General features: G+C 64.5%; 116 protein-coding genes and 1 pseudogene (2 of these 117 cut by a window edge). 79 read left to right on the forward strand and 38 right to left on the reverse strand.

Annotation, left to right across the window (positions count from 1 at the left end):
• Both nifN and ACE3OV_RS11150 read right to left on the reverse strand, forming a co-directional pair.
• Window positions 1–730 carry the 5' portion of a nitrogenase iron-molybdenum cofactor biosynthesis protein NifN gene (gene nifN / locus ACE3OV_RS11145; protein WP_374327177.1) on the reverse strand. 674 nt of this gene lie to the left of the window's left edge, so only the first 730 of its 1404 coding nucleotides appear in the window; it begins with the start codon at window positions 728–730; the stop codon falls past the left edge of the window.
• 147 nt (window positions 731–877) lie between these two features.
• Complete coding sequence (locus tag ACE3OV_RS11150; protein ID WP_374327178.1) at window positions 878–1090, reverse strand: hypothetical protein; 213 nt, start codon at window positions 1088–1090, stop codon at window positions 878–880.
• Window positions 1091–1409: 319 nt separating this feature from the next.
• On the opposite strand from ACE3OV_RS11150, the gene ACE3OV_RS11155 reads away from it, so the two are divergent.
• Complete coding sequence (locus tag ACE3OV_RS11155; RefSeq protein ID WP_374327179.1) at window positions 1410–2486, forward strand: cytochrome-c peroxidase; 1077 nt, start codon at window positions 1410–1412, stop codon at window positions 2484–2486.
• A 68-nt stretch (window positions 2487–2554) separates the two neighbouring features.
• Here ACE3OV_RS11155 and ACE3OV_RS11160 read toward each other — a convergent pair whose 3' ends face one another.
• Together ACE3OV_RS11160 and ACE3OV_RS11165 are read right to left on the reverse strand one after the other, a co-directional pair.
• Window positions 2555–2692, reverse strand: coding sequence for a hypothetical protein (locus tag ACE3OV_RS11160; RefSeq protein WP_374327180.1), 138 nt, complete (start codon window positions 2690–2692; stop codon window positions 2555–2557).
• Window positions 2693–2957: 265 nt separating this feature from the next.
• Window positions 2958–4751 (reverse strand): tetratricopeptide repeat protein, encoded by a 1794-nt coding sequence (locus tag ACE3OV_RS11165; protein WP_374327181.1) that lies wholly within the window; start codon window positions 4749–4751, stop codon window positions 2958–2960.
• Between the two features lie 205 nt (window positions 4752–4956).
• On the opposite strand from ACE3OV_RS11165, the gene ACE3OV_RS11170 reads away from it, so the two are divergent.
• A complete protein-coding gene (locus tag ACE3OV_RS11170) occupies window positions 4957–5442 on the forward strand; it encodes a DUF4231 domain-containing protein (protein ID WP_374327182.1) in 486 nt (161 codons plus the stop codon).
• Window positions 5443–5449: 7 nt separating this feature from the next.
• On the opposite strand, the gene nifE is transcribed toward ACE3OV_RS11170, so the two are convergent.
• The 10 genes from nifE to rsxA form a co-directional block, all read right to left on the reverse strand.
• The gene (gene nifE / locus ACE3OV_RS11175) at window positions 5450–6847 is read right to left on the reverse strand and encodes a nitrogenase iron-molybdenum cofactor biosynthesis protein NifE (protein WP_374327184.1); all 1398 of its coding nucleotides are present in this window, start codon (window positions 6845–6847) and stop codon (window positions 5450–5452) included.
• 120 nt (window positions 6848–6967) lie between these two features.
• Entirely contained in the window at window positions 6968–7924 is a 957-nt protein-coding gene (locus ACE3OV_RS11180; RefSeq protein WP_374327185.1) for a ComEA family DNA-binding protein, read from the reverse strand.
• A 154-nt stretch (window positions 7925–8078) separates the two neighbouring features.
• Window positions 8079–9422 (reverse strand): putative Na+/H+ antiporter, encoded by a 1344-nt coding sequence (locus ACE3OV_RS11185; protein WP_374327186.1) that lies wholly within the window; start codon window positions 9420–9422, stop codon window positions 8079–8081.
• 93 nt (window positions 9423–9515) lie between these two features.
• Window positions 9516–9791 (reverse strand): RnfH family protein, encoded by a 276-nt coding sequence (locus tag ACE3OV_RS11190; protein ID WP_374327187.1) that lies wholly within the window; start codon window positions 9789–9791, stop codon window positions 9516–9518.
• Window positions 9792–9802: 11 nt separating this feature from the next.
• Window positions 9803–10477: an electron transport complex subunit E gene (locus tag ACE3OV_RS11195; RefSeq protein WP_374327188.1), complete on the reverse strand. Its 675-nt coding sequence runs from the start codon at window positions 10475–10477 to the stop codon at window positions 9803–9805.
• On the reverse strand, window positions 10474–11091 hold the full coding sequence (gene rsxG, locus ACE3OV_RS11200; RefSeq protein ID WP_374327190.1) for an electron transport complex subunit RsxG: 618 nt from the start codon (window positions 11089–11091) through the stop codon (window positions 10474–10476). Before rsxG ends, ACE3OV_RS11195 begins: the two co-directional genes overlap by 4 nt.
• Before the next feature lies 1 nt (window position 11092).
• Window positions 11093–12178: an RnfABCDGE type electron transport complex subunit D gene (locus ACE3OV_RS11205; RefSeq protein ID WP_374327191.1), complete on the reverse strand. Its 1086-nt coding sequence runs from the start codon at window positions 12176–12178 to the stop codon at window positions 11093–11095.
• A 667-nt stretch (window positions 12179–12845) separates the two neighbouring features.
• Window positions 12846–14390: an electron transport complex subunit RsxC gene (gene rsxC, locus ACE3OV_RS11210; RefSeq protein ID WP_374327192.1), complete on the reverse strand. Its 1545-nt coding sequence runs from the start codon at window positions 14388–14390 to the stop codon at window positions 12846–12848.
• 11 nt (window positions 14391–14401) lie between these two features.
• Window positions 14402–14929 carry an RnfABCDGE type electron transport complex subunit B gene (locus tag ACE3OV_RS11215; RefSeq protein ID WP_374327193.1) on the reverse strand — a complete coding sequence of 176 codons (528 nt, stop codon included), beginning with the start codon at window positions 14927–14929 and terminating at the stop codon, window positions 14402–14404.
• 13 nt (window positions 14930–14942) lie between these two features.
• Window positions 14943–15521 (reverse strand): electron transport complex subunit RsxA, encoded by a 579-nt coding sequence (gene rsxA / locus ACE3OV_RS11220; protein WP_374327194.1) that lies wholly within the window; start codon window positions 15519–15521, stop codon window positions 14943–14945.
• A 273-nt stretch (window positions 15522–15794) separates the two neighbouring features.
• Between rsxA and nifL the strand changes: the two genes are divergently transcribed.
• The 8 genes from nifL to ACE3OV_RS11260 all read left to right on the forward strand — a co-directional run bounded on the left by nifL (window position 15795) and on the right by ACE3OV_RS11260 (window position 23801).
• Window positions 15795–17327, forward strand: a complete 1533-nt coding sequence (gene nifL / locus ACE3OV_RS11225) for a nitrogen fixation negative regulator NifL (RefSeq protein ID WP_374327195.1) — start codon at window positions 15795–15797, stop codon at window positions 17325–17327.
• A gap of 14 nt (window positions 17328–17341) precedes the next feature.
• Window positions 17342–18967 (forward strand): nif-specific transcriptional activator NifA, encoded by a 1626-nt coding sequence (nifA, locus tag ACE3OV_RS11230; RefSeq protein ID WP_374327196.1) that lies wholly within the window; start codon window positions 17342–17344, stop codon window positions 18965–18967.
• A 101-nt stretch (window positions 18968–19068) separates the two neighbouring features.
• Window positions 19069–20538, forward strand: a complete 1470-nt coding sequence (locus tag ACE3OV_RS11235; protein ID WP_374327198.1) for a methyl-accepting chemotaxis protein — start codon at window positions 19069–19071, stop codon at window positions 20536–20538.
• 122 nt (window positions 20539–20660) lie between these two features.
• Window positions 20661–20990, forward strand: a complete 330-nt coding sequence (locus ACE3OV_RS11240) for a ferredoxin (RefSeq protein WP_374327199.1) — start codon at window positions 20661–20663, stop codon at window positions 20988–20990.
• 4 nt (window positions 20991–20994) lie between these two features.
• Window positions 20995–21264 carry a nitrogen fixation protein NifZ gene (locus ACE3OV_RS11245; protein WP_374327200.1) on the forward strand — a complete coding sequence of 90 codons (270 nt, stop codon included), beginning with the start codon at window positions 20995–20997 and terminating at the stop codon, window positions 21262–21264.
• Window positions 21265–21266: 2 nt separating this feature from the next.
• Window positions 21267–21800: a flavodoxin gene (locus tag ACE3OV_RS11250; RefSeq protein ID WP_374327202.1), complete on the forward strand. Its 534-nt coding sequence runs from the start codon at window positions 21267–21269 to the stop codon at window positions 21798–21800.
• Window positions 21797–22102 (forward strand): hypothetical protein, encoded by a 306-nt coding sequence (locus ACE3OV_RS11255; RefSeq protein WP_374327203.1) that lies wholly within the window; start codon window positions 21797–21799, stop codon window positions 22100–22102. Before ACE3OV_RS11250 ends, ACE3OV_RS11255 begins: the two co-directional genes overlap by 4 nt.
• Window positions 22103–22169: 67 nt before the next feature.
• Entirely contained in the window at window positions 22170–23801 is a 1632-nt protein-coding gene (locus ACE3OV_RS11260) for an ABC transporter substrate-binding protein (RefSeq protein ID WP_374327205.1), read from the forward strand.
• 10 nt (window positions 23802–23811) lie between these two features.
• Here ACE3OV_RS11260 and ACE3OV_RS11265 read toward each other — a convergent pair whose 3' ends face one another.
• Window positions 23812–24747 (reverse strand): GlxA family transcriptional regulator, encoded by a 936-nt coding sequence (locus ACE3OV_RS11265; RefSeq protein WP_374327206.1) that lies wholly within the window; start codon window positions 24745–24747, stop codon window positions 23812–23814.
• Window positions 24748–24761: 14 nt separating this feature from the next.
• Entirely contained in the window at window positions 24762–25112 is a 351-nt protein-coding gene (locus ACE3OV_RS11270) for a hypothetical protein (RefSeq protein ID WP_374327208.1), read from the reverse strand.
• A gap of 229 nt (window positions 25113–25341) precedes the next feature.
• On the opposite strand from ACE3OV_RS11270, the gene ACE3OV_RS11275 reads away from it, so the two are divergent.
• Window positions 25342–25905 carry a pesticin C-terminus-like muramidase gene (locus ACE3OV_RS11275; RefSeq protein ID WP_374327209.1) on the forward strand — a complete coding sequence of 188 codons (564 nt, stop codon included), beginning with the start codon at window positions 25342–25344 and terminating at the stop codon, window positions 25903–25905.
• The gene (locus ACE3OV_RS11280) at window positions 25902–26540 is read left to right on the forward strand and encodes a hypothetical protein (RefSeq protein WP_374327211.1); all 639 of its coding nucleotides are present in this window, start codon (window positions 25902–25904) and stop codon (window positions 26538–26540) included. The genes ACE3OV_RS11275 and ACE3OV_RS11280 overlap by 4 nt, the downstream gene beginning before the upstream one ends.
• A gap of 19 nt (window positions 26541–26559) precedes the next feature.
• On the opposite strand, the gene ACE3OV_RS11285 is transcribed toward ACE3OV_RS11280, so the two are convergent.
• A complete protein-coding gene (locus ACE3OV_RS11285; RefSeq protein WP_374327212.1) occupies window positions 26560–27903 on the reverse strand; it encodes a (Fe-S)-binding protein in 1344 nt (447 codons plus the stop codon).
• Between ACE3OV_RS11285 and ACE3OV_RS11290 the strand changes: the two genes are divergently transcribed.
• Complete coding sequence (locus ACE3OV_RS11290; protein WP_374327213.1) at window positions 27892–28704, forward strand: AraC family ligand binding domain-containing protein; 813 nt, start codon at window positions 27892–27894, stop codon at window positions 28702–28704. The two genes, ACE3OV_RS11285 and ACE3OV_RS11290, sit on opposite strands and share 12 nt — an antisense overlap.
• An 84-nt stretch (window positions 28705–28788) precedes the next feature.
• Here the strand turns inward: ACE3OV_RS11290 and ACE3OV_RS11295 are convergent, their stop codons facing one another.
• Window positions 28789–30147 carry an IS1182 family transposase gene (locus ACE3OV_RS11295; RefSeq protein WP_374327441.1) on the reverse strand — a complete coding sequence of 453 codons (1359 nt, stop codon included), beginning with the start codon at window positions 30145–30147 and terminating at the stop codon, window positions 28789–28791.
• A 490-nt stretch (window positions 30148–30637) separates the two neighbouring features.
• Between ACE3OV_RS11295 and ACE3OV_RS11300 the strand changes: the two genes are divergently transcribed.
• The 3 genes from ACE3OV_RS11300 to ACE3OV_RS11310 all read left to right on the forward strand — a co-directional run bounded on the left by ACE3OV_RS11300 (window position 30638) and on the right by ACE3OV_RS11310 (window position 33315).
• The gene (locus tag ACE3OV_RS11300) at window positions 30638–31390 is read left to right on the forward strand and encodes an inositol monophosphatase family protein (RefSeq protein WP_374327215.1); all 753 of its coding nucleotides are present in this window, start codon (window positions 30638–30640) and stop codon (window positions 31388–31390) included.
• A 6-nt stretch (window positions 31391–31396) separates the two neighbouring features.
• The gene (locus ACE3OV_RS11305; RefSeq protein WP_374327216.1) at window positions 31397–32152 is read left to right on the forward strand and encodes a hypothetical protein; all 756 of its coding nucleotides are present in this window, start codon (window positions 31397–31399) and stop codon (window positions 32150–32152) included.
• Between the two features lie 176 nt (window positions 32153–32328).
• The gene (locus tag ACE3OV_RS11310) at window positions 32329–33315 is read left to right on the forward strand and encodes an IS4 family transposase (protein WP_374327443.1); all 987 of its coding nucleotides are present in this window, start codon (window positions 32329–32331) and stop codon (window positions 33313–33315) included.
• On the opposite strand, the gene ACE3OV_RS11315 is transcribed toward ACE3OV_RS11310, so the two are convergent.
• Together ACE3OV_RS11315 and ACE3OV_RS11320 are read right to left on the reverse strand one after the other, a co-directional pair.
• A complete protein-coding gene (locus ACE3OV_RS11315) occupies window positions 33300–34733 on the reverse strand; it encodes an IS4 family transposase (protein ID WP_374327218.1) in 1434 nt (477 codons plus the stop codon). The genes ACE3OV_RS11310 and ACE3OV_RS11315 overlap by 16 nt on opposite strands.
• A gap of 267 nt (window positions 34734–35000) precedes the next feature.
• Window positions 35001–35381: a hypothetical protein gene (locus tag ACE3OV_RS11320; RefSeq protein ID WP_374327219.1), complete on the reverse strand. Its 381-nt coding sequence runs from the start codon at window positions 35379–35381 to the stop codon at window positions 35001–35003.
• Between the two features lie 157 nt (window positions 35382–35538).
• Between ACE3OV_RS11320 and ACE3OV_RS11325 the strand changes: the two genes are divergently transcribed.
• From ACE3OV_RS11325 to ACE3OV_RS11345, 5 genes are all read left to right on the forward strand, one after another.
• Window positions 35539–36273, forward strand: coding sequence for a cytochrome c biogenesis CcdA family protein (locus ACE3OV_RS11325; RefSeq protein WP_374327221.1), 735 nt, complete (start codon window positions 35539–35541; stop codon window positions 36271–36273).
• Window positions 36274–36358: 85 nt separating this feature from the next.
• Window positions 36359–36673 carry a hypothetical protein gene (locus tag ACE3OV_RS11330; RefSeq protein ID WP_374327222.1) on the forward strand — a complete coding sequence of 105 codons (315 nt, stop codon included), beginning with the start codon at window positions 36359–36361 and terminating at the stop codon, window positions 36671–36673.
• 54 nt (window positions 36674–36727) lie between these two features.
• A complete protein-coding gene (locus ACE3OV_RS11335) occupies window positions 36728–37261 on the forward strand; it encodes a peroxiredoxin-like family protein (protein WP_374327224.1) in 534 nt (177 codons plus the stop codon).
• A complete protein-coding gene (locus ACE3OV_RS11340) occupies window positions 37261–38103 on the forward strand; it encodes a DUF692 domain-containing protein (RefSeq protein WP_374327225.1) in 843 nt (280 codons plus the stop codon). The genes ACE3OV_RS11335 and ACE3OV_RS11340 overlap by 1 nt, the downstream gene beginning before the upstream one ends.
• Window positions 38104–38105: 2 nt before the next feature.
• On the forward strand, window positions 38106–38834 hold the full coding sequence (locus ACE3OV_RS11345; protein WP_374327226.1) for a DUF2063 domain-containing protein: 729 nt from the start codon (window positions 38106–38108) through the stop codon (window positions 38832–38834).
• Here ACE3OV_RS11345 and alr read toward each other — a convergent pair.
• The 3 genes from alr to ACE3OV_RS11360 are packed head-to-tail and all read right to left on the reverse strand — an operon-like array spanning window position 38799 to window position 42646.
• Window positions 38799–39932, reverse strand: a complete 1134-nt coding sequence (alr, locus tag ACE3OV_RS11350; RefSeq protein WP_374327227.1) for an alanine racemase — start codon at window positions 39930–39932, stop codon at window positions 38799–38801. The two genes, ACE3OV_RS11345 and alr, sit on opposite strands and share 36 nt — an antisense overlap.
• A complete protein-coding gene (locus tag ACE3OV_RS11355) occupies window positions 39929–41317 on the reverse strand; it encodes an alanine/glycine:cation symporter family protein (protein ID WP_374327229.1) in 1389 nt (462 codons plus the stop codon). The genes alr and ACE3OV_RS11355 overlap by 4 nt, the downstream gene beginning before the upstream one ends.
• Before the next feature lie 30 nt (window positions 41318–41347).
• The gene (locus ACE3OV_RS11360) at window positions 41348–42646 is read right to left on the reverse strand and encodes a D-amino acid dehydrogenase (RefSeq protein ID WP_374327445.1); all 1299 of its coding nucleotides are present in this window, start codon (window positions 42644–42646) and stop codon (window positions 41348–41350) included.
• A 207-nt stretch (window positions 42647–42853) separates the two neighbouring features.
• Here ACE3OV_RS11360 and ACE3OV_RS11365 point away from each other — a divergent pair, with 207 nt between their 5' ends.
• The 14 genes from ACE3OV_RS11365 (at window position 42854) to ACE3OV_RS11430 (ending at window position 58901) form a co-directional block, all read left to right on the forward strand.
• Window positions 42854–44383 (forward strand): sigma-54-dependent transcriptional regulator, encoded by a 1530-nt coding sequence (locus tag ACE3OV_RS11365; protein ID WP_374327231.1) that lies wholly within the window; start codon window positions 42854–42856, stop codon window positions 44381–44383.
• Between the two features lie 70 nt (window positions 44384–44453).
• Window positions 44454–44963: a DoxX family protein gene (locus ACE3OV_RS11370; protein WP_374327233.1), complete on the forward strand. Its 510-nt coding sequence runs from the start codon at window positions 44454–44456 to the stop codon at window positions 44961–44963.
• Between the two features lie 82 nt (window positions 44964–45045).
• Window positions 45046–45684 carry a TetR/AcrR family transcriptional regulator gene (locus tag ACE3OV_RS11375; RefSeq protein WP_374327234.1) on the forward strand — a complete coding sequence of 213 codons (639 nt, stop codon included), beginning with the start codon at window positions 45046–45048 and terminating at the stop codon, window positions 45682–45684.
• Window positions 45685–45734: 50 nt separating this feature from the next.
• Complete coding sequence (locus ACE3OV_RS11380) at window positions 45735–46718, forward strand: MDR family oxidoreductase (protein WP_374327236.1); 984 nt, start codon at window positions 45735–45737, stop codon at window positions 46716–46718.
• A 121-nt stretch (window positions 46719–46839) separates the two neighbouring features.
• A complete protein-coding gene (locus tag ACE3OV_RS11385; RefSeq protein WP_374327237.1) occupies window positions 46840–47220 on the forward strand; it encodes a thioredoxin family protein in 381 nt (126 codons plus the stop codon).
• A gap of 59 nt (window positions 47221–47279) precedes the next feature.
• Complete coding sequence (locus tag ACE3OV_RS11390) at window positions 47280–47855, forward strand: sigma-70 family RNA polymerase sigma factor (RefSeq protein WP_374327447.1); 576 nt, start codon at window positions 47280–47282, stop codon at window positions 47853–47855.
• On the forward strand, window positions 47849–48064 hold the full coding sequence (locus tag ACE3OV_RS11395; protein WP_374327238.1) for a zf-HC2 domain-containing protein: 216 nt from the start codon (window positions 47849–47851) through the stop codon (window positions 48062–48064). Before ACE3OV_RS11390 ends, ACE3OV_RS11395 begins: the two co-directional genes overlap by 7 nt.
• A gap of 116 nt (window positions 48065–48180) precedes the next feature.
• The gene (locus ACE3OV_RS11400; protein WP_374327239.1) at window positions 48181–49737 is read left to right on the forward strand and encodes a type I restriction-modification system subunit M; all 1557 of its coding nucleotides are present in this window, start codon (window positions 48181–48183) and stop codon (window positions 49735–49737) included.
• Window positions 49727–51028: a restriction endonuclease subunit S gene (locus tag ACE3OV_RS11405; protein ID WP_374327240.1), complete on the forward strand. Its 1302-nt coding sequence runs from the start codon at window positions 49727–49729 to the stop codon at window positions 51026–51028. The genes ACE3OV_RS11400 and ACE3OV_RS11405 overlap by 11 nt, the downstream gene beginning before the upstream one ends.
• 25 nt (window positions 51029–51053) lie before the next feature.
• Complete coding sequence (locus ACE3OV_RS11410; protein WP_374327241.1) at window positions 51054–51959, forward strand: DUF3800 domain-containing protein; 906 nt, start codon at window positions 51054–51056, stop codon at window positions 51957–51959.
• 325 nt (window positions 51960–52284) lie between these two features.
• On the forward strand, window positions 52285–52485 hold the full coding sequence (locus tag ACE3OV_RS11415) for a hypothetical protein (RefSeq protein ID WP_374327242.1): 201 nt from the start codon (window positions 52285–52287) through the stop codon (window positions 52483–52485).
• A complete protein-coding gene (locus ACE3OV_RS11420; protein WP_374327243.1) occupies window positions 52439–52750 on the forward strand; it encodes a hypothetical protein in 312 nt (103 codons plus the stop codon). The genes ACE3OV_RS11415 and ACE3OV_RS11420 overlap by 47 nt, the downstream gene beginning before the upstream one ends.
• Window positions 52751–52874: 124 nt before the next feature.
• Window positions 52875–56069: a type I restriction endonuclease subunit R gene (locus ACE3OV_RS11425; protein WP_374327245.1), complete on the forward strand. Its 3195-nt coding sequence runs from the start codon at window positions 52875–52877 to the stop codon at window positions 56067–56069.
• Between the two features lie 126 nt (window positions 56070–56195).
• Complete coding sequence (locus ACE3OV_RS11430; RefSeq protein WP_374327246.1) at window positions 56196–58901, forward strand: methyl-accepting chemotaxis protein; 2706 nt, start codon at window positions 56196–56198, stop codon at window positions 58899–58901.
• A gap of 14 nt (window positions 58902–58915) precedes the next feature.
• On the opposite strand, the gene ACE3OV_RS11435 is transcribed toward ACE3OV_RS11430, so the two are convergent.
• Together ACE3OV_RS11435 and ACE3OV_RS11440 are read right to left on the reverse strand one after the other, a co-directional pair.
• Window positions 58916–59902 (reverse strand): YgcG family protein, encoded by a 987-nt coding sequence (locus ACE3OV_RS11435; RefSeq protein ID WP_374327247.1) that lies wholly within the window; start codon window positions 59900–59902, stop codon window positions 58916–58918.
• Window positions 59902–60981: a hypothetical protein gene (locus ACE3OV_RS11440; protein WP_374327248.1), complete on the reverse strand. Its 1080-nt coding sequence runs from the start codon at window positions 60979–60981 to the stop codon at window positions 59902–59904. Before ACE3OV_RS11440 ends, ACE3OV_RS11435 begins: the two co-directional genes overlap by 1 nt.
• Before the next feature lie 127 nt (window positions 60982–61108).
• Between ACE3OV_RS11440 and ACE3OV_RS11445 the strand changes: the two genes are divergently transcribed.
• The 9 genes from ACE3OV_RS11445 to draG all read left to right on the forward strand — a co-directional run bounded on the left by ACE3OV_RS11445 (window position 61109) and on the right by draG (window position 68214).
• Window positions 61109–61633, forward strand: a complete 525-nt coding sequence (locus tag ACE3OV_RS11445) for a YgjP-like metallopeptidase domain-containing protein (RefSeq protein ID WP_374327250.1) — start codon at window positions 61109–61111, stop codon at window positions 61631–61633.
• Between the two features lie 123 nt (window positions 61634–61756).
• Window positions 61757–63259, forward strand: a complete 1503-nt coding sequence (nifB, locus tag ACE3OV_RS11450) for a nitrogenase cofactor biosynthesis protein NifB (RefSeq protein WP_374327252.1) — start codon at window positions 61757–61759, stop codon at window positions 63257–63259.
• Window positions 63260–63538, forward strand: coding sequence for a 4Fe-4S binding protein (locus tag ACE3OV_RS11455; protein WP_374327253.1), 279 nt, complete (start codon window positions 63260–63262; stop codon window positions 63536–63538).
• A 704-nt stretch (window positions 63539–64242) separates the two neighbouring features.
• Window positions 64243–64713, forward strand: coding sequence for an ArsC/Spx/MgsR family protein (locus ACE3OV_RS11460; protein WP_374327254.1), 471 nt, complete (start codon window positions 64243–64245; stop codon window positions 64711–64713).
• Window positions 64691–65962, forward strand: a complete 1272-nt coding sequence (locus ACE3OV_RS11465) for an FprA family A-type flavoprotein (RefSeq protein WP_374327255.1) — start codon at window positions 64691–64693, stop codon at window positions 65960–65962. Before ACE3OV_RS11460 ends, ACE3OV_RS11465 begins: the two co-directional genes overlap by 23 nt.
• A gap of 16 nt (window positions 65963–65978) precedes the next feature.
• Window positions 65979–66266: a 2Fe-2S iron-sulfur cluster-binding protein gene (locus ACE3OV_RS11470; protein ID WP_374327256.1), complete on the forward strand. Its 288-nt coding sequence runs from the start codon at window positions 65979–65981 to the stop codon at window positions 66264–66266.
• 73 nt (window positions 66267–66339) lie between these two features.
• Window positions 66340–66702 carry a 2Fe-2S iron-sulfur cluster-binding protein gene (locus ACE3OV_RS11475; RefSeq protein ID WP_374327257.1) on the forward strand — a complete coding sequence of 121 codons (363 nt, stop codon included), beginning with the start codon at window positions 66340–66342 and terminating at the stop codon, window positions 66700–66702.
• A 7-nt stretch (window positions 66703–66709) separates the two neighbouring features.
• A complete protein-coding gene (locus ACE3OV_RS11480; protein ID WP_374327258.1) occupies window positions 66710–67282 on the forward strand; it encodes a nitrogen fixation protein NifQ in 573 nt (190 codons plus the stop codon).
• Window positions 67261–68214 (forward strand): ADP-ribosyl-[dinitrogen reductase] hydrolase, encoded by a 954-nt coding sequence (gene draG / locus ACE3OV_RS11485; RefSeq protein WP_374327259.1) that lies wholly within the window; start codon window positions 67261–67263, stop codon window positions 68212–68214. The genes ACE3OV_RS11480 and draG overlap by 22 nt, the downstream gene beginning before the upstream one ends.
• Before the next feature lie 203 nt (window positions 68215–68417).
• Here the strand turns inward: draG and ACE3OV_RS11490 are convergent, their stop codons facing one another.
• A complete protein-coding gene (locus tag ACE3OV_RS11490; RefSeq protein WP_374327260.1) occupies window positions 68418–69263 on the reverse strand; it encodes a LysR family transcriptional regulator in 846 nt (281 codons plus the stop codon).
• Between the two features lie 100 nt (window positions 69264–69363).
• Here ACE3OV_RS11490 and ACE3OV_RS11495 point away from each other — a divergent pair, with 100 nt between their 5' ends.
• The 4 genes from ACE3OV_RS11495 (at window position 69364) to ACE3OV_RS11510 (ending at window position 73282) form a co-directional block, all read left to right on the forward strand.
• Window positions 69364–70572 (forward strand): YbfB/YjiJ family MFS transporter, encoded by a 1209-nt coding sequence (locus ACE3OV_RS11495; RefSeq protein ID WP_374327261.1) that lies wholly within the window; start codon window positions 69364–69366, stop codon window positions 70570–70572.
• Between the two features lie 300 nt (window positions 70573–70872).
• On the forward strand, window positions 70873–71736 hold the full coding sequence (locus ACE3OV_RS11500; protein ID WP_374327262.1) for a metal ABC transporter solute-binding protein, Zn/Mn family: 864 nt from the start codon (window positions 70873–70875) through the stop codon (window positions 71734–71736).
• Window positions 71733–72485, forward strand: a complete 753-nt coding sequence (locus ACE3OV_RS11505) for a metal ABC transporter ATP-binding protein (RefSeq protein WP_374327263.1) — start codon at window positions 71733–71735, stop codon at window positions 72483–72485. Before ACE3OV_RS11500 ends, ACE3OV_RS11505 begins: the two co-directional genes overlap by 4 nt.
• Window positions 72482–73282, forward strand: a complete 801-nt coding sequence (locus ACE3OV_RS11510; RefSeq protein WP_374327264.1) for a metal ABC transporter permease — start codon at window positions 72482–72484, stop codon at window positions 73280–73282. Before ACE3OV_RS11505 ends, ACE3OV_RS11510 begins: the two co-directional genes overlap by 4 nt.
• 2 nt (window positions 73283–73284) lie before the next feature.
• Here the strand turns inward: ACE3OV_RS11510 and ACE3OV_RS11515 are convergent, their stop codons facing one another.
• Both ACE3OV_RS11515 and ACE3OV_RS11520 read right to left on the reverse strand, forming a co-directional pair.
• On the reverse strand, window positions 73285–73665 hold the full coding sequence (locus ACE3OV_RS11515) for a bacteriohemerythrin (RefSeq protein WP_374327266.1): 381 nt from the start codon (window positions 73663–73665) through the stop codon (window positions 73285–73287).
• Window positions 73665–74216 (reverse strand): hypothetical protein, encoded by a 552-nt coding sequence (locus ACE3OV_RS11520; RefSeq protein ID WP_374327267.1) that lies wholly within the window; start codon window positions 74214–74216, stop codon window positions 73665–73667. The genes ACE3OV_RS11515 and ACE3OV_RS11520 overlap by 1 nt, the downstream gene beginning before the upstream one ends.
• A 237-nt stretch (window positions 74217–74453) precedes the next feature.
• Between ACE3OV_RS11520 and ACE3OV_RS11525 the strand changes: the two genes are divergently transcribed.
• Genes ACE3OV_RS11525 through ACE3OV_RS11535 form a run of 3 tightly spaced genes read left to right on the forward strand, consistent with a single transcriptional unit; the run spans window position 74454 to window position 78480 of the window.
• On the forward strand, window positions 74454–75659 hold the full coding sequence (locus ACE3OV_RS11525; protein ID WP_374327268.1) for a hypothetical protein: 1206 nt from the start codon (window positions 74454–74456) through the stop codon (window positions 75657–75659).
• Window positions 75660–75665: 6 nt separating this feature from the next.
• Entirely contained in the window at window positions 75666–76118 is a 453-nt protein-coding gene (locus ACE3OV_RS11530) for a hypothetical protein (protein ID WP_374327269.1), read from the forward strand.
• A complete protein-coding gene (locus tag ACE3OV_RS11535; RefSeq protein ID WP_374327270.1) occupies window positions 76096–78480 on the forward strand; it encodes a putative bifunctional diguanylate cyclase/phosphodiesterase in 2385 nt (794 codons plus the stop codon). The genes ACE3OV_RS11530 and ACE3OV_RS11535 overlap by 23 nt, the downstream gene beginning before the upstream one ends.
• A gap of 1 nt (window position 78481) precedes the next feature.
• Here ACE3OV_RS11535 and ACE3OV_RS11540 read toward each other — a convergent pair whose 3' ends face one another.
• Window positions 78482–79318: an SIR2 family protein gene (locus tag ACE3OV_RS11540; RefSeq protein WP_374327271.1), complete on the reverse strand. Its 837-nt coding sequence runs from the start codon at window positions 79316–79318 to the stop codon at window positions 78482–78484.
• 218 nt (window positions 79319–79536) lie between these two features.
• Between ACE3OV_RS11540 and ACE3OV_RS11545 the strand changes: the two genes are divergently transcribed.
• From ACE3OV_RS11545 to ACE3OV_RS11575, 7 genes are all read left to right on the forward strand, one after another.
• Window positions 79537–82506, forward strand: coding sequence for a type VI secretion system Vgr family protein (locus tag ACE3OV_RS11545; RefSeq protein WP_374327272.1), 2970 nt, complete (start codon window positions 79537–79539; stop codon window positions 82504–82506).
• Window positions 82507–82510: 4 nt separating this feature from the next.
• A complete protein-coding gene (locus ACE3OV_RS11550; protein WP_374327273.1) occupies window positions 82511–84577 on the forward strand; it encodes a hypothetical protein in 2067 nt (688 codons plus the stop codon).
• A 275-nt stretch (window positions 84578–84852) separates the two neighbouring features.
• A complete protein-coding gene (locus ACE3OV_RS11555; RefSeq protein ID WP_374327274.1) occupies window positions 84853–85806 on the forward strand; it encodes a hypothetical protein in 954 nt (317 codons plus the stop codon).
• An 8-nt stretch (window positions 85807–85814) separates the two neighbouring features.
• On the forward strand, window positions 85815–86189 hold the full coding sequence (locus ACE3OV_RS11560) for a hypothetical protein (RefSeq protein WP_374327275.1): 375 nt from the start codon (window positions 85815–85817) through the stop codon (window positions 86187–86189).
• Window positions 86190–86559: 370 nt separating this feature from the next.
• Entirely contained in the window at window positions 86560–87513 is a 954-nt protein-coding gene (locus ACE3OV_RS11565) for a hypothetical protein (protein ID WP_374327276.1), read from the forward strand.
• Between the two features lie 77 nt (window positions 87514–87590).
• Complete coding sequence (locus ACE3OV_RS11570; RefSeq protein WP_374327277.1) at window positions 87591–87821, forward strand: hypothetical protein; 231 nt, start codon at window positions 87591–87593, stop codon at window positions 87819–87821.
• Between the two features lie 27 nt (window positions 87822–87848).
• Window positions 87849–88994: a two-component system response regulator gene (locus tag ACE3OV_RS11575; RefSeq protein ID WP_374327278.1), complete on the forward strand. Its 1146-nt coding sequence runs from the start codon at window positions 87849–87851 to the stop codon at window positions 88992–88994.
• Between the two features lie 11 nt (window positions 88995–89005).
• Here the strand turns inward: ACE3OV_RS11575 and ACE3OV_RS11580 are convergent, their stop codons facing one another.
• Window positions 89006–89896: an NAD(+)--dinitrogen-reductase ADP-D-ribosyltransferase gene (locus ACE3OV_RS11580; protein ID WP_374327280.1), complete on the reverse strand. Its 891-nt coding sequence runs from the start codon at window positions 89894–89896 to the stop codon at window positions 89006–89008.
• Between the two features lie 46 nt (window positions 89897–89942).
• Here ACE3OV_RS11580 and nifH point away from each other — a divergent pair, with 46 nt between their 5' ends.
• From nifH to ACE3OV_RS11630, 10 genes are all read left to right on the forward strand, one after another.
• Window positions 89943–90893, forward strand: coding sequence for a nitrogenase iron protein (gene nifH, locus ACE3OV_RS11585; protein ID WP_374327281.1), 951 nt, complete (start codon window positions 89943–89945; stop codon window positions 90891–90893).
• A gap of 104 nt (window positions 90894–90997) precedes the next feature.
• Window positions 90998–92470, forward strand: coding sequence for a nitrogenase molybdenum-iron protein alpha chain (nifD, locus tag ACE3OV_RS11590; protein ID WP_374327282.1), 1473 nt, complete (start codon window positions 90998–91000; stop codon window positions 92468–92470).
• 65 nt (window positions 92471–92535) lie between these two features.
• The gene (gene nifK / locus ACE3OV_RS11595; RefSeq protein ID WP_374327284.1) at window positions 92536–94101 is read left to right on the forward strand and encodes a nitrogenase molybdenum-iron protein subunit beta; all 1566 of its coding nucleotides are present in this window, start codon (window positions 92536–92538) and stop codon (window positions 94099–94101) included.
• A 53-nt stretch (window positions 94102–94154) separates the two neighbouring features.
• Window positions 94155–94382, forward strand: a complete 228-nt coding sequence (nifT, locus tag ACE3OV_RS11600; protein WP_374327286.1) for a putative nitrogen fixation protein NifT — start codon at window positions 94155–94157, stop codon at window positions 94380–94382.
• 16 nt (window positions 94383–94398) lie between these two features.
• On the forward strand, window positions 94399–94590 hold the full coding sequence (locus tag ACE3OV_RS11605) for a 4Fe-4S binding protein (RefSeq protein WP_298396509.1): 192 nt from the start codon (window positions 94399–94401) through the stop codon (window positions 94588–94590).
• Between the two features lie 64 nt (window positions 94591–94654).
• Window positions 94655–95380 (forward strand): dinitrogenase iron-molybdenum cofactor N-terminal domain-containing protein, encoded by a 726-nt coding sequence (locus ACE3OV_RS11610; RefSeq protein WP_374327287.1) that lies wholly within the window; start codon window positions 94655–94657, stop codon window positions 95378–95380.
• 1 nt (window position 95381) lies between these two features.
• Complete coding sequence (locus tag ACE3OV_RS11615) at window positions 95382–95645, forward strand: DUF6129 family protein (RefSeq protein ID WP_374327288.1); 264 nt, start codon at window positions 95382–95384, stop codon at window positions 95643–95645.
• A gap of 206 nt (window positions 95646–95851) precedes the next feature.
• The gene (fdxB, locus tag ACE3OV_RS11620; protein ID WP_374327289.1) at window positions 95852–96127 is read left to right on the forward strand and encodes a ferredoxin III, nif-specific; all 276 of its coding nucleotides are present in this window, start codon (window positions 95852–95854) and stop codon (window positions 96125–96127) included.
• A 62-nt stretch (window positions 96128–96189) separates the two neighbouring features.
• A complete protein-coding gene (locus tag ACE3OV_RS11625) occupies window positions 96190–96963 on the forward strand; it encodes a 4Fe4S-binding leucine-rich repeat protein (protein ID WP_374327291.1) in 774 nt (257 codons plus the stop codon).
• A gap of 2 nt (window positions 96964–96965) precedes the next feature.
• A complete protein-coding gene (locus ACE3OV_RS11630; protein ID WP_374327292.1) occupies window positions 96966–97934 on the forward strand; it encodes a hypothetical protein in 969 nt (322 codons plus the stop codon).
• A 150-nt stretch (window positions 97935–98084) separates the two neighbouring features.
• On the opposite strand, the gene ACE3OV_RS11635 is transcribed toward ACE3OV_RS11630, so the two are convergent.
• Entirely contained in the window at window positions 98085–98507 is a 423-nt protein-coding gene (locus ACE3OV_RS11635) for a type II toxin-antitoxin system PemK/MazF family toxin (protein WP_374327294.1), read from the reverse strand.
• Between the two features lie 76 nt (window positions 98508–98583).
• On the opposite strand from ACE3OV_RS11635, the gene ACE3OV_RS11640 reads away from it, so the two are divergent.
• Window positions 98584–98859: a HigA family addiction module antitoxin gene (locus tag ACE3OV_RS11640; protein ID WP_374327295.1), complete on the forward strand. Its 276-nt coding sequence runs from the start codon at window positions 98584–98586 to the stop codon at window positions 98857–98859.
• A gap of 232 nt (window positions 98860–99091) precedes the next feature.
• Here the strand turns inward: ACE3OV_RS11640 and ACE3OV_RS11645 are convergent, their stop codons facing one another.
• Window positions 99092–99781 (reverse strand): hypothetical protein, encoded by a 690-nt coding sequence (locus tag ACE3OV_RS11645; protein WP_374327297.1) that lies wholly within the window; start codon window positions 99779–99781, stop codon window positions 99092–99094.
• 121 nt (window positions 99782–99902) lie between these two features.
• On the opposite strand from ACE3OV_RS11645, the pseudogene ACE3OV_RS11650 reads away from it, so the two are divergent.
• Both ACE3OV_RS11650 and ACE3OV_RS11655 read left to right on the forward strand, forming a co-directional pair.
• Window positions 99903–100602 (forward strand): annotated as a pseudogene (locus ACE3OV_RS11650) (IS110 family transposase); the annotation flags it as partial.
• Between the two features lie 79 nt (window positions 100603–100681).
• Entirely contained in the window at window positions 100682–101098 is a 417-nt protein-coding gene (locus tag ACE3OV_RS11655) for a hypothetical protein (protein ID WP_374327299.1), read from the forward strand.
• On the opposite strand, the gene ACE3OV_RS11660 is transcribed toward ACE3OV_RS11655, so the two are convergent.
• From ACE3OV_RS11660 to ACE3OV_RS11670, 3 genes are read right to left on the reverse strand one after another with little or no spacing between them, the layout of a single operon-like run.
• Complete coding sequence (locus ACE3OV_RS11660) at window positions 101088–101495, reverse strand: hypothetical protein (RefSeq protein ID WP_374327301.1); 408 nt, start codon at window positions 101493–101495, stop codon at window positions 101088–101090. The two genes, ACE3OV_RS11655 and ACE3OV_RS11660, sit on opposite strands and share 11 nt — an antisense overlap.
• Window positions 101486–101725: a hypothetical protein gene (locus ACE3OV_RS11665; RefSeq protein WP_374327303.1), complete on the reverse strand. Its 240-nt coding sequence runs from the start codon at window positions 101723–101725 to the stop codon at window positions 101486–101488. Before ACE3OV_RS11665 ends, ACE3OV_RS11660 begins: the two co-directional genes overlap by 10 nt.
• A 13-nt stretch (window positions 101726–101738) precedes the next feature.
• The gene (locus tag ACE3OV_RS11670; protein WP_374327305.1) at window positions 101739–102317 is read right to left on the reverse strand and encodes a hypothetical protein; all 579 of its coding nucleotides are present in this window, start codon (window positions 102315–102317) and stop codon (window positions 101739–101741) included.
• A gap of 198 nt (window positions 102318–102515) precedes the next feature.
• Between ACE3OV_RS11670 and ACE3OV_RS11675 the strand changes: the two genes are divergently transcribed.
• Together ACE3OV_RS11675 and ACE3OV_RS11680 are read left to right on the forward strand one after the other, a co-directional pair.
• The gene (locus ACE3OV_RS11675) at window positions 102516–103634 is read left to right on the forward strand and encodes a hypothetical protein (RefSeq protein ID WP_374327307.1); all 1119 of its coding nucleotides are present in this window, start codon (window positions 102516–102518) and stop codon (window positions 103632–103634) included.
• Window positions 103571–104065 carry a VF530 family DNA-binding protein gene (locus tag ACE3OV_RS11680; RefSeq protein ID WP_374327309.1) on the forward strand — a complete coding sequence of 165 codons (495 nt, stop codon included), beginning with the start codon at window positions 103571–103573 and terminating at the stop codon, window positions 104063–104065. The genes ACE3OV_RS11675 and ACE3OV_RS11680 overlap by 64 nt, the downstream gene beginning before the upstream one ends.
• 30 nt (window positions 104066–104095) lie before the next feature.
• Here ACE3OV_RS11680 and ACE3OV_RS11685 read toward each other — a convergent pair whose 3' ends face one another.
• Complete coding sequence (locus tag ACE3OV_RS11685; protein ID WP_374327311.1) at window positions 104096–104386, reverse strand: HigA family addiction module antitoxin; 291 nt, start codon at window positions 104384–104386, stop codon at window positions 104096–104098.
• 23 nt (window positions 104387–104409) lie between these two features.
• On the reverse strand, window positions 104410–104688 hold the full coding sequence (locus ACE3OV_RS11690; RefSeq protein ID WP_374327313.1) for a type II toxin-antitoxin system RelE/ParE family toxin: 279 nt from the start codon (window positions 104686–104688) through the stop codon (window positions 104410–104412).
• A 194-nt stretch (window positions 104689–104882) separates the two neighbouring features.
• Here ACE3OV_RS11690 and nifV point away from each other — a divergent pair, with 194 nt between their 5' ends.
• From nifV to nifM, 6 genes are read left to right on the forward strand one after another with little or no spacing between them, the layout of a single operon-like run.
• Window positions 104883–106022 carry a homocitrate synthase gene (nifV, locus tag ACE3OV_RS11695; protein ID WP_374327315.1) on the forward strand — a complete coding sequence of 380 codons (1140 nt, stop codon included), beginning with the start codon at window positions 104883–104885 and terminating at the stop codon, window positions 106020–106022.
• Window positions 106023–106062: 40 nt separating this feature from the next.
• Window positions 106063–106785, forward strand: a complete 723-nt coding sequence (gene cysE, locus ACE3OV_RS11700) for a serine O-acetyltransferase (protein WP_374327449.1) — start codon at window positions 106063–106065, stop codon at window positions 106783–106785.
• A gap of 1 nt (window position 106786) precedes the next feature.
• The gene (locus tag ACE3OV_RS11705; protein WP_374327316.1) at window positions 106787–107326 is read left to right on the forward strand and encodes a hypothetical protein; all 540 of its coding nucleotides are present in this window, start codon (window positions 106787–106789) and stop codon (window positions 107324–107326) included.
• A gap of 9 nt (window positions 107327–107335) precedes the next feature.
• Window positions 107336–107677 carry a nitrogenase-stabilizing/protective protein NifW gene (nifW, locus tag ACE3OV_RS11710; protein WP_374327317.1) on the forward strand — a complete coding sequence of 114 codons (342 nt, stop codon included), beginning with the start codon at window positions 107336–107338 and terminating at the stop codon, window positions 107675–107677.
• Complete coding sequence (locus tag ACE3OV_RS11715; RefSeq protein ID WP_374327318.1) at window positions 107674–108153, forward strand: nitrogen fixation protein NifZ; 480 nt, start codon at window positions 107674–107676, stop codon at window positions 108151–108153. Before nifW ends, ACE3OV_RS11715 begins: the two co-directional genes overlap by 4 nt.
• Window positions 108134–108964 carry a nitrogen fixation protein NifM gene (gene nifM, locus ACE3OV_RS11720; protein WP_374327319.1) on the forward strand — a complete coding sequence of 277 codons (831 nt, stop codon included), beginning with the start codon at window positions 108134–108136 and terminating at the stop codon, window positions 108962–108964. The genes ACE3OV_RS11715 and nifM overlap by 20 nt, the downstream gene beginning before the upstream one ends.
• On the opposite strand, the gene ACE3OV_RS11725 is transcribed toward nifM, so the two are convergent.
• Window positions 108927–110648, reverse strand: the 3' portion of a protein-coding gene (locus ACE3OV_RS11725; protein ID WP_374327320.1) for a diguanylate cyclase. Its footprint extends 309 nt past the window's final position; the window shows 1722 of its 2031 coding nt (coding positions 310–2031); its start codon lies off the right edge, out of view; it ends in the stop codon at window positions 108927–108929. The two genes, nifM and ACE3OV_RS11725, sit on opposite strands and share 38 nt — an antisense overlap.

Genomic DNA, 110648 nt, shown 5'->3' on the forward strand with positions numbered 1-110648 from the left:
GCCCGACCACCAGGGTCGCCGCCGACTCGCCCAGCGCCTCGATCTCGACGCGCGGCGTGCCGCCGATGGTGAGCGCCGAATACTCGGCCTCGACCAGGTGGCCGTCGAGCGAATCGCCGATGTCCGGCACCACCACCGGGCGCAGGCCGAAGGCCTCGATCCACTCCTTGATCGCCTCGATGTCGCCCGGTGTCAGCATCGCCGACGCCAGCACGTTGACCTGCTTCGGCCGCTTGCCGGCGCTATCGCTCGCCGGCACCAGCGTCCGGATCAGCGCCTCGACCGCCAGCGCGAAGCCGCTTTCCAGGCAGCCCAGGTAATCCGGCGTGTTGACCGGGACCACCGCCACGCCGTCGAACTCCGGATGGGCGGCGCGGAATTCCTTGACCGTGCGCAGGATGTCGGTGCCCTGCGTCTCGGACAGACCGGTCGTCACCAGGCCGATGATGTCCGGCTTGCTCTTGTCGGAAAGCGTACGCAAGGCCTCGACCACGTTCTCGTCGGCGCCCATGATCGACGACACCTGGTCCATCGCCGTCGTCTGCAGCGGGATCGGCTCGCGGAAATGGCGCACGAAGAAAACCTTGCCGAAGGCCGTGCACCCCTGCGAGCCATGCATCAGCGGCAGGCTGCGGTTGAGCCCGAGAAACGCCAGCGACGCGCCAACCGGCTGACTCACCTTCAACGGATTCACCGCCAGCGCCTTCTTGGATTGGATGATTTCGGCCATGTGGGCAACACTCCTTAGAGATTGCCCACCTCAAAGCAACGAACGCGCCACCAAAACACGTCAATTAAAACATATACTTAAAAACAAACCCGCTGTCACAAACCCGACAAATGCAATAGCGGACAATGCACCAGCCCAGCGCATCCGTCAGCAGGAAGACGACTCCGGCCTGCTGCAGCCAGGCTCCCCGGCTGCCGAAATGCGGCGCAAGGCCGCGGCGGAACGCAGCAGGCTCTCGCTGATCGCCTGCTTGTTGGCGTAGATGCGCTGCAGCGCCCGCTGCATCCGGGCAATGCCCTCGGTGTACTGCGCGAGATCGCCGTCCGTGCTGGCGGCTGAGCGGTGTTGAGCGTGTCGCATGACATTTCCTTAACTGAAAATCCTGCGTACAGCTTAGTCGGACATGACAATGCAATCATTACGCCATTGGTCAGTACTGCCCACTTGCGCGTCATCGCCACCCCGCGGAAACGGCGTCCCGGCGCCATCCGGCAGCAGATGGCGGGGGGTCGAGCGCTCAGCAGCCGGCCAAAATTCACCCCTTGTTCATATGCGATATGCAATCTTCGACGCCGCAACGTTCTGTTTTTGCCAGTCAATCGGCCAGCAAACAGCAGCCGACAATGAAAACGGCATGGAACCTTGCCCCTTTCAGACCAATGATCCAGGAGTGAAACCCATGAAAAAAACGGCAATGAACCTGACCCTCTGCACAGCGTTCGCCCTCCCCCTCACGGCGCTAGCCCAGCAATGGGAAGCCCTGCCGAAGCAGGCGCCGAGCCCGGCCAACAACCCGCAGACGGCGGCCAAGGTGGAACTGGGCAAGACCCTGTTCTTCGACCCGCGCCTTTCCGAACACGGCACCTTGTCCTGCAACTCCTGCCACAACGTGATGGGCGGCGGCGACGACAACCGGCCGAACTCGATCGGCATGCACGACGCGCGTGGCGGACGCAGCGCGCCCAGCGTCTGGAACGCCGCCTTCCTCTCCGCCCAGTTCTGGGATGGCCGCGCGGCAACGCTGGAAGACCAGGCCAAGGGACCAATCACCAATCCAATCGAGATGGGAATGAGCGACGCCAAGGTAGCAATCGAGCGGCTGAAGGCGATTCCCGATTATCTGCCGCTGTTCAAGGCCGCCTTCCCGGAATCCCGCGAGCCGCTGAGCATGGACAACGTGGCGAAGGCGATTGCCGCCTACGAGCGCACGCTGATCACGCCCGACACGCCGTACGACCGCTATGTCCGGGGCGACAAGAACGCGCTCGACGCGCAACAGCTGCGTGGCATGCAGACCTTTGCCGAAGTCGGCTGCAACGCCTGCCACATGGGCGCCAACTTCAGCGGCCCGGCGCTGCCCGCCGGCGAAGGCTTCTTCATGAAGTTCCCCAACATCGCCGGCAGCGCCTACGACAAGAAGTACGACCTGCTTTCCGACACCGGCCGCCACGCGGTCACCGGCAAGGACAGCGACCGCCACCTGTGGCGAGTGCCGACCCTGCGCAACGTTGCGCTGACCGCGCCTTACCTGCACAACGGCAAGGTGGCAACCCTCGACGAAGCGGTACGGGTAATGGCCAAGACACAGCTGAACAAGGAACTTACTTCGGCCCAGGTCAAGGATCTGGTCGCCTTCCTCGGCAGCCTGAGCGGCAATTTCCCGCAACAGACGATGCCGCGCCTGCCGATGACCCCGGGCAACAGCGTTGTGCCGCCGGTCGACCCGCATCTGACGATGAAAACGGCGAAAAAGTAAGCCGCCGTTCCCATCGCCGATCGCCTGCTTGCGACTCCCGCCGAGGCGGGAGCCTGCATGCAGGCGACTCAGGTCAGATGGAGGACGACGTTGGCCGAGCCCAGACTGTAGGGAACTGCAACGAAGGTGAAGCTGGCGATCAGCAGGCCGCTGCCGAGGATGACGGCAAGCAGTTCGCGGAAGAATACGGTGTCGCGGAATTTCATGGTCTGCTCCTTGGGCGCCCTTGGGGCTGTGAAGTGAATGCTGTGTTTCTGCTCTGTCGGGGACGATGCCGCTACCGCCTGCATCGACCATGACTGCATTCTGCGCGCCCCAGCCTGAACCTCACCTGAGGAGCGCGTTCACCCCGAATTCATCGCCCCCCCACGGCGCCGCCAGCGCGTGGCGCTGAAGCAGCAGGGCAGCCGACGCTGCTGCCCCGGAAACCGATCAGCACCAACAGACTGCAGGCGACGAAGGAGAGCTTGATCAGTTGGCCGGGAAGGCGGCCAGAAGCGCCGCGCCGACCCGGTCGACGACGCCTGCCCAGTCCCCTGCCTGGCCTTGCCGGAACAACCTGGCGGCGGGATACCACGGCGTCGTCTCACCGTCGCCCTGCCAGCGGTAATCGGTCGCCCAGGGCAGCATCACCCACAGCGGCTTGCCGAGCGCGCCGGCCAGGTGGGCGGCCGCCGTATCGATGGCGATGACCAGGTCCATTTCGTCGATCAGGGCAGCGGTATCGGCGAAATCCCGGACTTCACCGGCATGGCTGGTCAACGCCGGGAAACTGGCCAGCACCTCGGCATCGCCCGGCGCAATCTCGTGGTGCAGGGCGTGGAAGGCAAACGGCAGGCGCAACAGCGGCGCCAGCGCGCACAAGGGCAGACTGCGTGCAGTGCGCGGATTGCGCTCGAGGTAGCGGTCCGTCGCCCCCGACCAGATCAGCCCGATGCGTGGCGCGGGCGCCGCGCCCAGGCGCCCGCGCCAGACCACCTGGCGCGCTGGTGGCACGCCCAAATAAGGGAAGGCCGCCGGCACGCGATCCGGCGTCGTGCGCAGCGCGTGCGGCAAACTCATGATCGGGCAGCGAAAATCGACCAGCGGTACCCCACAGCCATCTTCCAGCACGGTGATCGCCGCGCCCAAGGTGGCAAACAGTTCGCACAGCGGCGCTGACGCCTGGAGCAGGACCCGGGCGCCCTGCTGTTCGGCCAGCCGGGCATAGCGCGCGAACATGATCTGGTCGCCGTAGCCGACCTCAGGTTCGATCAGCAAGGTCTTTCCCGCCAGGGGCTCGCCGGTCCATAGCGGCGTTGCGGCCTGAGGCGATGTCCCGGGTCGGTAGCGGCTCTGCCAGCGCGCCTCGAAAAGCGGCCAGCCGCGAGCATAATCCCCGGCGAGCAGCAGCAATTCGGCCCGCGTGTACTGGGCTTCGGCAAAGTCCGGCTGGAGGCGGAGCGCCCGCTCGCAACAGGCCAGCGCCTCGGCGAGACGCCCGCACTCCTTGAGCAGGATCGCCTTGTTGTTCAAGGCTATCGGGTAATCGGGGCGAATCGTCAGCGCCCGGTCGTAACAGGCCAGTGCTTCGTCCACCTGGTCGAGTTCGGCAAGCAGGACGCCGAGATTGAGATGGGCGTCGGCATGATCGGGACGCAGCGCGATGGCCTGCCGATAGCTGGCGAGCGCCGCGTCGCGCTGGCGGAGTTCGGCGAGCAGGATGCCGCGGTTGTTGTGGACGTCGGCGGCATTCGGGTCGATGCGCAGGGCATGCTCGTAGCTCGCCAGCGCCTCGTCGAAACGCCGCAGTTCCTTGAGCAACTGGCCGCGATTGAGGTGGGCGCCGAGATAATCGGGTTTGCTCTCGATCGCCCGCGTGTAGCTAGCCAGCGCCTCGTCGACACGGCCCAGATGCGCCAGCAGCAGGCCGCGGTTGAGTAGCGCCTCGGGGAAGCCGGGGCACAGGGAAATCGCCCGCTCGTAAGCGGCCAGCGCCTCGTCGAAGCGGTGCAGGCGGAACAGCAGGTTGCCGCGCAGGCAATGGCTGTCGGGAATCGCCGGCTGCAGGGCGATCGCCGCATCATAGTTCGGCAGCGCCTCGGTCAACTGGCCAAATCGTTCGAGCAGGCTGCCGGCATTGAGGAAAGCCTCGACGTATTGCCGAATCTGGCCGATGACGTGCTGGTAGCCCTCCAGGGCATCGTGCAGGCGCCCTGCCTGGTGCAGCGCAATCGCCTGTTGAAAGATGGCATCGAGACTGGGTTGAGCGGATTCGCGATTCATGACGGAGAACGTCCCAAGTAATTCCGGCGAGCGCCGGCAAATGATCGAATCATGCCGCATGACGAAAACTTACCCAAGAGGAATATCCAGAAACCATGAATATTTGCCGCAAGCCGCCGCCCCCATGCCGTTGGCAGCACTTTGAACCAAGCCGCCCCGGCGCTGCCCAATGTCATGTTCATCGCCAGCGGAGAGGGGAAACACCATGGACAAACAACAGTTCCTGCTCGATCAGCTCGCCGACAAGGTCAAGGTTTTCAAGGCGGAATCGGAAAAGCACAAGCGCCTGCACCGTCGGCTGCGTTACGCGGTCTTTCTGCTGACTTCGCTATCGGCCCTGCTCGCCGGGCTGGCACTGAAGTTTCCGGAATCGGCCGCGGCGATCAGCGTCGTCATCCTGCTGGTTTCCGCCGGCACCGGTGTGCTGACCTCGGTCGAAGGCCTGCGCAAGCCTGCCGAACTGTGGATACACGAGCGCATGACCTATTACGCGCTGATGGATCTGCAACGCGAGGCGGCTTTTGTTCTCGACGAGGCGAGTCCGCCCGAGCTGCTCGAAAAATACTTCTTCCGCCTGCAGGAAATCCTCGGCGCATCCAACGACAAGTGGAACCGGCAGATTGTCGGCAAGCGCCAAACGCAATCCGCGGACGCCGCCAGCGCGGGCCGGCCGGCGCCAGCAGAGGTCTGAAACCGGTTCAAGCCGTCAGCGCCGTCCCCGAAACCGCCTTCGCCCACGGCGCCGGTTTCCTGACCGCGGCCCACACCGGGCTTTCCATCGACAGCGCCAGTTGGCGGGCGAGTTCGCTCATGCCGGCATAGCCGGCGTAGCCGAATTCGCGTTCCTGGTTGATGTCGAGAAAGGGAATGCGCGCCTTCAGCGCGGTGTACAGGTTACGGCCGCCGGCGATCAGGATGTCGGCCTTGTACTCGTGATAGGTCGACAACAGGGCCTTCGGGCTGCCGTCGTCGATCATCTTGGTGTCCTCGCCCATCAGTTCGCGGATGCGCGCCTTGTCCTCTTCCGTGGACTTCTTGGTGCCGGTGGCGACCACTTTCATGCCCAGATCCTGCAGCGCCGAGACGATCGACCACGACTTGACGCCGCCGGTGTAGAGCAGGACGCGCTTGTCCTTGAGGCGCGCGCGCCAGGGTTCGAGCGCGGCGTGCGCCTTGGCTTCCTCGCGGGCGATCACCACCTCGGTGCGGGCGATCAGGTCGGGGTCGCCGATCAGCCGGGCGAAGTCGCGCAGCGCGTTGGAAACGTCCTGGACGCCGTAAAAGCTGCCCTCGAAGTAGGGCTGGCCGTAGTTTTCCTGCATCTTGCGGGCGACGTTGAGCAGCGCCTTGGCGCAGACCACCATGTTCACCTTCGCCCGGTGCATGGTCTGCACCTCGTGGAAGCGGGAATCGCCGGACAGCGTGCACAGGATGCGGTAGCCGAGTTCGTCGAACAGCGGCGCGACGTGCCAGAACTCGCCGGCGATGTTGTATTCGCCGATCAGGTTGATGTCGTAGGTCGGCAGGCCGTCCGGGCGCGGCTTGGCCGGTGCTGGCTCGGCGGTACCGATGACGTGCTTGAACATCGCCTCGCCGGCCAGCCGGTTACCGAGGTTCTTGGTGCCGTAGAAGCCGGCCGCATCGACCGGCACCACGGGCACGCCCCAGCGCTCGGCGGCAGCCTTGCAGACGGCTTCGATGTCGTCGCCGATGAGGGCGGTGACGCAGGTGTTGTAGATGAAGACGGCGGCCGGCGCGTAGCTGTCGATGGCCTGCTTGATCGCATGGAACAGGCGCTTCTCGCTGCGTCCCATGACGACGTCGGTTTCCGACAGGTCGGTGGTCATGCCGATCTTGTACAGGGTAACGCCCGAGGAACGCGCACCGCGGTTATCCCACGACGAACCGGCGCAGGCGATCGGCCCGTGCACGATGTGGGCGACGTCGGCGATCGGCAGCAGCGCGACCTGGGCGCCGTCGAAGGCGCAACCGCCAGCCGTGGCGCCGGGCTTGGGCTTGGCACAGCCCGACTTTTCCTTGTGGTTATGGCTGCAGGCGGGCTCGTCGAGCAGGGCCTGGATTTCGCTGGTTTTCATGCGCATCTCCGGTAGTCCGCAGACTACTCAGCAAGATGGGTGCCACAATACAAGCCGCTGATTTTCAAGGAAAACAAGAAAAACAAGGCTTGTCGCCTTTGCGACAAGCCTTGCCTCAACTCAGGCGCGCAGGCTGGCGCCGAGCTTTTCCAGCAGCTTGGGGCCGAGCCCCTTGACCCGCAACAGGTCAGCGACTGCGGCATAAGGACGGCCGGCGACGATGGCGGCGGCGACGGCACGGCTGAGGCCCTTGACCGCGGCCAGTTGGTCCAGCGTCGCCTCGTTGATCGACACCGCCGCCGGCGGAACTGGCGCCGCCTTTTTCGCCGCTGCCTTCTTGGCGCCGGACGCCTTCGGCGGCGTGGCAAGCGTCTGGCCGGGCAGGTTGCGGTAATCGCGCGTCAGGTAGCCGCTTGCCGTCCATTCGCGCAGCATCACGGTCAGCGCCGCGCCGGCCGGGTCTACCGCCGGCACCGTGTAGCGGCAATCCGACCAGGCGTCGCCGCCGGCCAATTGGCCGAGGACCAGGCTGGCCACCGGCGTGCCGGTCCAGGCGCCACCGGCGTAGGGACTGTCCAGCGCCCATACTTCGAGGGCCAGCGTACCGCTGAGGTTGTCGGCAGCGCGCGGATTGGCGATGCCAGCGATGGCGATCTCGGCAAGCCCGTCGGCGATCCGGCAGTCAAGCGCGCCGTTCAGCGTCGGCTGGACGAAGTACTGGGGCGTCGGATAGATCGCCAGGTCGCGCACTTCGACGCCGCCATCGGCGTCACCGGAAACCAGCATCAGCGCCATCGTGAAAGCGTCGTGCCCGGCCGGCGGCAAGGCGGCAACGCAGGCATCGACATTGAAAGAGCCCGGCAAGGGCTGCAGCGGAAATTCGCCGACCTTGACGCCGGCGGGCGCCCGCTCGGCGAAGCCGGCGCCGCTCGCCCACAGTTGCAGCGACCAGGTGCTGCCGTCCTGCAGATCGCTAGCGGCGAGCGTGACTTCGGCGTTGAGATGGACGCTGTCGCCGACGAAGCGATAGCCATGGTTGGCACCGAGAGCGGTAGCCGGGGACGGGATTGCGGACACGGTCTTCTCCGGGAAAAAGGCCGCGCATTATAGACCGCAAAATATTTAAATCAATCAATCGCTTAAGGCGATTTTTATGCACAATGGAGGTGCATGCCGAAAGCCTTCTTTTGTCGCAAAAGCGACAGATGGCCGGTTTCCCGGCCATCCGGATTCACAGCGCCTGGAAGGCGAAGATCGCCATGCAGGTCGGCGGGAAGGCGGCCAGGAAGAGGCCGACGAAACTGATCGACTCGTCGTCGAAATAGCCCTTGAGGATGGCGACGCCGGCCGGGTTCGGCGCGTTGGCGATGACCGTCAGGCCACCGCCGGTCACCGCGCCGGCGACGATCGCGTACTTGAACTCCATCGACACCCCATCGACCAGCGAGGCGAGGTAGGTCAAGGCGGCATTGTCGGTCACCGCGGTCAGCGCAGTGGCCAGGAAGTAGAGCACGGTCGGCTCGACCCCGGTCAGCGCCGCCTGCAACCACCACTGCTGCAAGCCGCCGAGGACCACCAGGCCGGCGAGGAAGAAGGCGACCATCAGGCCTTCACGCAGGATCAAGCGTTCCTGGTGCCGCTTGTAGGCTTCGGTGTAGCCGAGGAAGAAAAGGAAGAGGCCCATGAACACCACGGCGTGATGGGCGAAGACGACGACGCCGACGAGGAAGGCGACATGCACCGCGGTCACCGCCAGCGGCACCACGCTGCCGGTCTTGCCGCCAAGTGCGCCCTTGCCGCCCAGCTCCTGGCGGAACATCCAGGTCAGCACCGCGGCGTTGACGAACACGGCGACCGCCGCCTTCCAGCCGAAATGGGAAATCATGAACAGGGTGTCCCATTGCCACTTGGCGGCCACCATCAGCACCGGCGGCGCCGCGAAGTGGGTCAGCGTGCCGCCAATCGAGACGTTGACGAAGAGGACGCCGATGGTCGCGTACTTGAGGCGGGTCGACAGCCCCTGCTGGAAGAAACGGTCGCGCAGCATCAGCGCCGCCAAGGTCATCGCCGCCGGTTCCGTGATGAAGGAGCCAAGCATCGGCACCACGGCCATGCACAGGAAATAGGTGGACAGGGCCCGGTTCATCGGGATCATCGCCGCCGCCTGCTGGATCAGCGCCGCGACGGCGACCAGGATCGGCCGGCTGGCAGCCATCACCATGATCACGAAGACGAACATCGGCTCGGTGAAATTGCGCCCTTCCAGGTAATGCACCGCGGCCTCCTGCCCGGACAGCAGGAACAGCGAGGCGACGAGGACGAAGGCCCAGAAGCCGAACACCACCTCGACCTCGGCCAGCAGATGCCAGACCCCGGCATGGCGGGGATTGATGTGGGCGAGATGAGCGAAGAACTTGGTCGAGAAGGTGTGCAGCACGGCGATCGCGAAGATCACCGTGGCGATGATTTCCGGGGCACCGACCCCGCCGCTGGCGGCAGCGGTTGGCGCGACTTCGGAACTGGCTAAGGCCAGGGCAGGCAGGGACAACAGGGACAGCGCGAGAAAACGTAGCATGGTGGATGGCGACCAGGAAATATTAGGAAAACCGGATGTATTGTCGACTGCCCGACTCAAGTTTTCAACAGTTCAAAACGCATTTACGGCAATTCATTCCTCATCGTCGTCGGCATCCTTGCGCGGCACAGTCGCCGGATCGCAGATGATCGCCCGGTAGATTTCGACGCGGTCGCCCGGCCGTAAGGCGCTGTCGAGCTTGGACAGCTTGCCGAAAACGCCGACCTTCTGGGTCTCCAGGTCGATCTGCGGAAACTGCTTGAGAATGCCGGAGCGCTCGATCGCCTCGCGGATCGTCGCGGTATCGGGCACTTCGATGTTGAGCCAGATTTGCTGGCCGGGTTCGGAATAGGCAACGCCGATCTGCATGGCGATTCTCCTCAGACGGTGGCCGGCGCGGCGGCCGCCTGGGCACGCTCGGCCAGTTTCTGATCGATGATGCGCTTGCTGGCCAGCATGAAGCCGAGCACGGCGAAGCCCCCGGGCGGCAGGATCATCAGCAACGCCCCGCCGTAGCCGGGCACCTGCACTTCGAGGAAGGCGAAGGCCGGGCCGAGCAGTTGCGAGGCCTGCGCGAACAGGGTGCCGCTGCCGAAAAACTCGCGCACCAGGCCGATCAGCGTCAGCGCCCCGGTAAAACCGATGCCCATCGCCAGTCCGTCGACGGCGCTCGCCAGCACGCCGTTCTTCACCGCGAAGGCCTCGGCCCGGCCGAGGATGGCGCAGTTGACGACGATCAGCGCGATGAACAGGCCGAGCACCTTGTACAGTTCATGCACCCAGGCATTCATCGCCAGATCGACTATGGTCACCAAGGTGGCAATCAGGACGACGAAGACCGGAATCCGCACCTGGTCGCTGACCGTCTTGCGGATGATCGAGACCAGGATGTTCGACACCACCAGTACCGCCGTCGATGCCAGCCCCATGCCGAGGCCGTTGGTGCCGCTGGTGGTCACCGCCATGGTCGGACACAGCGCCAGCATCTGGGCGAAGACGACGTTCTGCTCCCAGAGGCCGTCCTTGACGATGGTTCCATAGTTGTTGTCGCTCATGATCCGCTCCCGGCCGTGATGTCCTGCTTGCGGGCGGCGTAGAACTCAAGCCCGCCCTTGACCGCCTTGACCACCGCGCGCGGCGTGATGGTGGCGCCGGCAAACTGGTCGAAGACCCCGTTATCCTTCTTGACACCCCACTTCTCCGGCGCCGGATCGCCCAGCGACTTGCCGTTGAAATCGAGCACCCAGTCGTCCTTCCTGACGTCGATCTTGTCGCCCAGGCCGGGCGTTTCGCTGTGTTTGAGGATGCGCACGCCGAGCATGCGGCCGTCGGCATCGACCGCCATCAGGATCTGGATCTCGCCGCCGTAGCCGCGTTCCGCCACCTTGAACAGCGCCGCCTTCAGCTCGCTGCCGTGGCGGGCGCGATAGACGGTGATGGTCTTGCCGTCGCGTTCGAGTTCGACCGTATCCTTGAGGAAGTCGTTGTCGGCCAGCCCGGCCGGCAGCACTTCCGACAGCGAATCGCGCAAATCCTTCGCTTCGGCGGCGGCGATGGCCGGTCCGGTCAGATTGGAAACCGCCGCCAGCGCGCCGCTGGCGAGCAGCGCGATGGTGCCGAGCAGGATCGGCTGGTAAGCCAGTTTGTCGCGCAGGGTATCGAGGTTCATGTCAGGCGTTCTCCGGAATGTCGAGCGGCCGGCCCTTGCGGTCGCGACCGAGGACGCGCGGCTTGACGAAACGGTCGATGACCGGCGTCAGCGCGTTCATCAGCAACACGGCGAAGGCCATCCCCTCCGGGTAGCCGCCGAAGCTGCGGATCACCCAGGTCAGGAAGCCAACGCCGAGGCCGAAGATCAGTTGCCCCGTCGCCGTGTTCGGCGACGTGACGTAATCGGTGGCGATGAAGAAGGCGCCGAGCACCAGCGCCCCGGACAGCAGATGCGCCTCGGGCGCCAGGAAACGCGCCGGATCGATGCCGTGCGCCAGCGCCGCCGGCAAGGCGACACCGAGGAAGACGCCGAGCGGCGCATGCCAGGTGATGACGCGCGTCAGCAGCAGGTAAAGGCCGCCGGCCAGCAGCAGCAGCGCCGCCGACTCGCCGAAACTGCCGGCGCGCAGGCCGACCCAGGACAAGGCCGGGGCGTTGCCCAGGGCGTGCAGCAAATCGGTCCCGCGCGCCAGCTCGGTCTTGGTATGACCGAGCAGCGTCGCGCTGGTCATTGCATCGGGCACCGGCAGGCTGGTCAGGAAGATGCGCAGGCCGGTAATGAAATCCGGCGGCACCGCCGTCGCCATCGGCTCCGGCAGCACCCACAGGGTCAGCGGCAACGGGAAGGAAACAAGCAGCGCGACGCGGGCGACCATCGCCGGGTTGAAGACATTCTGGCCAACCCCGCCGAACACCTGCTTGCCGATGACGATGGCGATGAACCCGCCGACCACCGCCACCCACCACGGCGCCCAGGGCGGCAAGGTCATCGCCAGCAACCAGCCGGTGAGCACCGCCGAACCGTCGAACAAGGTACGACGCACCCGCGCATTGCCGGCCAGCTTGAGCGACAGCGCCTCGAAACCGAGACAGGAAAGGATGGTCAGCAGCCACAGGAAGAACGATGGCCAGCCGTAAAGCCAGAAGCCGTAGAGCGTCGCCGGCACCAGCGCGAACTGGACGCGCAACATCGTCCGGCCGACCGAATTACCGCCGTGGGCATGCGGCGAAGCCACGGGCTGGGTGGTGATGGAGAGGGGAGTCATGAGGGGGTTCCTCGTTGGGGGGGCTGGTATTCGGAAGTTTCTCGGTGCCGAGCGGGCGTGAGTGGTTGTTGAACCGCAGGGTTCCGCGCCTGACGCGCGGGCGTACTTTCTTCTTGCTTCGCCAAGAAGAAAGTAGCCAAAGAAGAAGGCGACCCTAGGTCGGCGCCCGCTGCGCGGGTCCCCTGCGCTACTCGTCGTTGGCGGGGGCTGCGCAACTCGGGGCTGCGCCCCTCAGACAGTGCTCGCCCTTTATCCGCCAACGCCTGCGTTGCTCGGCGCCTCCCAAGGGGCCCGGCAAACCGAGCGCTGCTGAAAGCACAACGCTCTTTCAACCGCAAACCTTCGCATACCGCTGGTTTTCGGGGCCCCCATGTGGAGCGCCGAGCAACGGAGAAGGGCCGGGGGAAGTCGGCGAGCACTGTCTGAGCCGCGCAGCGGCGAGTTGCGCAGCCGCCCGGCCCTTCGAGTAGCGCAGGGGAGTCGGCGCAGCCGACCGCGTAACCTGGGGTGGCTTTTTCTTTGGCTACTTTCTTTTTGCCACAAAAAAGAAAGTACGCCCGCGCGTCAGGCGCGGAAAACGGCGCCTCAAAAACCAAAGCCGCCCGCTGAAACGCAAAGGAAAACAGCGCCTCAGCAACCGACCACACCCGCGCGCAAGCCCCCACTCTCATATCACCCCCTGCCCCTCGGCCGCCGAAGCCGACGCCACCTTGGTCGCGGCCTCTGCCGCCGCCTTGGCCGCCGCCGCGGCTTCCCGTTCGGCCTTGCGCTTGGCCGCGGCTTCCGCCCGTTCGCGTGCTTCGCGGTCGAGGCGTTCCTGGCGTTGCAGGGCGAGTTTCTTGGTCGCGTCGTTGCGCAGCTTGCTGCGATCCTGGGCGGCAAGTTCGCCCTTGGCATGGACGAAGTACTGGACCAGCGGAATCTGCGACGGACAGACGTAGGCGCAGCAGCCGCAGGCGATGCAGTCCTTCAGGCCGTAGGCGACGGCCTCGTCGTAGGCTTCGCTGCGGATACGGGCGCTCATTTCGAGCGGCAGCAGGCCCATCGGGCAGGCCTTGACGCAGGAACCACAGCGGATGCACGGGTTCGGATCGCGCGCCACCACCTCGTCGGCGTCGAGCGCCAGGATGCCGCTGCTGCCCTTGACCACCGGCACCCGCCAGTGCGGAATCTGCATGCCCATCATCGGCCCGCCGAGGACGCGACGGGCGAGGCCGAGGCCTTCGCCCTTCAAGCCGCCGGCGAAGGCCAGCACTTCCTCGGCCAGGGTGCCGATGCGCACCTCGATATTGCCCGGTTCGCTGGCGCAGTTGCCATTGACCGTCAGCAGACGCGAAATCAGCGGCTTGCCTTCGCGGATCGCCGCGCGCACGGCGAGCGCCGTGCCGACGTTATGGACGATGACGCCGATGTCGAAGGTGCGGCCGTCGGCCGGCACTTCCCGGCCGGTCAGCACCTGCACCAGCTGCTTTTCCGAGCCCATCGGGTAACGCGCCGGCACCGGCCGGATTTCCACCTTGTCGACGCCGGCCGCCGCGGCCTGCATGGCGGCGATGGCTTCCGGCTTGTTGTCCTCGATGCCGACCAGCGCGACGGCGGCGCCGGTGGCGTGGAGCATGATGCGGATGCCGTCGACGATCGCCGCCGCGTGGTCGCGCATCTGACGGTCGTCGCAGGAGAGATAGGGTTCGCATTCGCCGCCGTTCATGATCAGCGTCGTCACCTTGGAGCGCGAGGCGCCGTTCAGCTTGACCGCCGACGGGAAGGCGGCACCGCCGAGACCGACGACGCCGGCGGCGGCGACCCGCTTGCCGATTTCCGCCGGGTCCAGCGCGAAGGGATCGGCGCAGCCCACCAGTTCGCCCCATTCGTCGAGACCGTCGGCCTCCAGAATGATGGCTTGCAGGGTCAGGCCGGAGGGATGCGGGGCGGTGATTTCGGTGACGGCGGCGATGCTGCCCGAAGTCGGCGCGTGCAGCGGCGCCGAGATCATGCCCTGCGCCTCGGCGATCAGTTCGCCTTTCTTCACCTTCTGGCCGACCAGCACGGTTGGCCGCGCCGGCGCCCCAAGGTGCTGTTGCAGCGGCAGGAAGAGCCTGGCCGGCACCGGCATCGTGCGCACCGGGCGATCAGCTGCCGGCCGCTTGTGATCTTCCGGATGAACGCCCCAGTCGTCGCCGAGGACATGCTTGAACAGATTCATGAAGCCCATGGTTTTCGCTCTCACGCAGTCAGCGGCTTGGGCATCACCCAATGCTGCAGGGTGACCGGGACCGGCTTCATGAGCAGCGCCTCGGTCGGACATTTCTCGATGCAGGCCGAACAACCGGTGCAGGCCTCGCGGAAGACGTTATGCACCTGCTTGGCGGCGCCGATGATGGCGTCGGTCGGGCATACCTTGGAGCAGCGGCAGCAGCCGATGCACAGTTCTTCCGCGACGACGGCGATCTTCGGACCGTCGTCGCCGAGCGCCGAAAGGTCAACCGTGATGCCGAGCTTGGCGGCAATCGCCGAAGCCAGCGCCTTGCCGCCGGGCGGGCAGCAGGTCGGCGGCGCCGTACCGGCGACGATCGCCTCGGCCGCCCCGGGGCAACCCGGGAAGCCGCACTGGCCACAGTTCGAGCCGGGCATCAGGGCGATCAGCTCTTCGACGATGGGATTGCCCTCGACCTTGAGGACACGGTTGGCGATGCCGAGCACGATGCCGAGCGCGGCACCGAGCAGGGTCAGGCTGAGAATGGCGGCGATCATCGGATTCCTCCTTTCAGACGTTGAGGCCGGAAAAGCCCATGAAGGCCAGGGCCAGCAGGCTGATCGTGACGAAGGCGACCGGCGCCCCGGCGAAGGCGGCGGGCACCCGGGCCAGCGCGACACGTTCGCGCAGGCCGGCGAAGATGAGCAGCACCAGCGTGAAGCCGAGCGCCGAACCGAAGCCGTAAAGCAGGCTCTTGAACAGGCTGAACTGCTGCTGCACGTTGAGCAGGGCGACGCCGAGGACGGCGCAGTTGGTGGTGATCAGCGGCAGGTAGATGCCGAGCGACTGGTAAAGGCCGGGGCTCGACTTCTTGATGAACATCTCGGTGAATTGCACGACCGAGGCGATCACCAGGATGAAGCTGAGGATACGCAGATAGCCCAGGCCAAGCGGCTGCAGCAGCCAGTTGTCGAGCATCCACGAAGCGGCGCTGGCGAGCACCAGGACGAAGGTCGTCGCCAGCCCCATGCCGAGCGCACTGTCGACGCTCTTCGAGACGCCCATCACCGGGCAGAGACCAAGGAACTTGATCAGCACCACGTTATTGACCAGCGCGGTGGAGAGCAGCAGTAAGAGGATTTCGCTCATGGACGGAAGTCTCGAAAGGAAGATCACCGCCGGTACTGCATAAGCCGTGCCATCCGTCGCCAAGGCCCTGGGCGGGCCATTCCGTGCCCTTTTCCCAGCCCGCACACCAAAGTGGTGCGTTTTCCCTGCAGCACTTTGTCGCAAAGGCCACAGCAAAATTGTCGAATTTCCGCCCAAGCCCCGCCAAACCGTGCATTTCCGAAAATTCGCCGAGTGCGGCATGAAACCTGCTTCAAGCACCGCATCGTTTTTGACGCCCCAGCGGAGTACCCCATGCCGGCCCAGACTCAACCCGAGACGCCCAGCCTTCAGGACCTGAAGGATCTCCTGCCGCCCGATGTCTATCGCCAGGCGGTCAGCCAGGCCGATCTGGCGATCTCGATCACCGATCCGAAGGCACGCATCCTTTACGCCAATGACAGCTTCAGCCGGATCACCGGCTACAGCGCCGAGGAAATTGTCGGCCTCAACGAATCGGTGCTCTCCAACCACACCACGCCGCGCGAGCTGTACCAGGAAATGTGGACCGCGCTGCAGGCGCACCAGCCGTGGTCGGGCAAGCTGCTCAACAAGCGCAAGTGCGGCGGCACCTACCTCGCCGAAGTGTCGATCACGCCGGTGCACAACGCCGCCGGCGAAATCACCCACTTCCTCGGCATGCACCGCGACGTCACCGAACTGCACCGGCTCGAGCGTTCGCTGCGCAACCACAAGCACCTGATCGAATCGGTGGTCGATGCGGCGCCGGTCGCCTTCGCCCTGCTCGACCCGGCCGGCCGCGTCGTCCTCGACAACCAGGAATACAAGAAGCTGGTCACCGACATGCGCGCCAAGGAACCGGCACACCGCCTGCTCGACGCGCTGGCGCCGGAATGGTACGAGGCGCTGGCCGGCGACATCCGGCGCTGCGAATTCACCAACCGCGAGATGCGCCTCGACAGCCCGGTCGGCCGTGCCCGCTGGCTGTCGGTCAGCGCTTCGGCGATTGAGATGCACAACGACTGTGCCGACAGCTATTTCTGCGCCGCCGGCCAGCCCGGCCTGCTGCTGGTGATTTCCGACATCACCAACCTGCGCGAGGAACAGGAGCGCGCCAAGGGCGCCGCGTTGAAGGCGTCGCTGGCCGACGAGGAACGCACGGCGGCGATCCGCGAGGGCCTGTCCGCCGCCGTCTTCCGCCTCGAGGAACCGCTCAACGTGATGGCCTCGGCGATCGCCGTGCTGCAGCGGCGCGACCCGGGCAGCGCCGAAATGCTGCGCCACGTGCTGGAAACCAGCCGCGAGCACGTCGAATCGCTGCGCCAGGTGATCCCGCAGAGCCCGCAGGAAATGGTGGTGCGGGTCAATCTCAACGAAATCCTGCGCGACGTCCTCGAAGTGTGCACGGCGCGTCTGCTCAAGGCCGGCATCACCGTCGACTGGCAGCCGTCGGCGGTACTACCGCCGCTGCCAGGGCGGCCGCTGCAACTGCGCATGCTGTTCAAGGCACTGGTCGAGAACGCGATCGAGGCGATGAACGTCAAGGGCTGGCCGCGCCGCGAGTTGCAGATCAAGAGCGAGGTGATCGACGACTGCATCCGCGTCTCGGTCCTCGACAGCGGCCCCGGCATCCCGATGGAGTGGCGGCACAAGGCCTTCGAACCCTTCTTCACGGCCAAGAACGGCAGCGGCAAGCACATCGGCACCGGCCTCTCGCGTGCCCAGCAGGTGGTTGCCGACCACGGCGGCATCATCGATCTCGACGAAAGCCCGAGCGGCGGCTGCGCCGCCATCGTCGAATTCCGCGTCGACGGCGACCCGATCTGACCAGGACCATGAGCATGCAGGAACACCACACCATCCACAGCGCCGACGAATGCCCCCCGGGCGGCGGCTTCTGCCGCACGCACGAACTCAACATCCTGCTCCTCTCCGCGCTCTACGCGGTGAGCCGGGAACTGAGCCGCTCGCTCAACTTCCGCGAATCGCTGCGCGAAGTGCTGCGCGTGCTGCACGAGGAGGCCGGCCTCGCCCGCGGCCTGATCGGCGTCGTCGATGCCGAGAGCGGCAAGCTCGCCGTCCATACCATCTACAACCCGGACGGCCCGGACGCCGACGCCGCCCAGTACGGACCGGGCGAAGGCATCATCGGCCTGATCCTGGAACGGCCGCGCAGCATCAAGCTGAGCCGCGTCGCCGACGAGCCGCGCTTCCTCAACCGGATGCGCATCTACGAGCCGGAACTGCCCTTCATCGCCGTGCCGATCAAGGTCGGCGGCAGCCTGCAGGGGGTTCTCGCGGTCCAGCCGGAAGCGCCGGAAGACGGGCTGCTCGAGGAACGCGCCCAGTTCGTCGAGATGGTCGCCAACCTGATCGGCCAGAACCTGCGCCTGGCGATGGACGTCGCCCAGGAAAAGTCCTCGCTGCTCGAAGAGCGCGACCTGCTGCGCCGCACCGTTCGCCACCAGCACGGTTTCGACAGCATGGTCGGCCATTCGGCGGTGATGCGCCGGGTCTTCGACCAGGCGCGGATGGTCGCCAAATGGAACACCACCGTGCTGATCCGTGGCGAAACCGGCACCGGCAAGGAGCTGATCGCCAACGCCATCCACTACAACTCGCCGCGCGCCCGCAACATGCTGGTCAAGCTGAACTGCGCGGCGCTGCCGGAAAATCTGCTCGAATCCGAACTCTTCGGCCACGAGCGCGGCGCCTTCACCGGCGCCGTCGAAGCGCGCAAGGGCCGCTTCGAGCAGGCCAACGGCGGCACCCTGTTCCTCGACGAAATCGGCGAAGTCTCGGCCGCCTTCCAGGCCAAGCTGCTGCGCATCCTGCAGGAAGGCGAATTCGAGCGCGTCGGCGGCAGCAAGACGATCAAGGTCGACGTGCGCATCATCGCCGCCACTCACCGCGATCTTGAAACCGCCGTCGAGATGGGCGATTTCCGCGAAGACTTGTTCTACCGCCTGAACGTCATGCCGCTCTTCCTGCCGCCCTTGCGCGAGCGGATCGAGGACATCCCGGACATCGCCCGCCACCTGCTGGGCAAGATCGGCAACGACCAGAAGCGCAAGCTGACGCTGACCGACATGGCGCAGCGCCGGCTGGCCAGCCACGACTGGCCGGGCAACGTGCGCGAGCTGGAGAACTGCCTGGAACGCGCCGCCGTGCTCTCGGAAGACGGCCGCATCGACGTCGACCTGATCCGCTTCCCGAGCAGCCGCGAGCGCAGCTCCGGCCGACCGCTGCGCAACGGCGGGCCGGCCCCGCTCGGCAACATGCCACCGGCGCCCCCGGCAGAAGAAGTCGACCTCGCCGATCCCTCGCTGTCGGAACGCGAGCGGGTGATCGCCGCGCTCGAACAGGCGGGCTGGGTGCAGGCCAAGGCGGCGCGCATCCTGGGCATGACGCCGCGGCAGATTGCCTACCGCATCCAGACGCTGAACATCGAGGTCAAGCAGTTCTGAACGTGCCAGCGCGGCCGTGCTGGCACGGCCGCCGCATCATGCCGTAACATTCGCCGGCAAGAATCCCGCCGTTCCAGTTTCCCCATCTGCCAGGAAAGCCCATGCAGCGTTCGCCTTTCATCACCAGTGCCGTCGTCGAAGTCGTCTTTCTCAACGCCCTCCTCTTCATCGCCGGCCTGATCGGCATGGCCAGCCACGGCTGGCTGGCCATCGACTGGCTGTGGTTCGCCTGCCTGATGGCCTTCGGCATTGGCAGCGGCCTTTACTACCTGCACAAGCTGCGCGTCGCGCTCGACCCGCTCAACCACATCTCGCGCATCGCCGGCGAAATCGCCCAGGGCGTGATCGGCAAGCGGATTCCGCCGAACAACCGGCGCGATGAACTGGGTACGGTGTGCAACAACGTCAACGCCATGCTCGACCAGATGGAAAGCTGCTTCGGCAAGCAGCGCGAGGCGCTCAGCGCGGCAAGCGAAAACCGTTACGGCGAAGCGATCGCCAGCCAGGGCCTGTACGGCGTCTTTCGCGAGGCGGTCGACCAGGGCAACCAGTCGCTGGCCATCCTGATGCGCAACTACCACCAGGAAATGCGCAACAACCTGCTCTCCCGCCTCGGCCAGCTGAACGAGGAAAACCTGCTGAAGAACATGCGGACGATCCAGAACGACATGCTCGGCATCGTCGCCGCCACCGATGCGCTGACCCGTCTGTCCACGGCCAACGCCGACGCCGCCCAGGAAAGCAGCGCCGCCATCGCCGCCGTCGTCACGGCGATGAACCGCCTGGTCGACAAGATCGAGGACACCGGCCACGCCATCGTCGAGTTCAATACCCACCGTGAGGAAATCGCCCGCTCGGTGACGCTGATCGCCAGCATCGCCGACCAGACCAACCTGCTTGCCCTCAACGCCGCCATCGAAGCCGCCCGCGCCGGCGAACACGGCCGCGGCTTCGCCGTCGTCGCCGACGAGGTGCGCAAGCTGGCGGAAGACACGATCAAGGCCTCGACCGCCATTTCCGGCGTCATGCAGACACTGCAGAACGACGCCGAGCGCATGCTCGCCAACTCCGGCGAAATGCGCGACATCGCCTCCGAATCGCGCGGCACCATCGGCGATTTCGACGCCCGCTTCGCCGGTGTGGCTGACGCATCCTCGCAGGCGCTGGAGCAGATCCACTACATCCACGACGTCAGCTTCGCGGCGCTGGCCAAGGTCGACCACTTCATCTACAAGCAGAACGGCTATCTGGCGATCAGCCACGGCGTCAACTCGGACAACGCCCGAGCGGTCGAAGTCAACGAACAGTCCTGCCGTCTCGGCAAATGGCTGGGCAACGACGAAACCCTGGCCATCTTCGGCAAGGTCGGCAGCTTCCGCCGCATCGGCGACCCGCACCGCACCGTGCACCAGAGCATGCACCGGGCAATGGAACTGCTGGCAACCGGCTGGGAAACCGACTACGCGATTCAGGAGAAGCTGCACGGCGCCTTCGAGCAGGTCGAAGCCGGCAGTGACGGCGTGATCGACTCGCTGGACGCGATGGTGCGCGAGAAACACGGCAACCGCTGAGGCGGAAACGTCCACTCTTGTCGTGAACCCGACAAGAGTGGAGCCGGCCATCTCCTTGAAAAACAAGGACTAAAACCTGGCACCACCCTTGCTAAGGATTCTCCATCGACCAGGAGAATCTCATGCCAAGACCGAAGAAACACGTACTCGTCTGCGTCCAGGGCCGGCCCGCCGGCCACCCGCGCGGTTCCTGCCAGGACAAGGGCTGCGCCGCCACCTGGCAGGCCTTCTCTGACGAGTTCACCGCCCGCAACCTGTGGAATTCGGGCTTTCAGCTCACCAACACCGGCTGCCTCGGCCCCTGCCATCTCGGCCCGACCGTCATCGTCTACCCGGAAGGCACGATGTACGTCGGCGTCAAGCCTGCCGACGTCGGCACCATCATCGACGAGGACCTGATGTTCGACCAGCCGGTCGAACGCCTGAAGGCCACCGCCGACGTCTGGGCCTGACATCATGGCCAGCGTCCAGTACGAAATCGGCGACCTCGTCTATGCCGCCACCGACATCTTCAACGATGGCGGCATGCCCGGCATCGTTGAGGAGGAAGGCCTGATCGCCGCTGCCGGTGCGCGCGGCGTGGTCGTCCAGTTCGGCCATGTCGAAGCCGACCCGGATCAGGAAATCTACCTGGTGCGCTTCGAGAACGGCCCCGACGGCACCCTCGGCGACCCGGTCGGCGTGCTGCCGGAGGAACTGACCCAGGAACTCGCGGTGAGCGCCTGAGCATGGACCAGATCGGCATCTTCTTCGGTACCGACACCGGCCGCACCCGGCTGGTGGCGAAGCAGATCGCCAAAAAACTCGGGGCGGCTGCCGCCGCCCCGGTCAACATCGGGCGCACCTCGCTCGCCGACTTCCTCGCCTACGACCGCCTGATCGTCGGCAGCCCGACGCTGGGCGACGGCGAACTGCCGGGCACCTCGACCGGCCTGAGCCAGCCGAGCTGGGAGGAATTCCTGCCGCAACTGGCCGCCGCCGACCTCTCCGGCAAGACCATCGCCATCTTCGGCCTCGGCGACCAGCAGAAATACCCGAACGAATTCGTCGACGCGATCGGCCTCCTGCATGACGCCTTCGTTGCCCGCGGCGCCCGCATCGTCGGCCGCTGGCCGGTCGCCGGCTACGAATTCAAGGCCTCGCAGGCGGTCGCCGACGATCATTTCTTCGGCCTGGCACTCGACCAGCACTGGCAGGCAAGCCTCAGCGAAAGCCGCATCGACACCTGGCTGGAACAAATCAAACCGGAGTTGGCGCGATGAACACCAATCCCTGGTCGCTGCCCAAGAACCGTTCCCTGCGCCGCCTGCTCGTCAGTCTCGACGAGAAGCTGGGCGACGCCTGCGACGTCGCGCCGGACGACGGCACCGACCCCGACATCGTCACCCTGCGCCACGCCGAACTCGAGCGGCTGCGCGCCCATGTGTACCTGCACGGCCAGCGTCCCGGCACCTACGGCGTCTTCTTTGAATACCCGCACCCGCTGCCCGGCATCCTCGAGACCGAGGAAAACCTGCCGCTGCCCAAGGCACTGAGCAGCCTGGCCCTGCATTTCGCCGCCTGAGGCAGGACAGGCGGGGGATTCCGCTGCGCTATACTCGACGCCATCATCGTTTCGGCCGTGCCCGCCCATGCGCCTTTTTCGTCTGCTCGCCTGCCTGGCCCTGTTCCTGAGCACGACCGCCGCCTACCCGGCCAGCGTTGGCAAGGCGGCCAAGCTGCTGCCGGTGCGGGTCCAGCTCAAGTGGTACCACCAGTACCAGTTCGCCGGCTTCTACGCAGCGCTTGAACAGGGTTTTTTCCGCCAGGCCGGGCTCGACGTCGAACTGATCGAAGGCGGCCCGGACATCGACCCGGCGGCAGTGGTGACCAGCGGCAAGGCGGAATTCGGCGTCGGCAACTCGTCGCTGCTGATCGATTTCAACAAGGGGCTGCCGGTAATGGCGGTCGCCGCCATCTTCCAGCATTCGCCTTTCGTCATCCTCGCCCGCACCGACCCGGAGATCCGCTCGATCAGGGATCTCGAAGGCCGCACCCTGATGGGCGAGACGCACTCGGCGGAAGTCACCGCCTACCTGAAGAAGGCCGGCGTCGACCTCGACCGGGTCCGCCAGGTGATGCACAGCGGCAGCGTCAGCAGCCTGGTTGCCGCCGGCGCGGCACGGGTCGACGCGACCACTGCCTACGTCTCGACCGAGCCGGTCGAAGCCAGCCGGCAGGGCATCCCCTACCAGATCTTCAACCCGCGCGAACTGGGCATCGACTTCTACGGCGATACGCTGTTCACCAGCCAGGCCTTCGCCCACGCCCATCCGGAAGCAGTCGCCGCGATGCGCGACGCGCTGGCCGAAGGCTGGCGCCACGCCTACCACCAGCAGGCCGCGACGATCGACCTGATCCTGGCGAAATACCAGCCGCGCATGGACCGCGTCAGCCTGGCGCTGGAAGCGCAGTCGCTCTACAACCTCTTCCTGGCCGATATCGTCGATATCGGTTACATGAGCAAGACGCGCTGGCGCGGCATCGCCCGGGTTTTCGCCGAAACCGGCCTGCTGCCGGCGGCTTACACGCTCGACGGCTTCCTCTTCGAGCCCGGCCCGCCGATTCCCGAATGGGCCTACCGGGCGCTGGCCTGGGCGGCGCTGGCGCTGACCTTGGGCGGCCTGCTGGTTGCCTACATCGTTTCGCTCAACCGGCGCCTGCGCGCCAGCCTGGCCCAGCTGGAAACGGCCAACGGCGAACTGGCCCGGCTATCGACCACCGACGCGCTGACCGGCCTGTTCAACCGCCGCCACTTCGACGCGGCGCTCGACCTCGAACTGGCGCGCGCCCGCCGCCACGGCCTGCCGCTGACGCTGATGATGATCGACGTCGATGAATTCAAGAAATACAACGACGCTCTTGGCCACCCGGCCGGCGACGCCTGCCTGCGCAGGATCGCCGCGATCCTGCGCGACAACTCGCAGCGCGCCAGCGAATTCGCCGCCCGCGTCGGCGGCGAGGAATTCGCCGTCGTCGCCTGCGGCCTGACGGCAGATGAAGCGCTGGCCCAGGCCGAGCGCATGCGCCAGGAGACCATCAGTGCCGGCATCGCCCACCCTGGCCGCGCCGATGGCCGGATCAGCATCAGCATCGGCATCAGCGGCCGTGCTGCCAGCGAGCTGCCGGCCAGCGCCAGCGAACTGATCGCCGAAGCCGACGCGGCGCTCTACCAGGCCAAACACGAAGGACGCAACCGCTGCGTCCTGCACGCCGCGCCTTAGGCCGCCCGCCTCAATCAAGCGGCCGTCCCGGCGTTCCCGCCGCGTGCTGCTTCCACACCCGACGCAGATCGCGCGCCGAGGCAAAGCCGGCGCCCTCGGCGGCGCGCTCGACGCTCTGCCCCTGGCCAATCAACTGCCGCGCCAGCTCAACGCGCAGAGCATGGCGGTAATCGAGGAGGCCGATTCCCGCCTCGTTGCGGAACAGCCGGCTCAGGTGACGCGGGCTGACATGCACCTGCGCCGCGATCTCGCTCACCGAAATATCCGCCGCTGGGTCGCGGGCGATCAGGTCCTGCGCCTTATGCACCGCCGGGTGCAGATGGTTGCGATGGGCCAGCCAGGGCGACAGTTGCGGGTCGGCGCCGGTGCGCCGCAGGTAGATCACCATCCGTCGCGCCACCTGCGTCGCCAGCGGACCGCCGGCAAAACGCTCGACGATGGCCAGCGCCAGGTCGACGCCGCCGGCGATGCCAGCCGAGGTAAACACCGATCCGTCCTCGACGAACATCCGGTTTTCCAGCACCTGCGCGCGCGGCGCCCAGTCGCGCAGCATCTCGATCAGCGCGTGGTGCGTCGTACACCGACGGCCGTCGAGCAAGCCGGCGCGCGCCGCCAACAAGGCGCCGGAACAGATGCAGGCGAGCCGGTGGCGGGCCGGATCGAACTGCGCCTGCAGCCAGTCGATGATCGCCAAGGCCGCCGGCGTCGCGTAATCGCGCGGCTCGTCCTCGGTGCCGAGCAGGAAGACCAGGGTGTCGTCGGCCAGCGTTTCCGGCAGCGCATCGACGCGATTGATCACGCCCAGCGAATTGACGCACTCCGCCTGCGGCCCCGCCACGCGCAGGCGAAACGGCGCCCCGGCCTGCGCCGCCATGTGAATGACCTCGGCCGGCCCAGCAAAATCGAAGGCCGTATGCTGCGGATGCAGGATGAACAACATGTCCATGGCAAAACTCCCGATCAGGCCAGGCGCAGCAGCCCCGCCGCGCCGGCCATGGCAGTGTCGCACGAAGCACCGCCGGGCAGTTCGGCGGCAAACCCCAGGCGGCGCAATTCGGCCACGATGGCGGCAGCGCCGACACCGGCCACGATCACTCGCCGCACCCGCCGCCGCCACAACCAGAAACGCAGCGCCGGCGGCACGCCGCCAGCGCTGAAAGTCCGCTCAACCGGCATCGGCCAGCCGCCGACATCGCCCAAGGCCAGCGCCGGCGCGCCCTGCCACCAGCGCTCGAACAGCCGCCGCGCCAACGGCGAATCGCCATCTACGCCAGCCGGCAACGGCAACAACAGCAAGACCTCGCGTTCCATGATTGTCTCCCAGGACGGTTTCCCTGGAGACGTAGCTTAGGCGGGTACCCGAACGCGCGACAGACCGGAACGGGACCAGAAGCGGACGGAATCGGACACGGACAGAGTTCAAACAGGGTGAGCAGAGAAGCGCCATGCCCAGCATCAAAAAAACTTTCTGTCATATGCCCTTGGCTTCAACCTAGAATAGCGGCCAATCATTTCAAGCTCACCAGGACGAGGACAGGACATGGCAAACCAGATCGACTACAAATTCATCAGCGACCGCGAGGGCGGGAGCATCACCGAGGCCTATGTTCCGGCGAGCGAGGTGAGCAAGAGCGGCGTGACGGTGGCGACGGGTTTCGACCTTGGCCAGCGCAACGAGGCCGACTTGAACAACCTCGGCCTGTCCGCCGAACTGGTCAGCAAACTCAAGCCCTATCTCGGCAAGACCGCCAAGGCGGCGACCGACGCACTGAGCGCCAAGGGCCTGACCATCTCCGCGGCGGAAGCAACGGAGATCGACAAGGCGGTGAAGGCCAAGGAAGTCGACAAACTGAAGCGCCGCTACGCGGCCGCCATCGACAACACCGCGAAAACCGACTTCTACTCGCTGCCAGCCGAAGCACAAACCGTCATCGCCTCGGTATCCTTCCAGTACGGCGACCTCAGCGCCAAGACGCCGAAATTCTGGAAAGCCGTCAGTAGCCAGGACTGGGCCGAAGCGGTCAAACTGCTGCGCGCCTTCGGCGACGCCTACCCGACGCGGCGCGGACTGGAAGCCACCCTGCTGGAGAAAATCGTCAAGTGAAGCGCCTCCTCCCCCTCCTGCTCTTCGTTGCCGCCTGCGCCGCCGTGCCGGGCAAGCCCGCCGAACGCGACATCTTCAACGCCGGCCTGCGCCAGGCCTGGGCGAACGAGGCGCAGACGATGGCCGCCGTCCGGCCGCCGCTACGCTTCGCCAACGGCCACACGGTGCGCGACTGTCACGGCTACCTGACCGAGCAAGCCCGCGCCGCGGTCGACGAAGCAGTCAACAATCGCGGCCTCGCCCAGGCCTACCTGGTGTGCGACGCGCTGGCCCTGCTCGACCAGGCCAAGGCGCTGCCGCCGGCGGCGACCCAAGCGTCGTCCTACGGCCACGAACTGCTGCAGCGTCTCGACCTGCGCAGCTTCCCGTCGTCGCTGCGACCGCGCCTGGGCGAGACGTTCACGCTCGCCGCCATCGGCGGCGCCGTACCGCAAGTCGAAACCCACGCGGTAACGCTGGAGACCGAAGACTGGCGCTACCGCTTCGAAGTCATCGCCGACATCGTCGCCGCCGACGGCGGACGCGAATGGCTGGTCTGGTTCAGCGACGAGGCGAAAGCCGGCAACTATCGCGGCTATGCGACGCTGCGCCTGCCCGTCGCGGCGGCGCACGGCCCGCTCGTCGCCCGGCCTTGAGCACACCGCCGACGGGGCCTCAAGCGGCCAGTGCCCGCGCCAGCAGCACCGCCACATGCACCGCGTCGCGGCCGCTGCCGTCCGCGATCTGGTGGCGACAGGAGAAGCCGTCGGCAACGATCAGCGTGTCTTCACCCGCAGCGCGCACCGCCGGCAGCAGCGCGAGTTCGGCCATGGCCAACGAGACGTCGTGGTGTTCGGCTTCCAGGCCGAAACTGCCAGACATGCCGCAGCAACTGGCGTCGATGATCTCGAACTCGAAATTCGGTATCCAGGCGAGCACCTTCTTCACTGACTTCATCGCGCCGAAGGCCTTCTGGTGGCAGTGGCCATGCACCAGCGCGCGGCCGCCGGGAATCGGCTTGAGGGCGAGCTTCAGCCCCTTGTTGCCTTCGCGCATGAGGAATTCCTCGAACAGGAAGGCCTGCTTGGAAAGCTGGCCGACCTCGGAGCCAAGGCCGAGGCTGAAGAACTCGTCACGCAACGCCAGCAGGCAGGAAGGTTCAAGGCCGACGATGGGCGTGCCGGCGGCCAGCGCCGGGGCGAGCGCGGCCATCACCCGGCGCGCTTCGATCCGGGCTTCCTCGACCAGCCCCTGCGACAGGTAGGTGCGGCCGCAGCACAGCGGGCGCTCCGGCTCGGTGTCGGTTTTTACCGGTTCGAGCACGTCGACCGCGTAACCGCCAGCACGCAGCACCTTGAGCGCGGCCGTCGCGATTTCCGGCGTGTAGTAATGCGTGAAGGTGTCGACGAAGAGCACCACCTTGCCGCGTTCGCCGCTGGCCGGCGCGGCGTCGGCCTTGAAGCCGGTGGCGACGATTTCCGGGATCGGCCGGCGGGCCGAGATGCCGAGCCAGCGCTCGGCGAGTTTTGCCCCCCAGGGCGAGGCATTGCGCCAGCGCACCAGCACCTCCAGCGTTGGTCGCCATTCGTTCAGCCAGCGCGGCAGTGCGCCGAACAGCCGGGCGCGACGTGAAACGCCCAGGCGCTCGTTCTTCTGCGCCAGGTATTCGGTCTTGATCAGCGTCATGTCGACCGCGCTCGGACATTCCTTCTTGCAGCCCTTGCACGACACGCAGAGGTCCATCGCGGCAGCGAGGTCGGGATGGGCGAAGGGGTCTTCGCCCAACTCGCCATTGAGCGCCGCCTTGAACGCCTTGACCCGGGCGCCGGTCGAATGCGCCGGGTCGTGCGTGATGCGAAAGCTCGGGCACATCACGCCCTTGCCGTCGCGCTGGCACTGATGGTTGTTCATGCACACCGCCACCGCCTTGGCGTAGTTGCCGCCGGTGGCGGGAATGCCGGCGTAGGCGTCGCCGACGCCGTAGGTGTCGTAGGCCGACCAGTCGAGATGGGTTTTCATGACTTTCAGGCAAGCAAAATCAGCGCCACAACAAAGCATAGCCAAATCAATGACCTGCGCAAAAACAACTTGTCACATTCGCGACAATGCCGAACCCGGCCAGCGATATTCGGCCTGCGGTTCGACAGGCAGGCGCCATCCCTGAGAGAATCGCCCCATGACTCCCGCCGCCCCCAGAACACCGCCGGCCGCGCGCAGGCCGCCGCGCTTTCACCGTTCGCCCGCGCTGCCTTTCGTCGAAGCGCGCAGCGCCGCCGACTCGCAGGCCTGCTACCGGCTGGCGCCCGGCGACCGGTCGTCATCCCGCCCGAACAGGTACACGCTTGCAACCCGGAAGACCACGCCGCCTGGAGCTACCGCATGCTCTACCTCGACGCCGCGTGGATGGACGATTTCCTGGCCACGCATGCTGCCGGCGCTACCTTCGCCAAACACCCCTGGCAGCTTTCCCGCGACCCGCTCGCCTATGAGCGTTTCGGCCAGGTTTTCGCCGCCTGCCACGAAAGCACCGACCCGGCCCCGTTCGCCACCGCCCTCGGCCATCTGCTCGCCACCCCGGCCGGCGAACAGACGCTCTACGGCCTGTGGATGGCCGCCACCGTCTTCGCCTGGGACGCCCTGATCGCCCGCAGCGTCGCCCCCCCCCGCCTGCTCAACTGGTTCCGCCACCACCTGCGCCACATCGAACGCGGCTCGGGCGTGGTCATGCTGGCGATTGCGGCGGGGATTGCGGTGAGACAAGACGAAACAACATCCTGTCGTATAACAACAAAGTATCGCCTAGCAGCCTGTCGGTCTTGAGGCGCCCAGGCTGATGAAATTGAGCCAGGATGGCCGAAATTCGCTGAATTTTGCTTTAAGACGAACGATTTTTCCTGGTTTTTGCTACTGCGGACGCAATACGGCCATGCGCTTCAAATTCCACGCGAGGCAAACCAGCGTCCATTCACCCGTGACTTTCGTGAGGCCGCGCAGGGAGAACTGACGAAAGCCCAGCTCGGACTTGATGATGCCGAACACGGGTTCGACGGTTTGCTTGCGCAGTGCATAGAGTGCTCGGCCGGCCTTGGTCTTCATTTTGTGCGCCATGGCTTGGGCAGGCGTTGCATCGGCCGGCAAGGCGACCGGTTCGGTAAAGCGTTCCAGCGGCGCCGGGTGGTGTTCATCCCGTTTCACCGCAATGAACGGGTCGATGCCGTGTGCCTCGCAGGCTTCGATATTCCTGACACTATAAAAACCCGTATCTGCCACGAGTGCCTTCGGCTCACCCAGAGAGGCAGGCAGCGTTGCCAACTGCTCAAGCATCGGCACCACCTGTTCCTTGTCGTTGCAGGCTTGCGTGGCATCCAGTGCAACAACCAGCATGCTGTCCGTGTCGACCGCCGCCTGGGCGTTGTACGCTTGCTCAAAGCCACCGCCTGGCACCGGCATGATCCGCGATTGTTCATCCTTCAAATTAAGCTGGTCTTGCGCCTCGGGTCCTGCCACCGGCGGTTTCGGCGGCTTGCCACCAGGCTTCTTGCCGCTTTCCTTGGTCTTCTGTTCGCGTCGCGCCAGCTTGGCCTCGTACTCAGCTTGCTCTTTCTCGAAGCGGGCTTTGGCGCGCTCTTCAATCTTGGCTTTGGCTGTGGCCATGGCCGCCAGTCGTGCCTGGCGGCGGGCGATTTCTTCGGGCAGATTCATGCCATCTGGCACGGCGGATTGGTCAGCCTGTTCGGCCTGCGCCAGCAAGGATTCGACTTCCGCTTTGAGCTGGATTTCAAGCTGCTCGATGTGCCCGTGCGACAGCGCACTATGGCGCAAGGCATTCGCCTTGATCTTGGTGCCGGCCAGACTCACCGTGCCCAGCTTCAACAGTTTCATTTCCCGCGCCATCTCCAGCACTTGCACGAACAGCCCGGCCAACTCGTCGAGAAAGCGCCGGCGAAAGCTCGCCAGCGTGTCATGGTCAGGGTGCGTGCCGGCCGCTATGAAGCGAAAGGCCACCGAGTCATAGGTCGCCCGCTCAATCTTTCGACTTGAGAAAACGCCGTTGGCGTAGCCATAGACCAGCAAGGACAACAACACCGAGGGGTGATACGCCGTGCTACCCCGTCCAGCGTAGGCTTTCTCCAAGGCGCTGATATCGAGACCATCAACCACCTCGACAACAAACCGGGCAAGGTGGTCTTCCGGCAGCCATTCATCAACAGAGGGCGGGAGTAGATAACCAATCTGACGGTCAACAGGATGGAAGCGACTCATTTCTTGGGCGGGTGTCGGTGGGTAGGCCGTCATTATCCCATCAGGGCAGGGTTAGTCCGACAGGCTGCTAGGCGAGTGCGGAGACCCTGCAAAAAGCGGCGAGGCTACCTTGGCTACCTTGAACTATTCATGCAACATCTTCCTCATCGGTCACGTTCAGCGCGAAATCGCGGTCACGCTTCGGCGAAATCACCGGTCACGATGGCGTGAAATACGCAGTTCGCTTTCACAAACCCCGCCTTCACCCTTCAGACACGCCTTCACAAGCTTGCCCTTGCCTTCGGCTAGTGGTTATTCTTATCGCATGCAACAAGATCGGTACTCCCACTGGGGACTTACACCCCGTTACATCGCGCCCATGCTGGGCGCACACCCTTCGTTCGAGCGAACTGCCGAGAAGCTGCGCTTCTCGGTACTCTCGCTTCGCTCGGCAGCCCCTCAACTCAAACGTTATCACCCAAAAGTGCAATGGGTAACAAAAAGGTGACATATGGATGATTTAGAAACTGCTGTTAACGAGGTGTCGATGCTAGTAAAGCAGGCATCATTGTTCCTGAGAGATTCAATTAAGACTTTTGGAGAAGATAAAAATCCATCAACGAATGTAGATATCCTAATAAGTGATTTTCTTAGCGATTCATTGAGGCGCGTTGTCGATGTCGATGTGCTTAGTGAAGAGTCTGCATCAAGCTTTAATTGGACGAGCGAGCGCATTTGGTTGATTGATCCGATTGATGGAACCATGAACTTTATAGCGGGCGCTCCTGATGTTGCTATTTCAGTAGCATTGGTTGATAAAAATTTTAATGCAGTTCTTTCCGTAATATATCTACCTTTTTATGATGAGGTTTATACAGCAATTAAGAATCGAGGAGCATATTTAAATGAAAAACCAATCAATCATGAACATCCAAAATTAGATATCGTCGCGTATGGGTTACCTGCTGATGCATCAGTTAGGCTGGATCAAATCGCCAAAGCAATCACTATTTTAATTCGGAATGGGTATATTCTCAGACAGTCCGGTTCAGCAGCACTAGATATATGCCGTGTTGCTAAATGCACATGGAAAGCGTTCTTTGAAGACGGCTTGTACGTGTGGGATGTGGCTGCTGCAAATCTAATCGCTTTAGAAAGTGGATGCAGTACTTTCATTGCATTGTCAGGGGATAGCTATCAATGCAACTATATCTCATGCAATACGGAAACCTTGCTCGACGAAATGAAAAGACTTTTGGGATAAATAATCATGGATATTCTATCTATAATAATCGGTTTAATTGGCCTAATTCCATTAGCTTACCTTTCTTATAGTTATCTATTGGATTATTTTCCCACGAGAAAATTTCTGGCTTTCGATAAATCCTCGAACCTTGATGTAATAATAACAACCTCCTCTGTTTCTACCTCTCCAAAAGGAGCCAAGGTCCAAAGAGCAACTACAGGGATAGGGCAGGTACAAGGAGTTTCCCATTTATCAAAATTTATAGGGAAATTTTATAAGAATAAGGCTATTTACGTTCATTTGGGGAGGGGATTGGCGCTTAGACCTGTTGGTGATTTGGTTCTCTTGGGAGGGCCGTCAAAGAATGATTACAGTGAGCGTTTTTTGCAAAAATTTGCGCATAACAACCCTGACCTTCAGTTGGAAGTCAATGATAATGATGCAAAGATCAAAATAAAAGGCAACACATACGATACTTCAGTTTTAAGTATTCAGAAAGGACTTCCTGCCAAGGATGTGTGTTTGGTGATTTGCTGGAAAAACCCATTCTCTCCAGTTACAAGCTCAACTCGATCTGTGTATTGCGCGGGCTTAACATCATATGGAACAAGTGGTGCGGCATTATGGCTGTTTAACGATATTTTAACTGCGAAGGGTAGGTTCGAAGAACTAAGAAAGAAAGTTGGGATTAAATCACCTAATTTTTTAGCAGTGCTGAGTGCTGACATCGTAAATGGGGGAGTAGCCGCCGTGGAGTTGTTGGATGTGTACAAGATATAGAGATAATCGGGTAGCCAGGGGATTTCTCTTCCCAATCCTCGTGACTTAGCAGTTTGGCATACTTCGGCGCCGACATGACCCGCTTGCGCTATAATTTGTAACGTAACCAATTGATATTTATAGGCTAAATGTGACGGCCTAAATATGTCAACACACTTTCCCGGCTCGCCGCTTTCATTCAGAGCCCCGCTTTTCTTGAAACCGCCCGCCGTAGCCCTCGGCATTTCACTCGCCAACGCGATCTGACCTTTCCTTGCCTGATCGCCTTCCTGCTCTCCGGCGTCCGGGGCGCCGTGCAGGTTGAACTGGACGCCTTCTTTGCCTTGCTGGGCAGGCGAACCCGGTTGTGCCGCAAGGTTTCTGCCAGCGCTTTCTCGAAGGCGCGCAGCCGCCTTTCTGCCAATGTATTCGAGCCGCTCAATGCGGAATTGCTGCGCCTGGTCGATGACTGCATTCTCGCGCAGCCACTCTGGCAAGGCTTGCGAGTCCTGGCCGCCGACGCTTCCAAAGTTCGCCTGACCTTGCTCGACCAGGAGGGCAAGCGCAGTATTCGCGAGGCCACCTTGTTCGGCTTGTTTCGCCCAGGCATCGAGTTGTTCGATTCGCTGATCCTGCACAGCGCTCTGGTCGGCGAACGGCAGATGCTGTTCGAGCGCCTGGACCGCTTGGGCAGCCAGGACATGCTGGTGCTGGATCGGGGTTATCCAGGCGCCTGGCTGGTAGCGGCCTTGCTCCATCGAGGCATTCCGTTTTGCATGCGCTGCGATTCTTCGTCGACTTTTGCGACCGTCACCCAGTTCATGCGCTCCGGCCAGGCCGAAGCCGTGGTGACACTGCCGCCGCCACATCGCCAGGATGCCATCGATTATGAGTGTCCCCGCCAGGCATCGACCATGCGCTTGATCCGCCAGGTGACGCCGGCCGGCAAAGTACGCGTACTCATGACTTCCCTGCTCGATACCGGAGCCTATCCCGCGGCGGTTTTCAGCGATCTTTACCACCGCCGCTGGCGTATCGAGGAGGCCTTCAAGCGTCTCAAGCATCGTCTCAATCTTGAGCACACCTCCGGTCTGACCTGGCTGGCCGCCTATCTGGCCACCGAACAACGCCTGCCAACGGGATCGCCCTGCATACCGTTCTACACAACTCATGTGGCATCGTAAATTGCCCGCATATGTTCCATTCCCTCGACGAAATCCCGCAAACGTTGCATGCCCAGCCAAAGGGTTTTGACGCCGGGTTCGCCGTCGCCTTTTCTGCCGAGGAAGCCGCCGAGCATGGCGATTTGTCGAACGACTTCGCGCATCGACGGTGCGGTCTTGGGGATGGCCTTCTTTGCCAGAATGTAAGCGCCTTTCCACTCGGTTTCGGTGAAGAGCGCGCTGGCCTCCAGGTCGGGATGGATTCGCCCCAGCTTGACCAGACGGGCCAACCGCCAGGAAACCACCAGATAGACGGCCAATGCCAGTTCCAGCTTGGCAACGCTGCCCAGTTGCAATGCTTCCACCCGGCAACCGTTCTTGAGCACATGGAAGAAGGTCTCAATCTCCCAGCGGCAGCGATACCAGTCAATCAACTCGACTATGGCGGTATGGCTTTCAACCGTCAGGTTGGTCAGCAAACGCCACTCCAACGGCTTGCAACCCGCCGGGGCGCCGATCTCTCTGGCGATCAGACAGGTGACCGACAATTGACCACCCCGACCATCCGGCAGACTGATTGGGCGCGCCCAAAGCTGTTGCCGTACTTCCCGCGCCGCTTGCCCCTGGCGCGCTGCCATCATGAACTCGACCTCGCCCAAAGGCGCATCGGCAAGCACGCTTGCCCACAATTTGCCGCCGTCCGGCAAACTACGGTTGTGTTGCGAGCGGATCAGCCAGTCTGCCGGCGTACCCAATTGGTGCGCACACTGCATCAATTCAAGAATGTCGGCTTCGCGGTCGGCGACATAGACGAGGCGATTGCCGGACATTTCCTGGGCCGTCTCGGCAACACGTTGATAGCCTTCGATCCAGCGTCGGCTTTCGAGAATGCCGGGGCGTTGGCCGTCTTCTCCCTTGGCTTCGCGAGCCCACATCCAGGCATCTGTCACGCCGAGTGGTTCGCGACCCGGCGTCACCACATACGTCGCGTGCAGGTATATGCCGCGCTGCACTTCGTGGGAGAGAGGCCCAAGGCCTACCATCTCTTGCCCATTGAAATCCAGCTCCGTCGTGTCTTGCAGGCACAGGAGCACCGGATGCTGGCGCATTCGGGCTTCGCTACATGCCATATGCGGCGCCAGCATATCCTGCCAGCCGAGCGCCCGTTTCTGCTCGCTCGACTGCTCGAAAAATCGGTACGCTGCCTGCGTTTCCGACCAATCACCACACGCCCCAGGAATGCTCGCCGTCGGCTTGTCAGCAAACCATGTCGCCAGCTTCACCAACCGTTGATTCAGCCGTTCATCTCCCAATGCCGCTCCGGCAAACTCTTCCATCGCCCACGCCTCCATCATCGTCTTTCCATAGAAAAGACAACTCGAAAGCAACGGGTGTACCAGATTGCTGCGCCCAACCGCAAAATCAGCAGGAAAAATCATCGGCTCAGACTATGCAAATTGCGTTGTGTGGAACGGTATGCGCCCTGGCGGGTCAATCGCACCATCGCTTTCAGCCACCTTTGCCGCCTCCTGCCGCGCGTCCTCGCATGCATGTTTCGTATGACCGCCCGCATCGCCGTCGAACTCTTCTGTGAAATCGCCAGCAACCTTCAGAAATTCGTCTCCGGACGAAGCCGGCCTCGACCAATCCGCCCCAAGCCACACAAGTCGCATGCCTACAAGACCGCTCCATGACAAAGGGCTAAGTCACGAGGATGGATCACGACCCCCGACGTGCCGGACGAACACCAGCGTGAAACTCCGCCCGCTTAAGCTGCGAAAATGCAGCGCCTGCATGGCGCCGCTGAATCCCTGGTAGCGATGCGCCTGTCCTTCCGCAGTCACGAAATCGACCTCGCCAATGCCGCTGTTACGACCAACAACCAGTGCCGGCCAGTCGGGTTTGCCGAACGTGCCGACCAGGGTGAACTGTGCTGACTTCTGAGCTTGCAGCAAGGCACGCTGGCTACCGTAGAAGAGCCCACCTCCGGACTGAAGCATCAGCAACACACCGAGCAGCACCAGTAGTGCCAGCCCCAGCACCAGCAGGCGCCGCCGTCCGGTACTGCCAAACAGGGTGATCAGCATTCCGGCTCAGAGGGCAGGCCGCGCGCATGGGCAATCCGCTCTGACCGCAACATATCCGTATCGTCCATGATCTCTCCCAGCGCCATCGTCCGACCGATTCTAGTGTAAGAAACCCGCCCCCCAGCACGACCAATCTCCAACTCAAGGAGACGTCATCATGCTCGAAACCCTTTCCCCCGCCGTTCTCGGCCTCGCCCTGCTGGCGGGCAGCCTGACCACGCTGTCGCCCTGCGTTTTTCCCGTGTTGCCGCTGGTGGTTGGCGGGGCGGTGCAGCAGAACCGGTTGGCACCGGTGGCGATGGGCGTTGGCATGGCGCTGTCGTTTGCGCTGATCGGGGTGCTGCTCGGCGCGCTCGGGCCGGCGTTGGGGATTGATGGCGACCATGTGCGGACTTTCGGCGGCTGGCTGTTGCTGGTTTTTGGTCTGGTCATGCTGGTGCCGGCGCTCAATGCGCGCTTCACCGAATGGATGCTGCCCATCGCCAGCCAGGCCAACGCCGCGTCGGCGCGGCTGAATGGCAGTTCGCTGAGCGGCGCTTTTCTGCTTGGCGGCGTGCTCGGGCTGGTCTGGAGTCCCTATTCCGGGCCGCTGCTCGGCGCCGCGTTGAGTCTGGTGGCGGCAGAAGGCGGGGCGCTACGTGGCGGCGTCGTACTCGGGCTGTTCGGCATCGGCGCGGCGGTGCCGCTGGTTGGTGTCGCCTACGCTTCGCGCGCCGGTTTCGGCCGCGCCCGGGGCTGGGTGATGCAACACATCGGCCGCATCAAGACCCTGTTCGGCATCCTGTTGCTGCTCACTGGCATCGCCATCCTGAGCGGCGCCGACAAGTGGCTGGAAGCGCGGATTGTTGAACATCTGCCGGATTCCTGGGTCCGACTCACCACGCTTTTCTGAAATCATCTGTAAGAAACCCGGCCCCGGCGCCGACGAATCAACAGGCAGGCTTTCTGCCCTCACCCCCACCTCAACGGAGATCATCATGAAAAAGCAAACCCTCACCTCGCTGGCCATCGGTTCCGCCTTTGCCGCCGTCGCCCTGACCCCGGTTGCCCACGCCGCCGCCGACAACCCCTTCGCCGCCAAGCAGCTGTCGGCCGGCTACCAGCTGGCGCAGGCCGACACCAAAGGCAAGGACGGCAAATGCGGCGAAGCGAAATGCGGTGCCGACAAGAAGGCGGCTGAAAAGAAGAAGGACGGCAAGTGTGGCGAAGGCAAGTGCGGTGCCGAGAAGAAGGCTGCCGACAAGAAGAAGGACGGCAAGTGCGGCGAAGGCAAGTGCGGCGCTGCCAAGTAAGCCCAGACGGTCCGGGCCGGTGCCTTGCGCCGGCCCATTTTCAAGGAATTCCCCATGCCACAATCCCTGATTCCCCGCCAGACGGTCCCGGCGCTCGATGTGCCGCGGCTTTCCGGCAAGCGCCTCGCGCTTGCTGCCGGTGAGGCGCCGACCTTCACGCTGCTGGTTTTTTACCGCGGTTATCACTGCCCGCTGTGCCGGGCTTACCTGACCGAACTAAACCGCCTGCACGACGAATTCACCGCCCGTGGCGTGGTCGTCAAGGTGCTGTCGTCGGATAGCGAGGAACGCGCCCGTCGCGCCGCCGACGAATGGTCGCTCGACAAGCTCGACCTCGGCTACGGCCTGAACGAGGCCGATGCCCGCGCCTGGGGCCTGTACATTTCCACCAGCCGCGGCCTGACGTCGGCCGGCGTCGAGGAACCGGCGCGCTTTTCCGAGCCCGGCATCTTCCTGATCCGCCCCGATCTCACCCTGTACTGGGCCAACGTGCAGACCATGCCCTTCGCCCGGCCGCACTTCAAGGACCTGCTCGGCGCCATCGACTTCGTCGTCGCCAAGGATTACCCGGCGCGCGGAGAAGCCTGATGCACGCCCGTCCGCCGCATGGCGCCGGCCTCGGTTTCCGGCGCGAACTGATCGCCCCGCTGCAGGCCGGCGTGCCGGCAGTCATCGATTTCTTCGAGCTGGCGCCGGAAAACTGGGCCGGCATGGGCGGGCGCTCGGCGCGCCAACTGCGCGAATTCACCGAGCGCTACCCCTTCGTCTGCCACGGCCTGTCGCTGTCGCTGGGTGGCAGCGGGCCGCTCGACACGGCGCTGCTCTACCGCATCCGCGATTTCATGCGCGAACACGGGATGACGCTGTACACCGAACACCTCTCCTGGTGCGCCGACGACCGCCAACTCTACGACCTGCTGCCGATCCCGCAGACCGAGGCCGCCGTGCGCTGGACCGCCGAACGCATCCTGCGCGCCCAGGACATCCTCGGCCGGCAGATCGGCATCGAGAACGCCTCGACCTACGTCGAGCCGCCCGGCGCCGAGATGAACGCCGCCGAATTCATCAGCGCCGTGGCCGAGGCCGCCGACTGCCTGCTCCACCTCGACGTGAACAACATTTACGTCAACAGCCGCAACTTCGGTTTCGACGCGCACGAATTCCTCGCCGCGCTGCCGCTGGCGCGCACCTGCTACGTCCATGTCGCCGGCCACTACGTCGAGCCGGACGGGCTGATCATCGACACCCACGGCGCGCCGGTGATCGACCCGGTGTGGGCGCTGCTCGCCGACGCCTACGCGCGCATCGGCGGCGAAGTGCCGACCTGCCTCGAACGCGACTTCAATTTCCCCGATCTGGCGGCCCTGACTACGGAAATCGACACCATCGCCCGCCTGCAGGCCGCGGCAAAGCAGCGCAAGGCGGCCTGAACATGACATTCCAGAACTTCCAGCAAGCCTTCGCCCGCCACCTGCGCGACCCGCAACGCGCGCCGCGCCCGGCCGGCGTGCCGGCGCGCGGCATGGCCGTGTACCAGGAACTGGTCGGCAACAACCTGCAGGGCTTTGTCGACAGCGCCTTCCCGGTCTGCCGCACGCTGCTCGGCGAGGCGCGCTGGTTGCGCCTGGGGCGCCGCTTCCGCCGCGACTGGCCGCTGCGCACGCCGTGGTTCCGTGAAATCCCGCGCGAATTCATGCGTTTCCTGGCCGACACGCCCGGCCTGCGCCTGCCGCGCTGGCTGCCGGAGCTGGCGCATTACGAATGGGTCGAGCTCGCTGCCGACATCGCCGACGCGCCGATCCCGGCGCACGACCCGGGCGGCGACCTGCGCCACGGCACGGTCGTCCTCAACCCGGTGCTGTTCAACCTCGCCTACGCCTGGCCGGTACACCGCATCGGCCCCGACTGGCGCCCGCGCAAGGCGCAGGCAACACAGTTGCTGGTCTATCGCGACGCCGACGACATCGTCCGCTTCAGCGAAACCAACCCGGTCACCGCCCGCCTGCTCGCCCTGCTTGCCGAAACCCCACAGAGCGGCGAGGCGGCCTGTCGCCGGCTGGCTGCCGAACTGCAGCACGCCGACCCCGACCGGCTGGTCGATTTCGGCGTCGAGCTGCTGGCCGAACTAAGCCGCCAGGGCGTCGTCCTCGGCAGCGCCTAGGTAGCTGCGCGCGTAGCGCCGGCCCAGGCTGGTCAGGATTTCGTAGCCGATGGTGCCGGCCCGGCCGGCAATGGCGTCGACACCATTGACCGGGTCGGCCAGGTCGACGTAATCGCCTTCGCCGAGCCGGCCTTCGGGCAGCTCGGTGATGTCGACGATCAGCGTATCCATCGAGATGTTGCCGACCAGCGGCAGCGCCACGCCATCGCAGCGGGCGACGCCGCGATTGCTCAGGCTGCGCAGGTAGCCGTCGGCATAGCCGACCGCCAGCGTCGCCAGGCGCGAGTCGCGGCCCGCCGTCCAGGTATGCGAGTAACCGACTGCCGTACCGGCGGCGATCCGCCGTATCTGCAGCACCTTGCCCTGCAGGCGGACCACCGGGCGCAGCGGGTTGGCCTGGCCGGCCACCGGCGCCACGCCGTAGAGCGCGGCGCCGGGGCGGACGAGGTCGAAATGGTAGTCGGCGCCGAGAAAGATCCCCGACGAATTGGCCAGGCTGGCCTTGACCCCGGGCAGGCGCGCCAGCGCCGCGCGGAAGTCGGCGAGCTGGCGGCGGTTGATCGGCGTCGCCGGGTCTTCGGCGCTGACCAGGTGGCTCATCAGGCAGCGCAATTCAATGCCGGCCAGGCCGTCGGCGCTGGCCAGCAGTTGCGCGAATTCGCCGGCGTCCAGGCCGAGCCTGGCCATCCCGGTGTCGATCTGAAGGATCGCCGGCAGCGGCCGACCGAGCCGGCCGGCCAGCGCCCGCCAGGCGGCGACCTGGGGCAGGCTGTTGAGCACCGGCTGCAGGCCGTGGCGGACGAACTCGGCCTCGCTGCCCGGATGCGCGCCGTGCAGCACCGACAGCGTCGCGTCGGCCGGCAGCAAGGGGCGCAGCACGATGCCCTCGTTGAGGTGGGCGACGAAGAACTGGCGGCAACCGGCGCGGTATAGCGCCGGCGCCACCTGCGCCGCGCCCAGGCCGTAGGCGTCGGCCTTGACCACGGCGCCGCAGTCGCCGCTGGCCAGGCGGCCGCGCAGGTGGCGCCAGTTGTCGCAGAGGGCGTCAAGGTCGATGCTCAGGCGGGCGCCGTAGGCGGCAAAAGCCTCGCCGCTCATGCCTTGCTCCGCGCCGCGGCCAGCGCCGCCTGCCGGTTGCGCTCGTGCTTGGCCCAGTATTCCTGGCTCAGGCGGACGACGACCGGCGCCAGCAGCAGCAGCGACACCAGGTTGGGCAGTGCCATGAAGGCGTTCAGGGTGTCGGCGACCAGCCACACGAAGTCGAGCTGGGTGACCGCGCCGACCAGGACGAAGACCGTCCACAACACGCGGTAAGGCACTTCGACCGCGGTGCCGACCAGGTATTCCCAGCACTTTTCGCCGTAGTAGGCCCAGCCGAGGATGGTGGTGAAGGCAAAGACGGTGATGGCGATGGCCAGGAACTGCCCGCCAAACCCCTGGAAAGCCGCGTCAAAGCCGGCGGCACTAAGCGCCGCGCCCTTCAGGCCGCTGTTCCAGACGCCGGTGACGATCAACACCAGGCCGGTCATCGTGCACACGATGATGGTGTCGATGAAGGTGCCCATCATGCCGATCAGGCCGGATTCGACCGGGTTCTTCGTCTGCCCTGCCGCCTGGGCGATGCCGGCGGTGCCGAGACCGGCTTCGTTGGAGAAGATGCCGCGGGCGACGCCGTAGCGGATCGCCATCATCACCGCCGCGCCGGCAAAACCGCCGGTGGCGGCCACCGGGTTGAAGGCGCTGTCGACGATCAGCATCAGCGCAGCCGGAATCTGTTCGGCGTAGAGGCCGAGCACGATCAGCGAGGCGACGATGTAGCCGACGCACATGAAGGGCACCAGCTTTTCCGCCACGGCGCCGATGCGCTTGACGCCGCCAAGCAGGACGAAACCGGTGCAGGCCGCCATGATCACGCCGGACACCCAGGGATTGACGCCGAAAGCGCTATCGAGCGCACCGGCGATGCTGTTCGACTGGACCATGTTGCCGATGCCGAAGCCGGCCAGCCCGCCGAAGATGGCGAAGGCGGTACCGAGCCAGCGCCAGTGCCGGCCGAGGCCGTTCTTGATCGCGTACATCGGCCCGCCCACCTGCTCGCCACGGTCGTCGGTCTCGCGGTAATGCACGGCGAGCACGACTTCGGCGTACTTGGTGGCCATCCCGACCAGCGCCGTCATCCACATCCAGAACATCGCCCCCGGCCCGCCGACGGCAATCGCCGTCGCCACGCCGGCGATGTTGCCGGTACCGACGGTGGCCGCCAGCGCCGTCATCAGCGCCGCGTAAGGGGTGATCTCACCGGGCGCGCCGGGTACTGCCTTGCGCCCGCGCCAGACCATGGCGAAGCCGGCGACGATCTTGGTGATCGGCATGAACTTCAGGCGCAGCTGCAGGTAGAGGCCGGTGCCAAGAATGGCAACCAGCATCGGCGGCCCCCAGACCAGGTCGTTGATGGCGGTGATGAATCCGGTCATTGTCTCCATGTTTTTTCTTTCTCTGTCAGGGTTGGGAAATCAGGCGTAGCGGGCGACGCCGAGGTCGTCCACGTCGATGTCGGGGGTTTTGCCGGAAAGCAGGTCGGCGACGACTCGGCCGGTGCCGGTCGCCATCGTCCAGCCGAGCGTGCCGTGGCCGGTGCTCAGGGTCAGGTTGGGGTAGCGGGTCTTGCCGATGATCGGCGTGCCGTCCGGGGTCATCGGGCGCAGGCCGGTCCAGAATTCGGCACGGGCGACGTCGCCGCCCTGCGGGAAGAGATCGCTGACGACGAACTCCAGCGTCTGGCGCCGCCCTTCGTCCAGATTCAGGTCGAAGCCCGAGAGCTGGGCCGTGCCGCCGACGCGGATACGATCGCCAAGGCGGGTGACGGCGACCTTGTGCGTCTCGTCCATGATCGTCGACTCGGGCGCCATCTCCGGGTTGGTGATCGGCACCGTGATCGAGAAGCCCTTGACCGGATAGACCGGAATGTCGATGCCCAGCGGCTTCAGCATCTGCGTCGAATAGCTGCCCAGGGCGAGCACGTAGTGATCGGCCTGGACCTTGCCCTGGTCGGTGTTGACGGCGGTGATCTGCCGGCCGTCGTGCTCGATGCCGGTGATGCTGCTGCCGAAACGGAAATTGACGCCCAGCCCTTCGGCCATTTTTGCCAGGTTCTGGGTGAACTTGAAGCAATCGCCGGTTTCGTCGCCGGGCAGGCGCAGGGCGCCGACGAACTTGTCCTTGACCGGCGCCAGCGCCGGCTCGTAGTCGAGATAGCCGGCGCGGTCGAGCACCTGGAAGGGAACGCCGTACTCCTTGAGGATGGCGACGTCCTTGTCGATGCCGTCGAGCTGCTTCTGGGTGCGGAACAACTGCAGCGTGCCCTGGCTGCGCTCGTCGTAGCTGATGCCGGTTTCGGCGCGCAACTGCTTGAGGCAGTCGCGGCTGTATTCGGCGACGCGCACCATGCGGCTCTTGTTCACCCGGTAGGCCGCTTCCGTGCAGTTGCGCAGCATGGCCAGCCCCCAGCGCCACATCGCCGGGTCGAGCATGGGTTTGATCACCAGCGGGCTGTGGTGCATCAGCATCCACTTGATCGCCTTCAACGGCACGCCGGGGCCGGCCCAGGGGGCCGAGTAGCCGGGCGAGACTTCGCCAGCGTTGGCAAAACTGGTTTCCATCGCCGCTGCCGGCTGACGATCGAGCACCGTCACCTGGTGGCCGGCGCGGGCCAGGTAGTAGGCGATGCTGGTGCCGATGACGCCACTGCCAAGAACGAGGACATGCATGGTGAGACTCCTTGAAGAAAGCTGCTGTCTTGATGCAAGGCGTATAGCGATTCCCGTGCCAGGATTTTTATTCGTTTAAAAACAAGTATTTGCACGCAACCCCGACGACCAGGACAGCGACCGCTGTAAACATTTCGTTCCACCTCACCCAGGAAATCGCCGGCAAAAAGAAATTTTTCTTTTGAGTTCATGGCCTTGCGCGATATGTATCGTTTTTGTTACGGTGTAATGAATTCACTACAGAGCAGCAGCATGCGCATCGATGTCTTCTTCGCCGACCGTGTCGGCATCGCCCAGGAAGTCCTCGCCGAACTGGCCCGGCGCAGCCTCAACGTGACCGCCGTCGAGGTCGATCCACCGCACATCTACATCGAGGCGCCGGCGCTCGATCAGGCCGGGCTGGAGACCTTGCGCGGGCAACTGATGGCGGTCAGCGGCGTGCGCAGCGTCGAGCCGCTGGGCATGCTGCCGGGGGCGCAGCGCCGCCTCTACCTCGACACCCTGCTCGCCTCGCAGCCCGACCCGATCTTCGCCATCGACGCTGGCGGCCGCATCGCCCTCGCCAACAACGCGGCCAGCATCGCCTGCGGTATCGACGAAGCCAGCCTGATCGGCAGCCCGATCCAGGACCTGATCGGCAACCCGGAACTGCTCAAGGCCCTGATCGACGGTGGCTATCACCTGCCGGTCTGCGAAATCGTCATCAACCGCGAGCCCTACATGCTGGAAACCACGCCGCTGCACGAGAGCGGCGGCCACGTCGCCGGTGCGGTGCTGACCCTGCACGCGCCCAGCCGCATGGGCGAGCGGATGAGCGCCCTGCAGAACTTCAATGCCGGCGGCTTCGACGCGATCCTCGGCAGTTCGCCGGAAATCCTCCAGCTCAAGCAGCGCGCGGCGCGCATGGCGGTGGTCGATGCGCCGCTGCTGATCACCGGCGAAACCGGCACCGGCAAGGAACTGCTCGCCCACGCCTGCCACGCTGGCAGCCCCCGGCGCGGCCAGCCCTTCTTCGCGCTCAACTGCGCGGCGCTGCCGGAGAGCCTGGCCGAAAGCGAACTCTTCGGCTATGCCGCCGGCGCCTTCACCGGCGCGCTGCGCGGCGGCAAGCCCGGGCTGCTCGAACTGGCCGACGGCGGCACCGTCTTCCTCGACGAAATTGGCGAAATGTCGCCCTACCTGCAGGCCAAGCTGCTGCGCTTCCTCAACGACGGCAGCTTCCGCCGCGTCGGCGGCGACCACGAGCTGCGCATGAACGTGCGCATCATCAGCGCCACCCATCGCTCGCTCGACGCCATGGTCGCCAGCGGCCACTTCCGCCAGGACCTGCTGTTCCGTCTCAACGTGCTCAACCTGCACGTGCCGCCGCTGCGCGAACGCCCCGGCGACATCCTGCCGCTGGCCCAGTTCTTCCTCGGCCGCGCCTGCGCCCAGGCGGCGCGGCCGCCGATGCGGCTGGCCCAGGCGGCGTGCGCGGCGATGCTGGCCAACCCGTGGATCGGCAACGTCCGCCAGTTGCAGAACGTGATTTTCCGGGCGGTGACAATGACCGAAGGCAGCGTCATCAAGGCCGGCGACCTCGAACTGGCGCAGGAAGCGACCCCGGCCCTGCCCGGCGAGAGCGGCGATTTCGCCAGCCTGGAAGCGGCCGTCGCCGACTTCGAAAAGAACCTGCTGCAGCGCCTGTACCGCGAATTCCCGTCCAGCCGCCGCCTGGCCCAACGCCTGAACACCTCGCACACCGCCATCGCCAAGCGCCTGCGCCGCTACGGCATTTCATGAAAAAGCAGGGGCGACTGTAAGTTTTTTGCCGGCGGCGCCGACCAAAGGAAAACCCTTCCGGAGTCGACGCATGTACAAAGCCCTGATCCCCCCCATCCACCGCCTGTTCGACGGGCTCGACCTGATCGGCCTGTGGATCGGCCTGCTGACCCTGCGCATCGTGCTCGGCTGGGAATACTTCGAAGCCGGCCAGGCCAAGTTCCTCGGCGAAAACTGGTTCGCCGACATCCAGGACCGTTTCCCCTTCCCCTTCAACCTCGTGCCGCCCGAACTGAGCTGGCAGATGGCCACCTGGTTCGAGCTGATCGGCGGCATCGCGCTGGTCCTCGGCCTGGCCACGCGCTTCTTCTCGCTGTCGCTGATCGTCCTTACCGTCGTCGCCATCCTCAGCGTGCACTGGCCCGATAGCTGGCAGACGCTGGGCGAGCTGCTGCAGGGCTACGCAATCAGTGACGACGGCCATGGCAACTACAAACTGCCGGCGATCTTCCTCGCCATGCTGTTGCCGCTCCTCCTGCTCGGCCCCGGCCGCCTGTCGCTCGACCACTGGCTGCGCCGCCGCCTCGATCGCAGCGCCTGAAGCATCGCCCTTCGAAGCCCGGTCAGGGTCGCTGGAATCCGCTTCTTGCATTTATTGAGACGACCGGTCTAAAATGCAGCGCATGGATACCCCAGCGCCCCTTACCCGCAAACGCGGCCGCCCGCCAAAGCGGCCCGAAGAAAGCTTCGAAACGCGCGAACTGCTGCTGCGCGCCGGGCTGGAGGTGCTTACCGAAAAGGGGTTTGCGGCAACCGGAATCGACGAAGTGCTGAAACGGGTCGGCGTACCGAAGGGCTCCTTCTATCACTATTTCGACAGCAAGGAAGCTTTCGGGGCGGCGCTGATCGAGCGTTACGCGAGCTACTTTGCCCGCAAGCTGGAGCGCCACTTCAGGGACTCATCAATGACGCCGCTTGAGCGCATCACAGCCTTCGTCGACGACGCGCAAGCCGGCATGGCGCGGCACGATTTCCGCCGTGGCTGTCTGATCGGCAATCTCGGTCAGGAGATGGCGGCCTTGCCGGAGAGCTACCGTGGCCGTCTCAGCGCCGTGTTTGACGACTGGGAGCAGCGCCTGGCCCGTTGCCTGGAAGCCGCGCAAAAACTCGGCCAGATTCCCGGCACGGTCGATTGCGCGCAACAAGCGAGCTTCTTCTGGATCGGCTGGGAAGGCGCGGTCTTGCGCGCGAAACTCGAACGTAGCGCCAAACCGCTCGAAATTTTTGCAAATGGTTTTTTCGCCGGGCTGCAGCGGCCCTGATTTTTTTGACCTTTTATAGACGATCGGTCTAATTTACCAAGGAGACGAACATGTTCAAAGGCATTCTGATCGAGAAGGATGACGCCGGCTATCGCGCCAATCTCAAGGAGATCGACGAAGCGCAGTTGCCCGAGGGCGATGTCACCGTCCGCGTCAGTCACTCGACGCTCAACTACAAGGACGGGCTGGCCATTACCGGCAAGGGGCCGGTGGTTCGACGCTTCCCGATGGTGCCGGGCATTGATCTGGTTGGCACCGTTGAATCGAGCACCCACGCCGACTATCAGCCGGGCGACAGCGTGCTGCTCAACGGCTGGGGCGTCGGCGAAGGGCACTGGGGCGGGCTGGCCCAGAAGGCGCGGCTCAAGGGCGACTGGCTGGTGCCGCTGCCCAAGCAGTTTTCCCCGCTGCAGGCCATGGCGATCGGTACCGCCGGCTACACCGCCATGCTGTGCGTGCTGGCACTGGAGCGCCACGGGGTGAAGCCGGAGCACGGGGAAATCGTCGTTTCCGGCGCCGCCGGCGGTGTCGGCAGCGTGGCAATCGCCGTCCTGGCCAGGCTCGGTTATACGGTGGTCGCGGTCAGCGGCCGCAGCGAGGAAGCCGATTACCTCAAACGCCTGGGCGCCAGCGAAGTGCTCAATCGGGCGGACTTCTCGTCGCCGGGCAAGCCGCTGGGCAAGGAGCGCTGGGCCGGTGCGGTCGATGTCGTCGGCAGCCACACCCTGGCCAACATCTGCGCCACCACCAAGTATCGCGGCGTGGTGACGGCATGCGGGCTGGCCGGCGGGATGGATTTCCCGGCAACAGTGGCGCCGTTCATCTTGCGCGGCGTGACGCTGGCCGGCATCGACAGCGTGATGTGCCCGCGCCCGGATCGCCTTGAGGCCTGGCGTCGTCTGGGCACCGACCTCGACATCTCCAAGCTGGAGATGATCGGCACCGAGATTGCGCTGGGCGAGGCGATTCCCCACGCCTTCAAACTCATCAACGGCGAGATTCGCGGTCGGGTGATCGTCGACGTCAATCGCTGACCAGGCACCACCGGCCGCCACCAGCGGCCGGTCCGAGTGTTACGGTCATTCGCTCTGCAAAGTGTAAGAAATCCCCGGGTGGCTCCGACCAATCATCACCATCCCCCAACCGGAGTCCATCATGAAAATCATCCGCCTGCTCGCCGCCCTCGCCTTCACCGCTGTCGCCGGGATTGCCCAGGCGCTCGACATTGCCCCCTGGACGGCGGCCGACTTCGCCCAGCAACAGGCCGCCGGCAAAGCGGTCGCGCTGCACTTTCACGCCGACTGGTGTCCGACCTGCAAGGCACAGGAAAAGGTCTTCAACGGCTGGCGTGGCGATGCCGCCGTTCCCGGTCGCCTGCTCGTGGTGGACTACGACAACGCCCGCGAGCTGCGCCGTCAGTTCGGCGTGCGCACGCAATCGACGCTGATCGTCTTCAAGGGCGACAAGGAAGTGGCGCGCCTGGCCGGCGATACCGACCCGGCCAAGCTGCGCAGCGCGCTGGAAGCCGCCCGCTGAGCTAACATCGGGCTATTCCGGCCCACGCCCTGGAGGCTGCCATCGCCACTTCCGCCATCATCGACAACGCTTTCGTCGAGCAGGTCCGCCGCGACATGCTGGCCTTCGCCCAACTCCAGCTGCGCGACGCTGCGCTCGCCGAAGACGCCGTCCAGGACGCGCTGACCGCCGCCCTCACCGGCGGCCAGGACTTCGCCGGCCGCTCGGCGCTGAAGACCTGGGTCTTCGGCATCCTGCGGCACAAGATCGTCGACCTGATCCGCCAGCAGTCGCGGACGACGCCAATCTCCGCCTTCGGCGACGACGAGGACAGCATGGATCAGGCCTTCGACCGCCTGTTCAAGGACAACGCCCACTGGCAACCGGCGCACCGCCCCGCCGCCTGGGGCGACCCGGAAGCCTCGCTGCGCGACAAGCATTTCTGGGCCGTCTTCGACGCCTGCCTGACCCATCTGCCGAAAAACACCGCGCGCGTCTTCATGATGCGCGAATTCCTCGAACTCGATACCGGCGAGGTCTGCACCGCCGCCGGCATCAGCACCAGCAACTGCCACGTCATCCTCCACCGCGCCCGCAGCGCCCTGCGCGGCTGCCTTGAGAAAAGCTGGTTCCTCGCCGGAGAACGCCCATGTTGAGCTGTAAGGACGCCACCCGCCGCATGTCGGAAGCCCAGGACCGCGAGCTCGGCCTGTCCGAACGCCTCGAACTCGGCATGCACCTCGCCATGTGCAAGGGCTGCCGCAACTACCAGGAGCAGATGCACGTCCTGCGCGACGCCTGCCGGGGGTATCGGGAGGAACTGACGGGCGGCGGAGCGCAGGAGCCGCCGTCAACAGAGCGCTGAGCCGCCCCCGTCCAGGCCGGGCAAGCCGCCAGTTACCGCGCCGGCCGGCAATCCGCCCGCCGCAGCGTGTAAGCTAGCGGCCTTTGCCAACGCCCGTCCGCCGGCCGGACCACGCCATGCTCGACGACATCAAGAAAACCCTCTGGGCCACCGCCGACAAACTGCGCGCCAACATGGACGCCGCCGAGTACAAGCACCTCGTCCTCGGCCTCATCTTCCTCAAGTACGTCTCCGACACCTTCGCCGCCCGCCGCGCCGAACTGAGCCGCCGCTTCGCCGACGAAGCCGACGAATACTTCCTGCACGATTGCGACGATGAACTGCTCGCCGAAGAGCTCGAAGATCGCGACTACTACCGCGAGGTCAATGTCTTCTGGGTACCGGAAGCCGCCCGCTGGGAGGCCATCCGCGCCGCCGCCAAGCAGACCGACATCGGCAAGCGCATCGACGACGCGCTGGTCCTGATCGAAAACGAGAACGCCGCGCTCAAGAAGGTCGGCCTCGACAAACGCTACGCCCGCGCCGAACTGCCGGACGGCAAGCTCGGCGAACTGGTCGATCTGGTGTCCACCATCGGTTTCGGTGAAGAGGCGAGTGTCGCCCGCGACGTGCTCGGCCAGGTCTATGAATACTTCCTCGGCCAGTTCGCCAGCGCCGAAGGCAAGAAAGGCGGCCAGTTCTACACCCCGGCGTCCATCGTCAAGACCCTGGTTGCCGTGCTGGCGCCGCATCACGGCAAGGTCTACGACCCCTGCTGCGGCTCTGGCGGCATGTTCGTGCAGAGCGAGAAATTCATCGAAGCGCACGGCGGGCGCATCGGCGATGTCTCCATCTACGGCCAGGAATCCAACCCCACCACCTGGCGGCTGGCCGCCATGAACCTCGCCATCCGCGGCCTCGACTTCAACCTCGGCAAGGAACCGGCCGACACCTTCACCCGCAACCAGCATCCCGACCTGCGCGCCGACTACATCCTCGCCAACCCGCCCTTCAACATCAGCGACTGGTGGCACGGCAGCCTGGAAGGCGACCCGCGCTGGGTCTACGGCACGCCGCCGCAAGGCAACGCCAACTACGCCTGGCTGCAGCACATGCTGCACCACCTCAAGGCCAACGGCCGCGCCGGCATAGTGCTGGCCAACGGCTCGATGAGCTCCAGCCAGAACTCCGAGGGCGACATCCGCCGCGCCATGGTCGAGGCCGACGTGGTAGAGGTGATGATCGCCCTGCCCGGCCAGCTCTTCTTCAACACCCAGATCCCCGCCTGCCTGTGGTTCCTGGTCAAGCAGAAACCGACGCGTAAAGGCGAAGTCCTGTTCATCGACGCCCGCAAACTCGGCCGCATGATCAGCCGCGTCCAGGCCGAACTCACCGACGAAGTCATCGCCCGCATCGCCGCCACCGTCGCCACCTGGCGCGGCGAGGCCGGCGGCGAAACCTATGCCGACATCCCCGGCTACTGCCGCAGCGTGCCCCTCGCCGAAATCGCCGAACACGGCCACGTCCTCACCCCGGGCCGCTACGTCGGCGCCGAAGCGGTCGAAGACGACGACGAAGCCTTCGCCGACAAGATGCAGAAACTCACCGAAAAGCTGGGCGAGCAGATGGCGAAAGGCGCGGAACTCGATGCACTGATCCGGCAGAAATTGGGGAGGCTGGGGTATGAGTTTTGACTGGCTGCCATTTACGGAGTTGTTATCGGCAATTGTGGATAACCGGGGAAGAACGTGTCCTGTCGGCGATACCGGCATTCCTCTGATTGCCACGAACTGCATTGACGCTGGTAGCCTCTATCCCCGCTATGACACCACAAGATATGTTTCGGATGAAACCTATAACACCTGGTTTCGGGGTCACCCTAAGCCGGGAGACATTCTGTTTGTTTGCAAGGGCAGTCCTGGTCGCACAAATTGGGTGCCAGACCCCGTAGATTTTTGTATCGCCCAAGACATGGTTTCCGTGCGGGCAAATCCAGAAAAGATTTATCCGAAGTATCTGTTCGCCGCTCTTCGATCTTCTGAAGTGCAAAGTCAAATCGACAATATGCATGTGGGGACCATGATTCCTCACTTCAAAAAAGGGGACTTTGGCAAACTCAATATTCCAGTTCCCTCCCGAAACGTTCAACAGATCATCGGTGACTTCTATTTTTCGCTTTCGGAGCGAATCACCCTCCTGCGCGAAACCAACGCAACCCTCGAAGCCATCGCGCAGGCGCTGTTCAAGTCGTGGTTCGTCGATTTCGACCCCGTCCGCGCCAAACAGGAAGGCCGCGCCCCGGAAGGCATGGACGAAGCCACCGCCGCGCTTTTCCCGGATGCCTTCGAGGAATCGGAACTGGGTTTGGTGCCAAAGGGGTGGCGCTGGGTGGTTCTGGAAGAAGCCTACTGGATCAACCCGCCACGGAAGTTGAAAAAGGGAGCGTCAGCGCCCTACATCGACATGAGCAGTGTGCCGACGCAGGGTCATAGCCCGGAGATACCCACCCTGCGGGAGCATGGCTCCGGCAGCAAATTCCAGAACGGCGACACGCTCCTAGCGAGAATCACGCCTTGCCTCGAAAACGGCAAGTCAGCGTTTGTTGATTGCCTCGACGACGGACAGATTGCCTGGGGCTCGACTGAATTCATCGTGCTCAAGCCAAAACCGCCGCTGCCCGATTACCACGCCTATCTACTGTGCCGCCACCCGGCTTTCCGCGAATACGCCATTCAGAGCATGTCGGGAACAAGCGGGCGACAACGGGTGCAAAACGACGTGCTCGGGCGTTTCATGATTGCGCTGCCCGACACTTCTATTGCCGAGGCCTTTGGCGCTCAGGTTCTGGCGATACAACAGAAAATCGCCGAGAACCACCAGCAAGCCCAAACCCTCGCCACCCTCCGCGACACCCTGCTCCCCCGCCTGATCTCCGGCCAGTTGCGCCTGCCGGAGGCGGAAAGTCTGATTGCGGAGTGCGCTTGATGTTCTCAGACCACAGGACGAATTTATGACCGCCCAAGGCACCCAATATTCCCTGTTTGAATCCGTCGAAACCATTCCTGTCGAGCAATCAGCCCTGGAGCCTGCGGGCAGGCGGTTCAGCGACTACATCGTTTATGTGGACGAGAGCGGCGACCATTCCCTGGCCAGCATTGACCGCGACTATCCCGTATTCGTGCTGGCGCTGTGCGTTTTCCACAAGCGGCACTATGCCGAAAAGATCGTTCCTGCCGTGCAAAAGCTGAAATTCAACTACTTTGGCCACGATAGCGTGGTCCTGCACGAGAACGAAATCCGCAAGCAGAAGGGGGACTTTGCCTTTCTGAGCCATCAGCCGACGCGCGAGGAATTCATGGATCGCCTGTCGTTGGTGATGGACGCCAGTAACTTCATCCTCATTTCCTGCGTGGTCGACAAGGTTCGCCTGAACCGCAGTGAAGGCGCCAGTTCAAATCCCTACCATCTCGCGCTCGGCGTCTGCCTTGAGGCTCTGCGCGAGTTTCTTGCCGAGAAGAAACAGGATGAATTCAAGACGCACGTGCTGGTGGAGTGCCGTGGCAAGAAGGAGGATGCCGAGCTTGAACTGGAGTTTCGCCGTATCTGCGACGGTGACAATCCCGGCAACCGGATGCTGCCCTTCGATGTTGTTTTTGCCGACAAGAAAACCAACTTGGCCGGGCTGCAACTGGCCGACCTGGTCGCCCGCCCCGTGGGCATCAACTACATCCGTCCGCAACAGGACAACAAGGCGTTCGAGATACTGAAAAAGAAATTTTTCTGCGATGGGGGGAGAAACAACGTGGGATGCGGCTATGAGAATGTGGGCTTGATGATTTGCCCGCCCAGAAAAGCGAAAGGCCCCGGTGAACCCACCGAGGCCATAGCGCCGACCGGGAACCCCCAATCCACTTAAGCGTCGATTTTAAAGGAAAAAAATTAGGCTTGCTTAACAAATTGTGGGAAGAACAGGCCTGGTGGGGCGCTGGCCAGTTGCGCCTGCCGGAGGCCGAGGTGGTGGTGGCTGCGGCGTCCTAGCCTTTTCGGCCAGGGCCGTGGCCGTTGGCGCGACAAGGAGTCACATTCAAGCATTCTTTCATCGGGTGACAATGTATTAAAGATTGCTTTAATATCATCGGCATCTTTTAAAGAATCCTTGCACATCATGCGCCGAACCGGGAATTACGTGATCTCCACGACGTTGGGCGAAGCGGTTCAGGCCTTCATTCCGCGCCGATGTCGTGAAGGCGCTGTACCCGGCACAGGAAACCTTGCAGCGCGAAATCAATCCGGCGATCTATAGCGCGCAGGAAGTTGCCAGGCACATTGCTGCGGGTGAGCCTTTCATCCGCGAGCTTCTCGCCAAGCCCAAATTATTCGTGATCGGAACCGAGCATGACCTTGGAAAACTTGCTGGCGATTCACAAGCTGCAGCGCTTTGAGGCGAGCGCGGTTGGCGTGCAACGCCTGCTGGCGGCGGCGCACGATGTGGTGATCGTGCTGGACGCCATGCGCAAGCAGGCAGCGTTGCTGCTTGACCGTACACAGGACTGGTCGCGCAGGAATCGCCTGGATTTGGTGGCTCGCCCGGTTGGCTTGTCGGTTATTCGCCCGGAGCAAGCGAATCGCGCCTTCGAGCTCCTGAAAGGCAAGCTGGCAACAGTGGGCGGACATGCTGCCGGCTGGGGCCTGAAGGTGTTTCCATGAACCAGAAAAACAAAAGCCCCCGACTACCGCCGGAGGCCCTTGCCGACCGAGAACCCCCAGTCCCTGTTGCACATTCTATGCGGCAACGCATAGGGCGGCAAGCCAAATGTGAGTGCAAGCCAAGATGACCGAAAACCAGCTCGAACTGGAAACGCTGCTCTGGCTGGGTGAGGTCGGTTACACCCACCTCTACGGCCCGGCGATGGCGCCGGATGGCGAGGAGCCGGAGCGCTCGGGCTACCAGCAGGTGCTGCTGGAGAATCGGCTGCAGGCGGCGGTGGATCGGCTGAATCCGCAGCTTCCCGCTGCCGCCCGCGTCGACGCGGTGCGCCAGGTGGTCGATCTGGGCACGCCGGCCTTGCTGGCGGCCAACCGGCATTTCCACAAGCTGCTGGTCGGCGGCGTACCGGTGAAGGTGCAGCGCGACGGCGAGACGCGCGGCGATTTCGTCCGCCTGGTCGACTGGGCCGATGCGGCGCGCAACGAGTGGCTGGCGGTCAACCAGTTTTCGCTGAAGGGGCTGGGGCACAAAAATGCGCACACGCGCCGGCCGGACCTCGCGCTCTTCGTCAATGGCTTGCCGTTCGGACTGATCGAGCTGAAGAACCCGGCCGACGAGAATGCCGACATCTGGAAGGCTTTCGAGCAGATCCAGACCTACAAGGAGCAGATTCCCGAGGTCTTCCGCTACAACGAGCTGCTGATCGTTTCCGATGGCAGCGAGGCGCGGCTGGGTTCGCTGTCGGCGGATGCCGAGCGCTTCATGCAGTGGCGCACCATCGATGGTGTGACGCTCGACCCGCTCGGCCAGTTCAACGAACTGGAAACCCTGGTGCGCGGCGTGCTGGCGCCGGCGACGCTGCTCGATTACCTGCGTCATTTCGTGCTTTTCGAGGACGACGGCACGCTGCTCAAGAAGATTGCCGGCTATCACCAGTTCCACGCCGTGCGCGCGGCGATCCGCCAGGTGCTGGCGGCCTCGCGCCCCGGCGGCACGCAGAAGGGCGGCATCGTCTGGCACACGCAGGGCAGCGGCAAGAGCATCACGATGACCTGCTTTGCGGCGCGAGTGATGCAGGAGCCGGCGATGGAGAATCCGACCATCGTCGTCATCACCGACCGCAACGATCTCGACGGGCAGTTGTTCGGCGTCTTTTCGCTGGCCCAGGATTTGTTGCGCGAGCAGCCGGTGCAGGCCGGCACGCGCCAGGAACTGCGCAGCCTGCTGGCCAACCGGCCGTCCGGCGGCATCGTTTTTGCCACCATCCAGAAGTTCATGCCGGGCGAGGACGAGGATGTTTTCCCGCTGCTTTCGGATCGTCACAACATCGTGGTGATTGCCGACGAGGCGCACCGCACGCAATACGGTTTCGAGGCGAAGCTGAAAAAACCGAAAATCCTGCGGTCGACCGCCGAAAACGGCGAAATTTATCCGCTCGCGGCGGCCAACGAGGCGCGTGTTTTGCAAGCCGCCGAACCGGCGCCGGATGACGAGCAGCGCTATCAGGTCGGCTACGCCCAGCATCTGCGCGATGCGCTGCCCAACGCCACCTTCGTCGCTTTCACCGGCACCCCGGTGGCCTCCGAGGACCGCGACACGCGCGCCGTGTTCGGCGATTACATCCACGTTTACGACATGCAGCAGGCGCAGGAGGACGGCGCCACGGTGGCGATCTACTTCGAGTCGCGGCTGGCCAGGCTGGCGCTGAAGCAGGAGGACTTGCCGCAGCTCGACGAGGAGGTCGAGGAGCTGGCGGAGGACGAGGAGGAAAGCCAGAAGGCCCGGCTGAAGAGCCAGTGGGCGGCGCTGGAAAAGGTGGTCGGCGCCGAGCCGCGCATCGCCCGCGTCGCTGCCGACCTGGTGGCGCACTTTGAAGAACGCAACCGGGCGCAGCGAGGCAAGGCGATGGTGGTGGCGATGAGCCGCGAGATTTGCGTCCATCTCTACAACGAGATCGTCAGGCTGCGCCCGGACTGGCATGACGACGACCCGGAAAAGGGGGCGATCAAGATCGTCATGACCGGCTCGGCCAGCGACAAGGCGCTGCTGCGCCCGCACATCCACAGCGGCCAGACCAAGAAGCGCCTGGAAAAACGCTTCAAGAACCCGGACGATCCGCTGCAACTGGTCATCGTCCGCGACATGTGGCTGACCGGTTTCGACGCGCCCTGCGTGCATACGCTCTACGTCGACAAGCCGATGAAGGGGCACAACCTGATGCAGGCCATCGCCCGCGTCAATCGCGTCTTCAAGGACAAGCAGGGTGGCCTGGTGGTCGATTACATCGGCATCGCCAACGAACTGAAGAGCGCGCTCAAGGAATACACGGCGAGCCAGGGGCGCGGCCGGCCGACCGTCGATGCCGCCGAGGCCTACGCCGTACTGGCGGAAAAGCTCGACGTGCTGCGCGCCATGCTGCACGGCTTCGATTACCGCGATTTCCTGCGCGCCGGCCACCGGCTGCTGGCGGGCGCCGCCAACCACATCCTCGGCCAGAAGGACGGCAAGAAGCGGTTTGCCGATAACGTGCTGGCGATGAGCAAGGCTTTCTCGCTGTGCTGCACGCTCGACGAAGCCAAGGCGGTGCGCGAGGAAGTGGCTTTCCTGCAAGCGGTGAAGGTGATCCTGACCAAGCGCGAGCTGAGCGACAAGAAACGCAGCGATGAGGCGCGCGAGCTGGCGATCCGCCAGATCATCGGCGCCGCCGTGGTTTCCGACGAGGTGGTCGACATCTTTGACGCAGTCGGCCTGGACAAACCGAACATCGGCATCCTCGACGACGCTTTCCTCGCCGAGGTGCGCAACCTGCCCGAGCGCAACCTGGCGGTGGAACTGCTGGAACGCCTGCTCGAAGGCGAGATCCGCAGCCGTTTTGCCGGCAACCTGGTGCAGGAGCGCAAATTCTCCGAACTACTCGCCGGTGTCATCACCCGCTACCAGAACCGGGCCATCGAAACGGCGCAGGTGATCGAGGAACTGATCGAGATGGCGAAGAAGTTCCGCGCCGCCGCCAACCGTGGCGAGGCGCTGGGGCTGAGCGAGGACGAGGTGCGCTTCTACGATGCACTGGCCGACAACGAATCGGCAGTACGCGAACTCTCCGACGAGACGCTGAAGAAGATCGCCCACGAACTGACCGAGAGCCTGCGCCAGAACCTGAGCGTGGACTGGTCCGAGCGCGAAAGCGTGCGCGCCCGCCTGCGCCTGATGGTCAAGCGCATCCTGCGCAAGTACAAATACCCGCCGGATCAGCAGGATGCGGCGGTCGACCTGGTGCTGGCGCAGGCCCGGGCGCTGGGCGAGGCGTGGCTGGCGTAGGCCGCCCCAGCAGCAAAATCCCCCGCCGTGCCGGGCATGCGCTAAATTTACGGCTTTGCGAACCGCAAAGCCCGACTGCGCCTACAGGCTGGGGAATCAGGCTGACAAAATAAGAGACTGCCGGACATGAATACTATCAAAAAGCTGCTCACCGTTGCCACCAGCGTGGCCGTCCTCCTGATTCTGGCGCTGGTTGCCGTCGCCTGGTCCGGGTTCGCAGGCAACCTCGACACGGTCAAACGGGAACGCGATGTCAGCCAGCCGGCGTTGCGCGCCATGTTGCAGGCCCGCTTCAACGTCGTGCAGATCCAGCAGTTCCTGACTGACGTCTCGGCGACCGGCGACGCCGCGGGTTATGAGGAAGCACAGCAGAACCTGCAGCAGGCGAAGGCGCAACTCGACCGCTTGGCCGAGCTGACCCCGGCGCTGGCTGCGGAGATCGCCCAGTTACAGCAGGCGCTGGCGGCGTTTCACGCGGCCGGGGTGGACATGGCGCAGGCCTACGTCAGCGATGGGCGCGACGCCGGCAATGCCAAGATGAAGGCACCAGAGGTGGGATTCGACGCCCAGGCGGAAAAGCTGACGGCCCGGCTCGACCGGATGGAAGAGGAGATCACCGGACTGGCCGATGAGACGGCAGGCGCTGCCGTCAGCCTGAGCGCGTCGGCGCAGACGCAAACCTTGTGGCTCGGCATCGTTATCGCGCTCTGCCTGGTCGGCGCCGGCTGGTATCTGCAGCGTTTGCTGCTCCGCATGCTTGGCGGCGAGCCGGCACTGGCGGTTGCCGTGGCCAACCGGGTGGCCAACAACGAACTGGATTTCGCCATCCCGCTGCCGCCGGGCAGCGACGACAGCCTGCTGGCGGCGCTCAAGCGCATGCAGCAGAACCTGCTCGCCCGCACCACCGCCGAACACGAGGCAGCCCGGGAGATGCTGCGCGTCAAGATCGCGCTCGACAACGTCAGCACCGGCGTCATGATCGCCGATACCGAGCGGCGGATCATCTACGCCAACAAGTCGGTGCAGGCGCTGCTGAAGAACGCGGAAACGGAGATCCGCCGCCAGCTGCCCAGCTTCAGCGCCGACCAGCTGATCGGCCAGAGCATCGACAGCTTCCACCAGGACCCCGGGCACCAGGCCAGGCTGCTGGCTGGCCTGAGCCGGACGCATACTGCCCAGTTGCAGATCGGCGGCAGCCACATGACGGTGACCGCCAACCCGGTGATCACGGCGGACGGCGTGCGCATCGGCGCGGTCGCCGAATGGCGCGACCGCACCCTGGAAGTGCAGGCCCAGGCGGAAATCCGGAGCATTCTCGAAGCCGCCGTGCGGGGTGATTTCAGCCGCCGGATCAAGACCGGCGACAAGGAAGGCTTCTTCCTCGACATGGCGCTCGGCATGAACCAGCTGCTCGGCGTCGTGCTCGAAGCACTCGACGACGTCGCCCGCGTGCTCAACGGCCTGTCACGCGGCGACCTGTCGCAACGCATCGACCGCAACTACGAGGGCACGCTCGGCCAGTTGAAGGACGACACCAACGCCACCACCGACCAGCTGCGTGCGGTGGTTGCCCAGATCAAGCAGGCGGCCGACGCGATCGGCGTCGCCACCCGGGAAATCGCCTCGGGCAACATGGATCTCTCGCACCGCACGGAAGAACAAGCCTCCAGCCTGGAAGAAACCGCCAGTTCGATGGAGCAGCTCAACACAACGGTCAGGAACAACGCCGAACTCGCCAGCACCGCCGCCCAGCTGGCGACGAGTTCGAATGACACGGCGGTGCGCGGCGGCGCCATGGTCGGCCGCGTCGTCGACACCATGAGCGGCATCCAGGCCAGCTCGCAGAAAATCGCCGACATCATCGGCGTGATCAACGGCATTGCCTTCCAGACCAACATACTCGCCCTCAACGCCGCGGTCGAGGCGGCGCGGGCCGGCGAACAGGGGCGCGGTTTCGCCGTAGTGGCCAGCGAGGTGCGCAACCTGGCGCAACGTTCGGCCGAGGCGGCCAAGGAAATCAAGGCGCTGATCGACGAATCGGTCGGCAAGGTCGAAGATGGCGTGCAACTGGTGCACGACACCGGCAAAACCATCCACGAAGTGGTCGGCGCCTTCCAGCAACTGGCGCGACTGGTCAGCGGCATTGCCGAAGCCAGCCGGGAACAGGCGACCGGCATCGAACAGATGTCGGGCGCCGTCTCCCAGATGGACGGCGTCACGCAGCAGAACGCCGCGCTGGTCGAAGAGGCGGCGGCGGCGGCGGAGTCGCTCGAAGAACAGGTCGAGGGCCTGACGCGGGCGGTCAACGTGTTCAGCCTCGACGGGAAATCGTTGATGCTCGGCAGCGGTACCGGCGGGGTCGATTTCGACGCGATCATTCAGGCCCACCTGCAGTGGAAGCACAAACTGCAGCAATGCCTCGACGGCAAGGGCGAGCCGCTCGACCCCAACGTGGTCGGCTGCGACGACAAGTGCGCGATGGGCAAATGGATCTATTCCGACGGCAAGGCAAGCTACGGCAACGATGCCCTGTTCGAGGAGATGCGCTGCAACCATGCCGCCTTCCACAGCTGCGCCGCCGACGTGATCCGCCTCGCCCAGAAGGGCGACAAGGAAACTGCGGCACTCCGCCTGCGCGATGACTTCGCGGCGCTGTCGGCGCTCACCGTCGGCCAGATCCGGAGCATGAAGAAGCGCCACGGCCAGACCAGGACGGCGCCGGTCGCCGCAGCGCCGCAGCAAGCGGTCGCCCGACCGGCGCTGCCGGGCACGGCGAAGCGCCTGGCGCCGCCGCCACGCAACGTCAGCGACGACGAATGGGTCGAATTCTGATGCCGCTGGCGCCGTCAGTAATCGCCGGAAGCGCCGCCGCCCCCGGAACTGCCACCGCCCGACGACGACGAGTCGCTGCTCCCCGAATCCCAGGACGATGACGACGACCCGGCGCTCCAGCCGGTGTCGGCCGTCGCTTTGCCGCCGGCTTGGCCGCCGAACGACAGTGGCAGGGTAAAGACCAGGGCGAAGAGAGCATTGGCGCCGAGCAGCGCCCAGACGATCTCCGGGTCTGCCGGGAAGGCTTGCGAGAAGACGCCAAGGAACAGACCGAAGAAGAGGCCGAAGAAAGCGAACAGGATCAAGGCGCCACGCAGTTTCTGCGCCGATTCACCGGCGGCACCGCCGCGCCGCCGCCGGAAGAGCCAGTAAAGCAGCGGCACGCACAGATTGCCGAGCCAGACCGCGCCCAGCCACGCCAGGAACAGGGCGCCGTCGATCGCCGCCGCCTGCTCCCCGGCGCCGACGCTCAGTTCGGCGAGGGTGGCGGGATCACCCTGCATGCTCCGGCTCATGACGTCGAAGCCGGCGAGCAGACCATCGGCGTAGCGCTTGTCGCGGAAAGCTGGCCCATAGACGCCGTCGACGATGCGCTTGCTCAGCACGTCGGTCAGCACGCCTTCCAGCCCGTAGCCGACTTCGATGCGCATCTTGCGCTCCTTGGGCGCGACCAGCACCAGCAGGCCGTTGTCCTTGTCGGCCCGGCCGAGGCGCCAGTGCTCGAAGGTCTTGACCGCCGCCGTCTCGATGCCGTCGCCCTGCAGGTTGCCGGTGATCAGGACGGCGGCCCAGATGCCGTCCTGGCTGCGCAGTTCGGCGATGCGCCGGGTGAGCGTCGCCCGTTCCTCGGCGGAGAGCAATCCGGCCTCGTCCAGAACGTCGCCCTGGAAGGCCGGCGGCTCGAACGCGTGGGCGGCGAGCGCAACGCACGCCAGACAGAACGCCAGGCAGAGGCGCTGCCAGTTCAGAAGATTCAGGCGGGCGGCGGCCATGGTTTCCATCAGCCCGTGGCGTGCCGTTCGATCAGGCTGCGCAACAGCTCGCCGCTGGGCAACTGGAAGCTGAAGCCGATCGCCCGCAGCTGCCAGTCACCGCCGCCGGCGGTCCAGCGCGTGAAGCCGCTCAGCACGCAGTCGCTACTGCGCTTTTCGCCGGCTTCAGGCGGCGCCCCAAGCATCTGCGTGTAGGGCGTCAGGCCGGGCTGTTCGAGGATCAGGTAGGCGCGCGGCCGGGGAATCGGCGCCACCGGATCGACGCCGTCGGACCGGAAGGCAACGGTGAATTCGGCGGCCGGCGGGGCGTTGGCGAAATCCAGCGCCGGCGTGAATTCCGAGCGCTGCCGGCCGCCGAAGCCCTTTTCCCAATGCAGCCGCAGGTAGGGTGCTTCCTCTTTGGCCGACCACATGAGGTGCAGGTCGTTGCCGTTGATGCAGTACACCGGATGGGCGCTACCCTGCTCGCCCGGCCACAGCCCGCCCTGGCGCTGCTCGACGGCGAGCAGCCGGGTATCGGGCGGCGCCAGCAGGGACTGGGTGTAGATCAGCCCGACGCCGGGCAGATGGTAGCGCTGTACGGGCTGCACGGCGTGGCGCAGCGGAGTGTTGTCGGCGGGCAGCGTGCGCTGCTTGCCGATCTCGCGGGCGGCCGCATAGAGCGGCGCTTCGGCGGCGAGGAAGGCGGTGCCGGGAATGGCCAGGATGAGCAGCCCGCTGACCGCCAGCGCCAGGCTCTCGCCGCCCGTCAGCGCCGGCCTCGCCCAGCGGCCGGCCAGCAGGTGGCTGCCGAACCAGAGCGGCGGAGCGACAAACAACAGGGCGGCGTAGAAAACCGCCAGCGCCTCCGGGCCGCCGACCATGCGCGCCGGGACGATCAGCACGGCAAGCAGCAGCGGCGCCGCCAACGCCGACACCAGGCGCACGAAAAGCCAGCCGGCGACGCGCCCGGAACGCTTGAAGAGGCGGCTTTCCAGCCAGAGCAGGCCAAGCATCAGGAAGAGCAGGCCGGCCGCCGCCAGCCACCAGAGCTGGCGTTGCCCGGCGGGCATGCGCGAGAAGGTGTCGAGGACTTGCTGCCATTCCATGCTGGGGCTCCGGAAAGTGCTGCGGCCGATATGCGCCTAGTTTAACCGCCCGCCGCCTGCTGTTTTCCCCTATCCAGAATCCGCGTTTCGCCGGACAATCCGCGCCTCTCCCCGACTGCCGCCCGCCTTGCCTGCCCCGCTCCCGCCCTATCTTGCCGCTTACCCGGCCAGCCTGACCGAACCGGTCGCCCGCCTGCTCGCCGAGGGACGGCTGGGCGAGGCGCTGCGCCGCAAATACCCGACGGCGCACGCGATCCGCACCGACCGGGCGCTGCACGACTATGTCCAGGCATTGCGCGCCGACCACCTGCGCAACGCGCCGCAGCCGAGCAAGATCCTGTTCGACGGCAAGCTGCAATCAGTCGGCCGGGCGCTCGGCACGCACACGCGGATCGCCCGCGTCCAGGGCGGCAAGCTCAAGACCAAACACGAAATCCGCATCGCCGCGGTATTCCGCGAGGCGCCGCCGGAATTCCTGCGCATGATCGTCGCCCACGAGCTGGCGCATCTCAAGGAAGGCGACCACGACAAGGCCTTCTACGCCCTGTGTTGCCACATCGCGCCAGACTATCACCAGCTCGAATTCGACACCCGGGTCTATCTCTGCCACCTGGCCGCCGGCGGCGCGCCGCTGTGGCCGGCGGCTGTCTGATTTGCGACAAGCGACCCGACAGCGAGCCAGAAGAAAACAAACAAGCCACTGATTAAAAAGGGAATCCAACCCTGGCACAACGATTGCTGAAATGACTGCGAACCGATTTCCAGGAGCCCGACCGTGGAACTTCCAGTCATCAGCAACAACGCAGCGGCCGCCGAAGGTGGGGGTTGCTCTTCCAGCGGCTGCGGCAGCGCACCCGACGCGCTGGCCCACCTGCCGGAGCACATCCGCGCCAAGGTCCAGGACCACCCCTGCTATTCCGAGCAGGCGCACCACTACTTCGCCCGCATGCACGTCGCCGTGGCGCCGGCCTGCAACATCCAGTGCAATTACTGCAACCGCAAGTACGACTGTTCGAACGAATCCCGCCCGGGCGTCGTTTCCGAGCTGCTGACGCCGGACCAGGCGATCAAGAAGGTGCTCGCGGTGGCGGCCGAGATCCCGCAGATGACGGTACTCGGCATCGCCGGACCGGGAGACCCCTTGGCCAACCCGGGCCGCACTTTCGACACGTTCCGCCAGCTTTCCGAGAAGGCCCCGGACATCAAGCTGTGCGTGTCGACCAACGGGCTGTCGCTGCCCGAGCATGTCGACGAGATCGCCAAGCACAACATCGACCACGTGACGATCACCATCAACTGTGTCGATCCGGAAGTCGGCGCCAAGATCTATCCGTGGATCTACTGGCAGAACAAGCGCATCTTCGGCATCGAAGGCGCGAAGATCCTTATCGAGCAGCAGCAGAAGGGTCTGCAGATGCTGACCGAGCGCGGCATCCTGGTGAAGGTCAATTCGGTGCTGATCCCCGGCGTCAATGACCAGCACCTCAAGGAAGTCTCGAAGATCGTCAAGGAAAAGGGCGCCTTCCTGCACAACGTCATGCCGCTGATCGCCGAGGCCGAGCACGGCACCTACTACGGCATCATGGGCCAGCCGGAACCGAGCCAGGAGATGCTGCAGGAGCTGCAGGACGCCTGCGCCGGCGACATGGCGATGATGCGCCACTGCCGCCAGTGCCGCGCCGATGCGGTCGGCCTGCTCGGCGAGGACCGCGGCGACGAGTTCACCATGGACAAGATCGACGTCATGGACATCGACTACGAAGCCGCCATGGTCCGCCGCAAGCAGGTGCACGACGAGATCATCGACAAGCTGGAAGCCGAACGCGGCCTCGCCAAACCCAAGCCCAGCGACATCCCGGCAGGTTCGCGGCCGGTGCTGATGGCGGTGGCCGGCAAGAACGGCCTGGTCGCCGAACACTTCGGCCATGCCCGCGAGTTCCTGATCTACGAGGCTTCGCCGGAAGGTGTGCGTTTCATCAGCCACCGCAAGACCGAGCTTTACTGCGGCGGCATGGACGCCTGCGGCGACGGCGACCTGGTCGAGGCGGGCGGCAGCGAATCGCTGCTCGACCGCAACATCCGGATTCTGTCCGGCTGCGAGGTCGTGCTCTGCTCCAAGGTCGGTTACGAGCCCTGGGCCAAGCTGGAAGCCGCCGGCATCGCGCCGAACGGCGAACACGCGATGGAGCCGATCGAGGAAGCGGTGATGGCGGTGTACAAGGAAATCGCGGCGACCGGCAAATTGCTGCCGCAAGCCGATACTCTGAAGGTGGCGTAAATGGCACTGCAGATTACCGAATCCTGCGTCAATTGCTGGGCTTGCGTCGATGTCTGTCCGAACGACGCGATCTACGAAGACAAGCCGCACTTCCTGATCGAGCCCGACAAATGCACGGAATGCCTGGGCGACCACGCCGACCCGCAATGCGCCGCGATCTGTCCGATCGAGATGGCGATCGTCAATGAACTGGGCGAATTCCTGAACCCGCCCGGCTCGCTGACCGGCATCCCGATCGAGAAGCTGAAGGAGCTGGGATTGTGGCGGGACGCGGCGTAAGAGCTTCTTCGCCGCTGGTGGCCGACCGGGTTTGGGCCTGGTCGGCTTTGGGCGCTTCTAGTGCTTTGGACGTGCAAGCGGCTTTGGCTTCTGAAGCGCCGGGTTCCGCGCCTGACGCGCGGGCGTACTTTCTTTTTTGTGGAAAAAAGAAAGTAGCCAAAGAAAAAGCCACCCCAGGTTACGCGGTCGGCTGCGCCGACTCCCCTGCGCTACTCGAAGGGCCGGGCGGCTGCGCAACTCGGCCCTACGGGCCTCAGACAGTGCTCGCCGACTTCCCCCGGCCCTTCTCCGTTGCTCGGCGCTCCACATGGGGGCCCCGAAAACCAGCGGTATACGACGGCTTACGGTTGAAAGAGCGTTGTACTTTCAGCAGCGATCGGTTTACCGGGCCCCTTGGGAGGCGCCGAGCAACGCAGGGCCTGGCGGATAAAGGGCGAGCACTGTCTGAGCCGCGTAGCGGCGAGTTGCGCAGCCCCCGCCAGGACCGAGTAGCGCAGGGAACCCGCGCAGCGGGCGCTGACCTAGGGGTGGCCTTCTTTTTGGCTACTTTTTCTTGGCCAAACAAGAAAAAGTACGCCCGCGCGTCAGGCGCGGAAAACAGCGGATCAGTAAGCAAAACCACTAGAACAAGCACCCCAAAAACAATAAGCACCTCATCCCAATCCCAACGGCCCCTCTGACTCCATAACCAGGAACCCACCCGCATGGCCACCATCACCTTCTACGAAAAGCCCGGTTGCAAGGGCAACCTGCGCCAGAAAACCCTGCTCGCCGCCGCCGGCCACACCGTCCAGGCGAAGAATCTGAAGACCGAGCCGTGGACCGCCGAGCGCCTGCTGCAATTCCTTGCCAAGCTACCGGTTGCCCGCTGGTTCAACCCGAGCGCGCCGGCGATCAAGGCTGGGCAGATCGTGCCGGAGAACATCAGTCACGAGCACGCGCTGCAACTGCTGCTGGAAAATCCCCTGATGATCCGCCGCCCGCTGATGGAAGTCGGCGACGAGCGCATGGTCGGTTTCGATGCCGCGGCGGTCGATGCCTGGATCGGTCTGAACGGCGTCGAGCTGCCGGCGGGCAACATCGAGGCCTGCGTGCATGGTCCCGACGGACACGGTAGCTGCGGCAGCCACGATCACGACGACGAGGCAGAGCATGCCGCTTGCGGCAGCCACTGATTCCGCCGTCGAGGTCGCCCCGGGCGTCCACTGGGTGGGCGCCCTCGATCCGCACCTGCGCAGTTTCGACATTATCCTGAAGACGGCCAACGGGACGACCTACAACGCCTACGTAGTACGCGGCGAAAACGGTGTGGCGGTGATCGACACGGTCAAGGAAAGCTTTTCCGACGACTTTTTCCGCCGTCTGGAATCGGTCGCCGATTACGACGAAATCACCACCATCGTCCTCAACCACCTGGAACCGGACCACAGCGGTGCCCTGCCCGAACTGCTGCGCCGCGCGCCGCAGGCGCGGGTCTATCTGTCGAGCCGCGCCCAGATGATGCTGAAGGCGCTGTTGAAGCCAGCCGGCGGCAAGCCGCCCGAGTACATCCCGGTGACCACCGACGACAGCGTCGACCTCGGCGGCCGCACGCTGCGCTTCCTGCACACGCCTTACCTGCACTGGCCGGACACCCAGTGCACCTACCTGGTCGAGGACGGCATCCTGTTCTCTGGCGACATCTTCGGCTGCCACTTCTGCGATCCGCGCTTGTTCAGCGACCGCGTCGGCGATTTCCGCTTCTCGTTCGAGTATTACTACGCGCACATCATGCGCCCCTTCCGCGAGCATGTGCTCGACGCGGTGGCGCTGATCGAGCCGCTCGAACTGACGGCGATCGCCCCGGCGCACGGGCCGATCCTGCGCCAGCAGCCGCGCGACTATGTGCACCGCTACCGCGAGCTGGCGACGCCGCGCCTGTTCAACGAGGCGCGGGTGGAGAAGACGCTGCTCGTCTTCTACATCTCGGCCTACGGCAACACGCGGCGCATGGCCGAAGCGCTGGCAGCCGGCGCCGAGGCGCTGGGTGGCGTGCGCGTCTCGCTCTACGACCTGGAAGGCGGTGAGGCCGGCGTGTTCACCGACCTGATCGAGGAAGCCGACGCGCTCGCCTTCGGCAGCCCGACGATCAACGGCGACGCGGTCAAGCCGGTGTGGGACGTGCTGTCGTCGCTGACCACGGTCAACGTCAAGGGCAAGCTGGGTGCCGCCTTCGGCTCCTACGGCTGGAGCGGCGAGGCAGTGCGGCTGATCGAGGACCGCCTGCGCGGCCTCAAGCTGCGCGTGCCGGTGGAAGGGCTGCGCATCAAGCTGGTCCCCGACAACGGCGAACTGGCCGCCTGCCGCGACCTCGGCGAACAACTGGCGCGCCATCTGACCGGCCGTCTCGAAACCCGCGTCATCGACATGGCCGAACTGGCCTGAACCAGGAGAAAAGGAAATGCCTAAAGCGAAAGTCACCTTCGAAGACATCGGCGTCGCCGTCACCGTCCCCGCCGGCACCCGACTGATCGAGGTCTCGGAAAAGGTCGGCGCCGGCATCACCTACGGCTGCCGCGAAGGCGAATGCTGCACCTGCCTGACCAAGGTGATTTCCGGCGGCGAAAACCTCGCCCCGCCGAGCGTCCTCGAAGACCAGGTGCTGAAGGACAACATGGCCCCGCGCGGCCACCGCCTGGCTTGCCAGGCGCAGATCCTGGGCGGCGAAATCGTCGTCAAGCCGGCCTGAATCACCGCACAAAACAACACCCCAACACCCACAGAGAAACCCGCTAACCCGCTCAATCCAAAGGAAACAAGACATGGCACTCATCACTTTCAGCAGTCCGCTGCACAAGGACAAGACCGTTTACGCCGTCGCCGGCAGCCGCACCCAGACCGTGCTCACGCTGGCCAAGGAACATCACATCCCGATCGATTTCGGTTGCGAGAACGGCGACTGCGGCACCTGCCTGGTCAAGGTCTCGTCGGTCGACGCCAAGCGCAGCCCGATGGGCGCCCCGCTGACCGACCACGAAATCCGCGTGCTGCGCGAAATGGGCAAGATCACCCAGGCCGAAGTCGACAAGATGCTGGTCGACGACCTGTGCCCGACCCAATGGCGTCTCGCCTGTCAGATGGTTCTGCGCGACGAGGACCTGCTGATCGAGTACCCGAGCAAATGAGTTCGTGATGAACGGTCCGGATCGTCTGCCCTGGCGTTCGCTGCTGCAAGCCGGCCTGCTGGCCGCGCCGGCCGGCGCCGCGGCGCGCGACGATGCGAACCGTCCCCTGCTGGCCAGCCTGCTCGCCGGGCAGGCGGCCGGCGAGGGTTGCCTGCCGGCCGACCTCGGCCTGGGTGCCGAACGTCACGCGGCGCTGCTGCGCGATTATTTCCCCGGCTGCCCGCTGCCGCCAGCGCCGGATTCCCGGCTCGACCTGCCGGAAGCCGAGGAACTGCAGCGCCTGCTGCGCGACCACCTGGCGCCCGGCCTGGCCAGCGCCGACTGGATGGCCGACATCCTGACCGCCGCCTGCATCGGCCGCGACCACCTGTGGCAGGATCTCGGACTGAATGACCGCAACGAACTCAGCCAGCTGATGTTCATCAATTTCCCGGCCCTCGCCGCCGCCAACACGGGCGACATGAAGTGGAAGAAATTCCTCTATCGCCAATTCTGCGCGCGCGAGGGCATTTATGTCTGCCCCGCCCCTTCCTGCGGCGTCTGCGCCGATCACGCAAAATGTTTTGGTCCGGAGAACTGATTGCCCGCAACGCGCCGGTGCGCCGGCGTGTCACCCAGGAACGCCCGCCGCTTCACGAGCGCGCGATTGCCGCCTATCTCGGCCTGGCGATCGGCGACGCGCTGGGCGCCACCGTCGAGTTCATGACCCCGGCGGAAATTCGCCTGCAGTACGGCGTCCACGACGAAATCCGGGGCGGCGGCTGGCTGCGCCTGAAGCCCGGCCAGGTCACCGACGACACGACGATGTCGCTGGCGCTCGGCGAGGCCATCCTCGCCGCCGGCAAGGTCGACGCGCTGGCCGCCGCCGACGCCTTTGACGCCTGGATGCGTGGCAAGCCGGTCGACATCGGCAACACGGTGCGCCGCAACCTGGTCACTTTCCGCAAGAGCCGCCACCCGGAGGCGCCGCCGTCCGAACACGACGCCGGCAACGGCGCCGCCATGCGCGTGCTGCCGGTGGCGCTCGCCTGCTACGGCCAGTCGCCGCAACAGGTGATCGCCGCCAGCCGCGCCCAGGCCCACGTCACCCACCACAACGCGGTGTCCGACGCGGCCTGCGAGACGCTGGTCTTCATGGTCCAGGATTTCCTCGCCGGGCGCGACGCGCTGAGCGTCGAACGCGAACGCGCCGCCCGCCTGGTCGCCGACTTTCCCTGCTACGCCTGGGACCGCAAGCACGCCGAGAATCCGTCCGGCTACGTCGTCGACACCATACAGGCGGTATTCCAGTCGCTGTTCGCCACCGAGTGCTTCGAGGATTGCCTGATCGACATCGTCAATCGTGGCGGCGATGCCGACACCACCGGCGCCATCGCCGGCATGCTGGCCGGCGCCCGCTACGGGCTGGCGGCGATTCCCAAACGCTGGCTGCGCGGCCTCGACGAACTGACCCGGGTGCGCTGCGAAAAGCAGGCGGAAGCCCTGCTGCGTCTCGCCGAAACGCCTGTCTGAGCGGGCGGCGAGGTATCGCCAGCGGCCACAACACAGGCCGATACGCGCTGTTGCAAACCGTTACTTGCCGCCGCCGGGCCGGCTCTTTATTCTGAACTCATGCGCTGACCAGACATCAGCCTGACGGTCACCTCCCTCTCCCCCGACCCCAACAGACCGTCCAGAAAGCCTCGTACTCCCCCCGGTACGGGGCTTTCGCCTTTTCAGGCACCTTCCTGCAGCGCCGCGGCCAGGGTCGCCAACGCAGCCAGCGGCGGCGCCTCGCGCAGACGGATCATGCCGGTCGGGACGGCGGCGATTGCCGGCGGCACTGTTTCAACCACCAGATCGGCCGCATGCGGCGACTGCTCGACGACGCGCCGAGGCATCAGCGTCCAGCCAAGGCCGACCGCGACGCAGCCGAGGATGCCCTCGAGGGTGCCGAACTCCATCGCGTCGGCCAGCGCATGTCCCTGACTGCGCTGCCAGGCGAGCGCCCGGGTGCGGTAGGCGCAACCTTCTCGGAACAGGATCAGCGGCTGCTGCAGCGGATCGTGGCCGGCGGCATGGACCTGCACCAGTTCCTCGACCAGCAGTTCGCTGAACTCCAGTTCCGGGTGGATCACCGGCCCGGCGATGCAGGCGCAGTCGAGCTTGTGCTGGATCGCCCGGTCGGCGAGGCGGGCGCTGGTGTCGGTGAACACCCGCAGTTCGATCCCGGGATGGGCGGCGCGCACCGCTTTCAGGGCACGCGGCAAATGCAGCGCGGCGAAGGTCTCCATCGCGCCGATGCGCAGTTCGCCGGTCGCCTCGCCGACCTGGCGCACCGCCGCTGCCGTCTGCCGCTCCAGCATCAGCAGGCGGCGGCTGTAGTCAAGCAGGACGCGCCCGGGCGGCGCCAGTTCCAGCCCGCGTCCCTTGCGGAAGAACAATTCGGCACCGAGTTCCTCTTCCAGCCGGCGGATGCGCGCGGTGACGTTGGACTGCACGGTGTTCAGCTTGCGCGCCGCGGCGAGGATCCCGCCTTCCTCGACCACCGCCTGGAAGGTCCTGAGGGCGACCAGCTCCATGAATAAATCTCCAAAAACGAACGGTTGTATCTCAACAAATCAATTGCAGCGATAGCTTAGCCCGTTTATCGTTCTTTCACCAACCGAGGAGACAACAATAATGACCGACCAACGACAACGACTGAAAGTCCTGGGCGCCGGCATCTTCAGCCTGCTGCTGGCGCTTGGCGTGGCGCGTTTCGCCTACACGCCGCTGCTGCCGCTGATGCAACAGCAAGCCGGACTCGGCGTCGCCGACGCCGGCTGGCTGGCGGCGATCAATTACGGCGGCTACCTGAGCGGCGCCCTGCTCGCTTCGCTGATCAGCGATCTGGTGCTGAAAGACCGCCTGTTCCGCCTCGGCATGCTGCTCGCGGTGGCCAGCACGGCGCTCATGGGGCTGACTACCGAACCCTGGCTGTGGGCGGTATCGCGTTTCGTCGCCGGCTTGAGCAGCGCGGCGGCGATGCTGTTCGGCACCGGCCTCATCCTCAACTGGCTGATCCGCCATAACCACCGTAGCGAACTGGGCATCCACTTCGCCGGCATCGGCCTCGGCATCGCCGGTTGCGCCGCCGCCGTGGCGCTGATGCAGCAGTGGCTGGACTGGCGCCAGCAGTGGTTCGCGCTGACCGCGCTCGGCGCCCTGCTCGCCGTGCCGGCGCTGCGCTGGCTGCCGCCGCCCGACACCAGCGGCGTCACGCGCAGCGGCGAAAAGCTCGAGGACAATCCGCCATCGCCGCTCTTCCTGCGCCTGTTCATGGCCGCCTATTTCTGCGCTGGCGTCGGCTACGTGGTCAGCGCCACCTTCATCGTCGCCATCGTCGACCGCCTGCCCGGGCTGGCCGGCAGCGGCACCCTGGTCTTCCTGGCGCTCGGCCTGGCGGCGGCGCCGGCCTGCATCGTCTGGGATTTCGTCGCCCGGCGCACGGGCGAGCTGAACGCGCTGATCCTCGCCGCGCTGCTGCAGATCGTCGGCATCCTGCTGCCATTGGCCGGCGGCCTGCTGCCGGCGCTGGCCGGGGCGATGCTGTTCGGCGGCACCTTCATCGGCATGGTCAGTCTGGTCCTGACCATGGCCGGCCGCTACTACCCGACGCGACCGGCGAAGATGATGGGAAAGATGACGCTTTCCTACGGCCTGGCGCAGATCCTCGGCCCGGCACTGACCGGCTGGCTGGCGGCGGGCCGCGCCGGCGACTACGCGGTCGGCCTCTACCTGGCCGCGGCAGTGATGCTGGCCGGCAGCGCCCTGCTCTTCCTGCTCAAGGCGGTGCAGCGGCGCGACACCGGTGCCTCCCTCGCCCCCTGTACCTGTCCGCAGAATTGAGGACGACGAAGGCGACCACGAAACGATACGCGCCGTTGCAAACCGTTACTTGCCGCTGCCGGGCCGGCTCTCTTATTCTTAACTCATGCGCTGAACAGACATCAGCCCTGACGGTCACCTCCCCCTCCCCCGACTCCCCGGACCGTCCAGAAAGCCCCGTACTCCCCCTCCGGTACGGGGCTTTCGCCTTTTCGGGGGAGACCGGACAAGGAAAACGCGGAAGCTGCGGCCGGCGCTTCATCGGGAAAACGTTATGTTATAACATCACGAGTTCGCGCATTTCCCATCGAGGTCCGTCCCATGTCTCTCTCCCGTCGCATCCTGATCTTCTGCCTCGTCCTCTGCGCCGGCCTCGCCCGCGCCGAGCCGCTGACCGTCGGTGTCAGCCTGCTGCCGATGCAGACCTTCGTCGAACGCATCGGCGGCGAGCATGTCCGGGCCGTCGTCCTGGTGCCGCCCGGCAAGAGCCCGGCCAGTTACGAACCGACGCCGAAACAGATGCAGGCACTGGCTGCCGCGCCGCTTTATTTCCGCATCGGCGTACCGTTCGAGAAGGCCTGGCTGCCACGCCTGCAGCAAGCGCTGCCCGGACTGCGCCTGATCGACCTGCGCGACGGCCTGCCCCTGCGCCCGATCGATCTGCCTGGCAGCCACGATGGGCACGCCCACGGCAAAGGCGAAGCCGACCCCCACACCTGGCTGGCGCCGCCGCTGGTGATGCGCATGGCAGACCGCATCCGCGATGCGCTGATCGCCGTCCGGCCCGAGCTGCGTGCCGATTTCGAACGCAACCACGCGCGTTTCGTCAGCGAGCTGCAGGCGCTCGACGGCGAGTTGCGGCAGCGTCTGGCCGGCAAGCAGCAACGCCATTTCATGGTCTTCCATCCGTCGTGGGGCTATTTCGCCGACGCCTACGGCCTCACCCAGATTCCGATCGAGGCCGGCTGGAAGGAACCGGGGCCGCAAACCCTGGCGCGCCTGATCGACGAGGCGAAGCGCCGGCAGATCCGGGTCATCTTCGTCCAGCAGCAGTTCTCCCGGCGCGAGGCGGAAACCGTCGCCAGCGCCATCGGCGGCGAAGTGCTGGCGGTCGATCCGCTAGCGCCCGATTACCTCGCCAACCTGCGCCGCGTCGGCGAGACCTTCGCCCGCGTCCTGCAATGAGCGTCACCCCGGCCATCGTCCTCGACCACCTGTCGTTCGCCCGCGGCGAGCAAACCGTGCTCGACGACCTGAACGCCACCCTGTCCAGCGACGACTTCGTCGTCCTGGTCGGCCCCAACGGCGCCGGCAAGAGCACCCTGCTGCACCTGATCCTCGGCCTGCTGACGCCAACCGGCGGTAGCGTCGCGCTGCTCGGCGGCGCCCCGGCGGCGACCCGCGCCGCTGTCGGTTATGTTCCGCAGCACGGCCGTTTCGACCGGCGCTTCCCGATCGACGTCGGCGGCATGGTGCTGCAGGGCCGCCAGCCCCCCGGCTGGCACCCCGGCTGGCGGCCAACGGCAGCCGATCAGGCGGCGGTCGACGAAGCACTGGCCCGCTGCGGCATCGCCGCGCTCAGCCGGCGTCGCCTCGGCGCCCTGTCCGGCGGCGAGATGCAGCGCGCGCTGATCGCCCGTGCCCTGGCCGGCAAGCCGCGCCTGCTGCTGCTCGACGAACCGACGGCCAGCATCGACCCGGCCGGCCAGGAAGCGCTCTACGCGCTGCTCGGCGAACTCAACCGGCAGATGCCGCTGCTCGTCGTCTCGCACGACCTCAGCCTGATCAGCCGCCAGGCGCACCGGGTCTGGTGCCTGAACCGGCGCCTGCATGTCCATCCGGCGCTCGAACTGACGGCGCAAACCCTGGCCAGCCTCTACGGTTTCCCGGTGCGCGCCGTCGATCACCGCAGCGACCACGCGGAGGCCGCGTGAGTTTCCTTGCCGCACTGCTGCAACAGACCTTCCTCCAGCACGCCGTCGCCGCCTCGCTGCTTGCCGCGCTGGCCTGCGGCGTCGTCGGCGTGCTGGTCGTGCTGCGCCGCATCGCCTTCCTCGCCGGCGGCATCGCCCACGGCGCGCTGGCCGGCATGGGCGCCGCCTACCTGCTCGGCTGGCCGCCGCTGCCTGGCGCCATCGCCGCCGCGCTGCTGATGGCGGTCCTGCTCTGGCGGCTGACCACGCGCCAGCGCCACGACGAGGAGGTGCTGATCGCCGCCATGTGGTCGGTCGGCATGGCCGCCGGGCTGATCATGATCGCCCGCAGCGCTGGCGAAAACCCGGACCTGATGAGCTACCTGTTCGGCAACATCCTGATGGTCGGCCGCGACCAGCTACTGTGGATGGCCGGACTCGACCTGCTGACCCTGGGCATCGTCGCCGCCTTCTACCCGGCGATCGCCACCACCGTCTTCGACGAGGAATACGCCCGCCTGCGCGGCCTGCCGGTCGAGGCGATCCGCCTGCTGCTGCTGTTGCTGGTGGCGCTGACCGTCGTCCTGCTGATCCAGGTGGTCGGTCTGATCCTGGTCATCGCCCTGCTCACCCTGCCGGCTGCGGCCGCGCTGTCGGCCCGCTCGATGCTGGCGATGATGTGGCAGGCCGCGCTGATCGCCGGCGCCGCCTGCCTGGGCGGCCTGTGGCTGGCCTATGCGCTGGACTGGCCGGCTGGCGCCAGCATGGTGCTGCTCACCGCCGCCGCCTATCTCGTCGCCAGCCTGCGCCGCCGCTGAATTCAGTCGCGCGTCGCCTGCAGGCGGGCGGCAAGCGCCGCGTCCATGGTCTGCAGATGCGTCATGAACCAGCCCGGCAGGCTGCGCGCGTATTCGCGCGCCGCGCGCAAGCGGCCGCTGGCGACGCCACGCCCGAAAAAGGCGAGTTCGCCGAGCACCCGCAGATGCTCGGCACGATGCTCGCCGGTCGCCGGGAAACGACAAGCCTGCATCAGCTTGTCCTCGTTCTCGAAGTGCTGTTTGGTGTCCTCGCGCAACTGCGCGAAGAGCGCCGGAAACTCGGCGTCCGAAGCGGCCAGCAGGGCGTCCGCGAGATCGACGAAAGCGCGGTGGGTGGCATCCATTTCCGCCACCCCGAGGGCCATTTCGCTCTGCCAGGGCATCAGATGGCGCCGTGGTTCTCGCGCTTGTTGGCGTTGGTCTTGCCCATCGCTTCATCGAGCGCCATTTCCGGGTACTTGAACGGGGTGACCAGCAGTTCCTCATAGACGCGGACCACCTTGTCGGCGGCGCCCATACCCTTGAAGTCGCTCTTTTCCAGGCCCAGCGTCTCGCACAGCTCGGTCCACACCATGCCCTGCACCATCGGGACGAAGACGAACTGTGCACCGTTGATCGTCGACACGAAAGGCTGGTCGATATTCACCGTATACAACACGATCTGGCTGCCGGCCTTGATCTCGGCGCCGTATTTGTCGAGCAGCGCCGGCATGAACTGCAATTCGTCGAGCGAGCCAACGAGCAGCTTCAACTCGTCGCCGACGGTCATCAGCACGGCTTGCTTCATGACCTGCTGCGGCGGCTTGCGCCGGCCCTGGGCATCGGCGATTTCGCCTTCCTGCAACACCAGTTCGCCGCGATAGGCCATGCAACCAGCCAGGCTCGCCGCTTCGCAGAAATTGGCGTTGAAGAACAAGGATTGGTAACGGTCCATCAGCATTTTCTTCTTCCTTCCCTGAAGTTGATTCATCTTGGTAACGAGCCTGCAGCAATTTCCTTGCCGGCTCGTCCTTCCTTGCCGCACAAGCCAATCCGGACGCCACAGCGGACCGGCTGTCGTTTTCCCGACATACCGCTTGTCGGTTTGTCGCCGTTTTGAAACCCCAAATCCGCTAGACAAAGTGCATAATCGCCAGAAATAACCAGCCTCCCTGCAGTGACTTTGCCGACCATGCGCGCCAGCCTCCGGACCACTTGCCTGTTTGCCGTCATCATGGCTACCGCCAGTCCGGCGTTCGCCGCTGAGGCGACAGCCGCCACGCCATGGCCGACGATTGAATTCAAGGGTTTCGGAACCCTCGGCGCCGCCCGTAGCGACAGCGACGACAGCCAGTTCGTGCGCGACCTCTCGCAACCCGACGGACTGGGCAAGCACTGGAGTGGCAAGACCGACACCATGCTCGGCCTGCAGGCGAATCTGACGTTCAGCCCGCGCAGCAGCGCCGTTATGCAGGGCCTGGTGCGCTATCGCTACGACGGCAGCTGGCGTCCCGAGCTCAACCTGGCCTTCCTGCGCCACGACCTGGCGCCCGATTTCACGCTGCGCGCCGGCCGCATGGGCACCGAGTTCTACCTGCAGGCAGACGCCCGCCAGGTCGGTTACGCCAACACCATGCTGCGACCGCCAACCGACTATTTCGGGCCGATCGTCGTTTCCTACATCGACGGCATCGACGCCAGCCTGACCGGCGATACCGGCTACGGCCTGCTGCGCGGCAAGCTGTTCGCTGGCTGGGCGGCGGAGAAGACACCGGTGATCAAGCCGCACACCTGGGATCTGCGCGGTTCGCGCATGGCAGGCGCCTACCTCGACTACCTCAACGGCCCCTGGCAGCTGCGTGTCAGCCGCTCGAAGATCCGCTTCCAGCACCAGCAGCCACTCGACGCCGCAGCCGGCTTCCCGATCCTGACACTGGCACCGGAACTGAACATCAAGGGCCGTCACGCCACTTACGACAGTATCGGCCTGATCTACGACGAAGGACGGCTGCAGGTCCAGGGGCAACTCAGCAGCATCCGCTACGACACCTCCGCTTACGAGGACACCCGCGCCGGCTACCTGATGCTGGCCTACCGGGTCGGCCCGGTGACGCCCTACCTCGGCTATTCGCGCACCCGCTCCGAACAGGCCAGCCTGACCACACCGACCATCCCGGCGCTGCAATTCGCCATCCGCCAGTTCATGGCCGAAACCCACAGCGACCAGGAAACCTACACCCTGGGCGCGCGCTGGGACTTCCAGCGCAACCTGGCGCTCAAGGCGCAGCTGGACATGATCCGCGGCGACCGCGATTCGCGTTTTCCCCAGCGTTACACCGAGAAGGACTGGAACGGTCACCTGAACGTTCTCAGTCTGGCGCTCGATTTCGTCTTCTGACCCGGCATGCCGACCCGTCTCTTCCTCCTCCTGCTGCTCCTGGCCTCCGGCCTGCCGGCGCACGCCGAGCCGGTGGTCGTCATGGCGGCACGGCAGACCTCGGAGCGACTGAGCCGGGAAGAGGTGACCAACATATTTCTCGGCCGCTACCGCGCCCTGGCCTCCGGCCTGCCCGCCCAACCGATCGATCAGCCGCCGTCCAGCCCGCTACGCGGCGCCTTCTACCAGTTGCTGGTGAACAAGGACACAGCAAGCATCAACGCCTACTGGAGCCGCCTGCATTTCTCGGGCAAGGCGACGCCGCCACTGCAGGCCAGCGAGGAAAGCGAGGTCATCCGGCAGTTGCTCAACATCCCGGGCGCCATCGCCTACGTCGACCGCAAGCAGGTCGACGAACGGATGCGCATCGTTTTCGAATTCATGCCGAGGGCGACCCGTGAAAGCCGCGCTGAGCCGTGACGGCATCCTGCTCCGCTCGATCCTCGTTACCCTCCTCGCCTTCGCGCTGGTCGGTTTCGCGACACTGGCCTATACCGTGCAGGCGGCACGCAACGCGGCGCAGGAACAATCGCAGGTGCGCCTCGAACAGTTGCTCGACACCGTGCAGAGCACGCTGCGCGTCGCCTGCTTCGTCAAGGATCAGGAACTCGCCCGCGAGGTGGCCAGCGGCCTGCTGAGCAATACCGAAGTCCTGCGCGTCACCATCCACGAAGGTGACAACCAGCTGATCGACCTGCAGCGCCGCCAGACGTCGCGCCCCGACGCCGCCAACGCGCTGGAACGCAGCATCCATTCACCGTTCATCGAGGGCGACGTGATCGGCCGCATCCGTCTCGTTCCCGACCCGGAGGCGATCGCCGGCCAGGTGCGGGCCGAGATCATCGAACGCTCGCTCCAGTTGACCTGGCAGCTGACGCTGATCGCTGGTGCCATGGTGATCACCCTGCTGTTCTTCGTCATCCACCCGATCAGCGCGATTTCCAGCGAACTGCACCGGATGGACCCGACCGCCGGTGACCGCCTGCAGATTCCCGCCGGCCATGCCAATACCGAAATTGGCCGCCTGGTACACGATGTCAATGCGCTGGCCAGCCGCCTGGTGCTGGCGCTGGACGAAGAGCACACGCTGCGCCTGCAGCGCGAGATCGACGAGCGGAAATACCACGCCATCTTCGACAACGCCGAAAGCGGCATCTTCATCGTCGACCGCGACGGCCGCCTGACCTCGTGGAACCCGGCGCTCGCCCGGCTGTTCGGCATTTCCGGCAGCGAGGAGGAACAGTTGGCCCGGCGCCTCGACGCGCTGCACTGGGAAAAACCGGAACTCATTGCCGAACTGGTCGGCCAAGCCTTTACCTCGCACCAGCCGAGCACCCGTGAAGCCTGCCTGGCACGCGCCGACGGCAGCCGCTGCTGGCTCGACATCGTCCTCAGCCCGGTCGGCGACGAGCTCCTGCAGGGCATCGCCCACGACATTTCCGAGCTCAAGGCGGCCGAAGCCAGCGCCCGCCGCCAGGCACTGATCGACCCGCTGACCGGGCTGGCCAACCGCGCCGGGCTGGAACAGCATCTCGGCAACGCGATCCGCCAGCAACACCGCCAGCCCGGCGCCGGCTTCGCGCTGATCTACATCGACCTCGACCGCTTCCGGCAAATCACCGAGGGCATCGGCGTCAACGCCGGCGACGAGATTCTGCGCGCGGTCGCCGGCCGCCTCGGCACGACGGTCAAGCACAACGACATGCTGGCCAGACTGTCCGCCGACATCTTCGCGGTGATCCTGCTGGCGCTACACGACGGCGAAACCATCGAGCGGGTCACCGAACGCATCATGGCGGCACTGAGCCAGCCCTATCTGGTTGATGGCTCGCCGGTCCAGCTCAGCGCCAGCCTCGGCATCACCCGCTTCCCGGACGACGGCAGCGACGCCCCGAGCCTGCTGCGCAACGCCGAGCTGGCCTGCGACAAGGCCAAGGCCAGCGGCGGCAACTGCAGCGCTTTCTTCGACCCGGCCCTGGCCGAAGCCGCCGAGCAGCGCCGGCACATGGAAAACGACCTGCGCCAGGCGCTGCGCGAGCGGCAGTTCGAGCTTTTCTTCCAGCCCATCGTCGACATTGCCGCCGGCCGCGTTGCCGGCGCCGAAGCACTGATCCGCTGGCGCCACCCGGAACGCGGCCTGGTGCCGCCGGACCGTTTCATCCCGGTGGTCGAGCAATCCGGACTGATCGACGGCCTCGGCCTCTGGGTGCTCGACGATGCCTGCCGCCAACTGGCCGCCTGGCAGCGCGCCGGCCACCCGCATTACCTGTCGATCAACGTCTCCGGCCGGCAGATCCCGCACGGCCTGCCGCCGGCCGCCGTCGCCGAGGCGCTGGCCCGCCACGGCATTCCGGCCAGCCGGCTGGCGCTGGAAATCACCGAAGGCATCCTGCTCGCCAACATCGGCGAGGCCCAGGCCTGGCTGCAAGCGGTGCAGGCGCTCGGCGTGCGCGTCTATCTCGACGATTTCGGCACCGGCTACTCGTCGCTTTCCTACCTGAACCGCTTCCCGCTCGACACGCTGAAGATCGACCGCTCCTTCGTCCAGGACATGGCCAGCGGCAACAATGCCCACTCGCTGGTCATCGCCATCGTCGCCATGGCACGCAGCGTCGGCCTGCAGGTCGTCGCCGAGGGCGTCGAGACCGCCAGCCAACTGGAAATCCTCAGCGCCATCGGCTGCCAGTACGCGCAGGGCTACTACCTGTCACGGCCGGTCACCGCCGGTGACTTCGTCGAGGTGAGCAACGAGATCGACCGCCGCCTGGCGCCGGGCGCCTGAGTCAGCCGGCGACGGTGGCGCCGATGAAATCGAAGATGTCCTCTTCGATGATCTCCAGGCCGATCTTCTTGCAGTAACGGCGCTCCTTGCTCGTCGGCTCGCTGATGAGCACCCAGCCAGCCGGCTCGGCAGCCGACCAGATGATGTCGGCCATCACCATGCGCTCGGTGTCGCGGTTCAGGCGCATGCCGAGCAGCAGATACTGCTTGCCCTGGCGCATCTCCTTGATCTCCGGCGGGATCGAGAAGCCACCCATGAGCTCGGTGATGAAATCAACGTAATCGGCGTCGGAGGCGATGTATACGCCTTCCGGACGCGGCGTGCCCATCGGCTTGAACAGCACCGGCCGGCTCAGGTCGATCGTCGTCACCGGCGCGTAGCTGCTGCCGTCCCAGGCGTAGAGCTTGTAGCGGTAGTCGGTGCCGCCGATGCGGGCGATGCCGACGATCAGCGTGTGCGGCACGGCGGCGTAGGAATCCTGCAACTGCGTGTCGCGGTTGATGTCGATCACGTAATTCGGGGCAATTTCCTTCAGCCAGTCGTGGACGGCGGCGCGCGTCCATGAAGTCTCGCCGTAGGTCCGGTTGAGGAACCTGGTGACGGTGCTGCGGCCGCGCTTGAGCTCGACGTTCATCGCCGCCCGCGGGAACTCGTACATCAGTTTGGGCGCCATCGGCTTGCCGCTGTTCATGGCGATGATCAACGAATCGCTGTCGGCCGGCATCGCCGCGCCGCTCGCCGTGTCGCGCACGTCGGCCAGGACGCCGGGGCCCAGATAGGGAACGATGCTGCCGTCACGCAGGCCGGCCAGCAGTTTTTCACGCAATTCGGGAGTCATGGTTTTTGCTCTGTGGATTGGGGTGAGCCACATCAATGCAAAATCCACGCCCAGACAGCAAGCATGGTGCAGTGCGGGTTTCGGGACGAAAGCCCGGCGGGCGCCTGTCGGGTTTGCGACAAGCATCCATCAACGCGTGGGCGTCCGCCCCGTTTATTCCATTGTCACATGACACCATCTTCGCTATCCTTCCGGCTTCCCATTTCGCTGCCACCGCCATGTCCATCGACCTCGTGCGCAACCTGTTCTCGAGCGACACGCGCCTGTATGCGCTGTCCTGGCGGGACGAAGGAATGCCGCAGCTGGAAGTCGAATGCTGGTGGGGGCGGGAGAGCCTGTCGGGCGGTTTCGAGTACGTCATCGATCTCGTCGCGCCGGACGCCCGGCTCGGCCAGTCGCGTTTCCTCGGCAAGGCGCTGGCGCTTGAGGTCAGGCTGGCCGACGGCAGCACCTTCAAGCGCCACGGCTACGTGCGCTGGGCGGCGACGCTCGACGCCGACGGCGGTTTCGGCCGCTACCGGCTGATCGTCATCCCCTGGCTCTGGCTGACCTCGCGCGGCCGTCACCACCGGGTCTTCCAGGAACGCACGGTGGTCGACATCGTCGACACCGTGTTCGCCGACTACGCCGACGTCGCCGCCTGGCAATGGGCGGACGAAGTCGCCGGCTTCCTCGCCGACACCCGGCCGCGCAGCTACTGCGTGCAGTACAACGAATCCGACTACCAGTTCGTCTCCCGCCTGCTCGCCGAAGAAGGCCTGGGCTGGCGCATCGAAGCCGACGACGCGGCGCCCGGCGGCCACCGCCTGACGATCTTCGCCGACAGCCACCTGCTGCCGCAGGACCCGGTCTCCGCCAGCGGCCTGCGCTACCACCGCAGCGATTCGCAGGAAGCCCAGGACGCCATCCTCGCCTTCGGCGAACACCGCCGCCTGCTTGCCGCCAAAACCACGCTGCTGTCGCACGACTACAAGGCCAAGCGCGCCATCGCCGCCAGCGTGCCGACCGCGCAGCCGGTCGGCGGGCCGCATGCGCCGCTTCTCGAGAACTACGACGACGCCGGCCCCTACGCCTTCGCCAGCCTGGCCGAAGCCGAACGCTACGGGCGGCTGGCGATGGAAGCGCGCGAAGCCCGCTACCTCACCTGGCTCGGCCGCAGCACGGTGCGCAGCCTCAGCGCCGGCACCTGGATCGCCATCGGCGACCTGCCAAGGGCGGGCGATCACCGCTACCTGGTCTGCGAGGTGAACCACGCCGGCATCAACAACCTGACCGCCGCCGCCATGGCCCGCCTCGCCGAGCGCCTGCGCGTTGCGCAGAACCTCGGCCAGGACGACCCGCTCTCCGGCGGCGACGCCGTCGAACCGATCGCCGCGCCGAGCAAGGTGCCCGCCGAACTCCTCGAACTCGCCCGCGAACGCGGCTACGGCAACAGCTTCACCGGCCTGCACGCTGACCTCCCCTGGCGGCCGGCGCTCAGCGACGACACCGGCCTGCGCCTCAACCCGCGCCCCACCGCCCCCGGGCCGATGACCGCCATCGTCGTCGGCCCCAACGGCGAGCAGAGCCCGAACGGCGTCGAAGAAATCTGGTGCGACCGCTACGGCCGGATCAAGATCCGCTTCCCCTGGCAACAAGCCGAACGGCCGGACGACCGCGACAGCTGCTGGATGCGCGTCCTGCAACGCCAGGCCGGCCCCGGCATGGGCTGGCAATGGCTGCCACGGATCGGCCAGGAAGTGCTGATCGACTTCCTCAACGGCGACATGGACCGCCCCTACGTCCTCGGCGCCCTCTACAACGGCAAGGGCGCCGGCGGCATCCCCGCCACCCCGGGTGGCAGGCCGGGCGAAAGCGATACCAGCGTCTTCGACCCCGCCACCGACCACCGCCCGGCCGGCCAGGGCAACCTCGCCGGCGGCAACAGTCCCGCCTGGCACGGCGGCGCCAGTAACAGCCACCGCCACCCGGCCGCACTCGGCGGCTTCAAGAGCAAGGAATTCGGCGGCCAGGGATACAACCAACTGGTCATGGACGACAGCGACCGCCAGCAACGCATCCAGCTCAAGAGCACCCAGCACAGCAGCGAACTCAACCTCGGCCACCTCATCCACCAGGCCGACAACTACCGCGGCAGCTTCCGCGGCACCGGCGTCGAACTTCGCACCGACGCCTGGGGCGCGCTGCGCGGCGGGCGCGGCGTGCTGATGAGCACCTGGCCGCTCGCCGCCCCCGGCACCCCGGCCGGCGACTTCGCCCCCGGCATGGCCCTGCTCAGACAAGCCGACACCCTGGCCCGCACGCTCAGCCAGGCCGCCAAAACGCACCGCACCGTCGAACTCGCCAGCGCCATCGGCAGCACCAGCGCCGGGCAAAGCGCCATCGACGACCAAGCCGCACCGATCCAGGCCCTGCACACCGTCGCCAGCGGCATGGTCGACGCCAAGGACGAAACCCAGGCCAGCGCCGACGCCCAGGCCAAGACCACGACGGCGGACACCGACAAACGCCCGCACCCGACCGACCCGGCGATCCTGCAAGCCGCCCGCGCCAACTTCGCCCACGTCGCCGGGCAGAACCTGCAATACGCCAACGACGAAACCACCACCTTCGAAAGCGGCGAAGACAGCAACCTCGCCATCGCCGGCAAGGCCCGCATCCACACCGGCCAGGCCATCGGCCTGGTGGCCGGCGCCATCCGCCCCGGCGAAGGCAACAGCGGCATCAAACTGATCGCCGCCAAAGACGATATCGACCTACAGGCGCAAAGCGACGAAATGAAGTTCCAGGCCAAGCAGGAGCTGAAGATCGTCTCGGCCAACGCCCACGTCGACTTCGCGGCGGCGAAGAAGATTCATCTGGCGGTAAAGGGCGGGGCCAGCATCACCATCGACGGCGGGATCACCGTGCAGTGCCCGGGGACGATCACGGTGCATGCGAGCAAGAAGTCGTTCAGTGGGCCGGAGGGGATCGGCTATGCCTTGCCCGAATTCATACAAACCGGCGATTTCAAGCGCCAGTACATCATTCACCGTGCCACCGACGGCGAACCGATTGCCCGCCAGAAATACCGCATCAGCCTGAGCGACGGTCGCGTCGTCGAGGGGATCAGCAATGAGCAGGGCGAAACCGAACTGGTCGAGTCAGACGCCTTGCTGATCACGACCATCGCCTTACTTTCGGATTGAACCTATGACAAATTCGGCTGATATCCCTTCCCGCGACCTGACGGTATGCGAAGGCATGCACAAGGCTCACGTCTATCTCTCCCATCTGCCGGGCATCATCATTTTCGTGCACGGCGTCAATTCCGATGGGGAATGGTATGAGCAAACCGAGGAAGGATTGATCGACGGTCTGAATAACCGACTCGGCCTGCGTTGCTCGCCGAATCCCGAGGGGAAATTGAAAAAGGCTAGCTACGAACCGGAAATCCTGGCCGGCGGAAAACTGAACGATACTCTTGACGGCGAGAACTTCATCAAGGATGTCGGACGCTCGCCCGTCATCCGTTTCCGTTGGGGCTACAAGCTGGCCGGCGAGGACAAAAGTGACCCCAATGCCATCGATGAAAACAAGGAATACAAGCAGACCGGCTTCATCTGGCTCAACGAAATGGATGCCTGGGGCGGCGGTCCCTTCCAGAACGGAACGAGCGCCTTGCCCTACATGTGGGGCGTCGGTATGGACGACCGGGTGTTCTGGTGGCTTTACCTCAACATGTTTCCGGTTGATGGCCGGGAAGTCTATGCCTGCCCGCCGCGCGCCTATTACGCGCATGCCTCGCACCGCCTCAAGGAACTGATCAAGGCGATTCGCAAGAAGCAGGCCGATTGCCCGATTACCGTGCTCTGCCACAGCCAGGGCAACATGATTGCGCTGGGTGCCGCCATGCTCGGTCTTAAGGAGGATGAATCCTTCATCGCCGATACCTACATCATGAGCAATCCGCCTTACAACCTGGAGTCGCCCGCTACGGAAGAATTCGTCGTCGCCAAGCAGCCCGGCGGCTTCGGCGAATTCGGGCATGTCACGGCTACGGCCCGCAAGGATACTTTCAAGCGCTTTCTCGAAGGGGTGGCAAAACGGGCCGGCAAGGGTCAGTCACTGGAAGAGATCAACCGGATCATGGGCTGTAAGGATGTCGAAAGCCAGACCCCCTTGTTCCAGATGGAAAAGTTTCCGGACAAGGACGCTGCCCGTCGCAAACCCGAACCCGGCAAGGATCGCGACAATCGGGGCAAAGTCTTCCTGTACTGCAATCCGCACGACCAGTTGATTGGTGTCACCCCGGTCCAGGGCATCGGCTGGAAAGGCTTGCGCGATGAGGACATCGATGCCGTGAAGGGGGATGGCAAGATTTACCAGCGGGTCTGGGCGCAGGCTGGAGGCAATCAATCGCCGCCCTTTGCCGTCGGCTGCGAAGCCTGGCAGCGCTACCACTACATCAAGCACAACCACGACCCCAACAAGTTCTGGAACCCCGATCCGCCGAACATGCGTTACGTGCTCAGCCTGAACCACAATCAGGGCTTTGTTTCCCGCATCCTGACCGTGTTGACCTCAATCTTCATCTGGCCGGCGTCGCGCATGATTGATATCCCGATCAACACCCCTCCCGAAAAGGACAGGGAGGTTCCGATTACCGCTCCAGTGCTGCCCAAGCCGGTAACGCCGCGTTCCGTGCGCTACGGCGATACATCAGCCCAGTTCGACGAAGACAAGGATCCTGTCTCCAATGCGCTGGACAAGACAAACCGGGAAAAATGGCAGGACATCCTGCCGGAAAAGATGGACGAGAAAACTGAACCGAAGGGGGATGGGAAGACTGAGGCCCAGTGGGAATTTGAAACACGGGCCCGCCTCGAAGCCGCCAAGCGGCGTGGCGAAATCGGCGACACCCCGGAAGACGAGCGGGCGATGATGAAACGCTACCTCTCGGAAAATCCCAATGCCACCGACCACGGCACCATCCTGACCAACCCTGAGCATTCGGCGGAGGTTGTTGCCTACGATGTCGCGGTTGGCTTCGTCGACCCGGGCAAGATTACGGCGGAAGACATGGATCAGTTTCGTCGCTTTGCACACTGGATGTACATGGAAGATTCAAGACTGGATGCGGAAGGCTTTAAACATTATTGGAAACTCGGCTTGTTCAAGAGCCATCAAGTTCAATACACCTACAACCACGCGCACATGGTGGCCAACACCGATATTTCGAACGAGCGCCAACAGAATTTCTTTGGCCTGCTGCGATGAAGAGCCGCCGCCAATTCTTGACCGGAGCCCTGAGCATGGGATTACTCGATTTCCTCGGATTCAACCGCCCGGCGCTTGCTGCTGCCAAGTCGGCGCCTGCCGCCGTCAAGCCGGACTGGCCGACAGGAGCGGTTGCTCAACTGGTTGGAGCCAGTTTGATATCGCCTTTGCTGGCACCCAGATACCCGCTGGAACACTATCTTCCAACCATGCTTGCCCTCAAGCCGGAAGACGCTCCTCCAAAAATCTACAAGGGGGTAACGGGATCAAGTCATATGCCCAAGTATCAGGCCGAAGAAAACCTGCTTACTACTTTGACCGTCAGTTTCTCCTTTACTGTTAGCTACTACAACGAGACGGCCTATGGCGGCTACCACCAGTTCCTGTGGAACGAGGTACGGATGAAGCAGTTGCACATCGTCGCCGGGTTTGCCGCAGAGCGCACGCCGGAAGAAGCCTGGGAGCTTTGGCATACCGCCTATCTCGCCTTCGGCGAAAACACCCGTCCCGGCAGCTTTACCCTGGCCTCCGGCAACGCCGGATGGACCACGCTGGAAGCCGGTCTGGGCAAGATCGCGACGCCGGAGGCCAAGGTCATCTGGCTGGGCACCGTCGACTCCCCGAGCTGGCCAAAATACAAATTGCCGAACGAGGCTGCGGTGCTGCTGATGCTGGCGCATCCGGGCTTTGTCAGCGGGCGTTCGGCGCTGGCTTACTTCACCGCGCCGGCCGTCGTGCCGGTGAAGTCGGTGGACAAGGTCAAGGGCGAGTCGCCGCGCGTCACAGCCTTGCGCCTGGCGGTCGAGCAAGCCTGCGCCAGCGCCGGCATCGCGCCGTCGGCGATCGGCACGGTCGCCCGCGATTGCGGTCGTTACACGCCGGCTGCGGCGCAGCGCCTGGCCGATACCGGCGCCGCGCTGCACGACCTGCTGCCGGATTACGACCTGCACCGTGACGCCATCGACCTGCCGGCAGTGTTCGACGAACTGGGCGCCAACACTGTCAACTACACCCTGCTGCTCGCCGCCTACGCTGCCAACCAGCGTCACCATCCGGTGCTCTACGTCTCCAGCCGCGACCCCGACGCCGGTCGCGCCATGCTGATCCTGCCCAACCCACAGCCGGCTGAAATTCAGGATCCCGCCCGCATCGACCGCGAGGCCAACAGCCGCGGTCAGTGGTATCGCCCCTGGTGGGGGCAACGGCTCGACGGGAAGAAGGATTTCTGAGGCGAGCGATGAAGGTCTGCATGAAGAATCAGCATTACAAAACACTGTTGCTCGCGCTGGCGGCATACGCGCTGACCGCCTGCGTGGCCTTGGCGCCCAAGCCGTCGCCAGGTTTTGTGTTGTCCGATTACCGTGCGTTGCGCCAGGCATCTGGCTCTAACCCGGCGGTCTGCGCCCATCGCTACGCGCTCAGAAGCGAAAACAAGGACGTGCCCAGTGCCGGAATACGCTACCGGATCATGAGCGATGACGGACAAATCGTTGAAGGGGTGACCGACGAGAAGAGCGAGACGGCGGTTTTTCAGGGGGCGTGTGGAACGCGCATCTCCTTGTATCTGGCGACCACGGGTATTAGCTGGATCAAGCCGGAAACCGCCCCTTGAGCTTGCGCCCGATGCAAGCCTTCGCCAACTTCGCGCTGCTGACCCGGAATGTCTCTGGCGTCGCCGCTGCCGTGCGCCAGATTCCATGGAAATGAAGAGCCGCCGCCAATTCCTGAGCGGAGCGCTGGGCATGGGATTACTCGATTTCCTCGGATTCAACCGCCCCGCGCTTGCCGCTGCCAAGTCGGCGCCTGCCGCCGTCAAGCCGGACTGGCCGACAGGAGCGGTTGCTCAACTGGTCGGAGCCAGTACGATTTCGCCACTGTTTGATCCTGGATACCCGCTCGACCATTTCCTGCCAGCGCTGCTTGCTTTAAAGCCAGATGACGCTCCTCCAAAAACCTATAAAGGTGTGACGGGAACTCATCGTTTGCCGCGTTACCGTTTCGACGAAAATCTACTCGATGAACTGACTGCCAGCTTTTCCTTTACCGTCAGCTATTACAACGAGACAGCTCGCGGCGGCTATCTCCAGTTCCTGTGGAACGAGGTGCGGATGAAGCAGTTGCACATCGTCGCTGGATTCACTGCAGAGCGTACGCCGGAGGAAGCCTGGGAGCTTTGGCACAGTGCTTACCAGTCCTTCGGAGTGGACACCCGCCCCGGCAGCTTTACCCTGGCCTCCGGTAACGCTGGATGGACCACGCTGGAAGCCGGGCTGGGCAAGATCCCGACGCCGGAGGCCAAGGTCATCTGGCTGGGCACCGTCGATTCGCCAAGCTGGCCGAAGGATGAATTGCCGAACGAGGCTGCGGTGCTGCTGATGCTGGCGCATCCGGGCTTTGTCAGCGGGCGCTCGGCGCTGGCTTACTTCACCGCGCCGGCGGTCGTGCCGGTGAAGTCGGTGGACAAGGTCAAGGGCGAGTCGGCGCGCGTCACCGCCTTGCGTCTGGCGGTCGAGCAGGCTTGCGCCAGCGCCGACATCGCGCCGTCGGCGATCGGTACCGTCGCCCGCGATTGCGGTCGTTACACGCCGGCTGCGGCGCAGCGCCTGGCCGATACCGGCGCCGCGCTGCATGACCTGCTGCCGGATTACGACCTGCACCGCGACGCCATCGACTTGCCGGCAGTGTTCGACGAACTGGGTGCCAACACCGTCAGCTACACCCTGCTGCTCGCCGCCTACGCCGCCAACCAGCGCCGCCACCCGGTGCTCTATATCTCCAGTCGCGATCCCGACGCCGGTCGCGCCATGCTGATCCTGCCCAACCCGCAGCCAGCGGCAATTCAGGACCCCGCCCGCGTCGACCGCGAGGCCAACAGCCGCGGTCAGTGGTACCGCCCCTGGTGGGGGCAGCGGCTCGACGGAAAGAAGGATTTCTGAATTTGCCATCCGGTATTTTCTGGCTTGCCCCCTTGTCGATCATCCGTAGTCGGCAGTACCCCACCGCCCCCGGACCGATGACCCCCATCGTCGTCGGCCCCAACGGCGAGCAGCGCCCGAACGGCGTCGAAGCAATCACCCTGCGCGATCGTAAAAATAGCTCAAGAAGTCACCAAGACCAGCTTGCGTTACGAATGACGGAAACCATGCGGACAACCAGAACCAGCGCCGCGCCCCAAGCTGGACAAGCCCTGGCCGCAGGTGCACCATCGCTGCATCAGAGAATTCTAAAAAATCGGTCGCGCTGATCGCACCACCCAGATGAGGGCAGAACCATGCCTGCAAGAGAACGCCCAACGATCCTCGTCGTCGACGACACCCCGGACAATCTGGCGGTGGTCGCCGGCATGCTCGAACACGATTACCGCGTCCGCGTTGCTGCTTCCGGCGAGCGCGGACTGCGCATCGCCGCCGGTAGCCCGGCGCCCGACCTGATCCTGCTCGACATCATGATGCCGGGCATGGACGGCTATCAGACGCTCGAACAACTGCGCGCCAACCCGGCGACCGTCAATATCCCGGTGATCTTCGTCACGGCGATGGATAGCGATGCCGACGAGGCGGTCGGCCTGGCGCTGGGCGCCGTCGATTACATCGCCAAGCCGATCCGGCCGGCGATCCTGCAGGCGCGCATCCGCACCCAGCTCGAACTGAAGGCGGCACGCGACCGTCTGGCCCGCGAAAACGAGCGCCTGGAAGAAGGCGTCGCCCAGCGCACCCGGGAAATCGAGCTGCTGCGCGATGTCGCCCTGCACGCGCTGGCGACGCTGGCCGAAAAACGCGACAACGAGACCGGCAACCACCTGCTACGCACGCGCTGCTACATCGAACTGCTGATGGAAGATCTGGCGCTGCAGCCCGAATTCGCGCCGGTGCTGACGCCGGCGCGGCGCAAGGTGATCGCCAAGGCGGCGCCGCTGCACGACATCGGCAAGGTCGGCATTCCCGACGAGATCCTGTGCAAACCCGGCCCGCTGCCGCCGCCGGAATTCGCGATCATGATGCAGCATGCGCAGATCGGCGCCGACGCGCTGGGCGAGGCGATCGACCGCGTGCTGGCCGAACACGCCAGCCAGCCGCAGCCGCCGGCAGAAATTCACTACGCGCTGACCTTTCTCGAGGTCGCCCGCGAAATCGCCGGCTGCCACCACGAAAAATGGAACGGCAAGGGCTATCCTCAGCAACTGCAGGGCGAGGACATCCCGCTGGCGGCGCGGCTGATGGCGCTGGCCGATGTCTTCGACGCCCTGGTCTCGCGCCGCCACTACAAGCCGCCCTTCCCGCTCGAGCAGGTGGTCGGCATCATCCGCGAAGGGCGCGGCACGCATTTCGATCCGCGCATCGTTGACAGCTTCCTCAAGCAGATCGACGCCTTTGCCGAAATCGCCGGCCGCCTCGCCGATCCACACCCGGCCGACTGAAGCGCAGCGCTTCAGCGCGTCGACAGCGTGACCTCGGCGACGCCGCCGATCGCCAGGAACTCGTCCTCACCCTGCAGCACGCCAGGCAGCAGGCCGCAGTAGAAAAAGATCTTGGTCAGCGGCACCTCGACGGCGAGGATGGTGTCGCCGAACTCGCAGGCCCGCTCGCGGCTGCAGGTGAAGGAACTGAGGTTGTTGAGCAGCAGGGTGTAACGGCCGCCTTCGCCACGCCCCAGGATTTCGTAGTCGGCAACGCGATTGACCCCGCGGTACAGGGTGACATGGCGGGCGCCGTTGTGGCGCCGCGCCAGTTCGTACTGGCAATAGGTATAGACGAGGTCGAGCTGGGCTTCCAGCGCATTCGTCCCGTACAGGCCGCTGGCGCGCATTTCCAGGTAGCGCTGCCAGCTTTCGCTGCCGGTCTCGCGCAGCGGCATGCCATGCCAGCGCGGCAGCAGACCGAAGCGCGACTCGACCCAGCCTTTCAACACCGCGCCCTCGCGGCTGTCGGAATCGAAGCTCCAGCCGCGGATCAGGCGCACGTAATTGGCCTTGGCGCGCCCCTTGCGGCGCCCGGTGTAGCCCATTTCCTCAAGCCATTCGAGCTGGAAGCGGACAGTCAGGTAGTCACGGAAGACGTCGCCACGCCGCTCATCATCGTCGCCGGCCAGGGCTAGGCGGCGGAACAGGTCGTGATGCAGTTCGGCGACGCCGTCGATCAGCAGCGGCGAGGGATGGCGCTGGTAGGTCAGGCTGCCCAGCACCACCGCCGGCAGGTTGCAGCGATTGATCGGCAGCCTGGCCTCGCGCGGCAGGCTCGCTTTGTCGTCACCCCGACACAGGCCGCCCGCATTGTCGCAAACCCGCGCCCCCTCGGGCGGCTGCCAGGAAATATTTTCCATTGAATAATCAGTGAGTTGAGTTCTGTCAGTCGACCTGGCACGCTCCGTGCAGAAGGTCAGTCGCGACACTCACCAATCATTTTCAAATCGACTGACAGTTCAAGGAGATTACACCATGGCAAAACTGCGTCAATGCGCCATCTACGGCAAGGGTGGCATCGGCAAGTCCACCACCACCCAGAACCTGGTGGCCGCTCTCGCCGAATCCGGCAAGAAGGTCATGATCGTCGGCTGCGACCCGAAGGCTGACTCGACCCGTCTGATCCTGCACAGCAAGGCTCAAACCACCGTCATGCACCTGGCTGCTGAAGCCGGTTCGGTCGAAGACCTCGAACTCGAAGACGTCCTGTCGGTTGGTTTCGGCGGCGTCAAGTGCGTCGAATCCGGCGGTCCGGAACCCGGCGTCGGCTGTGCCGGCCGCGGCGTCATCACCGCCATCAACTTCCTGGAAGAAGAAGGCGCCTATGACGAAGACCTCGACTTCGTCTTCTACGACGTGCTCGGTGACGTGGTCTGCGGTGGCTTCGCCATGCCGATCCGCGAAAACAAGGCCCAGGAAATCTACATCGTCTGCTCCGGCGAAATGATGGCCATGTACGCCGCCAACAACATCGCCAAGGGCATCGTCAAGTACGCCAACTCCGGCGGCGTGCGTCTGGCCGGCCTGATCTGCAACTCGCGCAACACCGACCGCGAAGACGAACTGATCATGGCTCTGGCCTCGCGCCTGGGCACCACCATGATCCACTTCGTGCCGCGTCACAACGTTGTGCAGCACGCCGAAATCCGCCGCATGACCTGCGTTGAATACGATCCGACCCACAAGCAGGCCGACGAGTACCGCGCCCTGGCCAACAAGATCGTCAACAACACCAACTTCGTCATCCCGACCCCGGTCGAGATGGAAGAGCTGGAAGACCTGCTGATGGAATTCGGCATCATGGAAGCGGAAGACGAATCCATCGTCGGCAAGACCGCTGCCGAACTGGCCGCCTGATATTCGCCATCGGGATCGCCGCTCCGGCGGCATCCCACGGAATTTTCAATACCCACTGTGGCGTCGTGCACAGATAGATGCCGGCGCAACGAAAGGAGTTTCACATGGCAGCGCTTACCCGCGAAGAATCGGCCGCCCTCATTGCCGAGGTGCTGGAGATTTACCCCGAGAAGGCCAAGAAGGATCGGGCCAAGCACTTGATGGTCAACGACACCACCCTGGAGTCGTCGAAGAAGTGCATCACCTCCAACCGCAAGTCCCTGCCGGGCGTCATGACCATGCGTGGTTGTGCCTACGCCGGTTCCAAGGGCGTGGTCTGGGGTCCGATCAAGGACATCATCTCGATCTCGCACGGTCCCGTCGGCTGCGGCCAGTACGCCCGCGCCGGTCGCCGCAACTACTACGTCGGCACCACCGGTGTCGATGCCTTCTGCGAACTGAACATCACCTCGGACTTCCAGGAACGCGACATCGTCTTCGGCGGTGACAAGAAGCTGGCCAAGCTGATCGAGGAAATCGAAATCCTGTTCCCGCTGAACAAGGGTATCTCGGTTCAGTCGGAATGCCCGATCGGCCTGATCGGTGACGACATCGAAGCCGTCTCCAAGAAAGCTGCTGCCCAGATCGGCAAGCCGGTCATCCCGGTTCGCTGCGAAGGCTTCCGCGGTGTTTCGCAGTCGCTCGGCCACCACATCGCCAACGACTCGGTGCGTGACTGGATCCTCTCCAACCGCGACGGACAGGCTTTCGAAACCACCCCGTACGATGTTGCCATCCTCGGCGACTACAACATCGGCGGCGACGCCTGGGCTTCGCGCATCCTGCTCGAAGAAATGGGCCTGCGCGTGGTTGCCCAGTGGTCCGGCGACGGCACCCTGGCGGAAATGGAAAACACCCCCAAGGTCAAGCTGAACCTGCTGCACTGCTACCGCTCGATGAACTACATCAGCCGGCACATGGAAGAGAAGTACGGGATTCCATGGATGGAATACAACTTCTTCGGCCCGACCAAGATCAAGGAATCGCTGCGCAAGATCGCTTCCTTCTTCGACGACAAGATCAAGGAAGGTGCCGAGGCCGTCATCGCCAAATACACGCCGATGATGGACGAGGTCATTGCCAAGTACAAGCCGCGCCTGGAAGGCAAGAAGGTCATGCTCTACGTCGGCGGCCTGCGTCCGCGTCACGTGGTCGGCGCCTACGAAGACCTGGGCATGGAAGTGGTCGGTACCGGCTACGAATTCGCCCACAACGACGACTACGACCGCACGATCAAGGAAATGGGCGACGCCACCCTGATCTACGACGACGTCACCGGCTACGAGTTCGAAGAATTCGTCAAGGCCTGCAAGCCCGACCTGATCGGCTCCGGCATCAAGGAAAAGTACGTCTTCCACAAGATGGGCATTCCGTTCCGCCAACTCCACTCCTGGGATTACTCGGGCCCGTACCACGGCTGCGACGGCTTCGCCATCTTCGCCAAGGACATGGACCTGACGCTGAACAACCCGTGCTGGAACATGATGAAGGCCCCGTGGGACAAGGCCCCCGTCGCTGCAGAACAGAAGGCTGCCTGATCAGGCGGCAATCCTAAACTTACGCCCGTATCCACGGATTGGTGGTGCGGGCGAAGGAGATCAAGATGCAAACCGTAGAGAAAATCAAGCCGTGTTTCCCGCTGTTCCGCGATGACGACTACAAGGAAACGCTGAAGGGCAAGAAAGTCTTCGAAGAAGGCCACGCCCCGGACAAGGTCCGCGAAACCTTCGAGTGGACCACCACCAAGGAATACCAGGAACTCAACTTCAAGCGCGAAGCGCTGACGGTCAACCCGGCCAAGGCCTGCCAGCCGCTCGGTTCCGCCCTGTGCGGCCTGGGCTTCAAGAAGTCCCTGGTGTACATCCACGGCTCGCAAGGCTGTGTGGCTTACTTCCGCACCTACTTCAACCGCCACTTCAAGGAACCGATCGCCTTCATCGCCGACTCGATGACCGAAGATGCAGCCGTGTTCGGTGGCCAGAAGAACGTCCATGAAGGCCTGGCCAACGCGACCAAGCTCTACGACGCGGAAATGATCGCCATGTCCACCACCTGTATCGCCGAAGTCATCGGCGACGACTTGAACGCGTTCATCAACAACGCCAAGAACGAAGGTCATCTGGACAAGGACTTCCCGGTGCCGTTCGCCCATACCCCGTCGTTCGTCGGCAGCCATGTCACCGGCTGGGACAACATGGAAGAAGGCATCCTGCGCTACTTCACGCTGAACACCATGGAAGGCAAGGTCGTCGGCTCCAACGGCAAGATCAACATCGTGCCGGGCTTCGAGACCTACCTCGGCAACTACCGTGTGATCAAGCGCTACCTGAAGGAAATGGACGTCGCTTACACCATGCTGTGCGACCCGGAAGAAGTGCTCGACACCCCGGCTGACGGCGAATTCCGCATGTACGCCGGCGGCACGACGATGGACGAGGTCAAGGATGCGCCGAACGCCATCAACACCTTCCTGATCCAGCCGATGACCTGCGAGAAGACGAAGAAGTTCGTCGAAAACACCTGGAACCACGAAATCCCGAAGACCAACATCCCGATGGGTGTGGAATGGACCGACGAGTTCCTGATGAAGGTCTCGGAAGCCACCGGCAAGGAAATCCCGGCCTCGATCAAGCTCGAGCGCGGTCGCCTGATCGACATGATGACCGACTCGCATGCCTGGCTGCACGGCAAGAAGATGGCCATCTACGGCGATCCGGACTTCCTGATGGGCATGGTCAAGATGATGATGGAATTCGGCATCGAGCCGACCCACATCGTCTGCCACAACGGCGGCAAGAAGTGGGCGAAGGCCATGGAAAAGCTGCTCGCCAGCTCGCCCTACGGCGTCCATGGCAAGGTCTACCCGGGCGCCGACCTGTGGCACCTGCGCAGCCTGTGCTTCACCGACAAGCCTGACTTCCTGATCGGCAACAGCTACGCCAAGTTCATCCAGCGCGACACCGTGCATAAGGGCAAGGAATTCGAAGTTCCGGTCATCCGCATCGGCTTCCCGATCTTCGACCGCCACCACCTGCACCGGATGACGACGCTGGGCTACGAAGGCGCCATGTACGTCCTGACCACCCTGACCAACGCGGTTCTCGAACGTCTCGACGACGAAACCCGCGAAATGGGCGTCACCGACTACAACCACGATCTGGTCCGCTAACCCGCAGCCAGGAGCCGGGCGGTTCGCCGCCCGGCTCGCCACCGGAGCAAGCAATGGCCAACATCATGATTCGCCAGAATGCGGCAGGTGGGCTGGTGTTCTACCTGCCCAAGCGCGACCTGGAAGCTGCCATCGAGTCCATCGAGTTCGACACCCCGGAAAAATGGGGCGGCGTGCTGATGCTGGAAAACGGTGGCAGCTACTTCGTTGACCCGATCGCCAAACCCGCCCGCCTGCCCATTTCGGTCCGGGCCAAGCGGCTGGGCGCGGCGGAAGACTGAATTTAGGAGAAGCATCATGGCAATGTATATCGATCCCGACATGTGCACCGCCTGCGACGATTGCCGTCCGATCTGCCCGACCAAGGCGATCAAGAAGGGCAAGGTGTTCTACACCATCGACGCCGCCACCTGCACCGAGTGCGAGGGTGAAAACGACACGCCGATGTGCGTGAACGTCTGCCCCTCGGGCTGTATCTCGCCGGCCTGAGTACGGCTAACCGAGCACCCGGCAACGGGTGCTCCATTAACCGCCTTCACCCCAGGAGATTCCCATGAGCCAACCCGTCGCCTCCCGCGAAGCCGCACTCCGCATAGCCTTGGCCGCCCGAACCCTGGAAGGGCTCGACGTGCGCGCCCTGGTCAATGCGCTGGCCGAAAAACTCGAACTGCCGATCACCGAAAGCAAGCTCGCCGGCCTCACCGTCGAAGATCTGCGCGAAATCCTCGCCGGTGACCACGCCGACGAAAACTGCACCGTCGGCGTCCCCCCGGAAACCCTCAAGCAGGCCGTCCGCGTGCTCTGGGGCGAGGACATCGGCGGTAGCGAAAAGCCGGTCCCCGCCGCCTACCAGGATGGCGACATGCCCGGCTCGATCCGCGTCGCCGTCGCTTCCAACCGCGGCGAGAACCTCGACGGCCACTTCGGCTCCTGCGAGAACTTCCTGATCTACCAGCTCTCGCCCAGCGAAATCCGTCTCATCGATGTGCGCTCCGGCCTCGACGCCGATGCCGCCGAAGACCGCAACGCTGCCCGCGCCGCCGTCATCAACGACTGCCAGATCATCTTCCTGCAATCGATCGGCGGCCCGGCCGCGGCCAAGGTCGTGCGCGCCGGCGTGCATCCGCTGAAGAAGCCCAAGGGCGGCCCGGCCCGCGAAATCCTCGGCGAAGTGCAAGCCGTGCTCGGCAACCCGCCGCCCTGGCTGGCCCGCATCATGGGCGTCAGCGCCGGCTCGCTCGAACGCTACGCCGAAACCCTGGACGAAGAGGAGGCCTGAGATGAGCCCCGAACGCCTCGCCGAAGTCGTCGCCGCCGTCGGTCGCAGGGAACACGTCGGCGCCTTGCGCGCCACCTTCCCCGACCTGATCTTCACCGAATGCAGCGAGGACGACATCTCGCCGCGCCTGAATCCGGTCGCCGAAACCCCGGAAGCCCTGATCTACCTGATTACCGGCGTCAGCGGCCACTGCCTGGAAGCGACCAGCGACCTGAACGTGGCCAACGGCGTCATCGTCGCCAGTCGGGACAGCGACGAAGTCTGAAAACCGCTTGTCGCCTTTCCGACAATAGGCGGCATAAAGCACGAAAAAACAATAACTTGAGCAGTGGCACCAAATTTGCTCAACAGGGAAACGTAACCCGGCAGTAACGGCAACCGACAGGAAACCGCCAACCGCCGAATCTGCATACACCGCACAAACCGCGGCCGGCAGCCACCGGCCCGGCGCTTGTCTAGAAAGGAAATTTCATGGCTGATTACACTGCGCTGACCCGTGGCGGCGCCACCTGGGTTCCCGAGTTCGTCGTCGCACTGGCCGAAGACAAATGCATCGGCTGCGGCCGCTGCTACAAGGTCTGCCCGCGCGATGTGCTCAACCTGATCGACTCCGACGAAGACGACGACGAAGACGAAAGCGCCGCCGCCAAGATGACGCTCAAGGACCTCGACGACTGCATCGGCTGCAGCGCCTGCGGTCGTGTCTGCCCGAAGAACTGTTTCACCTACGCACCGCTGGCGATGTGATTGCGCCATGCCGCTGGCCAGGCCAGCGGCATGGACCGGAATCCAGCGTCACCCGCCCGGGCATGGACCAGCCAGTCAAGGACCAGAAGCAGGAACGCCCGAGCGGCGGACTTTGCGCGCATTGTCCGCTCGCCCCGGCCTTTCCCGAGGCCGGTCGCTGCCAGCCCGGCGATGCCTGCGTACGCGCCCACAGCGGTCGCCAGATCGACCGCTTCTTTCGCCGCAACCCCGCTGAAGCCGAGGACTACCTCGACGACATCTTCTGGGAACGGCGTGCCATCGCCGCCCGCTACGCGCCGATCGACCGCATCTTCCGCCTGCGTACCGACAGCGACGAAGTTGTCCGCCGCGTCGTCGCCAGCCGCCTGCCCGACACCCAACTGGTCGCCATGACCGGCGACCCCGACCGCGAAGTCCGCCTCAGCGTCGCCGCCCGCCTGCCGGAAAACGAACTCCAGCGCCTGATCGACGACCGCGACTACCTGATACGCGCCACCGTCGCCCGCCGCCTGCCCCACGGCCAGCTCGCCCAACTGGCGCGCGACCCGGAGCGCGAAGTGCGCAAGGTCATCGCCAGCCGCCTGCCGCCCTTCGCCCTGCACCTGCTGGCCGACGACCCCGAACCCGAAGTCCGCGCCCTCGTCGCCGAGCGCGCCCTGCCCGAACTCGCCGCCCGCCTGCTCGCCGACAGCGAGTGGTGGGTCCGCCTGGCCGCCGTCGGCAACGCCCCGCCCGCCCTGCTGCCGCCCCTGCTCGACGACCCCGAACTCGAAGTCCGGGAAGCCGTCGCCCACCGACTCGCCGAAAACAACGACACCCCTACCGCCGGAAAGTGACCATGAAAAGCAACCAGGCCTGGACCGAATACTGCAAATCCCTGTCGCCCGCCATCGTCGAAACCTGCGCCCGCACCCCGGTCAGCGCCGGCGGCGCCAGCCTCGCCCGCGCCCTGCACCAGGCCCTGCCCGACTGGCAATTCCGCCACGCCCTGGCGCGCGGCGGCTGGTATCGCCTGGGCGGCATCGTCGACGAAAGCGGCGAGCGGATCAGCGACAACCTCGAACAATGGGCGGAAAGCGCCCTCGACGCCTGCGACGGCGACATCCAGCAACTGATCGAGGAGAACGAAGGGCAAACCCTGTACGCCACCCGCCTGGTCGGCCAGACCCATTACCTGACCGCCACCGTCAGCGACGGCGCCGACGACTTCCTGCAACTGGAAATCGAGGAACTGCAGGAAACCCGGGCCCATCGCCTGTTCGCCAACGAACCGGCCAGCCTCGAAGAACTGGTCGACCCGCGCGGCGGCAACCTCGCGCCCAAGCCGCTCAGCCTGCCCTATTACACGCTGCGCCGGATCCAGCACATCGGCGCCTTCCTCAAGCGCATGCAGGCGCAAAAGCAGGAAGCCGCCCCCATCCACCGCATGGTCGACGACTGGTCGAACAGCAGTGCCGGCGCCAACAGCATCTACGCCAACCACTGGGTCATCGCCACCCGCGAACACCTCGACCGCTATCAGCAGCCGATCTTCCGCGCCCAACCCATCGCCACCCTGGCCGGCGACCCGCCCGACTTCGAAGCCGCCCCCGGCACCAGCGGCCTCAAGCTGCAGGAAGCCCTGCAACGCTTCGACCGCGCCGTCGGCTACCCGATGGCCTGGTACTTCCACATGCTCACCACCAAGGCCGTCCCCCACTGGGTCGCCCAAAGCACCGTCGAAGACGCCCTAAGCGGCTTCGCCTACCTGCCGCAACGCGACGTGGACATCATCCGCAACTGGCTACACCGGCCGTATGCGGTTTGAGCGGGAGCTCGGACCAAAAAGCAAAGGCCCCGCCTTGCGGCAGGGCCCTAAGACACCACGCTGGATTGCAATCTCCGGTGCGTAGCGGCCTCACGAGGAGGACTTCAGCCCGATGCCAAAGCAGAGCGGGAACGAGGCCAATATATGCGCTCACAGGTATGAAGTCAAGCGCATCAAACCGAGAGCATGAAGCATACAATCTTGAATTTTAAGCAAATCCGCTTCATCCAGTACGCGAACGTCGTAATTCCTTTTCCCCAAAGCATCTTTGCCATTGAACGGTAGATGCAACCTGCTAAACGCCACTGTGTAGAGCATGTCGGCCTTCACCCAGTGAAAAGGCGCGTCGTATGGTGGCGCAAGAGTTGGGGCTACATGGAGTTTGAAGTGGTAGGGGCAAATCGGCTCTGGCGGTGTAGTACTCAACGGAACCACGGTGCACAGACCGGTGCGTTTGCGCAGGCGTGGCGACACAACGACAGCTGGGCGGCGCTTGACCATTTCCGGAGGAACAAACCCGTTGAAGTCGCAAATGACTATGGTGCCTTGTTCGGGATGGAATTGAATAGCCATGCGCTATTCTATATTCATATTTTTGACATTGGGAACTGCGAAACGCACAGAGGCGCTGTACAACAAGGAGAAGCACATGGGACGGATGTTCAACCCGCCGCACCCCGGCGAAACGCTCAAGGTAGACGTACTGCCCGCGCTCGGGCTGACGGTCACCGAGGCAGCCCATCAGTTGGGCGTCACCCGTACCGCGCTCTCACGCGTCCTCAACGGCCATGCCGCCATTTCACCGGAAATGGCGCGCCGCATCGAAGCCTGGCTCGGCCCGGAACGCGGCGGGCGCGCGGAAATCTGGCTGGGAATGCAAATGGATTACGACTTGTGGGTGGCCCCTACCTCGCCTTTGCGTTGAGACTGATCGCCCATCATGGCTAATCGGGTCGCACCCCCACGGATTGACGTCGTTAACTCTGCCGGCAGTTTGCGTACCGCTTTGAGCGACTGGCGCACCGTGCGCAGATTCCATGTCGGCACGGGTCACACAGAACCCACAACAGATGCCGGATATACGACTGCATGCGCTTCCGACCTGCCAGATCTATCGATCAGTTTCATTGCTTTTCGGGGGAGTCCATATAGGATGGTTAGGTCGCATTTTTGGCATCGATTTCCCGACAACGATTAATGGCCCGTTCAATTTGAGGAGAGGCGGTTTTTCCCGCAAGATGCCCAACCGTCTTTTCAAAGAACGGAAGTACACCGGAAGGGGTTTTTAGGACGCGGTTTAATTCGAGAGACAGCAAGACTACTGCTTGAAAGGCAGCGCCTGTATTTCGAATGATTTTATTCAGCTGATCTTCAGCACGTTGACATGCTTCTTGGGCAGGAAATCCTGGAATCGACTTGTGATGAACTAGTGCGTTACGTGTACGGGTCAGTGTGCGCAAAGAGTTAATGGCAGGACCATCCAGCTTCAATGTTTGGCCACAAATTAATGAAGGAACTACTACCCATTTGGCTACTAAATCTAGTTTATCGAGATAGGTGCTCGCGTAGTCATCACCAAGCTGGATAGCAGCTAGATCATAGATAGCTGCTTCACATGCCATACCGGCGAAGACGATTGTCTGGAAAGATGCATCGAGCAAGCGTCTTTCGCTAGCGAAATGCTCCTTGGGATCGCCATCTCCTGGAAATGGAACTAGATTCTTTTCGGCATAAAGGAACTGGTCGTACGATGACTCTGCAATACCATAGTAATGCCACGCCAAGGCATTCAATCGGCCCCAATGTTGCTGGACATGGTAATCGACAGTGTGTGTAACGATGGCCATCAGTGAGCCCTAACGAATGAAAGGGACTTCCCCGTCCCGAGGTAGCGGCGGAAGCCGCCCGCAGCGGTAGCTGCCATGATTAAGTTTCCACACCAAATCATTGGCTCGAAAGGGGAAGTCCATGGATATTGTCACCGTCGGCATCGATCGCCAAGAATGTATTCGCTTTGCATGGCGTTGACCAGAGCGGCAAAGCGGTTTTCATCGAGCCCAAGGTGGCGCGTAGCCAGGTGCTGGAAATGGTTGCCCACTTGCCGCCCTGCCTGATCGGCATGGAAGCCTGTTCCGGCGCGCACCACTGGGCAAGGGAATTCGGCCGCTACGGCCACACCGTCAAACTGATGGCCCCGAAGTTCGTGGTGCCGTACCGGATGAGTGGCAAACGCAGGAAGAACGACGCGGCCGACGCGGCCGCCATCTGCGAAGCCGTCACCCGGCCCAACATGCGCTTCGTGCCGGTCAAGGACGTCGATCAACAAGCCATCCTCTGCCTGCATCGCACCCGGCAAGGCTTTGTCGAAGAACGCACCGCGCTCTACAACCGCTTGCGCGGCCTGATCAGTGAATTCGGCATTGTGCTGCCGCAGCAAGTCGAACGCCTGCGGCGGGAAATCGGTGCCCATCTCGAAGCACTTCCCGGTTGTGCCAACCGCTGCGTCGGCGACCTGCTGGCTCACGCCGACCGGCTCAACGAACGCATCGAGGAATACGACAAAGCCGTTGCCCAGGCCGCCCGCCAGGACGCCAGAAGCCGGCAACTCATGCAACTCCCCGGCATCGGCCCGACCACGGCCAGCGCCCTGGTTGCCAGCCTGGGCTCCAAGATCGCTGCTGCCCGAAAACTGGCGTGCTGTTAAGCTGGCAGCGCAATTGAACTACTGACCGCTGTATTCAACGACCATGGATGCCTTCGATTTCCTCCGCTTCGCCTCGCTTTGCCTGCTGCTGGCGGGTGCCGAGACCTTGCACGGTATCGCCCGTACGGTTCTGCTTGCCCCCAGGGTGGGCAAGGTGCTGGCCATCAAGCTGAGTGTGGTGAGCGGCAGCTTGCTGGCGTTTGGGCTTTGCTTTTTTTTTGTTCCCGACATCGGCGCGGCGGGCATTGGCGAACATCTGATCCTTGGGCTTGGGCTGGCCGGGTTCATGGCTGCGTTCGACGTGGCTATCGGCAGGCTGCTCATGCACCTCAGGTGGTCGCGCATCTGGCGGGATTTTGATCCCCGCAGCGGCAACTACCTTTCCATCGGCCTGCTGTTGCTCGCCCTCTCCCCCGCCGTAGTCTGGTGGCTACGCGGCGGCAACAGTCTCACTGGTTGAACGGTTCGAACGTCGTGCCGCATCGGAGACAACGAAATGTTTTTCGCCACTTCGTTCCATCTTCTGCATTCAGATAATCATCGCTTGCGCCATAAAGCAAGGCAATTGGCAAAATCACCGCAGGAACGACCCAGAGCGGCCATTCGAAAATGACAGTTGCAGCAATGAGCGGCCAACCAATATACGACCAGTTCATTTTCCCTGGTGGTGCAGCATTAGTCGCGAGGAGGCTTGCCCAGTTACTCTTGGTGGTGGAACGCCCCAGATCCAAAGCACCGGAAATCGTCCAGATCGAATCGCGGGTTGAAGTACCAATCCGCTGCCCCGATTCGAAAATGATGGCAAGCGATTTGGTGTTTCGAGATCCACACACTGGGCAGTTGCAGTTTATCGGCATCGCCTTTTCCCCTTGAGGGTGCTGCGCAGGAAGGCTGAAAGCAGCATGAAGAATACAACCACGCCCAAAGTAGCCAGTAGCAGATACGTCTTGAGTAGCCAGCCACCCGCCTCGACAAGACACTTGCCGGAACCTGCCAATCTGTCCGACCAAGCAAACTGCGATGTCGCCTGAGCGGCAGTCGCGACATCGCTGTTGTAGTCAGTTTCTACTTTTCGGTCGAGTGCCATGGCGTTTGTCGACCTAGGCATCGACCTTGCGAAAAATCAGTGCGGCAATCACGTCGCTCCGATCAACAGTCGCTGCGTCGTTCTCGAAATCCGCAGGGTTTCTGGACAATCTAACCAGTTCGAAAACCCCCTGATAGGCCCACTGGTTAGTGCCCAGCTTCAGGAATACGGGTATTGATCCGCCTTGAGCCTCCAACCTTTCTGCCTTGGTGATGATTCGCGGACCATGCCCAACCAATATTTTTTCTGGGGCACCAGGGTTCATGTTCTTGGTGAAACAACCACAAAGAACCGTCTGCTTGCTCTGCGGCAGATAGGTGCCGCTTTTCGCGTCGCCACCAAACAGTTTGCAGATGAAATCGTGCGTGTAAATGTTCCCGATCTCAAGATTGCTGAGTGCATCCATGTTGTTCTCCCTCAAAATTTTGTTTTGCGACAACCAAACCATCACATCACTTTTTTCCCAGATCTGACCGCAAGCCAGATCAGCTATCGCTTTGGGAAACGAGGGGTCGCGCGCAACCCAGTTGTTGACTGCAGCCCTGCTGACCGATGCAAGTGCTGCTATTTCACTGATTCCAACCAATTCCATACCCAACCTCGTCTGTGAACAAAGTACACAGGAAATATACATATACGTGTGATCTATGTAAACAGCGACAGCTGATTTTCATGCCTGTAGTTACGCCTGAAAACTCCCCAAAGACCGCAATAGCCCGTTGAAATTATACAATCCGTGTATATAATTCGATATATACACGCAAAGTATAATTTTCGGAGCGCAGACAGCATGATCGACTGGCACTATCCCCGCCCCGAGCTGGCGCACGAGCATCTTGGCCGCTTGTTCGATCAAGGGCTGTCCCGCCTCGCCTTTTTCGGGCGGCGCCGGATCGGCAAGACGGAATACCTGCAGCGCGACCTGATTCCGGCGGCGGCGGAGAAAGGCGTGGTCAATACCTTTTATTGCTCGCTCTGGGAGAACAAGGACCAGCCCCACCTGGCGCTCATCCGGGCGCTGCAGGATGCGCTGCCCCCGCAGCGGGGCAAGCTCAGGGGGAAAGCCGGGCTCAATCTGGGCGTCATCGATTTTTCCGCCGAAGTGGAACGCGCCGACCGCCCCCGTCCGGCGCTGGCCAATGAATTGACGCTGGCCTCGGCGAGCTTCCAGCAATGGGTCAAGCACCTCGACGGGCGCCCCGGCCTGATCATTCTCGATGAAATCCAGCACCTGGCGACGTCGACGGCGTTCACCAGCTTCGCCGCCGCCCTGAGGACGATGCTGGACATGGCGCCGCCCAATATCGCGGTGATCTTCACCGGCTCGTCGCTCACCGATCTGCAGCGCCTGTTCAACGACCAGAAAGCGCCTTTCTTCAACTTCGCCACCGTGGTCGACTTTCCACTGCTGGAGCGCCCCTTTGTCGACCATCTGGCGCGCATTCACCGGGAAATCACCGGCCTGACGATGACAACGGCGCGGCTCTGGGAGCTGTTCGACCGCTCCGGACGCAATGCGCAGGTGATTACCGGCCTGGTCAGCCAGATGGTGCTGCGCAAATCGGTCGATATCGACGCCACCTGGGCGGACATCGAAACCGGACTGACCGGCGCCGGCGGCTGGTGCGAGCGGGCCTGGGCCGATCTCCTGCGGTCCGATCAGGCCGTGTATCTGCTGCTGCTCGAAGGCCAGGAACTGTTTTCGGAATCCTCGCTGGCGCTGTACGATGCGCTCGGCTTCTCGCGCGGTTCGGCCCAGCAGGCGATCAAGCGGCTGATCAACCGCAGCCTGATCATCCGCAACGGGCACGGGCGCTACGAGCGCATCGTGCCCATTCTGGATCAGTGGCTGAAACTCACCGGCAAGACCTCGCAAACCCTCACGCCACCGACGGCACACGCACCCTGACTACCGATGCCGATCGCGTCAGCCTGAAACAACTGCTGACCGAGATCGTCGACCACTACGGCTTCGAGATTCTCTACGCCTATCTCAACATCAACTGCTTCAACACCAACCCGAGCATCGAATCGAGCGTGAAGTTCCTCAAGAAGACGGACTGGGCGCGGGCAAAGGTCGAAGCCTTCTATCTGTACCAGTTCAAGAGCCTGCCGCGCGCCTCGGCCGAACAGTTCGAGCTGCCACCGCGCGACCGCATCATCCCCCGCGATCAACAGCCGGGCGCACCGGCCGAACTGAGCCTGGAAGATGCCGAACGCCTGCGTGAAAAACGCGCCAGGAAAGCCGCCGCCCACGACCGCGACGGCGGCCGCCCCCGGGCACCGAACCGCCAAGCAGCAACGGACAACGCCGATCCGTGGGCCAAGTGGCGGAAGTAGGGAAAGAGCCGCGCAGCGACAACATGCCGCTCAGGCAGCCACCCTTTGTACTTGTGGCTGCGGTTTACCTGAGTGCTCCGCCTGCCACAAATCGTAATCGGCCTGCATCCGCATCCACGTGTGCGCATCGCCCCCAAGCCACAAGGCGAGGCGTATCGCCAGATCGGCAGACACGCCGGCCCGCCCGTTGATGAAACGGGACAACTGAACCCGCGAAACGCCAAGCTGACGGGCGGCTTCAGTCACCGAAATTGCGAGCGCCGGCAGCACATCCTCACGCAGGATGTGTCCGGGATGCGGCGGATTGAACATGCTGCCCATACTGAAACCTCCTTCGAAGCCGGCTAGTGATAGTCCAGATAATCGACCAGCACGGCGTGTTCTCCATTGAAACAAAAAGTCATCCGCCAGTTCCCACTGACCCGGACCGACCAGTGTCCGGCTAGTGCACCTTCGAGTCCATGCAATCGCCAACCGGGTTTATCCATATCTTCCGGACCACTCGCCGCATTCAGCATCAGCAACTGACGCGCCAGTCGTGGAGCATGAGCTGCCTGAATGCCAGCCTTGCTACCGGTAAGGAAAAAGCGTTCGAGACCTTTATGGCGAAACTGCTTGATCATGAGCACAGCCTGCGTTGATTGTATCTCTACGCGATACAAAAAAACACTGAAGAATTAATGACAAAGAAATATATCGCCTTGTCGGTTTTACGACAAGCAACGCACGAGAACCAGAGAACAATAAATTAATCACTAAAATTCAATAGCTTAAAAACTGGCACCTCCCTTGCTACAGAGATGGCAAGGAGATTCCCATGAGCCAGCCCAGCTTCGTCACCATCAACGACACCACCCTGCGCGACGGTGAGCAGTCGGCCGGGGTTGCCTTTTCGCTGGCGGAGAAGCTGGACATCGCCCGCCGCCTCGACGCCATCGGCGTACCCGAGCTGGAGGTCGGCATTCCGGCCATGGGTGCCGAGGAGCGCGAGTCGATCCGGGCGGTTGCCGGGCTCGGCCTGAATGCCCGGCTGATGGTGTGGAGCCGCATGCACGCGGCCGACATCACCGCCAGCGCCAATCTGGGCGCGCACCTGATCGACATTTCGGTGCCGGCGTCCGACCAGCACCTGGCCTACAAGCTGAAGCAGGAACGGAGCTGGCTGCTGCGCGAGCTGCCGCGCTACATCGGCATGGCGCTCGACCTCGGGCTGGAAGTCGGTGTCGGTTGCGAGGATGCCTCGCGCGCCGATCTGGAATTCCTGTGCGCGCTGGCCGCCACTGCCGAACGTGCCGGCGCCCGCCGCCTGCGCTTTGCCGACACACTGGGCATCCTCGAACCCTTCACCACCTTTGATCGCATTTCGACCTTGCGCGCCCGCACCGGGCTGGAGATCGAGATGCACGCCCACGACGACCTGGGCCTGGCCACGGCCAACACCCTGGCCGCCTGCAAGGCCGGGGCGACGCACGTCAATACCACGGTCAACGGCCTGGGCGAACGCGCCGGCAATGCGCCGCTGGAAGAAGTCGTGCTCGGGTTGAAGAAGCTGCACGGCATCGACACCGGCGTCGAACTGCGCGCCTTCCCGGCGCTGTCGGCTGCCGTCGCCAGCGCTTCCGGGCGCGCCGTGCCCTGGCAGAAGAGCGTCGTCGGCGCCGGCGCCTTCACCCACGAGGCCGGCATCCATGTCGATGGCCTGCTCAAGCATCCGGACAACTACCAGGGCTTCGACCCGCGCGAAGTCGGCCAGGCGCACCGCATCGTGCTCGGCAAGCATTCCGGCTCGCGCGCGGTCCAGGTCGTCTATCGCGAACTCGGCATCGAGCTCGGTGAGGAGCAGGCGCAAGCCCTGCTCGCCAGCGTCCGCAATTTTGTCGCCGCCCACAAGCACCCGCCGGAGGCCGCCGATCTGCTCGGCCTGCTGGCTTCTTCCAGGAGTCCGCTCCATGTCTGAAGCGATGACCATGACCGCACCGAATCCTTCCGCTCCCGGCCTGTGGGCCACCCTCAAGGAAGACCTGGCCTGCGTCTTCGAACGCGACCCGGCTGCCCGCTCGACGCTGGAAGTGCTGACCACCTACCCCGGCGTCCATGCCATCCTCGCCCATCGCCTGGCGCACAAGCTGTGGCGCGGCGGCTGGCGCTACAGCGCCCGCCTGTTGTCCTTCGCCGGCCGCCTGCTGACCAATGTCGACATCCACCCCGGCGCCACCATCGGCCGCCGCTTCTTCATCGACCACGGCGCCTGCGTGGTGATCGGTGAAACAGCGGAGATCGGCGACGATGTCACCCTCTACCACGGCGTCACCCTGGGCGGCACTTCGTGGAACAAGGGCAAGCGCCATCCGACCCTGGCCGACGGCGTGGTGGTCGGCGCCGGCGCCAAGATTCTCGGGCCGATCAGCATCGGCGAGCGCGTCCGCGTCGGCGCCAACTCGGTGGTGGTCAAGGACGTGCCGGCCGACCGTACCGTGGTCGGCATTCCCGGCCGCATCGTCGATACCCGCCTGGCCCGCCCGGCCGGCAAGGGCATCAACCTCGACCACAACGTCCTGCCCGACCCGGTGGCGCGTTCGATTGCCTGCCTGATCGAACGCATCGACACGCTGGAGAACGAACTCGCCGCATTGCGCCAGCAACCGGCGCCGACCCACGGCGGCGAATGCCAGACCTGCTCGGCCGGCGACCTGTGCTGCGAGAGCGAGGCGATGCACTGACATGGACCTGCTCGATTTCGCCGACGACACGCTGTATTTCGAGGAGCCGCTGGCCGCCGAGGCCGCTGCGCTGCTCGTCCAGGCAGCCAACGCTTACGGCGAGCCGAGCGCCGAGCTGGCGCTGCTGCGTGCCCACCTGCTGGCGCCCGACAGCCTGACCGTGCTGGTCGGCATCTACCGCTACTACTTCTACCAGCACCGACTGGACGACGCGCTGCAAGTCGCCGAACTCGCGATGCAGCTGTCCGGCCGCCGGCTCGGCCTGCCGGCCTGGGAGCACATCGACGAGACGCGACTGGCGGCGGCTGCCGCCAACTCCTTCGGCATGCTGCGCTTCTACCTGCTGGCACTGAAGGCGGCGAGCGTCGTCCTGCTCCGTCTCGGCCGCATTGCCGATTCTCGCCAGCGCCTGTGCAAGCTGGCGGCGCTCGACAGCCGCGACCAGCTCGGCGCCGGCAAGCTGCTTGAAGTGGTCGACGCCTTCCGTAGCAACACGGAAGACGACGAGAACATTCCCGATCTGAAACTTGTTGCAGCCTGAGGAGGCATCATGGAAGACACCCTGACCCTGGCCGAAGCGATGGAAGAGCTGGTCTCTGCCGAAGACTTCCTGGACTATTTCGGCATCCCCTACGAAGCCTCGGTGGTCCAGGTGAACCGCCTGCACATCCTGCAGCGCTTCCACGACTACCTGGCCCGCCAGGCCCCCAACCTGCCGCCGGAAGAGGAGCAGCAACGCGCCATCTACCGGCTCTGGCTGGAACGCGCCTACCAGGACTTCACGGTCTCCGACGCGCTGACCGAGAAGGTCTTCGCCGTCTTCCAGCACGTTGCCAAGCCGGACGGCGGCATGAGCTCCTTCGTCTCGCTGGACAAGGTCTTCCGGCAATGAGACCGCGCTGGGAATACGGCGACACCGTGCGCCTGATCCGCAATGTGCGCAACGACGGCACCTATCCGGGCATGGACACCGGCGAACCGCTGGTGCGTCGTGGCAGCACCGGCGTCGTCGTCGATGTCGGCACCTTCCTGCAGGATCAGATCATCTACTCGGTGAACTTCCTCGAGCAGGGCAGGATCGTCGGCTGCCGCGAGGAGGAGCTGATCGACATCGACGAAACCTGGACGCCGTCGCGTTTCGAGTTTCGGGAAAAGGTGCGCAGCGCCCGCCAGCTCGCCGTGGACGGCAAGGTCCTGGTCGAACTCGGGGCGATCGGCGAAGTGATCAAGGTGATCCGCGACGCGCCGGGCGGCGTTGCCTATCACATCCATTTCGACTGCCTGCCGGGACGCATCCTGCAGATTCCGGAGGCGACACTGGAACCCCTCGTTGCCGGGGAGCAAGACCATGCAGCATGCCTACCTTGAACTGAAACTTTCCTGGGAACTCTTCCACAAGGGCCCGGACACCCTGAGCGATCCGGAACGTCATCGCCTGAGCGAAGTGGCGACGCGTCAGGACGGCATCGAGCAACGCATCCTGGCCAGTCCGCAGGCCACCCACGTGCTCGTCCCGGCGCCGACGCTGCAGACGCGCATCGGCGAAATCCGCAAGCGCTATCCGGACACCGACGCCTACACCCAGGATCTCGAACGCATCGGCCTGAACGAGGCCGAGCTGGCCAAGGCGGTCGAACGCGATCTGCGCGTCGAAGCCGTGCTCGACCGCGTCGCCGCTAGCGAAGCGCCGGTCAGCGAAATCGATGCGGAAATCTACTACCGCCTCCACCCGGACGCCTTCGATCGGCCCGAGGCGCGTCGCCTGCGCCACATCCTGCTCACCTACAACAGCCCGCAACAGGCCGCCGAGGCTCGCCGGACGCTCGAGAAACTGCGCCAGACGGCAAGCAGCGCGGAACAGTTTGCTGCCGCCGCGCTACGTCATTCACAGTGCCCGACCGCGCTCGAAGGCGGGCTGCTCGGCGTCGTCCGCCGCCAGCAGCTGTATCCGGAACTCGAAGCGGCGGCGTTCAGCCTGAGCGAAAACAGCATCAGTGCCGTCCTCGAATCGGAAGTCGGCCTGCACATCCTGCGTTGCGACGAAATCCTGCCCAGCGGCCTGCTGCCTTTCGCCGAAGTGCGCCAGCGCATCATCGACAGGCTGACCGAGAAACGGCGTCAGGAAGCGCAGAAACGCTGGATCAAGGCGCTACTGGCGAATCGACGCCAGGCCGCTTGATGGCGTCGGCGAAATCCACCTCGACCCGGTTGCGGCCCGCCTGCTTGGCCCGGTAAAGCGCCGCGTCGGCACGTTGCAGGGGCTGTTCCGGATCGCAGTCGCCGGTCCGGAACAGGGTGACACCGATACTGACGGTGATGGCAATCTCGCCGACGCTGGTTTTCGCCGGCTCGCTGGCGATGTTCTGGCGCAGGCGCTCGGCCGTCGCCTGCGCGGCCCGCTCATCGTCGCCCGGCAGGACGACGGCAAATTCCTCGCCGCCGAGCCGGCCGGCGACGTCGACGCGGCGCAGCGAGCGGCGCAACACTTCGGCAAAATGCCGCAGCACTTCGTCACCGACCGCATGCCCCCAGGTATCGTTGACCCGCTTGAACCAGTCGAGGTCGATCATCAGCAGCGCCGCCTCATGGCCGTTGCGTTGCCAGCGATTGATCTCGACCCCCAGCAGTTCCAGGAAATAGCCCCGGTTGTTCAGGCCGGTCAGGGTATCGGTGCGCGCCAGCCGGGTCAGCGCCGCTTCCTTTTCCTTGAGCTCGCCGATATCGTGGAAGACGACCACAGCGCCGGTATAGACCATGCCTTCGCGGATCGGTGACACCGTCATGCGCACCGGGAAGATGCTGTTGTCGCTGCGCCGCAACCACTCCTCCTGGGTTCGCGTCCGGCCGTCGATCAGGGTCAGCACCACCGGACAGGCAGCCTCCTCGCACGGCGCCCCGTCCGGACCGCGCAGGTGGATCAAGGCATGCAGCCGCCGACCGACGACATCGGCCTGGGTGTAGCCCAGCATCTTCTGCGCTGCCGGATTGATGAAGGTCACCACCTGATCGCGGTCGACGCCGAAGATCCCCTCGCCTGCAGTGAGCAGCAGGACCTCGTTCTGGTGCGACAGGTCGCTGACCCGGGCGGTCTGCTCGGCCAGCTGGTTCTGCCACTCGCGACGCGAGGCGCGAACCAGGAAAAAGAGCAGGAACTGGGTAACGAGGTAGGCGATGAGCAGGTTCTGCGCTGCCCGACGCTTGAAGTCGTGCATGCCGCTGATGATGCCGCCGACCTCCTGCCAGATCAGCACCGAGCCGATCGCCGCCCGCTGCGGCTCGAGTCGGCCGGGATAGTCGCGCAGCGGAAAACGGATCAACTGAAAATCGCGGCCTTCGTGGCGCAGCAGGTCACTGCGGAAACTCCCGGTATATGCCGGCAGCACACGCGCCGCCATCCAGTCGGCGAGTTCGCCGCGCGACGCCGCCAGCAGGTAGCAGCAGGAACCCGGGCGCTCGGTCGGCGCTGGTGGCCGATAGCCTTCCCACATCGCATCGGTGACCGCCTGCGGATCGAGCAGCACCCCGAAACCGACCGCCGTGCGCTCGCTGAGACGGGCGATGTAGCCGTCGAAGGCAATGCCGATTTCCATCACGCCAAGCAGTCTTTCCTGACCGTCGGACAGACGGTCGATCACCGGCGCGGCGCCACGCACCCCGGCAAATGCGCGGCCGGTCTCGAAACCGCTGGCCGGCTGACGCGATTGCTCGACATTGCCAAGCAGGATGCGCAATGCGCCAAGATCGTCGCCAAACTGCTCCGGCGCATGGAAACGCAGGAAGGAACGCGTCCCCGGCAGCAGGAACTGCATCTGCCGGACACCGATTTCGCGCTGCAGGTAAATCCAGTGCTGCTGCAGATGCGC

The sequence above is a fragment of the Azonexus sp. genome, from assembly GCF_041909095.1.
GTDB lineage: Bacteria > Pseudomonadota > Gammaproteobacteria > Burkholderiales > Rhodocyclaceae > Azonexus.

Coding starts and splice junctions, on each gene's coding strand:
- ACE3OV_RS11380 (WP_374327236.1), top strand. CDS start 45,735: ATGTTCAAAGGCATTCTGATCGAGAAGGATGACGCCGGCTATCGCGCC.
- ACE3OV_RS11305 (WP_374327216.1), top strand. CDS start 31,397: ATGGATATTCTATCTATAATAATCGGTTTAATTGGCCTAATTCCATTA.
- ACE3OV_RS11555 (WP_374327274.1), top strand. CDS start 84,853: ATGCCCAAGTATCAGGCCGAAGAAAACCTGCTTACTACTTTGACCGTC.
- ACE3OV_RS11325 (WP_374327221.1), top strand. CDS start 35,539: ATGCTCGAAACCCTTTCCCCCGCCGTTCTCGGCCTCGCCCTGCTGGCG.
- ACE3OV_RS11520 (WP_374327267.1), bottom strand. CDS start 74,216: ATGGACCGTTACCAATCCTTGTTCTTCAACGCCAATTTCTGCGAAGCG.
- alr (WP_374327227.1), bottom strand. CDS start 39,932: ATGAGCGGCGAGGCTTTTGCCGCCTACGGCGCCCGCCTGAGCATCGAC.
- ACE3OV_RS11490 (WP_374327260.1), bottom strand. CDS start 69,263: ATGGAGCTGGTCGCCCTCAGGACCTTCCAGGCGGTGGTCGAGGAAGGC.
- ACE3OV_RS11480 (WP_374327258.1), top strand. CDS start 66,710: ATGAACGGTCCGGATCGTCTGCCCTGGCGTTCGCTGCTGCAAGCCGGC.
- ACE3OV_RS11545 (WP_374327272.1), top strand. CDS start 79,537: ATGTCCATCGACCTCGTGCGCAACCTGTTCTCGAGCGACACGCGCCTG.
- ACE3OV_RS11265 (WP_374327206.1), bottom strand. CDS start 24,747: ATGGACATGTTGTTCATCCTGCATCCGCAGCATACGGCCTTCGATTTT.
- ACE3OV_RS11165 (WP_374327181.1), bottom strand. CDS start 4,751: ATGAATCGCGAATCCGCTCAACCCAGTCTCGATGCCATCTTTCAACAG.
- ACE3OV_RS11495 (WP_374327261.1), top strand. CDS start 69,364: ATGACCGACCAACGACAACGACTGAAAGTCCTGGGCGCCGGCATCTTC.
- ACE3OV_RS11550 (WP_374327273.1), top strand. CDS start 82,511: ATGACAAATTCGGCTGATATCCCTTCCCGCGACCTGACGGTATGCGAA.
- ACE3OV_RS11375 (WP_374327234.1), top strand. CDS start 45,046: ATGGATACCCCAGCGCCCCTTACCCGCAAACGCGGCCGCCCGCCAAAG.
- ACE3OV_RS11580 (WP_374327280.1), bottom strand. CDS start 89,896: ATGGAAAATATTTCCTGGCAGCCGCCCGAGGGGGCGCGGGTTTGCGAC.
- ACE3OV_RS11260 (WP_374327205.1), top strand. CDS start 22,170: ATGCGCCTTTTTCGTCTGCTCGCCTGCCTGGCCCTGTTCCTGAGCACG.
- ACE3OV_RS11255 (WP_374327203.1), top strand. CDS start 21,797: ATGAACACCAATCCCTGGTCGCTGCCCAAGAACCGTTCCCTGCGCCGC.
- ACE3OV_RS11275 (WP_374327209.1), top strand. CDS start 25,342: ATGGCAAACCAGATCGACTACAAATTCATCAGCGACCGCGAGGGCGGG.
- ACE3OV_RS11525 (WP_374327268.1), top strand. CDS start 74,454: ATGCGCGCCAGCCTCCGGACCACTTGCCTGTTTGCCGTCATCATGGCT.
- ACE3OV_RS11705 (WP_374327316.1), top strand. CDS start 106,787: ATGGACCTGCTCGATTTCGCCGACGACACGCTGTATTTCGAGGAGCCG.
- ACE3OV_RS11540 (WP_374327271.1), bottom strand. CDS start 79,318: ATGACTCCCGAATTGCGTGAAAAACTGCTGGCCGGCCTGCGTGACGGC.
- ACE3OV_RS11500 (WP_374327262.1), top strand. CDS start 70,873: ATGTCTCTCTCCCGTCGCATCCTGATCTTCTGCCTCGTCCTCTGCGCC.
- ACE3OV_RS11285 (WP_374327212.1), bottom strand. CDS start 27,903: ATGAAAACCCATCTCGACTGGTCGGCCTACGACACCTACGGCGTCGGC.
- ACE3OV_RS11170 (WP_374327182.1), top strand. CDS start 4,957: ATGGACAAACAACAGTTCCTGCTCGATCAGCTCGCCGACAAGGTCAAG.
- ACE3OV_RS11240 (WP_374327199.1), top strand. CDS start 20,661: ATGCCAAGACCGAAGAAACACGTACTCGTCTGCGTCCAGGGCCGGCCC.
- ACE3OV_RS11365 (WP_374327231.1), top strand. CDS start 42,854: ATGCGCATCGATGTCTTCTTCGCCGACCGTGTCGGCATCGCCCAGGAA.
- nifE (WP_374327184.1), bottom strand. CDS start 6,847: ATGAAAACCAGCGAAATCCAGGCCCTGCTCGACGAGCCCGCCTGCAGC.
- ACE3OV_RS11715 (WP_374327318.1), top strand. CDS start 107,674: ATGAGACCGCGCTGGGAATACGGCGACACCGTGCGCCTGATCCGCAAT.
- ACE3OV_RS11560 (WP_374327275.1), top strand. CDS start 85,815: ATGAAGGTCTGCATGAAGAATCAGCATTACAAAACACTGTTGCTCGCG.
- ACE3OV_RS11410 (WP_374327241.1), top strand. CDS start 51,054: ATGACCGCCCAAGGCACCCAATATTCCCTGTTTGAATCCGTCGAAACC.
- ACE3OV_RS11570 (WP_374327277.1), top strand. CDS start 87,591: ATGACCCCCATCGTCGTCGGCCCCAACGGCGAGCAGCGCCCGAACGGC.
- ACE3OV_RS11190 (WP_374327187.1), bottom strand. CDS start 9,791: ATGCAGATCGGCGTTGCCTATTCCGAACCCGGCCAGCAAATCTGGCTC.
- ACE3OV_RS11660 (WP_374327301.1), bottom strand. CDS start 101,495: ATGCCGATAAACTGCAACTGCCCAGTGTGTGGATCTCGAAACACCAAA.
- ACE3OV_RS11185 (WP_374327186.1), bottom strand. CDS start 9,422: ATGCTACGTTTTCTCGCGCTGTCCCTGTTGTCCCTGCCTGCCCTGGCC.
- nifM (WP_374327319.1), top strand. CDS start 108,134: ATGCAGCATGCCTACCTTGAACTGAAACTTTCCTGGGAACTCTTCCAC.
- nifK (WP_374327284.1), top strand. CDS start 92,536: ATGCAAACCGTAGAGAAAATCAAGCCGTGTTTCCCGCTGTTCCGCGAT.
- ACE3OV_RS11470 (WP_374327256.1), top strand. CDS start 65,979: ATGCCTAAAGCGAAAGTCACCTTCGAAGACATCGGCGTCGCCGTCACC.
- ACE3OV_RS11420 (WP_374327243.1), top strand. CDS start 52,439: ATGACCTTGGAAAACTTGCTGGCGATTCACAAGCTGCAGCGCTTTGAG.
- ACE3OV_RS11455 (WP_374327253.1), top strand. CDS start 63,260: ATGGCACTGCAGATTACCGAATCCTGCGTCAATTGCTGGGCTTGCGTC.
- ACE3OV_RS11155 (WP_374327179.1), top strand. CDS start 1,410: ATGAAAAAAACGGCAATGAACCTGACCCTCTGCACAGCGTTCGCCCTC.
- ACE3OV_RS11195 (WP_374327188.1), bottom strand. CDS start 10,477: ATGAGCGACAACAACTATGGAACCATCGTCAAGGACGGCCTCTGGGAG.
- ACE3OV_RS11160 (WP_374327180.1), bottom strand. CDS start 2,692: ATGAAATTCCGCGACACCGTATTCTTCCGCGAACTGCTTGCCGTCATC.
- ACE3OV_RS11505 (WP_374327263.1), top strand. CDS start 71,733: ATGAGCGTCACCCCGGCCATCGTCCTCGACCACCTGTCGTTCGCCCGC.
- nifL (WP_374327195.1), top strand. CDS start 15,795: ATGCCGGCCCAGACTCAACCCGAGACGCCCAGCCTTCAGGACCTGAAG.
- ACE3OV_RS11435 (WP_374327247.1), bottom strand. CDS start 59,902: ATGGAAACCATGGCCGCCGCCCGCCTGAATCTTCTGAACTGGCAGCGC.
- ACE3OV_RS11300 (WP_374327215.1), top strand. CDS start 30,638: ATGGATGATTTAGAAACTGCTGTTAACGAGGTGTCGATGCTAGTAAAG.
- ACE3OV_RS11370 (WP_374327233.1), top strand. CDS start 44,454: ATGTACAAAGCCCTGATCCCCCCCATCCACCGCCTGTTCGACGGGCTC.
- ACE3OV_RS11530 (WP_374327269.1), top strand. CDS start 75,666: ATGCCGACCCGTCTCTTCCTCCTCCTGCTGCTCCTGGCCTCCGGCCTG.
- ACE3OV_RS11575 (WP_374327278.1), top strand. CDS start 87,849: ATGCCTGCAAGAGAACGCCCAACGATCCTCGTCGTCGACGACACCCCG.
- ACE3OV_RS11250 (WP_374327202.1), top strand. CDS start 21,267: ATGGACCAGATCGGCATCTTCTTCGGTACCGACACCGGCCGCACCCGG.
- ACE3OV_RS11215 (WP_374327193.1), bottom strand. CDS start 14,929: ATGATCGCCGCCATTCTCAGCCTGACCCTGCTCGGTGCCGCGCTCGGC.
- rsxA (WP_374327194.1), bottom strand. CDS start 15,521: ATGAGCGAAATCCTCTTACTGCTGCTCTCCACCGCGCTGGTCAATAAC.
- ACE3OV_RS11245 (WP_374327200.1), top strand. CDS start 20,995: ATGGCCAGCGTCCAGTACGAAATCGGCGACCTCGTCTATGCCGCCACC.
- ACE3OV_RS11605 (WP_298396509.1), top strand. CDS start 94,399: ATGGCAATGTATATCGATCCCGACATGTGCACCGCCTGCGACGATTGC.
- ACE3OV_RS11640 (WP_374327295.1), top strand. CDS start 98,584: ATGGGACGGATGTTCAACCCGCCGCACCCCGGCGAAACGCTCAAGGTA.
- ACE3OV_RS11475 (WP_374327257.1), top strand. CDS start 66,340: ATGGCACTCATCACTTTCAGCAGTCCGCTGCACAAGGACAAGACCGTT.
- ACE3OV_RS11235 (WP_374327198.1), top strand. CDS start 19,069: ATGCAGCGTTCGCCTTTCATCACCAGTGCCGTCGTCGAAGTCGTCTTT.
- ACE3OV_RS11150 (WP_374327178.1), bottom strand. CDS start 1,090: ATGCGACACGCTCAACACCGCTCAGCCGCCAGCACGGACGGCGATCTC.
- ACE3OV_RS11645 (WP_374327297.1), bottom strand. CDS start 99,781: ATGGCCATCGTTACACACACTGTCGATTACCATGTCCAGCAACATTGG.
- ACE3OV_RS11290 (WP_374327213.1), top strand. CDS start 27,892: ATGGGTTTTCATGACTTTCAGGCAAGCAAAATCAGCGCCACAACAAAG.
- ACE3OV_RS11465 (WP_374327255.1), top strand. CDS start 64,691: ATGCCGCTTGCGGCAGCCACTGATTCCGCCGTCGAGGTCGCCCCGGGC.
- ACE3OV_RS11635 (WP_374327294.1), bottom strand. CDS start 98,507: ATGGCTATTCAATTCCATCCCGAACAAGGCACCATAGTCATTTGCGAC.
- ACE3OV_RS11615 (WP_374327288.1), top strand. CDS start 95,382: ATGAGCCCCGAACGCCTCGCCGAAGTCGTCGCCGCCGTCGGTCGCAGG.
- ACE3OV_RS11515 (WP_374327266.1), bottom strand. CDS start 73,665: ATGCCCTGGCAGAGCGAAATGGCCCTCGGGGTGGCGGAAATGGATGCC.
- nifW (WP_374327317.1), top strand. CDS start 107,336: ATGGAAGACACCCTGACCCTGGCCGAAGCGATGGAAGAGCTGGTCTCT.
- ACE3OV_RS11395 (WP_374327238.1), top strand. CDS start 47,849: ATGTTGAGCTGTAAGGACGCCACCCGCCGCATGTCGGAAGCCCAGGAC.
- nifT (WP_374327286.1), top strand. CDS start 94,155: ATGGCCAACATCATGATTCGCCAGAATGCGGCAGGTGGGCTGGTGTTC.
- ACE3OV_RS11405 (WP_374327240.1), top strand. CDS start 49,727: ATGAGTTTTGACTGGCTGCCATTTACGGAGTTGTTATCGGCAATTGTG.
- fdxB (WP_374327289.1), top strand. CDS start 95,852: ATGGCTGATTACACTGCGCTGACCCGTGGCGGCGCCACCTGGGTTCCC.
- ACE3OV_RS11400 (WP_374327239.1), top strand. CDS start 48,181: ATGCTCGACGACATCAAGAAAACCCTCTGGGCCACCGCCGACAAACTG.
- ACE3OV_RS11270 (WP_374327208.1), bottom strand. CDS start 25,112: ATGGAACGCGAGGTCTTGCTGTTGTTGCCGTTGCCGGCTGGCGTAGAT.
- nifA (WP_374327196.1), top strand. CDS start 17,342: ATGCAGGAACACCACACCATCCACAGCGCCGACGAATGCCCCCCGGGC.
- ACE3OV_RS11425 (WP_374327245.1), top strand. CDS start 52,875: ATGACCGAAAACCAGCTCGAACTGGAAACGCTGCTCTGGCTGGGTGAG.
- ACE3OV_RS11690 (WP_374327313.1), bottom strand. CDS start 104,688: ATGATCAAGCAGTTTCGCCATAAAGGTCTCGAACGCTTTTTCCTTACC.
- ACE3OV_RS11340 (WP_374327225.1), top strand. CDS start 37,261: ATGCACGCCCGTCCGCCGCATGGCGCCGGCCTCGGTTTCCGGCGCGAA.
- nifV (WP_374327315.1), top strand. CDS start 104,883: ATGAGCCAGCCCAGCTTCGTCACCATCAACGACACCACCCTGCGCGAC.
- draG (WP_374327259.1), top strand. CDS start 67,261: ATGTTTTGGTCCGGAGAACTGATTGCCCGCAACGCGCCGGTGCGCCGG.
- nifD (WP_374327282.1), top strand. CDS start 90,998: ATGGCAGCGCTTACCCGCGAAGAATCGGCCGCCCTCATTGCCGAGGTG.
- ACE3OV_RS11385 (WP_374327237.1), top strand. CDS start 46,840: ATGAAAATCATCCGCCTGCTCGCCGCCCTCGCCTTCACCGCTGTCGCC.
- ACE3OV_RS11320 (WP_374327219.1), bottom strand. CDS start 35,381: ATGCTGATCACCCTGTTTGGCAGTACCGGACGGCGGCGCCTGCTGGTG.
- rsxC (WP_374327192.1), bottom strand. CDS start 14,390: ATGGGCTTCATGAATCTGTTCAAGCATGTCCTCGGCGACGACTGGGGC.
- ACE3OV_RS11460 (WP_374327254.1), top strand. CDS start 64,243: ATGGCCACCATCACCTTCTACGAAAAGCCCGGTTGCAAGGGCAACCTG.
- ACE3OV_RS11630 (WP_374327292.1), top strand. CDS start 96,966: ATGAAAAGCAACCAGGCCTGGACCGAATACTGCAAATCCCTGTCGCCC.
- ACE3OV_RS11610 (WP_374327287.1), top strand. CDS start 94,655: ATGAGCCAACCCGTCGCCTCCCGCGAAGCCGCACTCCGCATAGCCTTG.
- ACE3OV_RS11295 (WP_374327441.1), bottom strand. CDS start 30,147: ATGAGTCGCTTCCATCCTGTTGACCGTCAGATTGGTTATCTACTCCCG.
- ACE3OV_RS11430 (WP_374327246.1), top strand. CDS start 56,196: ATGAATACTATCAAAAAGCTGCTCACCGTTGCCACCAGCGTGGCCGTC.
- ACE3OV_RS11335 (WP_374327224.1), top strand. CDS start 36,728: ATGCCACAATCCCTGATTCCCCGCCAGACGGTCCCGGCGCTCGATGTG.
- ACE3OV_RS11315 (WP_374327218.1), bottom strand. CDS start 34,733: ATGATTTTTCCTGCTGATTTTGCGGTTGGGCGCAGCAATCTGGTACAC.
- ACE3OV_RS11345 (WP_374327226.1), top strand. CDS start 38,106: ATGACATTCCAGAACTTCCAGCAAGCCTTCGCCCGCCACCTGCGCGAC.
- ACE3OV_RS11665 (WP_374327303.1), bottom strand. CDS start 101,725: ATGGCACTCGACCGAAAAGTAGAAACTGACTACAACAGCGATGTCGCG.
- ACE3OV_RS11625 (WP_374327291.1), top strand. CDS start 96,190: ATGGACCAGCCAGTCAAGGACCAGAAGCAGGAACGCCCGAGCGGCGGA.
- ACE3OV_RS11655 (WP_374327299.1), top strand. CDS start 100,682: ATGGATGCCTTCGATTTCCTCCGCTTCGCCTCGCTTTGCCTGCTGCTG.
- ACE3OV_RS11675 (WP_374327307.1), top strand. CDS start 102,516: ATGATCGACTGGCACTATCCCCGCCCCGAGCTGGCGCACGAGCATCTT.
- ACE3OV_RS11330 (WP_374327222.1), top strand. CDS start 36,359: ATGAAAAAGCAAACCCTCACCTCGCTGGCCATCGGTTCCGCCTTTGCC.
- ACE3OV_RS11205 (WP_374327191.1), bottom strand. CDS start 12,178: ATGACTCCCCTCTCCATCACCACCCAGCCCGTGGCTTCGCCGCATGCC.
- ACE3OV_RS11355 (WP_374327229.1), bottom strand. CDS start 41,317: ATGGAGACAATGACCGGATTCATCACCGCCATCAACGACCTGGTCTGG.
- ACE3OV_RS11670 (WP_374327305.1), bottom strand. CDS start 102,317: ATGGAATTGGTTGGAATCAGTGAAATAGCAGCACTTGCATCGGTCAGC.
- rsxG (WP_374327190.1), bottom strand. CDS start 11,091: ATGAACCTCGATACCCTGCGCGACAAACTGGCTTACCAGCCGATCCTG.
- ACE3OV_RS11440 (WP_374327248.1), bottom strand. CDS start 60,981: ATGGAATGGCAGCAAGTCCTCGACACCTTCTCGCGCATGCCCGCCGGG.
- ACE3OV_RS11685 (WP_374327311.1), bottom strand. CDS start 104,386: ATGGGCAGCATGTTCAATCCGCCGCATCCCGGACACATCCTGCGTGAG.